The sequence below is a fragment of the Alysiella sp. genome (assembly GCF_030525755.1).
In the GTDB taxonomy this organism is placed as follows: Bacteria; Pseudomonadota; Gammaproteobacteria; order Burkholderiales; family Neisseriaceae; genus Simonsiella.
On record NZ_JAUNEC010000003.1, the window covers coordinates 1 to 97,233 of the forward strand.

Consider the following 97,233-nt stretch of genomic DNA (forward strand, 5'->3'; position numbering starts at 1 on the left):
CGTAATTCTATTGAGTATGACATTTTGAGCTTGAAATGTTGGGTGGCTTGGGAATCTTTATTTTAATACACTATAAAAATATGTTCCATATTCTTAATGATGTTTGATGTTTTGCAGATAGTATGGAATACCATATCAGTGTGTCTTAAAACATTGTACAATTAAAAAATGTTGTAAAAATGCATATTTATGATTGATTGAAAAAGTTAAATTAAGTATGTTTACTTGCTTTATGTGAGTAAACAACATAATATCCGCTATTTTTATGGGTGCGATTGATGGCCGAACCCTATATTGAATTTCGCCAAGTGGCATTTGCCTACGGAGAGCGACTGATTTTAAAAAACGTCAATTTTGTGATTGAGGTAGGGCGTTTTGCTGCTATTATGGGTGGTTCAGGTAGTGGTAAGACGACATTAATGCGTTTGATTACAGGGCAGTTACAACCAAGTTCAGGGCAGATTTTGATAAAAGGTCGTAATTTGGCTGATTTTTCTGTTCTGGAATTGAACGAACATCGGTGCAATATGGGTTTACAATTTCAACATGGTGCTTTATTTACCGATTTATCTGTTTTTGACAATATTGCGTTTCCCATGCGTGAATTAACCAAGCTGCCTGAAAAAGTCATTCGTGATTTGGTGTTGCTTAAACTCAATGCAGTTGGTTTGCATGGCGTGGAAAATTTATTGCCATCAGAACTTTCGGGTGGCATGGCGCGACGAGTAGCTTTAGCGCGCACCATTGCATTAGATCCTGAATTGATGTTGTATGATGAGCCATTCACAGGATTGGATCCCATTTCTTTGGGCGTAATTGCCCATTTGATACATCGCATCAATAAAGCCTTGCATTCTACGAGCATTATGGTAACGCATGATATTGGGCAGTCTTTGAAGTTGGTGGATCAAGTGATTTTCTTGGTTCAGGGTGAAATTTTGTTTTCAGGCAGCCCTGTGGAAATGGAAAACTCCGATTCAGAATGGATACGCCAATTTACGCGTGGTTTACCTAATGGACCTGTTGCCTATCGTTATCCAGCGCAACAAACGTTACAGCAAGATTTGCTTATTTAAATCATAAACCTTTTCAGGCTGCCTGAAAGATTTTAAAGCGCATAACAATGAACTTTATTCAAACCATAGGGCGCAATACCTTATCATTTGTCCGTATTATTGGGGCAAATGTTTTATTCTTATTTACCATTTTTGTTCAACTGCCACAAGTGATTTTGCGTCCTAAATTGACTGTACGCCAAATGTATTTTTCAGGTGTGCTTTCGGTTTTGATTATTGCGGTTTCAGGTTTGTTTGTGGGTATGGTTTTGGGTTTGCAAGGTTACACCCAACTTGCCAAATTCAAATCGGCGGATGTGCTGGGGTTTATGGTTGCAGCCTCTTTATTGCGTGAATTGGGTCCTGTTTTAGCGGCAATTTTGTTTGCCAGCAGTGCAGGTGGTGCGATGACCAGCGAAATTGGTTTGATGAAAACTACGGAACAGTTGGAAGCCATGAATGTGATGGCTGTTAATCCCATAGCACGTGTGGTTGCACCGCGTTTTTGGGCAGGTGTAATTTCTATGCCATTTCTGGCGAGTATTTTTAATGTATCAGGTGTTTACGGCGGTTATTTGGTTGGCGTAGAATGGTTGGGTTTGGATGCAGGTGTATTTTGGTCGCAAATGCAAAACAATATTGCTTGGACTCACGATGTGGTCAATGGTTTGATTAAATCATGGTGTTTTGGTTTGGCAGTTGCATTGATTGCGGTTTATCAAGGTTTTCATTGTGTCCCGACTGCCGAAGGGATTTTACGTGCTAGCACCCGAACGGTGGTTTCTTCCGCGCTCACAGTATTGGCGATAGATTTTATTTTAACCGCATTCATGTTTACTTAAATGAAACAGGCAGCCTGAAAACGTTAGACCATTTTTAAGGCGGCATAATTTGGAACAGCCATGAAAAAAAACATTCTGGAATTTTGGGTAGGATTATTTATTTTGCTTGGTGTCAGTGCTTTGGCAATTTTGGCGTTTCGTGTAGCAGGAGGGCAAGGTGGATTTTCAGGCAGCAGAGCAACTTATACCGTTTACGCTGAATTTGCCGATATTGGTGGTTTAAAGGTGCAGGCACCGATTAAAACAGCAGGTGTATTGGTAGGGCGTGTGAAAAACATCGAACTTGATCCACAAAATTTTCAAGCTAAAGTCAGTTTGGAGTTGGATGCTCAATACCAATTTAGCAGCGATGCCATGGCACAAATTCTCACATCAGGTTTATTGGGTGAACAATACATCGGTTTAACGCAAGGTGGGGCAGAAGAAAAATTAGGTGAAGGTCAATATTTGGAAAACACCGCATCGGCTTTGGTTTTGGAAAATATGCTAAATCAAGTAGTTGGCAAATTTATGGATAGTGGCAATAAATCCGAAGCTACAAGCAATGAAACCACAACACAGCACTAAACATTAAAGGAAACAAAATGAACAAATCCATCATCACATCTTTATTTGTCATAGGTGTATTGAGTGCCAATTTGGCATTTGCCACGCCACAACAAGCTGTAGAACAAGTGCGTGGTAATGCCACCCAAGTTTTGACCATTTTGCAAAAAGCCAATGGTGCAAACAATGCCAGTGTACGCCGTGAAGCAGAAAATTACGCTGTTCCCTATTTTGATTTTGATAAAATGACCCGTTCCGCTGTAGGTGCACAATGGAATCAAGCCACAGCAGAACAAAAACAAACTTTGGTACAAGAATTTAAAACCTTGATGTTGAGAACTTATTCAGGTCAAATGTTCAATTATAAAAATGCCAAAGTTACCGTACAAAACAACCCTGTGGTAAGAAATGGCGGACAGACCATAGATGTGAAAGTCAGCGTTGAAACAGTAGGTCAAAAACCCGTGCAAATGGTATTCAGTACCGCTTCCAATGGCAGCAAATATCTGGTACACAATGTGGTCATTGAAGGCGCAATCAATTTGGTTAAAGTACAAAATCAACAATTTGCACCGATATTGAAGAGTAAAGGTATCGAGGGTTTAATTGCTGATTTAAAAGCCAAAAACGGCAATAAATGATGCAAATTGAAATTCAAGAACACCGTTTGTGCATACATGGTGAAGTCAGCGTACGAACCTTGACAGCAGCCACTTACAAACGTTTTGAGAAAGACTGTTGTCGTCCAGAAATTCACATAATTGATTTTTCTGGTGTGACACGGGTTGATTCGGCTTGCTTGTCCCTGTTGTTAACGGTTATCAAAAAACGTCCAGGCAGCCTAAAAATTCATGCTTTGCCTCAATCGGTATTGGATTTGGCGGCATTATATGAAATTCAAGAATGGCTGTTGCCAACAGAGATACATCATCAGGCTGTCTGAAAAATCTTTACAGGCAGCATATTCAAAATACATTTGCTAAATCCAAAATCATGAATTATCGCCACCGTGTAACTGTATTGTGTACCACTTTATTGTTGGCTGTCCCCGTTTTTGCTGAAGAAGTACACGACCCTTACGAAGGTTTCAATCGTGCCATGTTTTCATTTAATGAAAAGGCAGACCAATACATTTTGCGCCCAATAGCGAAAACTTATCGCGCCATAACGCCCAAACCTGCGCGTACAGCCGTGCGTAATTTTTTTGATAATTTGCGTGATGTACAAAGTTTTGCAAGCAATATTTTGCGTGGTAACATCAAAAATGCAGGTTACGATTTCATGCGTGTAGCAGTCAATACCACATTTGGTTTAGGTGGTTTGATTAATATTGCTGATGAAGCAGGTATGCAAAACAACAAAAACACCCTGGGCGATACTTTCGCGTCATGGGGTTGGAAAAACAGCAATTATTTGGTTGTACCATTTGTAGGTCCTTCAACCGTACGCGACACATTGGGTAGTGCAATCAGTACCGTTTATTCGGTTGAGCGTGCTGTTATTACCGATTCGGGTGTGCGTTATACATTGACAGGCACCAATGTGATTGACCGCCGTGAAGGTTTATTAGGCGTAACCGATTCTTTAGACGAGATGGCACTGGATAAGTACATTGTTACCCGTGATGCCTATATGGCATTACGCAATAAGAGTTTGGGTCATGCTCCTGAAACCAATGAAGTTGATGATTTACCAGACCCAGAAGCCCCTGTTTCAGGTAACACAGAAAGTCAAAATGCGCCATCGCCACACAATGAAGACGTAAATGCGATGCTGCCTGAAGAAGGTGATGCAGATATGGCATTTGATATTGACCCTGTAAATTCTGTTGCTGTTGTTCAGGAAACAGAAAACCAATCTGTTTCATCAAATCCCTCTGCAACGGTGGTAAACGTTTTCCCCCTCTTGCCTGAAATCACAACAACCAAGCCCTGATTTTTCAGGTAGCCTGAAAGGAAACCGTCATGTACGAAGTCAATCGCAGCGTATTCATCGTTATTCCACGCGAACCCTTTTGGAACTGGCTCAATAGTTTGCCACATAGTGATTTAAGCGGTATCACATTGGCAGATTTGCAACAAGATGCCAATTCTTATCTTGTTCCTGCTTGCGAAAACGCCGATGAGGTTTGGGAACAAATACAAAACCGTGCAAGCGAAATTTTCGCTGCTGAATTAGCCGATTGGTGTGATGACGACAGCTATTGGCCCGATTTGCACCCTGATATTTTTGGTGAATGGTTTGACATTGTCTTGTCCAGCATTGTTAGTGATTTAAGCAGCGAACCTTTGCAGCGCGAAGCCTTTCAAGACATTCACATTTAATCATGGCTTACCTACAAACGGTTCATAACTATCATTTAGACGGCTACCGTCATGTGAATAACGCGCGTTATCTGGAATTTTTGGAAGCTGCGCGTTGGCATTATTTCGCCCAAAACAATTTAGAACATGGTTTACGCCAAGCTAACTTGGTGGTCTCGCGCATAGATATTCGTTATCGTTGTGCCGCTGCACTAGGGGAAACACTTGCCATACACAGTCAAATTACAGCAGTGCAATCACGTCAACTCAATATGCAGCAGCGCATTGTATTTGAGAATGGGAAAATATGTGCCCAAGCTGATATCATATTGATGCCTACTGATGAACAAGGACATGTGTGTAGGTTGCCTGAAAATCTCTACCAAACTTGTTATCAACTGCTTCAAACATCATGAAAAGAATTCTGCCTATTTGTGCTGTTATCGCCATTATTGGTTTGGCTGTGTTTACTCTGATGCCCAAAGTCAATCCTGCTCCCAATTTTCAAATTCAAGATTTACAAGGCAAAACCATCAGCAATGCAAACTTGCAAAATCGTGTAACGCTGATGAATTTCTGGTTTCCATCGTGTCCAGGGTGCATTACTGAAATGCCCAAACTCATACAAATGGCACAGGATTATCAAGGACGTAATTTTCAAATTTTCGCTGTTGCTGTACCCATAGACCCATTAAGTAGCGTGCAACATTATACAGCCGAGCGTAAACTACCGTTTACCGTGATGTTTGATACCAACAAAACCGTAACCCAAAGTTTTGTGAAAACCGAGCTTTTCCCTACTAGTGTATTGATCAATAAGCGTGGCGAAATTCTGAAAACTTTTGTGGGCGAACCTGATTTCAAACAACTTTATCAAGAAGTAGATGCAGAATTGGTAAAATAAATCATAAAAATTGTTGCACACATCAATTGGCTGCCTGAAACATAAAATCTTGGATAAGACACTTGAAAACCGTTCAGGCAGCCTTATTTATGCACCGTTAAAGACAATGTCTTGGCGGTGCATTTTTTGAGACAACAAAAAATTGTTCATAGCCCTTGAAAAAAAGCAACGCAACCTTAATTTAAAAAACATGATTAATGAAACATTTTTTAGGAGCTAAAACTTATGGCAAAAGTAATTGGTATTGACTTAGGTACCACCAACTCATGCGTGGCAATTTCGGAAAACGGCACAATCAAAGTAATTGAAAACGCGGAAGGTGCGCGTACAACACCTTCTATCGTGGCATACACCGACAACGAAACTTTGGTTGGCGCACCTGCCAAACGCCAAGCCGTTACCAACGCAAAAAACACCATTTATGCCGCCAAACGCTTGATTGGTCATAAATTTGAAGACAAAGAAGTACAACGCGACATTGAAACCATGCCCTTTGAAATCATCAAATCGGCAAATGGTGATGCGTGGGTTAAAGCACAAGGCAAAGAATTGTCGCCCCCACAAATTTCCGCCGAAGTGTTGCGCAAAATGAAAGAAGCGGCAGAAGCCTATTTGGGCGAAAAAGTAACCGAAGCCGTGGTAACCGTACCCGCCTACTTCAACGACAGCCAACGCCAAGCCACCAAAGACGCAGGTCGCATTGCAGGCTTGGACGTGAAACGCATCATCAACGAACCCACGGCTGCGGCTTTGGCGTTCGGTATGGACAAAGTACAAGGTGGCGACCGCAAAGTAGCCGTTTACGACTTGGGTGGTGGTACGTTTGACATTTCCATCATTGAAATCGCAGACGTTGATGGCGACAAACAATTTGAAGTTTTGGCAACCAATGGCGATACGTTCTTGGGCGGCGAAGACTTTGACCAACGCATCATTGATTTCATCATTGCCGAGTTTAAAAAAGAACAAGGCATTGATTTGAAAGGCGACCCAATGGCAATGCAGCGTGTGAAAGAAGCTGCGGAAAAAGCCAAAATTGAGTTGTCTAGCGGTCAGCAAACCGAAATCAACTTGCCTTATATTACGATGGACGCGACTGGTCCGAAACACTTGGTACTGAAAATCACACGCGCCAAATTTGAAAGCTTAGTAGAAGATTTGATTGCGCGTTCCATTGAGCCTTGCCGCATTGCTTTGAAAGATTCGGGTTTGTCTGCCAGCGACATTGACGATGTGATTTTGGTGGGCGGTCAAACGCGCATGCCAAAAGTGCAAGAAGCCGTGAAAGAATTCTTCGGCAAAGAGCCACGCAAAGACGTGAACCCTGACGAGGCGGTTGCCGTGGGTGCGGCAATTCAAGGCGAAGTGTTGGGCGGCGGTCGCAATGACGTGTTGTTGTTGGACGTTACCCCATTGTCTTTGGGCATTGAAACCATGGGCGGTGTGATGACCAAACTCATCAACAAAAACACCACCATTCCAACCAAAGCATCGCAAGTGTTCTCTACGGCGGAAAACAATCAGGCTGCCGTTACCATTCACGTTTTGCAAGGCGAGCGTGAACGTGCGTCTGCGAATAAATCTTTGGGTCAATTCAATTTGGGCGACATTCCACCTGCACCACGCGGCGTGCCACAAATTGAAGTTACCTTTGACATTGACGCGAACGGTATTTTGCACGTTTCCGCCAAAGACAAAGGCACAGGCAAAGCGGCAAACATCACAATTCAAGGCTCTTCGGGTTTGAGCGAGGAAGAAATTGAACGCATGGTAAAAGATGCTGAAGCCAATGCCGAAGAAGATAAAAAATTGGTGGAACTGGTACAAAGCCGCAACCAAGCGGAAGCCTTAATTCATTCCGTGAAAAAATCTTTGGAAGAGCATGGCGATAAATTGGACGCGGACGAAAAAACCAAAATTGAAGAAGCCTTGTCTGCTGCCGAAGAAGCGGTTAAAGGCGATGACAAAGCAGAAATTGACGCGAAAACCGAAGCTTTGGGCAACGCCAGCCAAAAATTAGGTGAATTGGTGTACGCACAAGCACAGCAAGAAGCGGAACAAGGCAATGCCAACACCAATACAAGCAGCGGTAAAAAAGATGATGACATTGTTGATGCCGATTTTACCGAAGTAAAAGACAAATAACCGTCTTAAATCAAGGCTGCCTGAAACTTTTCAGGCAGCCTTTTTGCTATAATTGCGCTATTTTCGTTTATTTTGAAAGAACAACATCATGCTTCATCTGTACAACACGCTCACGCGCCAAAAAGAAAAATTTGAACCACTGAACCCCAAAAACGTCCGCATGTACGTTTGCGGCATGACGGTTTACGATTATTGCCATTTGGGACACGCGCGTGTGCTGGTGGTGTTTGACATGATTGCGCGTTGGTTGCGCCAGCGCGGTTATCCGCTCACTTATGTGCGCAATATTACCGATATTGACGATAAAATCATCGCGCGCGCCAACGAACGCGGCATTTCCATTCAAGAATTGACCGCCCAATTCATTCAAGCGATGAACGAAGACTCGGACGCGCTGGGTGTGCAACGCCCCGATGTGGAACCCAAAGCCACCGAACACATCGCCCAAATGATTGAAATGATTGAACAACTCATTGCCAATGGCAAAGCCTACCCTGCCGCCAATGGCGATGTGTATTATGCGGTGCGCGAATTTGCGGCTTATGGGCAATTATCGGGCAAAAGTTTGGACGATTTGCGCGCGGGCGAACGGGTGGAAGTGGACGGTTTCAAACGCGACCCATTGGATTTTGTGTTGTGGAAAGCCGCCAAACCCGAAGAACCGCATTGGGACAGCCCTTGGGGTGCTGGCAGACCCGGTTGGCACATTGAATGCTCTGCGATGGGCGACAATATTTTTGGTAAAACCTTTGACATTCACGGTGGTGGCGCGGATTTGCAGTTTCCGCATCACGAAAATGAAATCGCGCAAAGCTGTGGCGCACACGGCACATCTTGCGGACACCAGCACGACCAAAAGGCAATTGAAAGCCACGTTAAGTATTGGTTGCACAACGGTTTTATTCGCGTGGACAATGAAAAAATGTCCAAATCGCTGGGCAATTTTTTCACAATCCGCGATGTGTTGAAAAAATACGCCCCCGAAGTGGTGCGCTTTTTCATACTCCGCGCCCACTATCGCAGCCCTTTGAATTATTCAGACGCGCATTTGGACGATGCGAAAAATTCGCTCTCACGTTTGTACAACACTTTGAATTTGGTTGCGCCTGCTGCTTTTGATTTGTCGGAAAATGCCAATGATTACACGCGCAAATTTTTTGCGGCAATGGACGATGATTTCGGCACGGCAGAAGCCATGGCGGTTTTGTTTGAATTGGCAAATGAAATCAATAAAAATCAATCGGCTGAACTTTCAGGCTGCCTGAAAGCCTTGGGCGGTGTGTTGGGTTTGTTGCAAGACAATCCGCAGGCGTTTTTGCAAAGCGGTGGCAGCGAAGGCGGTTTGTCTGCCGATGAAATCAACGATTTGATTGCACAGCGCAAAATTGCCCGCGAAACGAAAAATTGGGCAGAATCCGACCGCATTCGTGATATTTTGGCAGAACACAAAATCACGGTGCGCGATGGTGCCGATGGCACAACTTGGACGCGCGGATAAATCATTTTGTGATGATGTGGGGTGTAGATTTGCACTAATACGGCTTGATTTTATTCTATATAATTGATTTTATAAAGAAAAATATTTGATGCAGGCACTTTTTACTGCACTCTAAAAGTGTGAATGTTAGTAGGACGAAGCCACGTTTTATGGTATCTTTTCAGGCAGCTTTATTTTCATCTCACAAAAAAGGCTGCCTGAAACAGGCAATCGTTCAGGTGGCTTGTGTTTGGCTTTATATGAAGCCCCATCTTTCACAGAAAGGAAGTGAAATGACAAAATATTTAACAGTGGTTGCGGCATTATTGTGTGTAAGCCAGCTTCATGCAGCCGATTTAACACGCGATGATGTGGTGGGCAAATGGTTGTGTCCTACAAAATATGAATCTGTCTATACTTTAACCCTAGATGCTTACGAATATTTTGCTGACGGTAAAAGCAAAAGTTCAGGGATAGTCAGAACGTTTACTGGTACTGATGCGGTTTTGACTTTTGCGGTTCAATCATCAGGTACATGGTCGTTTGATAAAGGTATTTTAACGGAAACCCGTATTACCCAATCTGTTGAACCGCGACATAATGAAAAAACGCAAGCGGTATTGGCACAATCCAAAGAATTGGCGCAATTTGCCGATGATTGGCAAAAAGCATTAAGCGACAATTCGGGCAGTGAAGCCGAACGAACAGTGAAATTACAATGGACGCGTGATGAAGTGGATTCCAATAAAATTTTTGTTAGACAAATAGATGGAACAGGTGGCGAGGGGTTTTGTTACCGCGTTAAACCATCTTGAAATATAGTCGTAAAAGCGAAAAAGTATTACGGCGTTGTTAACGCCCTTATGTATGATTTGTAGACGACCCTCGTTGTCGCCTTGTCCTACTTTGTATTTGAAAAGACCATTACATCAGAAAAATGGTGTAACAAGTTGCACCCTACACTTGTACCGTTTTTATCTGCAAAACCAACTTTGTGCTTGAATTGTCAATCAAATCAAAGTACAAGCTAATGAAACAGTCGTTTCGTAATTGTGCTTTAATTTATCATACCGCGTTGCGACTGCGCCAAAATGCTTTTTGGTAACTGGTACGTAAATGAAACAGAATACCTTCAAATGTTTTGTGTAAATTTTTCTTGCAGTATATGCCAAGCTGTTTCAAAATAGGCAGCAGTCTTAACCATGTTTGATTGCTCAATGTGGTTCGGGATATGGCAAAGGTTTAAAGGTGCTTGTGTGGAAACAACATTTTAAACTCTTTGCCTTTTTTTGAATTGTTAATAGCCACCTAGCAACCTTATGTGTTATTTTTACGCGGTAGTTGCTGTTGTTTTATTCTATATCTAATATTGGTTTGTTCAATTTTGACAAATTTAATTTAGCAGGTTTTGACTGAAATAAATGATGTTATTTTGAGCTGCCTGAAAACGCATTGTTAAGGAGATGCATATGTCTATATTTTTTCAAATAATCAATCGCATTAGCCTGATTTGGCAAATTATTATTGGTCTGGTAACAGGAGCTTTGGTTGGTGGTTTATTTCCAGAAGCAGCATCTTCCGTTGGTGTTCTGGGTGATTTATTTGTAGGCGCATTAAAAGCAGTTGCCCCATTTTTGGTTTTCATCTTGGTCACAGCAGCCATTTCACAACATCGTGTGGGTACACAAACCAATATTCGTCCCATTTTGGTACTCTATTTGGTAGGTACATTTAGTGCTGCGGCTATTGCAGTTGCAGCCAGTTTTATATTTCCCAGTTACATCACATTGGTGGCAGCACCAGAGATTTCCCTTAATCCCCCAACGGGTATTGCGGCAGTAATGAAAAATCTATTGATGAACTTGGTCGCTAATCCTGTTAGTGCACTTGCAAATGCTAATTACATCGGTATTTTGGCATGGGCTTTGGTACTGGGTTTTGCTTTACGTTATGCCTCTGTGGCAACGCATACAGTCCTTGAAGATTTATCCCAAGCTGTTTCTAAAGTGGTACGTTGGATTATTCGTTTTGCACCATTGGGCATTATGGGTTTAATGACAGTAACCGTAGCTGAAACAGGCTTTGAAAAAATGTTTAAAGAGTATGGGCAATTAATTGCGGTTTTGGTTGGCTGTATGTTTTGTGTGGCATTCATCATTAATCCATTGATTGTTTTCCTGAAAATTAAGAAAAATCCCTATCCTTTGGTTATGCTATGTTTGCGAGAAAGTGGTGTGCCTGCATTTTTTACACGTTCGTCAGCTGCTAATATTCCTGTGAACATGGCATTGGCAAAAAAACTTAATCTGCATGAAGACACTTATTCTGTATCCATTCCTTTGGGAGCAACCATTAATATGGCAGGTGCAGCTATAACCATTACGGTATTGACACTGGCGGCGGCACACACACAAGGCATACAAGTAGACTTTACAACCGCATTATTATTGAGTTTGATTGCTACCATAAGTGCATGCGGAGCATCAGGAGTAGCAGGAGGTTCGCTATTACTGATACCATTGGCATGTAGTTTATTTAATATTCCCAATGATATTGCCATGCAAGTGGTGGCAGTAGGTTTTATCATTGGTGTGATACAAGATTCTGTGGAGACTGCTCTCAATTCATCAACAGATGTGTTGTTTACTGCAGCAGTAGATATCGCTGGAAACAAAACATCAACTTAATCAATCTAAGTTACATAACATAATCCAAGCCCATTTAGGTTTCCTGAATGGGTTTTGTGGTACATTGATAACATATCACAATCAAACATCTTCTTGAAAAAGAATAATTATTGTCTAAATTTTACAAAGAAACACAGTTTGTGTTTTTCTTGTTAAGAAATCAACAATAAAATAATTCAAACCATTAAATATATAAAATTAAATTTTCAATTTTCTATTAAGGTTCATTCACTTACATCTTGAAAAGTATGCAAAAAACGCTATGATTTATCAACGACAAACAAGAATATTTGATTCTTGTTTGTGGGAGAGTAGTGGTAACAATTTAATTTTAAAAAGGTTATTTATCATGATAATGACATTACGTCCCATTTTTTCAGGCAGCATTCTATCGCTTGCGCTGCTTACCGCGTGTGGTGAACAGCAGCAAACCCAGTCCTCAAAACCCCAAGCTGCTTCCGACACAGCAGCCGCTTCCACAGCAAGTACACCAACCAGCACAGGCAACAAACGCATCGCCATTACCGCCATTGTGGAACACCCCGCTTTGGATTCCGTGCGTCAAGGTGCATTGGCAGAGCTGAAAGCGCAAGGCTTTGAAGAAGGTAAAAACTTGACCGTGGATTTCCAATCTGCACAGGGCAATCCGACCACAGCCGCGCAAATCGCCAAAAAATTTGCGGGCGATAAACCCGATGTCATCATCGCCATTGCCACGCCAAGCGCACAAGCTGTTGCGGCTGCCACGCAAGAAATCCCCATTGTTTATGCGGCAGTAACCGACCCTGTGGCGGCAAAACTGGTATCATCTTGGGAAGCATCTGGCAGCAACATAACGGGCGTATCCGACCAGTTGCCGCTTGAACCGCAAATTGATTTGATGAAAAAACTCGTACCTGAATTGAAAACAGTCGGCTACGTTTACAGCCCCAGCGAAGTCAATTCCACAGTCGTGCTTGACCAACTGAAAGCGGAATTGGGCAAGCAAAACATTGAAGTTGCTGCTGTGCCAGCACAGCGTACCACCGATGTTTTAACTGCTGCACGCAGCTTGGGTGGCAAAGCACAACTGATTTACACATCTTTGGATAACAATGTGGTTTCATCGTTTGAATCCATGAAAAAAGCGGCTGGCGAAATCAAAGTGCCATTGCTGGCTTCCAATACAGATTCGGTGGCGCGTGGTGCAACAGCCGCTTTGGGCGTGAACTACACCGACATCGGCACGGAAACGGGCAAAATTGCTGCACGCATTCTGAAAGGCGAATCGGCTGGCACAATCCCATCGCATAAAATGAGCAAATTTGATTTGCACATCAGCAACAAACATGCAGCAGAACAAGGCATTACACTGTCTGATGAAGTAAAAAATGCCGCCACAAAAGTGGTAGAATAATGGTATTTTTCAGGCTGCCTTTTGTGTAAAAAGCAGCCTGAAAGCCATTTTTCCATTTTATTTCAGGATATTTTTACATGAGAAACCACATTTCTCGCTCCCTATCCTTTGTGTTAGCCACAACCGAAACAGGGATGGTAATAGTCAATCAAAGACCGCAACACTTTTGTCAACGGCGTGAGTTATGGTGTGGGTCATCAATTTGTTAGCAGTTCATGAGCATGACCCAACTTTGCAGCATTTTCAGGTTAAGCAAGTGGCATAATCATTCAGGCAGCCTGAAACGTTAAAACGGGGTAATGCGCGACATTGACCCTGTTTTTGTGTTTTTACCAAACTGTATTTTTAAATTTTATTGGAATGTGTTTTCAGGCAGCCTGAAAATCCATTTTCTATTTTCTATTTTGATTTAATTAAGGAAATCTCATGTCCTTATTGGCATTATTTGGCACATTTGAAACGGGCTTGGTGTTTGCGCTGGTGGCTTTGGGCGTGTTGCTCTCGTTTCGCATTTTGGATTTCCCCGATTTAACGGCAGACGGCAGTTTCCCATTGGGCGCGTTTGCCTGCGCCGTGTGCATGACGGCTGGCGTGAACCCGATGATTGCGATTGCGGTCGGTTTTGCGGCTGGCGCGTTGGCGGGTTTATTGACGGCAATTTTGCACGTTAAATTGGGCATTTTGCAGCTTTTATCGGGGATTATCGTGATGACGGCATTGTATTCCGTCAATTTGCGCGTGGGCGGTGCGCCCAATATCCCTTTGCTCGGCACGGACACGGTTTTTGATATGTTCAAGCCGATTTTAGGCACAGGCATTTGGCAGAACACTTTGATTTTGCTGGTATTCACATTGTTGATTAAATTGGGTTTGGATTGGTTTTTCAGCACCGAAATGGGCTTGGCAATGCGCGCCACAGGTGCCAATCCACGCATGGCAAAAGCGCAAGGCGTGTCCACCCATGTCATGATTATGTTGGGCATGGCGTTGTCCAACGGTTTGATTGCTTTGGCTGGCGCATTGTTCGCACAACTGGTTGGTGGTGCAGATGTGAGCGCAGGTCTTGGCACGATTGTGTTCGGTTTGGCAGCCGTGATTTTGGGCGAAGCCTTATTGCCCAGCAAAAAAATTTGGTTGATTACGCTATCGGTGTTGTTCGGTTCGATTGTTTACCGATTGTTCATCATGGTGGCGATGGGCAGCGAAACTTTGTCATCGTGGGGCTTGAAAACGCAGGATTTGAATTTGATTACTTCGATTTTGGTGGTGTTGGTAATGCTGTTGCCGCAAATCAAAGCGAAATTGAAAGCAAGGAAATAACGCCATGATGAAAGCAGACAATTTGAAACTCACCTTCAACGCAGGCACGCCGATTGAAAATCCAGCCCTGCGCGGCATGAGTTTGCACATCAAAGACGGTGAATTTGTTACCGTTATCGGCAGCAATGGCGCAGGCAAATCCACGTTTCTGAACGCGATTAGTGGCGATATTTTGGTGGATTCAGGCAGCATACGCATTGACGGCACGGACGTTACACGGCTGCCTGCACACAAACGCGCAGGTTTGGTGGCGCGTGTGTTTCAAGACCCGATGGCGGGAACGTGCGCCAATTTGAGCATTGAAGAAAACATGGCGTTGGCATACAAACGCGGACAGTCGCGCGGCTTATTTGGCGCGTTGAACAAGGCAAATCGGGAATTTTTCCGCGAAAAATTGGCTTTGCTGAAACTGGGTTTGGAGAATCGTTTGAGCGACCGCATTGGCTTGCTGTCGGGCGGACAACGCCAAGCCGTGAGTTTGCTGATGGCGAGTTTGCAGCCGAGCAAAATTTTGCTGTTGGACGAACACACCGCCGCGCTTGACCCGAAAACCGCCGCCTTTGTGTTGGAATTGACCGACCAAATCGTCAATGAACAAAAATTAACGGCAATGATGGTAACGCATTCCATGCAGCAGGCGTTGGAACACGGACACCGCACCGTTATGTTGCATCAAGGACAAGTGGTGCTGGACGTGTCGGGTGATGAGCGCAAGGGCATGACGGTGCGCGATTTGCTGGATATGTTTGAGAAAACGCGTGGCGAGAAAGTAACCGATGATGCGCTCTTGTTGAGTTAAAACGATGTTCAGGCAGCCAAATTAAAAAATGGCTGCCTGAAATATTTTTGCATTATAGAAGGGTTTCATATTCCCTTGTGTTTTCAGGCTGCCTGAAAGCCACATCGTCTGTATGCACAAAATCAGGTAAAATAGTCCATTTTAATTTTCAAATTCATCACAATCAGTCATTGAGACCATCATGCAAAACAACGCCACCCAAATCACCCAAAACGGCATTGCCGCCATCGCCAACGCCGCCGACCAACAAACACTTGAACTCGTCAAAGCCCAATATTTGGGCAAAACAGGCGAACTGAATGTTTTATTGAAACAACTGGGGCAGATGTCGCCCGAAGAACGCAAAACCGTGGGCGCACACATCAACGAATGCAAAAACCAATTTCAGGCAGCCTACGACAACAAACGCGCCCAATTAGAAGAACAAAAATTACAAGCACGACTCGCGGCAGAGGCATTGGACATTACCCTGCCTGCGCGTGGGCAAAGTGCTGGCGGTTTGCACCCCGTTACTTTGACTTTACAGCGCGTGGTGGAATTGTTTCACGGCATGGGTTTTGACGTTGCCGATGGACCTGAAATTGAAGATGATTTTCACAATTTCCAAGCCCTGAATATCCCCCAAAACCACCCCGCGCGCGCCATGCAAGACACCTTTTATGTGGAAAATGGCGATGTGCTGCGTACCCACACTTCCCCCATTCAAATCCGCTATATGCTGGACAAGCAAAATCCGCCCATTCGCATCATCGCCCCAGGTCGCGTGTATCGCGTGGATTCGGACGCGACCCACTCGCCCATGTTCCACCAATGCGAAGGTTTGTGGGTGGAAGAAGGCGTGAGTTTTGCCGATTTGAAAGCCGTGTTTACCGATTTTATCCGCAACTTTTTTGAACGCGATGATTTGCAAGTGCGTTTCCGTCCGTCCTTTTTCCCGTTTACCGAGCCGTCTGCCGAGATTGACATCATGGGCGACAACGGCAAATGGCTGGAAGTGGGCGGTTGCGGCATGGTTCACCCCAACGTCTTGAAAAATGTGAATATTGACCCTGAAAAATACACGGGTTTCGCGTTTGGCATTGGTTTGGATAGATTTGCGATGTTGCGTTATGGCGTGAATGACTTGCGTTTGTTCTTTGATAATGACTTGAATTTTTTGAAACAGTTTCAGAAATGATTTTTCAGGCTGCCTTACCATACACGCCAAAAATTGTTTGGCTGCCTACAATCTGTCCCCTCATTCTTGTATTCTTGTATAGGGGGAGTGGGTAGGTTCGTGGCAACATCAAAAATTGCCGTGTACTGTAAGTGCTGCCTGAAAAATTTGTATTTTCAATAAAATAAATGGAAATCCATGCATGAATTTCGCCCTGTATCAAAGTCAATTTCAGCGTTTGAGCGAAGAAAATGCGGCTTGGCAACTGTTGCAAGCGCGCCGAGCGCCGACCATTTTGGCGTTTTTGGCAAGCATATTTGCGGAACAAAACGAGATTGCTTATGGACAAGCGCGTTTGTTGTTGGACGGTGAAATTGCGCGAAATCGCGAATCGGGTTTCTGGGAAGAAGGCGAAACGCCCGCCAGCACCTATTTGAACGAATGGATTAAACAAGGTTGGTTACGAGAACTGGACGACCAACTGATGCCTACCGATGCGGCGCAAATTGCCTTGTGTTTTGTGCGCCGATTAGATGAACGCGTGGCAACAACCACCGCTTCACGTTTGCGTTTGGTACAAGATGCGGTGCGTGATTTTGTGGCACGATTTGGCGGTAATCCAATGGCGCGTTTGGCGGTTTTGCAACAAAAACGTGCTGAAATTGAACAAGAAATCGCACAACTGGAAACAGGTTTCACGCCACAGTATTCGGTGCAACAAGAACGCGAAATGTTGCGCCAAATTCATGATTTGGCAGCAGGTTTGACCCATGATTTTCGTTATATTGAAGACCAAATTCGCCAGTTGGACAAAAAAACACGCGAAATCATGATTAAAAGCGATTTGTCGCGTGGACAATTATTGCAACAAGTATTTGAAAAAGAAAAATTTTTAGAAAGAACTGAAGCAGGCAGCGCGTTCAATGGTTTTTATGAATTATTGAGCGATCCCAATCGGCAAGAAGAATTTCGCACTCAATTATTGGCGATTTTACAAAGTGAATCGGCACAACATTTGTCGCCACCACAACAACGATTTTTGGCGCGTTTGCTGACGGAATTGACCCGCGAAAGCAATCGCGTTTTTACTGTACGTCGCCGCACCGAGCAGGAATTACGCGCTTATGTGGAAAGTGGTGTGGCAAGTGAAAATCAGGTTATTGTGAATAAAATTCGTGAGTTGGAACGATTGGCAATATTATTGCGCGAAAATCATGTCAATGTGGACACGACTTTAAATGTGCAACTGAATGTGGGCAAAATTCAGATTTCATCGCCGCAAAGTATGAAATTGCACCCTGCGGACGGCGGTTTTCAGGCTGCCTACATCAGCGAACACGTTAATCGCCATGAAGCCAGCGAACAGATTTTACAGCGTTTGAATGCGGTGCAGATTCGCCCGATTGCGGTGGCTTTGCAGAGTATTATTTGCCAATCTGATGAAGCACACACTTTGGCGAGTTTGGTCATGGCACGACCCATTGAGCGTGGCATGGAAGAATTGGTGGCGTATTATCGTGTGTTGCGGGCGGTGTTGAACAGGCTACCTGAAAATAATCAAGATAATGATTTAAAAGAAGAATTTGAAGAATTGATGATTCAAGATGAAAATGCGCAAAAACTATTGGTGCGCGTGCCACTTTTGCGCGTATCAGCCACGCAATTCCCTGAATATTTAGATGATTTGGCAATTTAATCATGAATGAAAATCCAGACAATTCAGCAAATGATGTTTTCAGGCAGCCTGAAAATCCGCGTATGCCCGATGAAGCGCGACAAGCGCTGGTGTATTTAATGCGACAAGGCGTGGTATTGGCGGCGGATAAACCGCATATTTTTGCGACCATTTGCCGTTATCAAGGTGAAATTCGTGGACATTTGGCGGACGTATTTTTGTATTTGATGTTGGACGAGAAAAATGGCGTGGCATTTATTACATTGGAAAATCAGCAACTTGATGATGACACTGTTTTCGCCAATGAAGATGAAGAAGATGCACGCAGTTTAATCACGCCACGCACGCTGACTGTGTTTGACACGTTGGTTTTGTTGGCGTTACGCAAACATTATCAGGAGCGTGAAACCACAGGCGAACAAAAAATCATGATGGACAAAGACCGTTTGTTGGCGAATATTTTGCCAATGATGCAGGCACATGAACGCGAAAAAGCCGACAAAAGCAAACTTTCAGGCTGCCTGAAACGTTTTGCCGAACGCAAAATCATTCGGAAAATGCACAATGATGACGACCGTTTTGAAATCACACCACTTATTCGTTATATACTTGATACCAATCAATTAAATGATTTTATTCAGGCATACAAAGCACAGCTTGAACAGGCAGAAACCACATGAATAGTACCGCTTTGTTTCCCACCGACCCCATACGTTTGGCAGAAATTTCGGTGTGTAATTGGGGTTCATTTCAAAATATCCACACTGCCAAAATTGACCCGCACGGCACGCTCATCACAGGCGACAACGGTGCGGGCAAGTCCACTTTTATTGATGGTTTGATGGCGTTGCTATTGCCCATGCGTGGCGCGGCTTTCAATGTGGCGGCGGCACAGGGCGATAAAAGCGACCGCAGCGTGTTGTCTTATGTGCGCGGCAGTTTTGGTGCAGATCACGAAGGCGCAAACACGCGTGTGAAACACAAACGCGACGGTGCGGTCATTTCAGCATTACGCGCTTTGTATCGCAGTGAAAATGGCAATGAAATCACATTGTTAACCATTTTATTGTTGAATGCAGGCGCAAACAGTTTAAGTGAAATCAAACGCATTTATTTGGTGGCAAAAGGCAATGTGCGTTTGCCAGAAGTTTTACAAGCATTGAGCGAAGGCAATATTCGTGCATTTAATCAATGGCTTAAAACGCAAAAACACATTACCAGTTTTGATGAACGCTTCAAGGACTATCAAGCCTATTATCGCCAATGTTTGTCTATGGACAATGAAAATGCACCAGCTTTGTTGTCACGCGCTTTGGGTTTGAAAAAAATTGATGATTTGACCAAGTTGATTCGTGAATTGGTGCTTGAACCGAGCAATATTCGCGATGAAGCGCGCAAAATTGTGGCGGAATTTGACGATTTGGCGCACATTCATGCCAGAATGTTGGACGCGCGCGCCCAAGTCAATCATTTGAAAGATTTGCCCCATTTACAAGAAAAATGGCAACATAATCAACAACAAGTGCAATCTTTGTCCGCACAACGTCAAGCCTTGCCGATTTATTACGCGCAATATCGCACCGAGCGTTTGCGTGAACATTTGGCGGTGATTTCAGGCAGTCTGAAACGTGCCGAGCAAGAAATTATCACACAAAAACAACGTGTTCAATATGCACAAGAAATGCAAGAACAACGCCATGCGGAATATTTGCAAGCGGGTGGTGAACGCATTGCGGTTTTGTCAGAAAAAGAAAAAAACCAGCAAAAAGAATACGATAGAATTATTCAGGCTGCCGAAAATTATCAGGTTTTGTGTCGCCAACTGAATATTTGTGATGATGTGAACCACGATATTTTTGCCCAACATCAGACGCAAGCCGATGAGCAAATGGCGATATTGGCACAAGCGCAGGAAACGGCTGAACAGCAATTTGGTCTGGAAGCAGGTAAATTGAGTTTGTTGAACAATCAAATTTATGATTTACAAGATGAAATTGCCAAAACCGAACAGCAAAAAAGCAGTTTGCCCAATAAGCAGCAACAATGGCGCGATGAAGTTCAGGCTGCCTTCAATATTGCGCCTAATACTTTGATGTTTATCGCAGAAATGGTGGAAGTGGCGGAAAAACACCGCGATTGGCAAGGCGCGATTGAACGCGCTATGGGCGGTTTACGAACCACTCTACTGGTGCCTAAATCCGAGTTTCACAAAATTAATCAATGGCTTAACACTCGCCACATGGGAACGCACATTCGTGTACAAGAAGTGGATTTGGATAAAACACAAGACGTTGAATTTAAAGAAAAAGGTTATTTGGCAAAACTGGTTTGGCGCGAACACGTTTATCAAAATTGGTTGCGCGGTTTTTTGCACCAAAAAGATGTGTTTTGCGCGGAAAATATGGCGGAATTTGAACGCACCCCGTTTTCCATGACCCGCGAAGGCTTGCAGCATTGGGAACGCGGTCGCAGCGAGAAAAAAGACAATTATAAAATTAATGATAAAAATCAATGGTTTTTGGGGTTTTCCAATAAAACCCGTTTGGGCAGCCTGAAAAGTGAATTGGCACATATTCAAGCAGAAAAAATCGCGCAAACCCAAAAATTGAATCAGGCACGTGAGCAAATGAATCGCATTGCCACGCAAAAAAGTCTTTGGGAAAAATTCATTCATATTCAATGGACTGATATTGATGTGCCACAAATTGAATTTCAGCTCAACGAAACACGCGCTCAAATAGCAGCATTGTTGCACAATCAGGGTAATATGCAGTTGGCCAAGCAGCGTTGGGAAGAAGCCAAACAGCACAGCCAAGCCGTGCAAATGGCGTTGATTCAAGCGAATAAAGAAGAACAAAGTTGGCAAGAAAAACAGCAGCATACAGAGCGTGAGTTGCAACAATATGCGGAAAAAGCCCAATTGTCTATTCGTGATGATGTGCGTGCTCTATTGGTTCAATATTTTGAAAAAAAAAGTGTTGATGAGCCAACTTTACGTGCCACGCAACAGCATTTGGAAAATTTGCACGACAAAGCCCAAGCACAATGCGCCGATGTGGAGAAAAAAGCCGAGCGCATTATGTCGGCTTTCCGCCATAAACCTGAATGGCAAGCTTATGCGGTGGAATGGGCAACCGATTTTCAGGCTGCTTTGCCTGATTACATCGCGCATTTGCGGCATTTGCAAAATGAAGGCTTGCCTGAATTGGTGGAGCAACAAACCGAGCGTTTGAACAAACATTCCACGCAATCTTTGATGAGTTTTGAAGAAATGTTCATTAAAATTCATCAAGATATTCAAGAGCGTATTCAGAAAATCAATGCGGTTTTGGCGCGAACGGAATTCATGCAAGCGCATCATTATTTGCGTTTGGGGCAAAAAAATGAGCATTATCCGCATGTTAAAGAATTTCGCCAAAAAGTTGCCCAAGCACGCAAAAGTTACATCAGCGAAGACCAAGATTTGCGTTTCCGTCAATTGCAAGATGTGATAGAAGTATTGAAAAAACATATGGATAGCAATACTTTGGAAAGCCAACGTTTGCTTGACCCGCGTTATCAATTGGATTTTTACGCCGATGTGGTGGACAAACACGATGAACATCGCGTGATTGAGACGTTGAGTTCATCTAGCGGTAAATCGGGTGGCGAAAAAGAAGCATTTGCGGGCATGATTGTGGCGGCAAGTTTGGCGTATGTACTCACGCCTGAAGGCAGCGACCGCCCTGTGTATTGCACCGTCTTTTTGGACGAAGCCTTTTCCAATACCGCCGAAAATGTCAGTCGCCGCGTATTGCGCGTGTTTAAAGCATTGGGTTTACACGTTAATTTAATCACGCCCTACAAAAATTTGAACCTTGCCCAAGAAAGTGCGCGTAGTGTCATCATCGCCGAACGCAACAGCCTGACACACGAAAGCCATTTGTGTGAAATGACTTGGGAAGAGTTGGATAAACAAAGACTTAAAGGCAAAACATGAGTGGCTCAACGTGGGGCAAATTGCCTGAACAATTAAAAAGCGAATGCCGTAAAAAATACTGGGAAACGTTTGCCAAACGTCGTGCTATATTGTTGAATGAAATCGCATTTCCGCTCACTTTGTCCTTAAAAATTCCGACTGGTAAACAGGCAATGGCGCAGCCTGAACATTACCGTCAATTTGTGGATGCGTGGCGTGCGTTCAGGCAGCCTGAAAATGTGATTTGGGCGGAACATAAATTGGCGTATTTTGGCGAACAGGATTTGCCCAGCGAATTGTGTTTCCAAAATATCCATGATTTATTGAAATTTATTGGCGAAGAAAAAACGTGGTCGCGTTGGCAAAACCGTTTGGCGGATTGGCAAACGCATTTTCCACCACACGCGCATACTGCTTTGATTTTTAAAATAGAAGAACTGGACGCGCTGCCTGAAAAAACCTTATCCATGCTGATAAAAGTGGTGTTACAACTTCGCGCCGGTATGGGGCGAGGTGGTTATTTACGCGCTTTGCCTTTGGTGGGCGCACACAGCAAATTTATTGAACAACACTTTGCTTTGATTGAATATTTAATGGCAGCCATTCATGGTGAAACGGTTTGTGAACAGGGTTTGTTGGCGTGGCTCAATTGTGCGACTTCACCAAAAGATTGGTTGTTGGTTCATCCGCTTTGCGCGAAAACACAAGCAGCATTGGCAAATTTGCCCTTATTGCGCCTGAACAGCCACACTTTGCAGCATACGCCTTTGCCTGCGCAACGCATTTTGATTGTGGAAAATGAACAGGCGGCTTTGTCTTTGCCGAATTTGCCCGACACGATTGCGATTGCAGGTGGTGGGCGCAACACGGCGTGGTTTTCGGCAAAATGGCTACTTGAAAAACAAGTGGCGTATTGGGGCGATTTGGACGCGCACGGTTTGACGATTTTGAGTGAAGCGCGGGTGCATTTACCGCAACTGCCTTCTTTGATGATGAATAAGCAAGTATTGGATTTATTTGCTGATTTTATGACAGATGACGTTGCCCATCATTTACCCGAACCCCCAAATTTACATGAAGCAGAACGCGAAGCATGGCAATGCTTGCAATCACAACATGGGCGTTTGGAACAGGAATATTTGTCGGCGGATTTTGTTATGGAACGACTGAATGACTGGATTTCAGGCAACTTGAAAATACAGTAAAATGCTGGGTTTTTACACCATTTCGGCATTTATTTGAATTTCCAGGTAGTCTGAAAAAGGAATTAAATTGAGATAAATACATTGAATATTCAAACATTTGTCAATTCGGTTGCGAGATTGGAAGAGGGCTGGCTGCGTTATCAACAAGATACGAGCGACACATAAAACCGCGATGGCTTAATTCAACGTTTTGAATTTAATTATGAAATTAGCTACAAAATTTTAAAACGCGATTTGGAATACACATCCGCCGACCCAGGCCAATGTGATTTCATGCCTTTTCAGGATTTAATCTGTACCGCCAATGAACAAAACCTTCTATTGAGCAATTGGGTTGGATTGGAAACAATATCGTGATATGCGTGCGCGTACCAGCCACACTTATGATGAACAAACCGCGATTGTGGTGGTATAAGGCATTGAAAAATTTTTGGCAGAAGCACGATTCTTGCAACAAAAATTGCAAGCAGCTTTATGAAAACGCTGAATATTTCGCAAGAAGAATGGCACATTATACAAAGCATTTTGCAACAGCATATACCCCAGCGTGCCGTGTGGGCATTCGGTTTACGAGTGAATGGCAATGCCAAACTTGGACTTGGTTATTTTGGGCGATGAACCGTTATCATTGGCAGAACGTGCTGCATTAACTGATGATTTTTCGGAAAGCAATTTACCTTGGAAAGTGGATTTGGTGGATTGGAATTTAATTGGCAAGGAATTTCAAGAAATCATTGGGTGTGCATATTTGTGTATTACAGGCTACCTGAAAGCTATTTTTTAATATGAAAATCTTTTTGCATTTTTTTATATAAATATTCAAGACAGTCATCTGTTTTTTGGGTTGCTTCTTTGTGCAAAGGCGGATTGCGTCGAGTCCACAGAAACGTATGGTAATTGGCTTGATAATATTCATAAACTTTGTCTAAAAGTTCTCGATTCACGTATGGATTGGGTTCTGCCGGTAAACCTTGTGGACAAAACATACCTTGACAGATGGGATAAGCCGTAAAAATACCGATATTGGGATTCGGACGACGTTGAGCAAGTCGCCCATACGCACGTTCCAATAAGTCCACAGGCAAACAATCAAACTGAATCATCTGGATAGGAGAACATTGACCTGTAGTCGCATTTAAAATTTTGCTTGCACCCATTTCTCGCCATGCTTTCATAGGACTGTTATCTGAAGTAACCAAATGGCCAACTGCAACGTATGGAAAACCATGGCGCAGTAAAGCTTGAGCTTGAGAAAACCCAAATTGATTGGGCGATTTTTGCTGATGAATGAATGTAGCACGGATCACTTTGATTTCTATCACCAATATTTTAGACAGAACAAATTCATCATTTTCATAAGGCATCACAAGAATATCCACATCGCCAGGTGAAGTAAAATCAGGAGAAACAGCCATACTGCGTACAAAACTGCCAATCATGACGCCACTGTCATAGGATGCATGATAAAAGTAATTGGGTTGAAGAATATCAAAAACCATGCCAAATAATCGCCGATGCGCCAAAAAACGGTATGTTACAGCCCGTTCATCTAATTTTTGACCAGCACTTTCAGGAAATAAAAATGCAATCTCGCCATTGAAACATTCCATTGGTCTATTTTGTAAAGGACGACGATATTCCATTTTCTACCTTTCTAATGGTCATAAACTCATTTAATAAAATACAAAAATATTCATTCATTTTAACTTTTAGGATTTAATTTTATATGCAATTCCCCTACTCATGGCTCAAAACCCAAGCCAACCCCAATTTAAGTGCCGACCAACTCGCCCACCTGCTTACCATGGCAGGGCTGGAAGTGGAAGAAACCACCCCAGCCGCCCCCGATTTTTCGGGCGTGGTGATTGCCGAAGTCAAAGCGGTGGAAAAACACCCCGATGCCGACCGCCTGAACGTTACCCAAGTGGACGTGGGCAAAGGCGAATTGTTGCAAATCGTTTGCGGTGCGCCCAATGTGCGCGTGGGCATTAAAGTCCCCTGTGCGCTGGACGGTGCGCTGTTGCCCAACGATTTCAAAATCAAGCCCACCAAAATGCGCGGTGTGGTATCCAACGGTATGCTTTGCTCCGCCAAAGAATTGGGGCTGCCTGAAGACGTGGACGGCTTGCTGATTTTGGACAACAACGCACCCGTTGGACAAAATGTCCGTGAATTTTTGGATTTGGACGACACCATTTTCACGCTGAAAATCACGCCCAACCGCACCGATTGTTTGAGCATCAAAGGTTTGGCGCGCGAAGTGGCGGCTTTGACAGCTTGCGAAGTGAATTTTCCACAAATTCAAAAAGTTAAATCCGAAAGCAAGCGCACACAAGCCGTGCAAATTGACGCGCCCGAAGATTGCGGACGTTTCATTTCGCGCGTGATTGAAAACGTGAACGCGCAAGCCCAATCCCCCAAATGGCTCACGCAACGCCTTGAACGCGCAGGGATTCGCAGCATTTCCGCGCTGGTGGACATCGGCAATTATGTGATGTTGGAAATCGGTCAGCCCATGCACGTTTTTGACGCGGATAAACTTTCAGGTAGCCTGCACGTTCGCCGCGCCCAAAATGGCGAAACTTTGGCGTGTTTGAATGAAAAAACCGTGATTTTACAAGATAATACGCTGGTCATTGCGGACGAAAAACAGGCTTTGTCCATCGCAGGTTTGATGGGCGGTGCGTCCAGCGCGGTTTCCGATGAAACGAAAAATGTGGTTTTGGAAAGCGCGTGGTTCACACCTGAAATCATTTCAGGAAAATCAAGACAATACGGTTTCGGTTCAGACAGTTCCTTCCGTTTTGAACGCGGTGTGGATTACCAATTACAACGAGACGCGATTGAACGCGCCAGCGAATTGATTTTGGCGATTTGTGGCGGTCAAGCTGGCGAAATCGTTGAAGCAAAAGGCATTTTGCCCGAACCCCAAACCGTGTCCATTCGCACCGAGCGTGTGGAAAAAGTGCTGGGCGTGGCGATTGCCAGCGCGCAAATTCAGGCGATTTTGGACAAATTGGGTTTGAATCCTGTCCAAAATGAAAATGGTTTTACCGTTACCGCGCCTTCTTTCCGCTATGATATTGAAAGAGAAGAAGATTTGATTGAAGAAATCGCGCGTGTTTATGGCTACGAAAACATTCCAGACGATTACACTTCGGGCAAATTGGCGATGTTAAGGCTGCCTGAAAACAAAAATCCGCGTTTTGGCGTATCGCAAAAATTGGCAGCGCGTGGTTTTCAGGAAATTGTCAGCTATGCTTTTGTGAATGAGGATTGGGAAAAAGATTTTGCGAATAATCAAGATCCTATCTGTTTGCAAAACCCATTGGCGGCGCAATATTCGGTGATGCGTTCTACGCTGATTGGCGGTTTGATTGAGGTTTTGCAAAACAATTTGAACCGCAAACAAAACCGCGTGCGCGTGTTTGAAATGGCGCGAACCTTCCGCAAAGAAAACGGTATTTTTGTGCAAAATGAACGACTTGGCGGTTTGGTTTACGGTTCGGTGCTGCCTGAACAATGGGGCGAAAAAGCGCGTGCTGCCGATTTTTACGATGTGAAAGCGGACGTGGAAAGCGTGTTATCTGGACAAAATGTCCAAATTGAATATGTGCGTGCGACACACCCTGCGCTGCACCCCACGCGCAGCGCAAATGTGTTGATTGGTGGCGAAAATGTCGGCTTTATCGGCGAATTGCACCCAAAATGGTTGCAAAAATACGATTTGCCCAATGCGCCTTTATTGTTTGAATTGGACATGGCGGCGGTGTTGGCAAGCGAAAAAACGCGCTATCAGGCGATTTCCAAATTCCAGCCTGTGCGCCGTGATTTGGCGTTTGTGCTGCCTGAAAATGTGGATTTTGCGGTGTTGCAAGCGGCTTTGTGGGCGGTGAAAAGCGATTATATTCAAGCAGTTGAATTATTTGACGTTTATCGTGGCGCAGGGCTGCCTGAACACCACAAATCTTTGGCAGTCAAAATTGTGTTGCAAAGCCATGACGGCACGTTGAATGATGAAACGGTTGAGCCGATTATTCAAATATTAATTCAATCAGCCGAAACGGTTGGCGCGAAATTGCGTTGATGGTCATTGTTTGGGCATATTAAGGCTGCTCAAAAGGTTCGTATAAATTGAAAGCTGCCTGAAAATATTTGATGTTATGGTCGTTAAAATAAGAAATAATGCTGCGTTACCCACTCTTTTTAAACGACTGTATTTTCAGGCAGCCTATTTATGTTAATGAATGCACCAAAAATTCAGATACTTTTTACTGTAATGTTTTGAAAGTGTGTACAATACGCGTTGTTTTTATTTGGAATAAACAATTATGGACGACCTTCCCAGTTGTCAAACATCTTTTTATCTGCATCAAAAAAATCAAAATCTTATCTAATCCTGCCTGAGCGTTCTCCTGTTTCAGGCAGGTGGAGCGTTTATGGAACTTCAAAACCACAATGACGATGTTGCGCGTTTGGATTACGACATCGAGCACATTCATCAGCTTGCGAATCGCTTGCTCCCTTTTTACAGCCAAATTACTCAAGACAATACGTTGCCTGAAAATCCGCTTTTGAACGCCCAGCTGCAAATGCTGATTGGCATACTGCATGAATTGCACCCTGCGGACGTGGCGGCAGTATTGGAAAATTTGCCACCTAAAGAACGGGTTTTGGTATGGAAAGTTGCCATTCCCGAAGAAGATGGTGATGTGTTGTTGGAAGTGTCTGATTCGGTACGTGAGAGCCTGATTGAATCCATGAACACCGAAGAATTGGTGGCGGCTGTGGAAGACATGGATTCAGATGACTTGGCGGATTTAGCGGAAGTGCTGCCTGAAAATGTGGTGGCGGAAGTTTTGAAGGACCGTGATGAAGAAGAGCGAGCTGAGTTTCAGGCAGCCTTGTCGTATGCAGACGACCAAGTGGGCGCAGTTATGGATTTTGAGATTGTCAGTATTCGTGCTGATGTGAGTTGTGAGGTGGTATTGCGTTATTTGCGCCGCTTTGATAGTCTGCCCAATCACACCGATAAAATTTTTGTGGTGGACGAACACGATGTTTTGCAAGGGGTTTTACCCATTCGCAAATTGTTGATTGCTGACCCAGATGAAGAAGTGGCAAACGTAATGGCACGTGATGTGGTTAAATTTCGCCCAGAAGATGATGTGGCAGAAGCAGCGCAAGCGTTTGAACGTTATGACTTGGTTACTGCGCCCGTGGTGGACGAAAACAAGAAGCTTATTGGGCGTTTAACGGTGGACGAAATGGTGGACGTGATTCGCGAAGAATCCGAAACCGATATGTTGAATATGGCAGGTTTGAATGAAGAAGAAGATTTGTTTGCCCCTGTTTGGGATTCAGTCAAAAACCGTTGGGTTTGGTTGGCTGTAAATTTGGTAACGGCATTTGTCGCTAGTCGTGTGATTGGTGCGTTTGAATCGTCCATCGCGCAGATTGTGGCATTGGCCGCTTTGATGCCGATTGTGGCGGGCATTGGTGGTAATTCGGGTAATCAAACCATTACCATGATTGTGCGTGCTATGGCAAATGCCCAAATTTCCACTACACAAGCCATGCGTTTGTTGAAAAAAGAATTGGGAGTGGCATTGGTTAATGGTGCATTGTGGGGCAGCGTTATGGGTGTGATTTCATGGTTGTTGTATGGTAATTTGGGTATCGGTTTGGTTATGGTTGCGGCGATGACTTTGAATTTGTTGTTGGCGGCATTATTGGGTGTACTCATTCCTGTAACCATGGATAAATTGGGGCGAGACCCTGCTTTGGGCAGTTCGGTCTTGATTACAGCTGTAACTGATTCGGGTGGCTTTTTGATTTTTTTGGGATTGGCAACCTTATTTTTATTGTGATGCAAAAATGAAATAGGCTGCCTGAAACCCCAAATGGGTTTTCAGGCAGCTTTGATTTGATGAATACAAGTTCTTATTCAGGCAGCTTTACTGGCATACCAAACATGGCTCGTGCTGTGTTCAGCATTTGGCAGGAAAAGCCCCATTCATTGTCATACCATGCAAAGGCTTTGACCAAATTGCCGTTGGATACTTTGGTCAAAGCCGCATCAAACACGCTGGCTTGTGGTTGATGGTTGAAATCGCTTGAAACCAAAGGCAATTCATTGTAACCCAAAATCCCTTTCAGGCAGCTTTCAGCGGCGGTTTTGACGATTTGGTTCACTTCATCCACGTTGGTGTTACGACCTGCTTCAAAAGTCAAATCCACCAAAGAAACATTGATGGTTGGTACGCGAATGGCCCAGCCGTCTAATTTGCCATTGAGTTCAGGCAACACCACACCAACGGCTTTTGCTGCACCTGTTTTGGTGGGAATCATGTTTTCCATTGCGCTGCGGGCGCGGCGTAAATCTTTGTGGCGCACATCGGTAATGACTTGGTCGTTGGTAACGGCGTGAATGGTGGTCATCAGACCTTTTTCAATGCCCAAAGCCTTGTGTAAGGTTTGGGCAATCGGTGCAAGACAGTTGGTGGTACAAGAACCGTTGGAGACTACCGTCATTTCAGGTCGTAAAATATCGTGGTTCACGCCATAAACTACTGTTGCGTCCACATCGTTTTCAGCGGGTGCTGAAATTAAGACTTTTTTCGCACCTGCATCCAAATGTGCTTGTGATTTGGCTTTGCTGCAAAACGCGCCTGTGCATTCCATGACCAAATCTACGCCCAATTTGCCCCAAGGTAATTCAGCTGGATTTCGTGTTGAAAAGAAAGGGATTTTGTCGCCATTGATAATCAGATGTTCGCCATCTTGGTTCACTTTGGCGGGAAAGCGACCATGTACAGTGTCAAATTGAATCAAATGGGCATTGGTTGCCAAATCGCCGCTACCATTGATGGCAACAATTTCAAATTGATCGCGCATACCGTATTCATAAATGGCGCGAACCACTTGGCGACCGATGCGCCCGTAACCGTTGATGGCAATTTTGAGGGTCATGTTCATTCCTTAAATTTGTGTGATGATGAAGCCACAGAATTGCGTGGCGCGCGCATTATAGCGAAAAAAACTACATACGACTACAAAGATGCAAGCACCATGCACAACAATAGGCTGCCTGAAACGGAATGTTTTTTTCAGGCAGCCTGAATGAAAGCAAACATCTTGCTAAATTCTATTTGATTGTTATAATCATTTACTTTTAAGACACGTCCACAACAGGAGAACACCATGAGCAACACCCGCATTGAACACGATACCATGGGCGAAGTCGCCGTTCCCAACGAAGCCTATTGGGGCGCACAAACCCAACGCAGCCGCGATAATTTTAAAATCGGTGGCGAAACTTTGCCTTTGCCTTTGATTAATGCGATGGCTTTGGTGAAAAAAGCCGCCGCCATCACCAATGCTGGCTTGGGTCGCATTAAACAAGAACAGGCGGATTTGATTGTTCAGGCTGCCGATGATGTGCTGGCTGGCAAATTGGCGGGTCAATTTCCGCTTGTGGTTTGGCAAACGGGTTCTGGCACACAATCCAATATGAATATGAACGAAGTTATCGCCAATCGCGCCAATGAATTGGCTGGCACGGGCTTGGCGGCTTATCAACCTGTTCACCCCAACGACCATGTGAACCACGCGCAATCCACCAATGATTCTTTCCCTACTGCGATTCATGTTGCGGCAGCGATTGAAATCAACCGTTTGCTGATTCCTGCTGTGAAAACCTTGCGCGACACTTTGGACGCGAAAGCCAAAGAATTTGCCAACATTGTGAAAATCGGTCGCACACATTTGCAAGATGCCACGCCTTTGACTTTGGGTCAGGAATTTTCGGGCTATGTGAATCAGTTGGACCATGCGCTGGTTCGTTTGAATGATGCTTTGCGCGATTTGTATGAATTGCCTTTGGGTGGCACGGCTGTTGGTACGGGCTTGAACAGCCACCCTGAATATGCGGTTAAGGCTGCTGCGCAACTGGCTGAATTGTCGGGTTTGCCTTTTGTTACTGCGCCCAATAAATTTGAGGCTTTGGCGGCACGCGATGCTTGCGTTTATGCCTCTGGCGCGTTGAAAACGCTGGCAGGCAGCCTGAATAAAATCGCCAACGATGTGCGTTGGTTGGCTTCGGGCCCGCGTTGTGGTTTGGGCGAAATCCGCATTCCTGAAAATGAACCTGGTTCGTCCATTATGCCTGGTAAAGTGAACCCCACCCAAGCAGAGGCTTTGACCATGGTTTGCTGCCAAGTGTTCGGCAATGACGTTACGATTAACATGGCTGGCGCGAGCGGCAATTTTGAGTTGAATGTGTATATGCCTGTGATTGCGTACAATTTGTTGCAATCGGTGCGTTTGTTGGGCGATGCGTGCAACAGCTTTAATGAACATTGCGCGGTGGGCATTGAGGCGGTGCCTGAAAAAATTGATTATTTCTTGCACCATTCTTTGATGTTGGTAACGGCATTGAACCGCAAAATCGGCTACGAAAACGCGGCAAAAGTTGCGAAAACCGCCTACAAAAACGACAAATCTTTGCGTGAAACCGCCATTGAATTGGGATTGCTCACGGGCGAGGAATTTGATGAGTTGGTGAAACCCGAAGAAATGGTTGCGCCTAAATAAGGCTGATTTAAGCGAAAGGGCAACAAAAAGGCTGCCTGAAAATATGCTTTCAGGCAGCCTTTTTATGGTGTTTGGGTTTATTTCATGGCTTCGCTCATGATGCGCACATTGTGACGGAATAAATCAGCATAAGTGGCAGCGGGTGTACCCTTGGATAAAGCATCGGAATACAGTTTGCCACCGATTTTCACGCCTGTTTCTTGGGCGATGCGTTCTACCATGCGACCGTCTTTGATGTTTTCGGTAAATACAGCTTTGATGCCTTGTTGCTTGATTTGGCGAATGATGGCTGCGACAGTTTTGGCTGAGGCTTCGGTTTCGGTGCTGACACCTTGTGGCGCAAGAAATGTGATGCCATAGCGTTTACCCAAATAGGCAAAGGCGTGGTGTCCTGTGATGACTTTGCGTTGATGTTGTGGTATGGCATTGAATTGTTGGCGAGCGTAATTGTCCAGTTGTACCAGTTGATTTTGGTAGTTCTTAAAACGGGTTTCGTAGTGTCTTGCGCCTGCTGGGTCGACCTTAATGAGTGCGGTGGTGATGTTGGCGGCGTATTTTTGCATTAAAACAGGGTCATGCCAAACATGAGGGTCAAATTCGCCGTGGTCATGATGATGACCGTCTTCGCCGTGGTGGTGATGGTGTGCAGCATTTTCATCGTTTTTTAAGGGCGTGATGCCTGTGGCGGCTTCGGCATAAGGTACTTTATTCTGTTTGATAGCACGCATGATATCGGCTTGCTCCAAGCCCAAACCGTTGAGCAAAACCAATTTGGCGGCAGCAATTTTTTTGACATCGCCACCTGTGAGTTGATATGCATGGGCATCAGCATCGGCACCAACCAAATTGCTTACCGCAATGCGTTCGCCACCAATTTGTTTGGCTACATCGCCCAAAATGCTGAAACTGCTGACTACTTGCAACGGTTCGGCATACAGGTTGCCTGAAAACAGCAGGGCTAATGTGAATGCAAGCGGTTTGGTTTTGTGAAACATGGTGTTTTTCCTTGTTCAGATGGGTAAAAAATGGATTGTACCTGTTTTTGTGTTATGGTGTAACATAATCTATGGTTGTAGAAGTAAAAAAAGCAATACAAGGCGGCAACGGGAGTTGTGTACAGTAGTACAAGGAGCGTTGGCAACGCCGTAGTGCTTTTTCAATTCTGCGACCATATTTAATTTGTTTTTTTAGGTAGCCGAAAATGGCAATCACAGCAAAAAACCCTTTACAAAAAATTGTAAAGGGTTTATTTGAAAATTGGCGCGGTGGACGGGGCTCGAACCCGCGACCACTGGCGTGACAGGCCAGTACTCTAACCAACTGAGCTACCACCGCGTAGATTAACTGCCGTTAAAGCAATCAATCAAAAAGTGGTGGGTGATGACGGAGTCGAACCGCCGACATTCTGCTTGTAAGGCAGACGCTCTACCAACTGAGCTAATCACCCATTTTAAATCTATTCCGCTTGTTGCGAAAGCGTGTATTAAAACAGATTGGTGGGGATTTGGCAAGTGTTGATTCGTAAAAAATCATGAAAATGAACTTATCATTTTGGTTTTAATTGTTATTTTTTATGTGTTAGGCTGCCTGAAAATGGTAAATGGACATTGAGTGTACTTGATTATCGTGTTATTTTGCTGTGATAAAATAAAAGTTGTGTAAATGAATTTGGTGTTTTTTTATATAATTCAATTAATTGTTTTGATTTATTTAAGTGTGTGGCTTTTTTAGGTAGCCAGAAACCATTAAAATGTGGGTCTTTGCAATCCATTGATATACATACGGAAAAATAATGAAAAAAGTGGTAAAAACGGTATTGGCTGTGCTGGTGTTGTTGGGCTTGGCTTGGGGTGTTTATGCTTACACGCGCCCGAAAAATGAGGTTTCTTATATCACAGAAACGGTTAAGAGAGGCAAAATCAGTCAAACAGTCTCGGCAACAGGTGAAATTGCGGCAACCAATTTGGTAGATGTTGGAGCGCAGGTTTCTGGACAAATCAAGCGCATGCATGTTCAGATTGGCGATGTGGTTAAACAGGGCGATTTGATTGCGGAAATTGACAACGTGAACCAAATCAATGAGGTTAATACCAAAAAAGCGCAGTTGGAAACGTATCGGGCGCAGTTGGCATCGGCACAGGTGGCATTGAAAATCGCGCAACGTAAATACACGCGTTATCAAACTTTGTCAATGCAAGATGCAGTTTCAAAAGAAGAATTTGAGAGTGCAGAAGATGCGTTGGCAGGCAATCAAGCGAAAATCAAAGAGTTGCAATCTGTTATCAAGCAAACCCAAATTGCCATTAATACGGCAGAACAAAATTTGGGTTACACCCGTATTACCGCACCTTCTGGTGGGACAGTTGTGGCTTTGGTGGTGGAGCAGGGGCAAACTGTGAATGCCACTCAAACTGCACCGACCATTGTGCAAATTGCTGATTTGTCGCGCATGAGCAATAAAATGCAAATTGCAGAAGGGGATATGACCAAAGTAAAAAAAGGGCAAAATGTGCGTTTCACGATTTTGTCTGAACCTGATGAGCCTGTGAGCGCGATTTTGGACAGTATTGACCCTGGTTTGACTACCATGTCCAAAGGTGCGTACAGTAAAGCGACAGATACCACAACCAGCGCAGTTTACTATTATGCACGTGCTTTGGTGGATAATGCTGATGGCAAACTGGCAATCGGTATGACTACACAAAATACGATTGAAATTGCATCGGCAGATGGGGTTTTAATTGTGCCAACCGTTACCATTAAATCGCGTGAAGGCAAGAAATTTGTGCGTGTATTGGGGGAGAACAATCAGGTGCAAGAACGAGAAGTACAAACGGGTTTGAAGGACAGTATGAATACGGAAATTCAATCGGGTTTGAATGAGGGCGACAAGGTGGTCATGTCGGAAATGGGGGCTGATGAAAAAGCCAGGGCTGTTGGCAATACCAGTCCACCTAGAATGCGATAAATAATGAAGGGGATTTTGATTTGTTTCAGGCAGCCCGTATTCATGAGGATTGAGGCTGCCTGAAAACCAACAAAGGCATAAGGCATGATGATTTATGGCACTTATTGAATGTAAAAACATCAACCGCTATTTTGGCGAAGGCGATAATCGCGTTCACGTTTTAAAAAACATCAATTTAAGCGTGGAAAAGGGTGATTTTGTGGCAATTGTGGGGCAATCGGGTTCGGGCAAATCCACTTTGATGAACATTTTGGGTTTGTTGGATACACCCAGCACAGGCTCATACGCGATTGCAGGAATGCAAACTGCTCAAATGACAGTAGATGAATTGGCTGCTTTGCGCCGAAAACGCTTTGGCTTTATTTTTCAACGCTACAATTTATTGGCTGCTTTGAGTGCGCGGGATAATGTGGCGTTGCCTGCGGTTTATGCAGGCATGACCCATTTGGAACGCAATCGCCGTGCGGATTTTTTGTTGCACAAATTGGGTTTACGGGGCAAAGAAAACAATAAACCCAGCGAGCTGTCGGGTGGGCAACAACAACGTGTTTCCATTGCCCGAGCTTTGATGAATGGTGGAGAAATCATTTTTGCCGATGAGCCAACGGGTGCTTTGGATTCCGGCAGTGGCGAAAATGTGATGGATATCATTCACGGCTTGCATCAAGATGGGCATACTGTGATTATGGTTACGCACGACCCGAAAATCGCTGCCCAAGCCAATCGTGTGATTGAAATCAAAGATGGTGAAATCATTGCGGATAAAAGCAAAAACAGCCAAATTCCGCCCAGCGATGTTGTCAGTATTCAAGAGAAACATGGTTTGGTGTTTTACAAAGACCAGTTTCAAGAAGCCTGTACCATGTCTTTGCAAGCGATTGTGGCGCACAAAATGCGTTCGCTTTTGACCATGCTTGGCATCATTATTGGCATTGCAGCGGTGGTATCGGTGGTGGCTTTGGGGCGTGGTTCGCAAGAGAAAATTTTGCAAGACATTGCGGCTATGGGGACGAATACCATCAGTATCTTTCCTGGTAAAGGTTTTGGTGACCGCAATCGCAGTCGCATTAAAACGCTAACTGTTGCGGATAGCAAGGCTTTGGCACAATTAAGTTATGTGCAAAGCACCACGCCATCAACCAGTACGGGCGGCACACTTACTTACCAAAACATCGATTTAACCGCCAATATTTATGGTGCAGGCGAAGCCTATTTTGATGTGCGTGGATTAAAGTTAAACAGAGGTAGATTATTTGATGCGGCTGATGTGAAAGAAAACGCGCAGGTGGTGGTGATTGATGATAATACTGCCAAAAAACTGTTTCCTGAAGGCGAAGATCCGTTGGGCAAAATCGTGTTACTGCAAAAACGTCCACTTACCGTTATCGGTATTGTGAAAGAACAAGGCACAAACATGATGGGTGGTTCGGATACGCTTAATCTTTATGCCCCTTATACCACTGTGATGAGTCAAATTAGTGGGGAAAAACACATAGGCAGCATTGCAGTGAAAATCAAAGACCAAATTGATTCACAAACAGCAGAAAAAGGCGTCAAAGAACTGCTGTTGACGCGACATGGTACAGAAGACTTTTTCACACGCAACAGCGACAGCATCAAACAAACCATTGAATCCACTACCAGCACCATGACCATGCTGATTTCATCTATTGCTTTGATTTCATTGGTTGTGGGAGGGATTGGTGTGATGAACATCATGTTGGTTTCTGTAACCGAACGCACCAAAGAAATTGGTGTTCGTATGGCGATTGGAGCGCGGCAAAGCAATATCTTGCAGCAATTTTTGATTGAAGCTGTATTGCTTTGTCTGATTGGTGGTTTGTCAGGGGTACTGATTTCTTTTGGTTTGGGTGTGGTATTCAATCATTTTGTCAGCGACTTTGCCATGACTTTTTCTACTGCGTCTATTGTTGGTGCGGTTCTGTGTTCCACCGCAATTGGCATTATTTTCGGTTATGTGCCAGCGAAAAACGCGTCTAAACTTAACCCAATAGATGCGTTGGCACACGATTAAAAACGTTTACCTAACTTTTCAGGCAGCCTAATAACAGGCTGCCTGAAAGCTACGTTGTCGGCAAAATATGCTATGATGATGCCATTTTGATTGAACGAAATGTTTGAAAAACACATGAAAAAAATTTTGACTGCTGTCGCAACTCTTGCCATTTTATCGCTGGTTTTTGGTTTCACACCATATTATATGGGTGGCAAAGCCCAGCAAAGTTTGGCAATCCAACACCGTGCGCTTGCGGATACTTTCTTTTTTGATGTGGTATCACATGAATATCAGCGCGGTTGGTTTTCTTCTACTGAAACTACAGTAATGCGTTTTCATCCTGCGATGTTAAGCAAACTTAACGGACAATTACCTGATAATGTCAAAAAACTGTTTGACCAACCTGTTACGATGGTCAATCACGTTCAACATGGTTTGTTTGCCGATGGCATCAAGCCAGTTCGTGCGGTGGTGGAAACCGAGTTTCAATATGCCCCTGAAGTCGCCAAAACATTGGCACGTTTTTTTGGGCAAAGCACGCCTGCAACGGCACGTAATGTGATTGCATTAGATGGTAGTGGTGAATTAACGGTTCAAGTTGCCCCATTTGATTACGAAGAATTGTCGGGTATCAAAATCAACTGGAAAGGCATGAGCGCACAAGTTACCTATCAAGAAGGTTTCACAGAATACCGCAGTCAATTCAATTTACCAGGCATTCAGGTACAGTTGGCAGACATGGGCAGCATCAGCTTGGACAATTTGAATTTGACCGCCCAATCGCAAGAAGGCAAGCATGACATGACATTGGGTTGGTCAGAAACCAAGCTAGCAGGATTAAAATTGGCATGGAAACAAGGCATTGATTACAATGTGCGTCTGAATGATTTGGTCAATATGGTAACCGATTTGCAAATTGGCGCATTCATTAACCCCAGTGGCACGATTGCTCCCAATGATGTCAACGTCAGCAATTTGATTTATCGCACAGAAACCCAGCAAGATGAGCAAGGGTTCATCAACAGTCGTGGTGCATTTGCCTTTGAGAAATTGCAATATGGACAAGAACAGTACGGTCCATTGGCGATTGACATTGCCGCTGAACATTTAGACAGCAAAAGTCTAACCGCTTTAAAACAACGTTGGGCGCAAATTGCCACCACGCATCAAAACAAAAACAATGGCGATGTGAATGATTTGGTGTTGGACGCTGTACGCAAAGAAGGCGCAGGCATTTTTACCCATAATCCTGTATTTAAAATTCATCAATTTGCTTTTCAAACACCAGATGGACACATTAACGCCACAGGTGAATTGAAATTTAAAGATTTGCAGCAGGCTGATTTAAATGATTTTGCTGCCATTGTGCGTAAAACACAGGCTGATATTGGTTTTGATGTGTCGCAAAATCTGCTGGAAAACTTTGCTGTAACCCAAGCGCGTAGTTTGTTTACCGTAGAAGACCCCAGCAGCGCACAAGAACAACAAGAAATCAGCGACACCATTCGTATGTTGGTGGGTGAAACCATTAAAACCATGAATGCAGAGGGTTACATCAAACGGGAAAACGGTACGGTACAAACCAGATTGAGCTTAAAGGACAATCGTGTAACCTTGAATGATAAACTGTTTGAAGCACCCAATGACCAAGATGCGTTTGTGGCATTAGAAGGGCAGTCGGCTTCTGATGCAATGCTGCCTGAAAGTGCATCATCTGCGTTAAAATATTGAATCACAATGATTGAACTTTCATAAAAGGCTGCCTGAAAATACATAAGGTTTTCAGGCAGCCCTTAAATTTAACCTGTATTACGCAAACCCTGTGCCACGCCATTGATGGTTTGATGCACCATTTGCAAAATGCGCTGGTTGTCGGGTTCGGTGCGCAATTTGTGCAACAGCGCAACTTGCAAACCACCCAAAGCATTCAAATAGGGAATTCGTAAGGCGAGCGAGCGTGCCAGCGCACGGTTGTCTGCAAGCAGGCTGTCGGTTTGCAAAATGTCCAGTAAGGCTTGGCGACTTTTGTTGTATTCGGCGGCAATGGTATCAAAAATCGCAGCACCGTGTTTTGCATCTTGGCTTAATTCTGCATAATGGGCGGCAAGTGTGAGGTCGGTTTTTGCCATTACTTGTTCCATATTGGATAACATGGCACGGAAAAAGCGATTGTGTTGTGCGTGTTCTTGCATGGCTTTGAGACTGTCTGAATTTTGTGCACACAAATCGGCTACCGCGCTGCCAAAACCATACCATGCAGGCAACATCAAACGGTTTTGCGTCCACGAAAACACCCAAGGAATCGCACGCAAATCTTGAATGCGAGTCAATGTTTTACGACTGGCAGGACGACTGCCCAGATTCAAGCTGGCAATTTGTTCAATTGGGCTGGTCTGTAAGAAATAATCAATGAAACCTTCGCGTGTAATCAGAGCGCGATAATGTTGAAAGGCGCGTTCAGATAGCGTGTTCATCAAATCGGCATCAGGGTCTTCTGCTGCTTCCAATAAAGTGGCTTCCAATGTGGCAGCAACAAGGGCTTCTAAATTGCGTGTGGCATTATGAGGGTCGCCATATTTGGCGGTAATTACTTCACCTTGTTCGGTAATGCGGATTTGTCCTGCCACACTGCCTGCGGGTTGTGCCAAAATCGCTTGGTAGGACGGTCCACCGCCGCGACTGACGCTGCCACCGCGACCGTGAAACAGGCGAATTTGAATGTGATGCTGCCTGAAAAGTTGTACCAATTTTTGTTCGGCTTGGTATAAACCCCAAGTGCTGCTGATGTAGCCGCCGTCTTTATTGCTGTCGGAATAGCCAAGCATGATTTCTTGAATGTTGTTGCGGCTGTTTAAAAGTTGTTTGTACCAAGTGGTTTGGAACAATTTTTCCATTACATCACAGGCATTTTGTAAGGCTTCAATGGTTTCAAACAGCGGTACAATATTGATGCGGCTTTCAGGCAGCCCATTATTGAGGGTCAAAAGACCACTTTCTTTGAGTAGAAGAGCAAGTGCCAGTAAATCGCTGGGTTGTTCGCAGTTGGAAATGATGCTTTGAGAAATGGCTTGTTCGCCAAAGCCGTCTTTAATGTGGCGTGCTTCGCGGAAAATCGCCAATTCGGCACGCGTACTGTCGCTGTATGCCAAATAGGGGCTGAATAAGGGGCGAGGGTGTTGTAATTCACGCAATAAAACCGCTTGTTTTTCATTTTCAGGCAGCCTGAAATAGTCTTCTAAACCAGCTTTGGCAAACAATTCAGCAACTGTTTCGTTGTGTTTGTCGGCGTGTTGGCGCAAATCCAAAGGCATTAAGTGGAAACCACATATTGAAGCTGTGCGAATGATGTCTGCCAAACGTGCGTTTGCCAAAACTGTGCTGCCATTGTCGTGTAAAGAATCGCGCAAGATATTTAAATCATGGAGAAAATCTTGTGGCGTGTCGTAGGGTGTGCTCGTACCAAAACGGCAGCCGAGTTTTACGCCCAAAGTGTGTGCCTTGCCAATCAAACGCGACAAAATGTGGGCAATCGCGCGGCGATAGGGTTCTTCTTGGCGTGCTACTTCGGTGTCGGGCGATTTGGCAGACAAAACCAATACGCCGTCATTGACCTTTACGCGGCGCACGGACAAAGGTAATTCTTGATACAAGGTTTCCAATTCACGGCGATAATGATGAAACAATGCATCGGCATGACGGGTAAACGCTTCACGCAACGTTTCGGCGTTCACAAAAGGATTGCCATCGCGGTCGCCACCAATCCAGCCACCAATGTCCAAGATATTAGGTATGTTCAGCTCGGGATAGGCTGCCTGAAAACGGTGCTCCATGCGGCGATAGAGTTGCGGTAGGGCTTGAAAAAAACTGATGGGGAAAATGTTCACACCATTGGTGATTTCACTTTTTACACTGATTTTGAAATGGCGGGTTTCACTGGTTTGCCACAGTGTGAGTAAAACCGTATCAATTTCACGGCGCAGTTGTGCTAATTCTTCGGCATTGGCACAATGTTCACGGCGTGGCAGCAGTGCACGAATTTTGCGGTGCGATACCAAAACTGCTTGGCGTTGTACTTCGGTTGGGTGGGCGGTTAAAACTGCGCTGACACGCATTTGGTTTAAGGCTGCCTGAATGTGCGTATGGCTTAAATTCTGCGCCTGCAATTTTTTGACAGTTTCTGCCACGCTGCCATCGCTGCTGGAACGTCCAGCTTGTTCATGTGTGCGGCGGCGGCGTTGGTGATGTACATCTTCGGCAATATTCAGAATTTGGGCAAATATGCCCACAGCCGTAATCAAATTTTCTGTTTGTTCTTCGCTTAGAGACGGTAGAATTTCATTTATAATCAAACTGCTGTCTTCGGCTTGTTCCAAAATTTTTAAAGTATTGACCACGATTTCATCGGTGTGTTGCGACAACATTTCATATAAAGCAGTACGCAGCCATTCTGCATCGGCGGTTAATTCAATGTCTTTGGGGTCATTCAGTTGCGCGGTAAACATGGTTATGCTTTCCTTTGTTTTGGGTTACAAACAAGATAGAGTGGCACAAAATAAATAGGGTCATCAACATTATCGGCAACAGGCTGCCTGAAAATGCCATTTTGTTTTCAGGCAGCCTGCGATTAGTCAGTGGTGTCTTGCCAATTCAATTGCTGCCGCCAACAGCGACAATCGCGCCATCACGCCATACACATACAAGCGGTTGCTACTGCAATCTACTTTTTCAGCATTGGGGCGAGCGATGCCCAATTCGTCCCATTGTGCGAAAACGCGTTCGCAATGTTCTTGCGTTTCTGCGTCATTTGCGCTGCCTGCGCTAGGAATGCTTTGGTCTAGTGGTACAAACACCATGCCGCCTGCGTTCAAATTCTCATCGTTGCGGCGACCTTCATGCACGCGGAAAAAACCGCCAATCACAAATCTGTCCATCATGTACACAACGGGTTCGCAAACGGCATTGTCCATGGTTTCGTAGGTGTAAATGCCTTCTTGAACAATCACTTCCGATACTTCCAAGCCTTCTTTGATTTTTGCCATTTTGTTGCGGTTTTTGCGATTCAGGCTGCGGACTTCATCGGCAGATTTCACGCTCATCACGCCCATGCCGTAAGTGCCTGCGTCTGCTTTGACAATCACAAAGGGTTGGTCGGTAATGCCTTTTTCATCGTATTTGGCTTGGATTTTTGCCAAGACGCGCTCAACGGCTGCTGCCAAAGCGTCTTCGCCTTCGCGTTCTTGAAAATCCAAGCCGCCCACATATTCAAAATAGGGGTTGATGTGCCATTCATCTATTTGAATTAAATCGGCAAATTGTTGGGCTACTTGATTGTAGGCGGCAAAATGTTGGGTTTTGCGGCGTGTTGTCCAGCCACCGTGCAGGGGCGGCAGCACGTTTTGTGCCAAACCTTGCAAAATATCGGGTACACCACCTGATAAATCATTGTTTAACAAAATGAAACATGGGGAAAAGCCATCTGCCAAATGCACACGGTTGTCGGTACGCAAAAGTGGCTCAATCAATAATGTGTTGCCCAAGGCGGTTTCAAATTCGGTGGCTTGGGTCAGCTCGGGGTTGAAACTGCCCACGCGCACTTCAAATCCCGCATCGCGCAAAATGTTGGACAAGGCAAAAACATTCTGTAAATAGAAGGTGTTGCGCGTGTGGTTTTCGGGAATGAGCAGCACGGATTTGGCGGTTTCGCAAGCGCGTTCTACCGCGTCTTGGGCGGCAATGGTGGCAAGCGGAATGAAATGGGGATTGAGATTGTTGAACCCACCAGGGAACAAATTCATATCAATACTTGCCATTTTGTAACCTGCGTTGCGAATGTCCACCGAGCCGTAAAATGGGGGTTGGTGTTGCTGCCATTGGGCACGAAACCATGCTTCAATTTTGCTGTGGTTTTGCAAGATTTTGGTTTCAAAATCGTGCAGATGTTGTGCATATTCAGTTTGAATTTGAGGAAGTTTCATGTTTGCCCTTTCCTATTTGAGGTGTTTATTAGTTGGGCATTATAACAAGTTTTGTTTGTTTTCAGGCTGCCTGAAAGCACAAACCGCTTCTGAAAAACAGAAGCGGTTTGTTGGAAATAGAATGAATTAGGCGCTGAACCCCGCGGCATTTACAGCTGCTTTGAATGCAGCTTCGTCAAAGCCATCGCCGTGTGTTACGATAACATAGCCATCGTCATGGTTGGCATTGACGAATTTCACGCCAGGTACATTAGATGTTTGATCCACTAAACGGTCGCCATCTGCTTTGCCTGTCATGCCAGATACATTGATTTTTACTTGTGCCATTTTCAGCTCCTTAACAATTTCAATTTGTTTTAAATATATTGATGTTTGATGTTTATTATTTGGCACAAGCAAAATGTGCCTCTTGAAATGTTTTCAAGTCCTTGAATTCTGCCTGCTTTGTTGTGGTATGTCTATTGTGTTCCATGAAACGGTTTTTATGGGATTGATATTAAATGAAAATTATTTTTTAAAGATTTCTTTACATTGTCGTATTTATTCTAATTATTTTAAAAACATGAGTTTATTTTTTCCAATATCCTGGTGTGAATAAAATCAAAACCGTAAAAATTTCCAATCGTCCCAGCAGCATCACCAGGGCGCAAAGCAGTTTTTGTAATTCGCTCAATGCGGCGTAATTGTGTGCGGGACCGACAGAACCCAAGCCTGGACCTGCGTTAGTGATACAGGCAACAATCGCGGTTAATGCGGTTACTAAATCCAAACCTGATGCCATCATGAGAAATGTGAAGACCACTACGGTCATAAAATAAGCGAAAACAAATGCCATAATGGACAATGCCAATTTTTCATTCAGGCTGCGTCCATTGACCTTGACGGAACGCACGGCATTGGGGTGTTGTAAAACGGTGGTTTCGCGGAATGTGAATTTTGCCAATGCGATGGCGCGTGCCATTTTGATGCCTCCGCCCATAGAGCCTGTTCCTGCTAAAATATTGGACAGGAAAAACATCCACAAAGATACGATTAAGGGCCAAGTGGCAAAATCGGCATTGGCAAAACCACTTGCTAAACCAATGGAAATGAAGTTGAATGCAGTATAACGAATGGCATCGGAAAGTGGATAAAATCCTTTATAAAATAAATATAAAGAAGCAAAAATAATACTGAAACACAGTAAGGCCAACATGGCGCGGACTTCTTCATTTTGCCAATAATGACGCAAGCTTCTTTGGCGTATTGCAACGAAATGGTTGGCAAAATTGATGCCTCCTGCCAATGTTGCCAACATGATGACCAGTTCTATGGTAGTGGAATTGAAATAGGCAATGCTGTTGTCATGTGTGGAAAAACCGCCCAAAGCGAAAGCAGACATGGCGTGGCATATTGCGTCAAACCAGCCCATACCTGCCAAGCGTAAGGCGAGACACGTTAAAATGGTGAACACCAAATACATTAACCATAAACGTTTGGCGGTTTGTGAAATGCGTGGTGCCATTTTGTTGTCTTTTTCAATACCTGGTATTTCGGCTTTAAACAGTTGTGTACCACCTACGCCTAACATGGGCAAAATGGCAACTGCTAATACAATAATCCCCATACCTCCTAGCCAGTTGAGCATGTGTCGCCAAAAATTGATGGAAGGGGGCAGTTTGTCTAAACCTGTGATGACTGTTGCGCCAGTTGTGGTTAAACCGCTGATGGCTTCAAAAAATGCATCAATAAAAGGCATTTGGTCAAAATAAAAATACAAAGGTGTGGCGGCAATCATTGCAAACCCAAGCCACATGACAGTTACCAAAGCAAAACCATCACGCGGACGCAATTCGCGTTGGTGTTGGCGAGTTAAGAACCACACCAAGCTGGAAAGCAGAACCGTTATAAAGGCAATGCGTTCAAATACATAAAAAGCATCGTCTTGATACAGATAAGAGACCAATGTAGGTGTCCACATTAACAGTGCGAACAGCAAACACAGTTTGGAAAAAATATGTAAAGTGGCAAAGATGTTGTGCATATTGGTGTGGCTGCCTGAAAGTAAAAAAAGATTGGGGTTTCAGGCAGCATGAAGCTGGGCTGTAAAAGGCTGCCTGAAACTACCAATACCAACTGTCAAATGGTCTGCGCCATGGATAAAAATCGTCCCAATAATGATAACGTTCCAATTCGCGCAAACGTTCTTGGCTGATGTGATTTTGCCATGCCATTTTGTAGCATGCTTGGAACATGGGGTCGCTGATTTTTTCAATGTAGCGCAAACGGAAATTTTGGCGTTCTTGTTCACTGGTAAATTCGGGTTTATCAAATTCTTGGCGCAATAAAGCGGCGGTTTGTGGGTCGCATTGTGCTGCCAAAGCCACTTGCAAATCCTGTTCATAACGTTTTTGTGCGGCTGCGCGAGCGGCTTTTTGTTCGGGTGTAGTGGCACAAGCAGACAGTAACATCAGACTACTTACAATAAGGGAAAATGTGAAACGCATGATGTTTTCCTTTCAATTGAATTTAAGCAATTGTATTCGTATGATGTAGTAATAGAGACCCTGATTTAAGATGATGAATACAGGTTTGAAAGTTTGGTTGTGTTGGAGGTTTCAGGCAGCCGATTAAGGCTGCCTGAAAAATCGCAGGCGATATGATGATTGGGGATTGCTAATTATGCAGCTGCGTCTGCGCGTGTATTAATTACTTTATCAATCAAACCGTATTCAGCGGCTTGTATTGCGGACATGAAATTATCACGGTCGGTGTCGCGTTCAATTTTCTCCAATGGCTGCCCCGTATGTTTGGCCAGTAGTTGATTGAGTTTTTCTTTGAGTTTCAATAATTCGCGTGCATGAATTTCAATGTCGGAGGCCTGACCGCCCAAGCCACCGCTGATTAACGGTTGATGAATCATCACACGGCTGTTGGGTAAGGCAAAGCGTTTACCTTTGGTGCCAGCTGAAAGTAAAAATGCGCCCATGCTGGCGGCTTGACCCAAACATAGGGTTTGAACATCGGGCTTGATGAAATTCATGGTGTCGTAAATACTCATGCCAGCGGTTACACTGCCACCAGGGGAATTGATGTAGAAATAGATGTCTTTATCGGGATTTTCGCTCTCCAAAAACAGCATTTGCGCCACCACCAAATTGGCAGTTTGGTCATTTACAGGACCAATCAGGAAAATGATGCGTTCTTTGAGCAGGCGTGAGTAAATGTCAAACGCACGTTCGCCACGTCCGCTTTGTTCAATCACAGTAGGGATTAAGGTATTGTTTTGAATTTCGGGGAACATAAGGTTTCCTTGTGGTCTTGATTTTTAGGCTGACTGAAAATAACATCATAACAGCATTTCAACTTTAAAAAGCACCGTAGCCAATGCAACGGTGCTTTTGTTTATGCCACGCTGCAATTATGCAGTCGCGCCCATCACTTCATCAAACGACAATTGTTTTTCAGTTACTTTGGCTTTACCTAAAACAAATTCAACCACATTGGCTTCGGTTGCCAAATTTGTTGCACCATTTAAGCGTTGGCGGTCGGCAAAATACCATTCTACCACTTCTTGTGGATCTTCATAGCTGTCGGCAAATTCAGTAACAATTTCCTTGATTTGTTCATCGCTTGCTTGTAATTTGTTTTCTTCAATCAAAACAGGTAATAACAAGCCCAATGCCACACGTTGTTCAGCACGTTCCATGAACATATCCAAAGGCAATTCAAATGATTTGGCGTCCAAACCTTGTTGGGCAAAATTTTGTTTCATTTCTTCTGCCAAACGTTGCGCTTCATCGCGTACAAAAGCTTTAGGTAAATCAAATGAATGCGCTTCACGCAAAGCATTCATTACAGCTTCAGTATTTTGTGCATTCACACGGCGTTTTACTTCACGACCAACATTTTTCTTCACTTCTTCACGCATTTTTGCCACATCGCCATTTTCAATGCCCAAGGCTTTGGCAAAATCTGTATCCACTTCGGGCAATACGGCTTCGGCGACATTGTGTACGGTAATCGAGAATACCGCAGTTTTGCCTGCTACATCTGCACCATGATAATCTTCGGGGAAGTTAACTTCCACATCTTTGCTCTCACCTTCTTTTAAGCCTTTTATGCCAGCTTCAAATTCAGGCAGCATTTGACCTTGACCCAAAACAAAAGGGTAGTTTTGTGAAGTACCACCAGCAAAAGGTTTGTCTTCAATTTTCCCTTCAAAATCAATAATCACACGGTCACCATCTTGCGCTTCACGTTCTACGCGGTTGTAGCGTGTGCGTTGTTTACGCAAAATCTCAATGGTTTTATTAACTTCCTCATCACCCACTTCGGCAACGGCTTTTTCAATTTGTAAAGCAGACAAATCGCCAATTTGGATTTCAGGCAGCGTTTCAAACACGAAAGCCACTTGGAAATTTGCTGAATTTTCTTGATTTTCAACAGGTTCAATGCGTTCCAACGCGGCCACGCGTACATTTTGTTCTTGTGCGGCTTTGTAAAACGCATCTTGTGCTAATTCGTTCAGTACATCGTTTTGAATGCCTGCGCCATACATGGAAGCCACCATTTTTAAAGGAGCTTTACCTGGACGGAAACCGTCCACGCGAACACGGCGTTGTGCTTGTTTGATGCGTTTATCAGTTTCGGCATTGATGTCAAGCCAAGGTAAAGACACGACCAGCTTGCGTTGCAGATTTTCCAATTTTTCAACAGTTGCGCTCATGGCGACCTTTCTTTCAATTTACAAATAAAAATTTAAACACAATCGGCGCAAAGTCTGGCTTGCCATGATTTTGATGCGCCTTTGGGAATTTAAAATGGCGAATTTTAACATGAAAGCTGCTTTTTCGCATGATAATTTCAGTATGAAATCAGTTTGTGTGTTATATTGGCGTTGTTAGGATGCCTGAAAAAGAAGGTTTGAAAATCGATATTTTAAATCAAAATACAAGATTTTACTGGCTTGTTGGGTTTGTGGTGCAAAATATTGCTTGACGTTTTATTGGACGATATTTAGAATTGCCAGCTTTCAAGCCCAGATGGCGGAATTGGTAGACGCGCCAGTTTCAGGTACTGGTGTCCGTAAGGACGTGGAAGTTCGAGTCTTCTTCTGGGCACCACATTCATAAAAAAAGCAGCCTTTTCAGGCTGCTTTTTTCGTAAACTGTCATAATATTCTATCTGACCACAATTCAACAAACGGTTAAGTTGTTAAACTCCGCCGTTTGTTTCGTGTTTGGAATCGTTTAAAATACAATATAGTACAGTGTTGCCAAAGCCTTTATGTACTATTCGCACACAACTTTCGTTGTATTTTAATTTGAAACGACTGTATTTTGTGCAACCGTATTTCAGGCTGCCTGAAAGTCGAAAGCTTAAACGAAGTTAAAACCATATTGATTTAATGGGCATCTTCCCAATTTGCGCCTGAACCGATTTCTGCCAAGAGTGGTACGTCTAATAAGCCACCATCGGCTTTTGCCATGATTTCAGGTAGCTTGTGTTTGATGAAATCCAGTTCATTTTGGGCGGTTTCCAATACCAATTCATCGTGAACTTGCATAATCAAACGTGTTTTCAGGCTGCCTGAAAGCAGGAAGTTTTGTACATCAATCATGGCGTGTTTGATTAAATCGGAAGCTGTGCCTTGCATGGGTGCGTTGATGGCGGCACGCTCCGCGCCTGCACGTGCGTTGGCATTTTTGGCATGAATTTCAGGCAGGTATAAACGTCTGCCAAATAAAGTTTCTACATAACCATTTGATTGTGCTTGTTCTTTTGTACGTTGCATGTATTCGGCAACGCCTACATAACGGGCAAAATAGCGTTGTATGAACATTTTGGCTGACATGACATCAATGCCCAGTGATTTTGCTAAACCGTATTCACCCATGCCGTAAATTAAACCAAAATTGATGGTTTTGGCGTAGCGGCGTTGTTCGGCGGTAATTTGTTCGGGTGAAATACCAAATACTTCAGCGGCGGTGCGGCGATGTATGTCTTCGCCGTTGCGGAAGGCATCAATCAAGGTTTTGTCGCCACTCAAATGAGCCATGATGCGTAATTCAATTTGTGAATAGTCGGCAGATACAATGCAAAAGCCATCAGGTGCAGTAAAGGCGCGGCGCACACGGCGACCTTCGGCGGTACGGATTGGAATGTTTTGTAAATTGGGATTGTTGCTTGCCAAACGTCCTGTGACTGCCACAGCTTGTGCATAGTGGGTGTGAACACGTCCTGTTTGTGGATTGAGCATTTCAGGCAGTTTGTCAGTGTAGGTGGATTTTAGTTTTGATAAACTTCTGTTTTGTAATATAATTTTTGGTAGTGGGTAATCGGGGGCGAGTTGTTCCAATACGGCTTCATTGGTGGATATGCCACCTGTGGTGGTTTTTTTTAAGCCTTTGGTTGGTATGCCCATTTTGTCAAACAGGATTTCTTGTAATTGTTTGGGTGAGTTAAGGTTAAAGGGTTGTCCTGCTGCGGTGTAGGCTTCGTTTTCCAGTTGCAATAATGCAGCCCCCAATTCGGTGCTTTGTTTTGCTAATTCGGTGCGGTCTAAATGTACGCCGTTTCTTTCCATTTGAAACAGAACTTGTGCCACAGGTAATTCTAGATTTTCATATAAATTCAGTAATTTATCGTCCATTTGTGCTTTTAGATGTGCTTCAATTCGCAGTGCGAAATCTGCGTCTTGACAAGCGTATTCACTGGCCTGTTCCATAGCCACATCGGCAAAAGAAATGGCTTTTGTACCTTTGCCACACAAACTTTCGTAAGTGATGGTTTCCAAACCCAACCAGCGTTGTGCCAACTCATCTAAACCGTGTCCCAAATGGCTTTCTAATAAATAGGAAGCCAACATGGCATCGCCTGAAATGCCTTGTAAATCAATGCCTGCATTCGCAAAAACGTGTTGGTCGTATTTCAAATGCTGTCCGATTTTTTTGAGTTTGGGGTTTTCCAAAAAGGGTTTCAGGCAGCCTGAAACGGCTTCCCAACTTAATTGTTCGGTTGCAAAAGTGTGTGCCAAAGGAATGTACACGGCATCGCCTGCGGCAAAGGCAATGCTGATGCCCACCAATTTGGCTTGCATGGCATCAAGTGAAGTGGTTTCTGTATCCAAGCCGATTTGTGTGGCTTGTGCCAAACGTTGCGCCAAAATGTTTAATTGTTCAGGCGTGGTAATGGTTTGGTAATTGATGCTTTCGGGTTGGGGTGCTAGCGTTTTTTGAGGCTGCCTGAAAGTGGTAACCGTTTTATTTTCTACATCATTGAGGCTGCCTGAAAACAAATCACCTGTTTCGCCTTGTGTGAGGTTTAATTGACTTTCGGCTTCTTTGAGCCAAGTTCGGAAGCCTAATTCACGAAAACGTGGTGCTAATTTGTCCCATTCTGGTACGCGGCGGCGTAAGTCTGCCAAACCGTTGGGCAGTTCGGCAGACAAATCTACATTGGTTTTAATTGTAACCAATTCATAAGACAGGGGAAGTTGTGTGAGCGCGGTGCGGAGATTCTCGCCAATTTTGCCTTTAAATTCATCGGCGCGACGCATGATTTCGTGTAGCGAACCAAATTCCGATAACCATTTTGCTGCTGTTTTTTCGCCACATTTTTCTACGCCTGGTACGTTGTCCACTTTGTCGCCCATTAGTGCAAGAAAGTCTCTGATTTGATTGGGTTTTACACCGAATTTCTCAAACACGCCGTTTTCGTCTAGCGTTTCGTTTTTCATGGTGTTTACGAGCGTGATTTGGCTGTTTACCAGTTGCGCCATGTCTTTATCTCCTGTGGAAATAATGACTTGCATATTTTGTTCTGCTGCCTGAACCGCCAATGTGCCAATCACGTCATCGGCTTCCACGCCTGATACTTTCAAAACCGTCCAACCCATTTGCGCCACAATTTCAGGCAGCATATCGGCTTGTGGGCGTAAATCATCGGGCATGGGAGGGCGCGTGGCTTTGTAGTCGGGAAATAGCTCGTGGCGGAAGTTGTTGCCTTTTGCGTCAAACACACAGGCGCAATAATCGTGTGCTTGTTCAGCGCGAAGTCGGCGCAGCATATTCAATACGCCGTATACCGCGTTAGTGGGTGTGCCATCGGGTGCGGATAGGTGGGTCATGGCGTAAAACGCTCGGTAAAGATAGGACGAACCATCTACCAATAATAGGGTCTTTTGTGGGGAAGTCATTTTAGGCTGCCTGAAAAGTTGAAAATGGGGAAATTATACGCAAAATTGGGTTTAGGCTGCCTGAAACTTCATTCACGGTGGTAGGGGTGTTGGTGCAAAATGGAAACGGCACGGTAAAGTTGTTCGGTCAATAAAACGCGCACCATGCCGTGTGGTAGGGTTAGGCTGGATAGGCGCATCATCAGTTTGGCTTTTTGTTTGAGTGTATCGGTCATGCCGTCTGCACCGCCGATGACAAAACAAACGTGTTCGCCATTCTGTTGCCAATTTTTCAGATGTTCGGCCAATTGCATGGAAGTGGGGGCTTGTCCGCGTTCGTCCAGTACCACCAAAAACGCGCCTTGTGGTATGGCTTCCAATAGGCGTTTTTCTTCGGCTGCCATGCCTTGTGCTGTATTGATGCCTGAACTGCGTTTTTCGGGTTTGATTTCTTTGAGGGTATAGTGGATGTCGCGTCCGAAACGTTTGGCGTAATCGTTTACGGCTTCGTCTACCCAACGTGGCATTTTGGTGCCAACGGCTAATACGGTGATGTTCATGACTTGGCTTGGGATTGGGTTAAAGATTAAAATGGGTTTTTCAGGTAGCCTTATGAATGGGAAAAATATGGCTTTAAATATACAAATTATGGCGGTTACGCCGTTTCGGCAGAATTGTACCTTACTTTGGTGCGACCAAACACGCGATGCGGTATTGATTGATGTGGGAGGTGATGTGGATTTTGTGTGGCAACAGGTTCGGGATTTGGGTGTGAATTTGCAGGCTGTGTGGCTGACACATGGTCATCTTGATCATGCTGGTGGCGTACCTGCTTTGTTGGAGCGGGCTGTTGTGCCTGTATTGGGTCCTCATATAGAAGATGATTTTTTGTTGCAAAGCTTGCCTGAAAAGACGGCTTCTTATGGTTTTCCTGTTTGTCCTGCGTTTGTGCCTACGCGCTACTTGAATGAGAGCGACAGCATGATGTTGGGTGAATATCGTTTTGATGTGTGGCACATTCCAGGACATACACCAGGTCATTTGGTGTTTTATTGTGCTGCACAAAATCTTTTGATTGCAGGCGATGTGCTGTTTCACGAAAGCATTGGGCGAACCGATTTTCCACGCAGCAACCATCAAGCCTTATTGGAAGGCATTCGAGATAAATTGTATGTGTTGCCTGATGAAACGGTGGTGTTGCCTGGACATGGGCGTACTACCACGATTGGGCATGAGAAACAACATAATCCCTTTGTGCAACCTTGATTTTATGGTGGATTGGTATGGTAAAAGGCTGTCTGAAAGTTCAGGCAGCCTTTTAAACACCATTCAATAATGTGGTGGCACTTCTTCTATTAAGCTGTATGGTTTGTTGTTTGATGCCGTATCCGCTTGGTTTTGCAATTTGTGGTACAACAGGCGCAATTGTGCTTGCTGCAAATCCAAAGTTTCACGCATTTGAACAATGGTGTCGTTCAAATTTGCCAGCAATTCATCTTGAAATGCCACGCGAATTTCCAATTCTGTGATGCGGTTTTCGGTATCGTTCATTTTCAGGCAGCTTTAAAGTACCATGGCGGCTATCCAGCCTGCAATTAACAAGGGAATGTTGTAGTGTAAAAAGGTGGGAATTACGCTGTCGCGCATATGGTCGTGTTGTCCGTCCGCATTTAAGCCCATGGTTGGACCCAGTGTGGAATCGGAAGCTGGCGAACCTGCATCGCCCAGCGCACCTGCCGTACCAATAATGGCAATGGTGGCAAGGGGTGAAAAACCCAATCCAGCACACAATGGTACATAAATTGCAGTAATAATTGGCAAAGTAGCAAAAGAACTGCCTATGCCCATGGTTACCAATAAACCAACCATTAACATGGCAAAGGCGGCAGCCGCTTTGCTGTCTGAGAACATATTTGCGCTGGCTTCAACCAAAGGTTTGATTTGGTCGGTAGCGTTCATCACTGATGCAAAACCTTGTGCGGCAATCATGATGAAACCAATCATTGCCATCATTTTGATGCCTTGATTGAAAACGGAGTCGGCATCTTGTCGGCGCACGACACCGAGCATCATAAATACTGCGAAACCCAACATCGCACCGAGTAAAAGCGCGTCTTTATACAGCAGTTGAATGGCAAAACACACTAAAATGGCAAGTGCAGCAACGGCAGAGCGGTAGTTGGAAACGTGAGGTTGGGCGGCTGCCTGAATGTGGCTTTCGGTATCAATTTGCTTGTCTTGGTAAATGCGTTTGCGACCGTAGCTGATGAACGCCAAAATCAAGCCTGTTACCATGCCCAAGGCAGGAATAGCCATAGCATACATTACATTGATACCTTGAACCATCATACCCGCTTTTTCGGCATTACCCAGCAGAATTTTGTTTAAGAAAATCGCACCAAAACCATAGGGTAAAAACATATAGGTTGTTACTAAACCGAAAGTCAGCACGCAAGCAATCAAACGGCGGTCAATGTGTAAGCGGTTGAACACCAATAATAAAGGGGGGACAATCATGGGAATAAAAGCAATGTGAATGGGTACAATGTTTTGACTCATGATGCCCATTGCCAGTAAACCCAGCAATAAAATCCATTTTAAACGATTGATGCCATAAGGAATGTGGTCTTTTTTGTTGGTGTGGTCAATGCGACGAATGACTGCACCTGCGATTTGTTGTGGTAAACCTGAATGGGTAATTGCCATGGCAAACGCGCCCAACATGGCATAAGAAAGTGCAATGGTTGCACCACCAGATAGACCATTTTGAAAATGGGTAATCACACCTTGTGTGGTAACTTGTTGTGTGCTGGGGTCTATCACGTCAGCCAAAGGTAAACCTGCTGCCAAACCGCCTGCAAATGCCCCCAAAACCAAACTCAATACCACATGTACGCGCGATACTGATAAAACCAACATGACCAATACGCCAATGATGACTGCATTCATTGTGTTTCTTCCTTATGCAGAGGCTGCTTGAAATTTTTTTCAGGCAGCAAGTTTTGCAAACAAAAAGCCAGCATGATACTGTATGCTGGCTTTATGGTCTAGTTTTGTATTATGGGTTGGGTAAAATTGGTGCAATAAAAAATGCACCTGATTTTAGGTGCATGATTCAGATATGGCGCGGTGGACGGGGCTCGAACCCGCGACCACTGGCGTGACAGGCCAGTACTCTAACCAACTGAGCTACCACCGCGTAGATTAACTGCCGTTAAAGCAATCAATCAAAAAGTGGTGGGTGATGACGGAGTCGAACCGCCGACATTCTGCTTGTAAGGCAGACGCTCTACCAACTGAGCTAATCACCCATTTTTAATCTATTTCGCTTGTTGCGAAAGAATTTATTAAAACAAAATTTTGCTTTTTTGGCAAGGTTTATTTATGTTTTTTATGTTATTTATTGAAATAAAAAAGAATTTTCTTTATTCTTGAAAGGGGCGTTTGATTGAAACAGGCTGCCTGAAAGGTTTCAGGCAGCCTGTGGTAATAGGGTAATCAGTTTTTCACGAACAAATAACCTAAACCGCGTACGGTTTGAATCAGGGAAGGGTCGCCCAATTTGTGGCGAATGCTGGAAATGTGTACGTCAATGCTGCGGTCAAATTTTGCCAGTTTGCGGTCTAATGCTTCTAATGACAGGGTGTCTTTGCTGACCACTTGCCCTGCGTGGCGCATGAGTACTTCTAATAGGTTAAATTCGGTGCTGGTCAATTCCAAAGCACTGTCGCCTATGGTGGCTTGGCGTTTGGCGGGGTAGAGTGTTACGCCACTTGCGCTGACGGTATTGCCGTTGGTGGTGGCATCGTTGTTGTGTTGCGAACGGCGCAAAATGGCGTTGATGCGTGCCAAGAGTTCGCGTGGTTGGCAAGGTTTGGGGACATAATCGTCTGCACCCATTTCTAAACCGATGATGCGGTCAATGTCGTCCCCTTTGGCTGTGAGCATGATGATGGGGATTTTGCTTTGGGCGCGTACGGTTTTGAGTACGTCTAAACCATTCATTTTGGGCATCATGGAATCAAGTACCACAACATCGTATTCATTATTGCTACTCAAGATTTCTTTTACACCGCTTTCGCCATCGGGCATGCGGCTTACTTCTAAACCTTCGGCATTGAGGTATTCTGCCAAGAGTTCGGTTAGGGTATCGTCATCGTCCACCAGTAAAACGCGATTCATGATGTTTCCTTTCATCATTCGTTTGTGTAGTCAAAACGCGCGTATCTTAACAGTTCTGCTGCAAATTTGATAGCAGTATGGGCTTGTGATTTGCGCGTTTTTGCAATATTAAAGTGTGATTAACATTTTGTGTTTGGGGGTGTTTTGCTGGTGTGGTTGTTTCAAATAAAAATGGTACAGTGTTGTCAATGTTGTACACGGCGGACATTGTCGCCTTGTCCTGTTTGAATTTGAAACGACGATAATTTCACGCATTCAGGCAGCTTTTTGATGCTGGCGTGATACAAATGACAGGCTTGGGTGTAATCTTGATGTAGGTTGCGGTAATGTTCAGCGGACAGGGCGGAACCGTAGGCTTGGAATTTGGTGGGATAGTAACGATACATTAATTGCATCCAATCACGTGCTTCTTGGGTGTTGCCTGTGCGTTCGGCAACCAAAGCCCATTTATAGGCGTTGGCGTAAGGGCGAAATTGCATGGTTTCGCCGATGTGTTCACTTGCCCAGTTGGGTATGATGCTGTCGTGTGGGTCTATGTAATCAGAAAGTTGTAGTTGGGCGTAATAGCGCAACATGGGTTCGGTTTTGGCAGTGGTTAAAAGACCGATGATGTTTTCGGTGCGTTTGATTGTGGCAGTGGGGACGCTGCCTGAAACTTGGCGTAAGTCTTGATATGCTAAACCCAGACGCACAATGCCTGCCATCAGCAATATGCTTGCCATAATCGCGCTCCATTGGCGTTTTGTTTGTGTGTTTAGGCTGCCTGAAACCGTTTCGGCGACTTGTGCTGGTGGTGCAAAGCCAATGAATAGGGCGAATACACTTAAAAAATAGATGTACCACAAGGGATATTCCACAAAACTGTGTACCAAAGAGACACTCATTAGGGCGACCAAAAACAGTCCTACTGTGGCGTGTTCGCGTTTCAGGCAGCCGTGTATTGCCCAAAGTAAACCACCCAGAACCAACAATGTGCCGACCAAGCCCATTTCTGCCAATAAATTCAAAAAGGAATTGTGGCTGTGGGTGAACAGGACATTGCCTTCATAAGGGCGAAAACCTGTGGGGTAAACGTTGGTTAAGAAACCGTGTAGTGAATAGCTGCCCCAGCCATAGCCAAATAAGGGCGCAGAGAGAAAAATTTGCCATGCTTTTTGCCATTCATAACCGCGTCCCGAGCCGCCAAATGATGACCCCATGCGTTCTGCTGCGCTGTGTAGGTTGCTGCCTGAAAACAGGTTTAAAATCGGTTCAATCGCAAATTGCAGCAGCAAAACACAGATGGCTGCTGCACCGAAAGCCAATGTCGTACGCGTAACATGGCTGCCTGAAAGCAATCGCCACAGGGGGAGCAAAACCGCCAAAGCTAAAACATAGCCAAAAATCGTGCGTGAGCCTGTTAAGCCCATGACTGATGCGAAAAACAGCACGAAAAACACTGCCCAATAAATGGCTAAACGGCGTTGTGACCACAGCCAAGCTGCTGACAGTACGCCCCACATCATGTAATGTCCAAAGTGATTTCGCTGTGCCAACTGTCCTTCCACAATGCCTGTGCGGTACATCAAATAGCCTTTGAATTGGGCTGCCCAACCTGTGTATTGTAGCCAACCGATTATGCCTTGTGCCACGCAGCCAATGAGTAATACCGCTGCCAATACGGAAACTGCACGTTCTAAACCAATTTGCCATACCCAAGCGCGTGCTGCCCAGCAAGCCAATGCCAAAATCACAAACGACCAAGCCACCATATCGGTTTGACCGTGATAAACCAAATTCATAGCTCGTGCTTGTATCGCCCAAAATACCGCTAATGCCAAGAAATACCACGTTGAGCGCGGTAGGGCGGTTTGTTTCAGACTACCTGAAAATGCAGTCAGCAAGACAAACAGTAAAACCGCAAACAAAGAACCGCTTTCCAAGAAAAAGCTGCTTAATGGACCTACGCGGTAAATGGACAAAAATGGCACAACAGCAATCAAGAACAAACTTGTCCACAAGGGAAAAAGTTGGCTTTGCCAGAGAGAAGCAGGGGATTGAGAAGTCATGGGAATGAATGAAAAATGATTGAATGAACAAATAAATGCTGTTAAAAGGCTGCCTGAAACCGAAACTAATCCCCTTTTTTGGGGTGTTTAAACTGTTTTAAATATGCCAAGCAAGCCACAAAAAACAGCACACTTAACAAAATTTCCCCAATAGCAAAGCCAACACTGATTATTGAAACATCAAACAAGCGCATCACACCTTCGGTGAAATATGCCAAAATCAGCATGGAACAATATTGATAAGTGTAAATGCGTCCCGATAAAATGCCCTGCAAAGGCAAACACAGGGGCAAAAGTTTGATGACCAACAACCAACGACCTGTGTGCAGTGGTGCGTAAAGTCCGTCCCAAGCCAAAGTTAATACAATCAAGCCCAACCATGCTGCGCGTGCGGTGGGCAATTTCCAGTTTTTGAGGGGCTGAATGTGGGACATGGTGTGGGTTTGAATGGTAAACAGAAAACGCGTAATTATACTGTAAAAGGCTGCCTGAAAAGCATGACTGTGTTTTCAGGCAGCCTGAAAACGGTGTTTTATGCACCCAAAAACCAAAATTTGGCAATCCATGCAATCGCCACAAGCCATACCATAACAGGCACTTCCTTGACGCGTTTGCAAATCAGTTTAATCACGGCATAGCTGATAAAACCTGCGGCAATGCCATCGGCAATGGAATAGGTAAAAGGCATAAACGCAATGGTCATGAAAGCAGGCGCGGCCTCGGTGATGTCGTTCCAATCGATTTCGGTGGCAGAACGCAGCATTTGTACGCCGATGTACAGCAGGGCAGGGGCAGTGGCAAAGGCTGGCACGGCTTTTGCCAATGGCGAAAACCACAAACACGCCAACATCAATACGCCAACCGTTACCGCTGTCAAGCCTGTGCGTCCGCCTGCTGCTACGCCAGAGGCACTTTCCACATAAGGCGTAATGGACGATGTACCCAAAGATGCACCTGCCACAATCGCAGTGGAGTCGGCAAACAGGGCGCGTTTCAAACGCGGCAAATGACCGTTTTTATCCAGCAAGCCCGCACGGTGTGAAACACCAACCAGCGTCCCTGTACTGTCAAACAAATCCACCAAGAAAAACACGAAAACCACCGCAATCATGCTGCCATTAAATAGACCATTGAAATCCATTTGCATGAAAGTCGGTGCAATCGAAGGCACGGCAGAGACAATGCCGTGAAATTGCGTTAAATCAAAAATCATCGCCAAAGCGGTAATCGCACCAATGCCGATGATGATTGCCCCACGCACACGGAAATAATCCAGTGCAATAATCAGGAAAAAACCCAGCAAAGCCAGCAAAACGGGGAGATTAGGGGTTTTGATGCCGTCTTTGATTTCATAAATATTGTTCATTTTCAGCAAAGTGGCTTCGCTGGCAATCACAATGCCCGAGCCTTTGAGTGCAATCAATGCCAAAAATAAACCAATGCCTGCCGCAATCGCCATTTTCAGGCTCATGGGCAGGGCATTGACCAACATTTCACGGATTTTGAAACAGCTGAATATCAAGAACAAAATGCCCGACATGAACACCGCTGCCAGCGCGATTTGCCAGCTTACGCCCATGCCTTGTACCACGCTGAACGTGAAATAAGCGTTCAAGCCCATACCAGGTGCAAGCGCGATGGGATAATTGGCAAACAAACCCATCACAAAACACGCAATGGCAGCGGAAATACAAGTTGCCACAAACACCGCCCCAAAATCCATGCCCGTGATGGACAAGATACTCGGATTGACGATGACGATGTAGCACATGGTCAAAAAAGTGGTCAGTCCTGCCAAAATTTCGGTGCGGACAGATGTGCCGTTTTCTTTTAGTTTGAACAGGCGTTCAAGTAAATTGGTATGTGAAGATTTCATCATCTTATTTTAAGTGGGGTTAAGAATAGGTGCGATTGTAGTCGTTTTCAGGCAGCCTGAAAATGGTCGGTGTCAGCACCAACCCTAAAAAGTAGGGCATCAATTCCAAAGCTGAAAAGGTTTTTGCTGCTTGAAATCTTTGCAAAACTTGGTTTGTAGGAGCAGATTTTATTTTTTACTGCTACGACTATATTGACTGTTTATGCGCTGATGCGGTTTGCTTTACATGTGCCAAGTTCATGCCCAGCGAAAAATATGGGGCTTGCATATTTATAAAGATACGTTCTTATTGATTTTGTCCTTGCAACCACGCTGCCAAACGCGATACCGCATCAGGCTGCCTGAAAAGGTGGGTTTGCCAGTTTTGTGCCACATTTTGCCATTGTGCCAAATTGTGCCATAGCGTTTGCCATGCGTTTTGGCGTGCACTGTCGCTCAAAATATGTGCGCCGTTGAGTTCATCGGAAAGCGCGATAAAGGCTGCCTGAATGGGCTGGTGTTCTGTCCAAACCATGCGCCAAAATGCGTCCAATTTGTCCAAATGCACCAAATTTTCTTGCGGATAAATGTGCCAAAAAAACGGCTTGCCCGAATATTGGGCGCGAACAAAACTGTCTTCGCCACGCACAAATAACACATCAGCCGATGCCAAAACTGCATCAAATTGATGTTGTGGCACAAAAGGGGCAAGGCTGACTTCTAGGCTGCCTGAAACATAAGTGGCTTGGTTTTGAAACGCATTATCTGGCAAAAAACCGTTTTCTTGTAAGCTGCGAGCAATGGTGTTGCCTGCCAATTTGATGTGCAAATGCCAGCCTAAATTGCGCCAACAAGTCAGCCATTTTGCCCAAATTGGGCTAGGATAGCCGAATAGGTAAAATATGGTTTCGTTTTGTGGTTTTGCAGGCAGTTGTTTTTGTTCTGTTTGCCACCGCCCTAACTTTCCTTTGCAAGCATGGGGGAGAGCAGATTGATGCTGCTGATTGAAAGGCTGCCTGAAAAAATCAGCCACATTTTCTTCACGCAATAAACCACCTGTTTCGGGTAAAAAACCCATTTGCCAGAAGAATTTGTGTGTGTCATCGGCTTGTAAAGATGGCATCAAGTGGGTGCGAATTGCCCAATCTTCCGCGCTCAAATATTCCCAGTTCAGCCAGATTGCGCCTGTTTGTTTGATGATGGCACGCACGTTTTCAGGCAGCGTACAGGCAAAGGTTTCTATGACCACATCAGGCTGCCTGAAACCTTGTAAATCCACATTTTGTCCCTCTTGCCAAGCGTGCAAAGCGATGTTTGCCCCATTTTCAGGCAGCCTTTGGGTGGCATCGGGCGCAATTGCGTGCAAAGTGGCAAAATCGTCCAACCACAAATGCACTTCTGCACCCAAACGTTTTTGCAATTCTTGTGCCAACCGCCACGATACGCCGATGTCGCCAAAGTTATCAATTACGGTACAAAACAGCCAAAAAACGGGTTTCATATTGTGAATTCTCGGAAAAAATGGGCGGATAATAGGCAGGGTGGGGCGGCTTGTCAAAATTTTGCGAGGGCAACTGTTCAGGCTGCCTGAAATTCTCTACAATGGCAGCTGTTTTTAATGTGATAAACAAAGGATTATATGATGATTGCCAAACAACTTTTTGAAGATTTGAGCAGCAAGTTGGGTGAAACGGTTGCCAATAGCCCTGTGAAAGATATGGAAAAAAACGCCAAAGCGATGTTGAGTGGTGCGTTTGCCAAAATGGATTTGGTTACGCGTGAAGAGTTTGATGTGCAACAGCAAATTTTGGTTAAAACGCGGATTAAATTGAGCGAAGTGGAAGCACGTTTAGCGGCTTTGGAAGCGAAATTGGCTGCGTCTGAAACGCCAACAGAAGACAATCAGGCTGCCTGAAAAATCGGGCAATAAAATCATGTGAACTTGGGATTGGGTTCAATAAAAACTTTGCTGTATGGGGTTTTACCGTTTACCATTCTGATTATTTCTTTTGGGGCTGTTTGAAAAGAGTGGGTCAGCATCCACTCTACGCAAGTTATTTTTTTGTGGTATTTCAATTTTTTATCCCAAATTCACGTTACGGTCAATCCATTCAAAAACAGTATCACAATGAATGTAGGGTGCAATTTGTTGCACTATTTTTTCTGATTAAACGTGATTTCGGTGCAACAAGTTGTACCCTACATCGTATTCTATTGGGTGAATTTAATTTGGTTCACAATGCACGGCGAAAACCCACTGCTTTGAGAATGTGGCTGCGATGGACGGTTTCATCGCCTGCCAAGTCGGCAAGTGTGCGTGCCACGCGCAAAATGCGGTGGTAGCTGCGAGCAGAAAGCGTGAGCTTTTCCAACATGGTGGCAAGGGCATGACGGGCTTCATCGCTAATGGTGGTGCTGTTGTCCAATTCACTGCCGCTTAATTGGGCATTGGTTTTGCCTTGTCGGGCATATTGTGTTTCGCGTGCTTGTAAAACCCGTTGTAAAACGCTGGCACTGCTTTCGCCTGTTTGAGTTTGTGCCAATTCTTCGGCAGATAGGGCGGGTACTTCAATGGTTAAATCAATGCGATCGAGTAATGGACCTGAAATCTTTTCTCGGTAACGGCGCACGCTTTCGGGTGTGCAGCGACAGGGTTTAGATGGGTGTCCCAAATAACCGCATGGACAGGGGTTCATGGCGGCAATCAGCTGAAAACGTGCTGGAAACGTGGTTTTACCTGCGGCGCGTGAAATATGGATTTGTCCGCTTTCTAAAGGGTCGCGCAACATTTCCAGAACTTTTCGGTCAAATTCAGGCAGCTCATCTAAAAACAGAACACCATGATTGGCAAGCGAAATTTCGCCTGGTTTGGGATTGGAACCTCCACCGACCAAAGCGGCGGAACTGGTGGAGTTGTGTACGGCAATAAAGGGGCGTTCGCTGTTGAGGCTGCCTGAAAATTGGGGCAAGAGTGAGCGCAATGCCCATACTTCCATTTGTTCAGCTGGGGAAAGTGGTGGCAAGATGCTGGGCAGGCGGCGTGCCAACATGGATTTGCCTGTACCTGGCGGACCGACCATCAATAGGCTGTGTCCGCCTGCGGCGGCGATTTCCAAAGCCAAACGTGCGGTGTGTTGTCCTTTGATGTCTTTTAAATCGGCTTGTTCGTATGCGTTTGTTGTTTCGGTTGGTGTAAACGTGGTGCGTGCCAAAGGGGCAAGACGATTAAGATGGGCTGCTACTTCCCCCAAGCTGTTGGCACCATAGACTTGCACGTCTTGCATCACAGCAGCGGTTTGTGCGTTTTGCATGGGTAAAATAAAAGCACGTCCTGCTTGTTGTCCTTGCCATGCCATTGCCAAGCCACCGCGTATCGGACGTAGGCTGCCTGAAAGGGCAAGTTCGCCTGCCAATTCATAATGGGGCAGGTCTTCTGGGCTGATTTGTCCCGAAGCCACCAAAATGCCAATGGCGATGGGTAAGTCAAAACGCCCTGATTCTTTGGGTAAGTCAGCAGGGGCAAGATTGACGGTGATTTTTTGCGCGGGAAACTCAAAACCGCTTTGAATGATGGCTGCGCGTACACGGTCGCGGCTTTCTTTGACTTCTGTATCGGGCAAGCCCACGATATTGAATTGCGGTAAACCGTTAGCGAGATGGGTTTCCACTTCCACTAAAGGTGCATTCATGCCATTTAAGGCGCGACTGTTGACAAGGGATAAACTCATAATGATTTGTTTGAAAAAGGGAATGGGTGGAACACAGGCTGAAATTTTTGCCAAACTTGGCTTGTGGGGGTGGATTTGATGTCTGTTCTATGTTCGGTTGTATGGTTAATCCATTTAAAAACAGTACAAATGTAGAGTGAAATTTGTTGCTCTCTTTTTCCGATAAAACATGGATTGGGCAAAAGTTTCAGGCTGCCTGAAAAGATGGAGCAAGGTTCAGGTAATGGCAGTAAAAAAGTTGAACAATGTTTCAGGTAGCCAACGCAGATGACCGCGTCCTGTGCCGCTGACAAAAGCCACATGTCCACCGTGTTGCGGTTGCAGCAAATAAACATAAGGTGATACATCGGCAAGGGTCGGCAAATAAGGTGCAGGCAGAAAAGGGTCATTGCGTGCATTGAGCAATAAAGTGGGCGTAGCGATGTGTTTCAAAAAAGGCAAGGCGGCGGCACGGCGATAATAATCGTCTTTGTTGGCAAAACCGTGCATAGGGGCGGTATAAGCATCATCAAAATCCCCTAAATGGCGGATTTTTTGTGTGGGTGTGTGTGGTACTTTGTTCATTAAGGTTTTTAAAAAATATTCTGTGTACAATAATTTGGGTAAACCGTGTATTAAAGCGTGTCCTGATGCAGGTAAATTGACGGGGGCAGATACCGCAGCGGCAGCGCGTGGCACAGCATTGTTGCCCTGTTCGCCCAAATACTTCATTAAAGCATTGCCACCCAGAGATACGCCAACGGCATACACGTTTGGATAACGTTGCGATAATAAGTTCAAAGTGTGAGCGATTTCGCGGGTATCGCCGCTGTGATACATGCGTTTGGACGGTACTCCACCGCAACTGCGAAAATGTGCCACGACACCGTGCCAGCCAAATTTGCGTACAGCGTGCATCAATTCTGTGGCGTAATGACTGTGGCTGCTGCCTTCTAAACCGTGGAACAACACCACACAAGGTGCGTGAACATCAGCCGCGTCCACAAAATCATAAGCTACTTGGTCTTCGCCATAACTGTCGAGCAGCAATTCACGGCGATAAGGTGGGGCAGGGCGTTGCAAAGTTTTGGCATATAAGGTTTGTGCATTGCCACTCCATAACCAAAGTGGTACTTGGGGTTCATTGTAATAAAAACGGCTGAAATCGGGTTGAAACATGATTGCGACTCGATTTGTGTTTCAGGCAGCCTACTGAACAAGGGCTGCCTGAAAGTGGAATGAGCATGAAAAAAATGTCATATTAGCGGAAAAGGTAATTATCAGCAAATTCATGTTTTCAATCTGCTATACGCACCGTTTTTTCAGGCAGCGCACACAAAATCCCAGCCACAATAATCGTGATGATGCCCACAATCTCCCAAAAATCAATCGGTTCACCCAAAAACGCCATACCATAAATTGCCGAAAACACAATCGTCAAATACGACAAAGCCGCCACCGTGAATTTACTTCGCCCTTCCGAATAGGCTTGCGTCATCGCCAGTTGCGCCAACAAACCTGCCGCCCCCACGCCCAGCAAATGCGGCAAACTCTGCCAAGTGAGCGTGTGCCAACCTGCTGCCGTAGCCATGATTGCCGAACCCACCGTTGCCAATGCCGAAAAATAAAACACAATCCGCCAAGCAGGTTCGCCAGCTTGCGACAATTCGCGCACCTGCAACAACGCAAACGCCGCAAACAAACCCGCGCCCAAATTCAACAGCGTTTCCCACCACAAATTCGCCTGAAAACTGGGGCGCAACATCAACGCCACCCCCACCAAACCCAGCAGCAAAGCCAACCACGTTTTGACAGATGGCGGCTCTTTCAGCCAAATCAGCGACAGCAATGCCATGAAAATGGCAGATGTGTAGCTCAACGTAACCGAAGTTGCCAAAGGCAAATATTGCAAACCGTAAAATGCCAACAACAGCGAAACCGTGCCAGCCGTGCCACGCCACAAATGCCCCAAAATCAAGCGGCTTTTGAGCGTTTGGCGGCGCGACAACACCGAAATGGCAATCGCACTTGCAGGCAGCACCGACCGCCAAAACGCCAATTCATAGGCATTCATGTGAAAACGCACGGTCGCGTTTTTAACCAAAATTCCCATAATCGCAAACAAAAAAGCGGCAACAATCATCCATGCCGAACCGAGTTTCAGTTTCATTTTTCCATCAAAAATCACCACATCATTTGCCGATTTTAGCATTTTTGTGGTGATTTTTTGGGTTTCAGGCTGCCTGAAAGTCGGCGATAAAAACAAAGTTTTTGCCTTCGGCGACTTACTTTTTAAAAAAGTAAGCCAAACATATTCAACGCACGTCTGTATTTTTAAAATTTACCAATTCATACATATTCGGCACGCCTATGCCAAAAGGCTACCTGAAGACTTAAGGTAGCCTTTATCCGTATTGTGCATTTATCTAATTATCGCCCCAAATTGATGTAAATTATTGACCGATAAAAAACACTTTACTTATTGAACAAAATAAACATAATATTCATTTTTTTTCATAGGAAAGTATCATGTCCGAACAATCCAACGCGCCCAAACGCGAAAGTTTTTCTGGGCGCAATGCGTTTATCTTTGCCGCCATTGGCTCGGCTGTGGGCTTGGGCAACATTTGGCGTTTCCCCTACATCACCTATGAAAACGGTGGTGGCGCATTCATGATTCCCTATCTCATCGCTTTGCTCACCGCAGGCATTCCCATTGTGTTTTTGGATTATGCGATTGGGCATAAATTTCGCGGTTCAGCGCCTTTGGCGTATCGCCGTTTGAATCGCAAATTTGAAATGTTTGGTTGGTGGCAAGTCATCATCAACACCATTTTGGCAACCTATTATGCCGTGATTATCGGCTGGGCTGCCAGCTACACCTATTTTTCGTTGAGCAGCGCGTGGGGCAAAGACCCAAAAGGCTTTTTGTTTGGCGAATATTTGAAAGTGGCTGCCGACCCTGGTGTGGGCTTGGATTTTGTCGCGGGCATTGTGTTGCCTTTGGTTGGCGTTTGGGTGTTGGTTACGGCTTTATTGGCAACGGGCGTGCAAAAAGGCATTGGTAAAGCCAGCACCATTTTGATGCCTTTATTGACGGTGATGTTTGCCTTGTTGGTGGTGTATTCGCTGTTTTTACCTGGTGCAACCAAAGGTTTGAACGCCTTGTTTACCCCAAATTGGGAAAAGCTGGCTGACCCCACCGTTTGGATTGCGGCTTATGGGCAAATTTTCTTTTCACTCTCGATTTGCATGGGCATTATGGTAACGTATGCCTCATATTTGAAACCGAAATCCGATTTGAGCGGCACAGGTTTGGTGGTGGGTTTTGCCAACAGCAGCTTTGAGATTTTGGCTGGCGTGGGCGTGTTTGCCGCTTTGGGCTTTATGGCGCAAAACATGGGTAAAGAAGTGAGCGATGTTGCCGCCAACGGCTTGGGTTTGGCATTCATTGCTTTCCCCACGATTATTGACCAACTGCCATTTGGCAATGCCTTGATTGGTTTGTTGTTTTTTGGTTCACTGTTTTTTGCGGGCATCACGTCTTTGATTTCCATTTTGGAAACGATTATCGCGGCGGTGCAAGACAAAACCCATTTTCCACGCGCCAAAGCCACTTTGGTGGTGTGTGTGCCTTTATCCATTGTTTCGGTGCTGATGTTTGGCACCACCACAGGCTTGCCTTTGCTGGACGTGATGGATAAATTCTTGAATAACTTTGGTATTGTGGGCGTGGCGTTTATTTCTATTGCGTGTATTTTGTTTACAGGCAGCCTGAAAACCTTGTCCGACCATGTAAACAGCGTTTCATCGTTGAAATTGGGCAAAGGCTGGCAAATTGTTTTGACGCTGACCACCATCGTGTTGGGCTACATGCTGGTTAGCGAATTGTGGAAAGTGGCAAACGAAGGCTACGAAAACTACCCCACTTGGTTTGTGGCAACATTTGGCTGGGGCATGTTGGCGGTGTACATTGTCTTTTCCATCATTTTGTCATTGGGTAAATGGAAACAGGAGAAATAATCATGACTTCAACCGCAATTTTAATGATGATTATTGCCATGGCGATTATTTGGGGCGGATTGGTCGCATCAATTGCCCGATTGCCTAAAGAAGAGCAAGATGACTAATTGTTACACCTTCAGGTAGCCTAAAACATTTTGAGGCTACCTGAAGCAGTCTTTATATCCAATACATCATTGATTAACATATATAATCTGATACTCGCTTATCCTTTTCCAGCAGTCGAATAAAAAAGCGATACTTTTTGTATCGCTTTTTTATTCAGATTTCCATTTAATGGCTCTCGTTTTCTTCACTTTCAACAATTTTGGCCAATGACACCAAAGTCGTGCCTTCGTCCAAGTTAATCAAACGCACACCCTGTGCCGCACGCCCTGTTTCACGAATTTGCGCCACTTTCGTGCGAATCAACACGCCGCCCGAAGTAATCAACATCAAATCATCGTTGGGCGAAACCAGCGTGGCTGCCACCAATTCGCCATTGCGCTCGCCCGTGTCAATCGCAATGATGCCCTGACCGCCCTTGCCTTTGCGCGAATAATCGTCAATGGGCGTGCGTTTGCCGTAGCCGTTTTGCGTGGCGGTCAAAACTTGCAAATCGCTACCCAATTCCGCCACCAACAAGCTGACAATTTTGCCGTTTTCAGGCAATTTCATGCCGCGTAAACCGCCCGAACCGCGACCGCTTGGGCGCACACCCTTATTCGTTTGCAAATTGAATTCGACCGAATTTTCATCTTCATTTTCAATGATTTCATCGTTCAGGCTGCCTGAAACGTCTTCATCTTCATCGGACACATTGCCCGCATAATATTCATTGAAACGAATCGCCTTGCCCAAATTGCTGAACAACATAATATCAGACGAACCCGACGTTTTCGCCGCGCCCACCAAGCTGTCGCCTTCTTTCAGCGCAATCGCCTTAATGCCGACCTTGCTCACATTTTTGAACGCAGACAACTGTACTTTTTTCACCACACCTTGCGCGGTCGCAAAGAACACATATTCATCTTCTGGGAAATCGCGCACAGGCAAAATGGCAGAAACCTTTTCATTTTCATCAAGTTGAATCACATTGTTAATCGGACGACCGCGCGAATTTCTGCCGCCTTCGGGCAAGCGGTACACCTTAATCCAATGGCATTTACCCAAATTCGTGAAACACATCAAATAATCGTGCGTGTTTGCCACGAATAAAGTTTCAATGAAATCTTCATCTTTGGTGGCAGCCGCCTGTTTGCCGCGCCCACCGCGCTTTTGCGCCTGATAATCGCTGGTCGGCTGGGTTTTGATGTAGCCGCCGTGCGTGAGCGTAACCACCATTTCGCGTGGCGGAATCAGGTCTTCATCGGCAATGTCGCCACCACCAAACACATTGATTTCACTCATTCTTTCATCGCCAAACTGGGTTTGCATGGCGGTGAGTTCATCATCAATGATTTGGCGAACGCGCTCGGGTTTGGCTAAAATGTCCAGCAAATCCACAATAATTGCCATTAACTCTTTGTATTCTTTAACGATTTCATCTTGGTCAAGACCCGTCAAATTCCGCAAACTCATGCGCAAAATGGCGCGGGCTTGCTCTTCGCTCAACCAGTAACCATCTGATTGCAAACCGCATTTTTCAGGCAGCCATTCGGGTCGCGCCATGCTCAAATCCAAATCGCTGCGATTCAACATTTCGCTGACCAAACCCGATTGCCAAGCACGGCTCAACAAGGCGACCCTTGCCGCGTCCGCATCGGCAGATTGTTTAATCAAAACAATCATTTCGTCAATATTGGACAGGGCAACCGCTTTGCCTTCGGCAATGTGTCCTTCGGCACGCGCTTTTTTCAGGCGAAACAAGGTTCTGCGCGTTACCACTTCGCGGCGATGGCGCAAAAATTCGCTCAAAATTTGTTTTAAATTCAACACTCTGGGCTGACCGTCTACCAAAGCCACCATGTTCATGCTGAATGTGTCTTGCAGTTGTGTGAGTTTAAACAGTTGATTTAAAACCACTTCTGCATTTTCGTTGCGTTTGAGTTCAATGACGATGCGTGTGCCGTCTTTGTCGGATTCATCGCGCAATTCGGCAATGCCTTCAATTTGTTTTTCGCGCACCAATTCGCCAATTTTTTCAACGAGTTTGGATTTATTGACTTGGTAGGGGATTTCGTCCACGATGATGGCTTCGCGTTCGCCATTCTTACCGATTGTTTCTAAATGGGTTTTGGCGCGAATCACCACGCGACCGCGCCCTGTGTGGTAGCCTGCGCGTACGCCATTGAGCCCGAAAATGGTGCCGCCTGTGGGAAAATCGGGGGCTTTAATCAAATCAATCAATTCGTTAATGTCGGTTTCGGGGTCGCGCAACAGTTTCAGGCAGCCTGAAAGTGTGTCGCGCAAATTGTGGGGCGGAATGCTGGTTGCCATGCCCACGGCAATGCCTTCTGAACCATTCACCAATAATGCGGGAAAACGTGTTGGTAAAACAAGGGGTTCGCGTTCGCTGCCGTCATAGTTGTCGCCAAAATCCACGGTGTCTTCTTCAATATCGGCAAGCATTTCGTGGGCGATTTTTGCCATGCGGATTTCGGTGTAACGCATGGCGGCGGCGGCATCGCCATCTACCGAACCGAAGTTGCCTTGACCGTCCACCAGCGTGTAGCGCATGGAGAAGGGTTGCGCCATGCGAACGATGGTTTGGTACACCGCGCTGTCGCCATGTGGGTGGTATTTACCGATGACATCGCCCACCACACGCGCGGATTTTTTGTATGCGCTGTTCCAGTTGTTTTTGAGTTCGTGCATGGCATACAGGGCGCGGCGGTGTACGGGTTTGAGTCCATCGCGCACATCGGGCAAGGCACGTCCCACAATCACGCTCATGGCGTAGTCCAAATAGGACTTTTTCATTTCGTCTTCTAGGCTGACGGCGATGGTTTCTTTGGCAAATTGGTGGTCGTGGATTTCACTCATGGCGATGTTCCGAAAATTCATAAAAAAACGTGCAATTTTAACATAAAAACAAGGTTTCAGGCTGCCATTTATTGATTAATAGGCTGCCTGAAACCTTGTTTTTATGATGATTTATTGTTGTTTACCGTGGAATGCACCAATGGTGTTGTTGTTTTGGGAAATACCACTAATTTCTTCTGTGGCATTGTTGCCAAAGAATCGCCCTTTTACGACCGTGCTTTCGCCTGTTTTGGGTTCAAAACCATTGCTTTGAATGGTGGCTTTGATGTTGCCACCATATTGGCTTTCACGAGAAATGGTGCCGCTTAATTCTTTGGTATCAAAATTGGCAGTGAGTACCGATGGGGGTAATATACCTTGTATGACATTATTACCATTTTGGTAAGTATGATGGGCTGCGCGAATGTCATATTTAATTGAACCATGTTGGGGAATTTGGTTTATATCGGTAAATTTGCCATTGAAGAAAGCAAAATCTTGTGTATGTTGGTTATTTTTGTCTGATGGGTTGCTGGATACACTTAATACACCTACGGTAACATTGTTTGAACCATTCCAAACTGTGGCTCTGCTCACACCTGCTGGTGCTTGTGAGTCATTATGGTTGAGTTGACCTTGATATAAACCCCAACCATTACTGAAAGTTTTACCAACGCGAGCTAAATCAAATGTGATGCCATTAACGGTAATTTGGTGTATGTTGCTGGCATCTGTGAGCATTAGGTTGTGTGTTAAACTTGGATTGTTTGAGTTTGGGCGTACTAAATAATCGAAACCTGGCGCAGTTGGATTAGATGCACTTGGATTGGACGGATTGGGTGTACTTGAAGTTAGTTTTTTTGTACTTCCACTGCTACTGCTGCTATATGCAGCGAGGCTGAATGTACAAATGGCTACTCACAGGGTTTGTGTTATTGTAGTCATTTTATACTCCTTATGTTGGTACATTGTTAAAGAAGAATGGCTGCTCTGGATTTTTTCAGGTAGCCTGAAATATGTCATTTTGAGAATGACCGTTTTATTTAATTGACTGGCGAATTTGAGCAATGGTTTGTGTGGTGGAGGTAGTATGTTCAAAGGGGATGGCATGTACTTGACCACCGCGAGACAGGGTTTCTTCTGCGCCTACTATATTGGTGATGGACCAATCACCACCTTTGACCAAAATATCAGGCAGAACCATTTCAATTAATTGAGCGGGTGTGTCGCTGTTAAACCATGTTACACAGTCCACATCTTGTAAGGCGGCAATAAGGGCTGCACGGTTTGCTAATGTGTTGATGGGGCGGTCATCGCCTTTGCCTTGTTGTTTAACTGATTCATCGGTGTTTAAAGCCACAATTAAACTGGCTCCCAAAGCGCGAGCTTGTGCTAGATAGGTGACATGCCCACGATGCAGAATATCAAAACAACCATTGGTAAATACCAAAGGGCGAGGCAATTGGGCGATGTGGGCAAGCAAATTTTCGGGAGCAATGATTTTTTGTTCAAATTCAGGAAGTGGATAAGTGTAAGTATTCATGGTTTTTTGCCCTATATTTGTTCGTCCAGTAGCGCATCAATAAAGTCGCGAGCATTGAAAGGGCGTAAATCGTCAATGCTTTCACCTACACCAATGTAGCGCACTGGAATGGCGCGATTGGAGGCCAATGCAGCCAAAATGCCACCTTTGGCTGTGCCGTCTAGTTTGGTAACAATCAAACCTGTGACACCGAGTGCATCATCAAAAGCGATGACTTGGTTGATGGCGTTTTGTCCAATATTGGCATCTAAAACCACGATGATTTCATGAGGGGCATCGGGCATGGCTTTTTGCAACACGCGTTTGACTTTTTTGATTTCTTCCATTAAGTGCAGTTGCGTGGGCAAGCGTCCTGCTGTATCTGCTAAAACGATGTCGATTTTTTTGGCTTTGGCGGATTCTACCGCATCAAAACACACGGCTGCGGAATCGCCCGATGCTTGTGAAATCACGGTTACACCATTGCGTTCGCCCCATTCTTGTAATTGTTCACGGGCGGCGGCGCGGAATGTGTCGCCTGCTGCCAGCATCACGGTTTTGCCTTGTGATTGGAAGTATTTTGCCAATTTGCCTATGGAAGTGGTTTTGCCTGCACCATTGATGCCTGCCATCATGATGACAAAGGGTTGACCGTTCTCGGGCAGAACCAAAGGTTGTTCCAATGGTTTAATTAAATCATATAGGGCTTCTTTTAAAGCAAGGCGCAATTCATGGGCATCTTTTAAACCTTTGAGAGAAACGCGGTCGCGCACTTCTTTCATCAGTTGCCCAGTGGCTTCAATGCCCATGTCGCTGGTTAATAATACGGTTTCCAATTCTTCATACAGGTCTTCATCAATTTTGCCGCCGCCAAATACGCTGGCTAAAGATTTCGCCATGTTGTTGCGCGATTTGCTTAATCCTTTGATGAGACGGGCTGTCCAGTTAAGTGCGGTTTCGTCATCACCTGTAAAAACCGTTGCGGCTTCGGCGGCTGTTAGGGGAGAAGGGGCTGCCTGAAAACCTTTGCCAACGTGGTTTTCATCAATATCGGTTGCGGCATCAGCAGCAGTTGGGGGGGGCGGGGCTTTGGCTGCTTGAAAGCCTGAGCCAATTTGGTGTTCGTCAATGTCTGTGGCGGCATCGGCTGATGGGGGTTGTTGCACCTGTTTATTTGCAGGCAGCATTGAGGTGGGTACGGGGTTCGACTTTGTGTGTTCATTAAGGTTTGTGGTGTTTTTTGCCAAGTTGGTTGGGGTTGCTTGGGTGGTTAATTCATGGTTTTTTTCAGGCAAAGTGGGTTGGTTGTTGTCCCGTATTTCGGCTGGTGCTGTCCATGAAGCAAGTTGTGTTTTGTTCTTGTTTTTGTTTGATGCAACAACGGGGCTAGCCCAACTGCGGATTTCTGTTTCTGCTGTTTCCATTGTTTCAACAGCTTCTGTTTCAACACTTTCGGTTAGGGCTGTGGCATTTTGTGTTTCATGAGTTGCATCTGTTAGATGAGGGGTTTGTTCTGTTTCAATTTGCTGTGTTTCTTTATCCGCAGACAAATTGTGTTTGGCTTCGGGTATCTCGGTGTTTGCTGTTTCAGCATGAGCGGTGAGTTCATTGTTGTGTTCACTTTGATTGCTGGTGGGCTCTTCGTAGCTGGAAACAGGCATTTCGGTTTCGTTTTGTGTGTTAAGTGCAACCGATGTTTCAGGCTTTATGGTGCTGTTTTCATGGGATAAAACAGCAGTTGTTTCAGTTTGGTGGGTATTTTCGTTTGGCGTATCGGGATTTTCAGGCAGCTTGTGGGTATTGGGCTGCTCGTTTTTTTTGAAAATGTTTTTGAAAAAGTTCAACATGATGCGGTTCTTTCGGTCAAAGCGACAGTTGAAATGTGGGTCAGAAAAAATGTCTCATTGTAGCCTGAAATTAGGCTGTCTGGAAACAGTTTGCCGTACTTTCGTGGCATAATCCGCGTTTTGGTTTGAATAAGGGCTTGTCATGAGCATGGTTGCCATAGTGGTGTTGGCTTTTGGCATGGCAATGGATGCGTTTGCAGCGGCTTTGGTGCGTGGTGCCAGTTTGTCTGAACAACTGCGTTTGCCTTGTTTGTTGCGAATGGCTTTGGTATTTGGTGTGGTGGAAACCGCCATGCCTTTGTTGGGTTTTGTTTTGGGCAGCGCGGCAGGAAGTTTGATTCAGCAATGGGACCATTGGTTGGCATTTGTTTTGTTGGGTTTATTGGGTGGCAAAATGGTGTACGAAGGTTTGTGTGAGACTGATGTAACCAAAAAAAATGTTGCTATACGAGATGATGTGCCACAAGGGCGTTTGATGTTGTTGGCGACGGCTTTTGCTACCAGTATTGATTCTTTGATTGTGGGCGTGGGTTTGGCATTTTTGGACGTGAACATTTGGCTGACGGCAGCAACGATTGGCATTACCACAACTCTTATGGCGGCTTTGGGTTTGCGTTTGGGGCATTTTTTTGGTGCGACATGGGGTAAGCGTGCAGAAGTAGCGGGAGGTGTGTTGTTGATGGGCATCGGTTGTTGGGTGTTGATGACGCATTTGGCTTGGGTGTAACAATAGGCTGCCTGAAACCTTTGCAAAATCCTCATCTTTGGCACATTGCTTCGTGCTTATCTTCGTTAAATGCTATGAAAATAGGGTAAGCCAAATGCCAAATTAGGACAAGTGTAGGGTGCAACTTGTTGGTTGTACCCTACACTTGTCTGATGTTTGAATGGACTGACCCTAATTTCAATATGATTTGTATGTTTAGATGATGCATACGCTTTGAATTGCATGCTAAATACTGGAGTTTTGTAAAGGTTTCAGCCTATGAATTTTGTGAAACCCATTTCAGAACCTGTATTCATCATCTATTAAGATTTGATAAATGCGGGTTTTTTATTCTGTTGTATTTGCTAAATTTGCCAATACATTGACCAACCATTGCCAAAAAAGCTCAACAGATTCAATGTTTACCCGTTCATCGGGAGAATGGGGCATTTCAATGGTTGGACCAAATGAAGCCATTTGCCAATGTGGATAATGTGTTGCCAAGATGCCACATTCCAAGCCAGCGTGTATCACTTTGATTTCGGGTGTTTTGCCCAATAATTTTTCGCCTTCTTGTATCAATAGGCGAGTAATGGGTGAGCCCGCAATGGGTTGCCAACCTGTGTATGTGCCACTCAATTCCCCTGTACCACCCGCTAATTCAAACAAATCTTTCAGTCGGCTTGCCAAATCATCGCGGGCAAAATCATTTTGTGAACGCAGTAAATAATGTACATTCAGGCTGCCTGAAACACATTGGGCTTTTGCCAAATTACCCGATGTTTCTACTAATCCAGCAATTTCTGGATTCATGCTGTCCACGCCATTGGGGGCAACAGATAAAGTTTGCAAAATGGTTTGTTGGCAATCATGTGTCCACACTTGTTCAGGCAGCTTGCTGCTTTCCAAAGCCACAATCATGTTTTGGTCTTCTTTGTTTAACGTGGCACGGATTTTTAATGTTAATTCATTGATTTGATTTTCTAAAACTGAAAAATCGCTTGTGCTGGTAAACACTGCTTCGGCTTCTCGAGGGATAGCGTTTCGCAATGTGCCACCTTGCAAATCAGCGATTTGAATAGCATGACTTTTGTGCAGCGTACGCAAAATTTGCACCATAATTTTGATGGCATTACCACGTTGTTTCACAATGTCTATACCCGAATGTCCGCCTTTTAAACCGCGTATGGTTAAGCGATAAGGGCTGCCTGAAATAATTTGTGTGCTGTTAATGGGTAAGCTAAATGTACCGTCTATGCCGCCTGCGCAACCAATGCAAATCTCACCCAAATCTTCTGTATCCAAATTCAATAAGATTGAGCCTTTTAGCCAGCCGCCTTGCAAACCTTTTGCGCCGTCCATGCCTGTTTCTTCGGTGGCGGTAAATAGGGCTTCAATTTCACCGTGTTCAATATTGTTTGCCGCCAAAACCGCCAAAGTCGCCGCTGCACCTATGCCATTGTCTGCACCCAAAGTGGTGCCACGTGCATACACCCAACCGTCTTGAACATAAGGTTGAATGGGGTCGCGTAAAAAATCGTGGGTGCTGTCGTGATTTTTTTGTGCCACCATGTCCAAATGGCTTTGCAAAATCACGCAAGGCAGATGTTCTTTGCCGCGTGTTGCGGGCTTGCGTACCAAAACATTGCCCACCGCATCGCGTTCTGCGTGTAAACCCAAACGCTGGGCTTCGTCCAACACAAATTGTTGTACGGCTGTTTCATGATGACTGGGGCGTGGAATGCGACAAAGTTGCGAAAAATAATGCCAAACAGTTTGAGGGTAAAGTTGTGAAAGAGGCATGGTATTTGTCCTGATTTGAAGTGAAATGGGTATTTTACAATATACGGTTGTTGAAAATACATTCGTTTCAAATACAAATGGTACAGCGTTACCAATGTCCTTATGTGCTAGTAGATGTACACGGAGGGTGTTGCCGTTTTGTCCGTGTTAATTTGAAACAACCATAACAGGCTGCCAGAAATACCATGTAGGGCATGGTTGTTAAATAAATCTACTTTATATTTTATGATGCATTTCATTAAATTCTAAAATAATTTAATAAATTCAAATTATTAAATTATTTTTCTGACACTATTCATTTATTTTTAAAAATCAAATTTTTGAAATAAAATAATAAAATTATTAATCAATCTAACTGTTGTTTAAAATAATTAGAACTTGATTGTCAATGTAGTTGATATTAAACTTATCTTATCTGAACTCAAAGGCTGCCTGAAAAGGTGGTATAAGCGATTACCTTCAAATCATTAGGAGTAAAAAAATGACTTACAAAAACCGTTGGCAAACTGTCAAAGTAAATGTGGAAAACCAAATTGCATGGGTGGCTTTAAATCGACCCGACAAACGCAATGCCATGAGTCCAACTTTAAACCGCGAAATGGCAGATGTGTTGGAAGTTTTGGAGCAAGATGCCGATGTGGGTGTGGTGGTTATTACAGGCGAAGGCAGTGCGTGGACTGCTGGAATGGATTTAAAAGAGTATTTCCGTGAAACCGATGGACTGCCTGAAATTGCACAAGAAAAAGCACGCCGTGAAGCGTGTAAATGGCAATGGCAGTTGCTGCGTTTTTACAGCAAACCGACCATTGCCATGGTAAACGGTTGGTGTTTTGGCGGTGCGTTCTCGCCTTTGGTGGCTTGTGATTTGGCGATTGCGGCAGATGAAGCGGTGTTTGGTTTGTCGGAAATCAACTGGGGCATTCCACCTGGTAACTTAGTTAGCAAAGCGATGGCAGATACAGTAGGTCATCGTCAATCTTTGTATTACATCATGACGGGCGAAACATTCAATGGCAAACAGGCCGCCCAAATGGGTTTGGTGAATAAAAGCGTGCCTTTGGCGCAATTGCGTGATGAAGTGGAAAAATTGTGCAAAACACTGTTGGAGAAAAATCCTGTGGTGTTGCGTTATGCGAAAAACGGTTTCAAACGTTGCCGTGAGCTGACTTGGGAACAAAACGAGGATTATTTGTACGCCAAACTGGACCAATGTTTGCATCGTGACCCAGAAGGCGGTCGTGCAGAAGGTATGCGTCAATTTTTGGACGAAAAATCCATTAAACCTGGCTTGCAAACTTATAAGCGTTAAGATGCAGGCAGCCTGAAAAGCAAAATTTCAGTCTGTACGAAATTTAGGCTACATGCCATCTGTTTCGTTTTGCAAATGATTGATTACCCACTATTTCAGTTTTGTTTTCAGGCTGCCTGAAAGCCGTCCAACCCCTTTCAGGCAGCCTGCATAAGGAGTTTCATCATGAACCAAGTTCAACTTTTGATTAACGGTCAATCGCGTCCCGCTATCGAGGGTGCAACCTTTACTCGCGTTTCGCCGCTGGACGGACAGGTGGTCAGCACTGCAGCCGCTGCCAAAGCCGCTGATGCGGTGGCAGCCGTGGAAGCAGCAGCCAAAGCGTTTCCGATTTGGTCGGCTTTGCCCCCTAGCGAAAAACGTTTGCGTTTGCTTAAAGCTGCAGATTTGTTGGCTTCACGCGCTGGGCAGTTTGCTGAAATTGGTATGGCGGAAATGGGCTCAAGTGGTGCATGGTATGGTTTTAATGTGATGTTGGCGGCGAATATGTTGCGCGATGCGGCAGGTATGGTTACGCAGATTCAGGGCAATGTGATTCCGAGCGAACACACCGACCGCCTTGCGATGGCGGTACGCGTGCCATGCGGTGTGGTGGTGGGCATGGCACCTTGGAATGCGCCTGTGATTTTGGCAACCCGTGCGCTTGCCATGCCTCTGGCGTGTGGTAACACGGTGGTATTGAAAGCATCGGAAACTTGTCCTGCCACACACGAATTATTGGTCAAAACTTTGAATGAAGCAGGTTTGGGCGAGGGTGTGGTGAATTTGGTAACACACAGCGCACAAGATGCGCCCGAAGTGGTGGAAGCTTTGATTGCACATCCTGCTGTTCGCCGTGTGAATTTCACGGGCTCAACCCACGTTGGCAAAATCATCGCCAAAAAATGTGCTGAATATTTGAAACCTGTGGTGTTGGAGTTGGGTGGTAAAGCTCCTGTGATTGTGTGTGAAGATGCAGACTTGGACGAGGCTGCCAATGCGATTGCTTTTGGTGCGTTCTTCAATCAAGGGCAAATTTGCATGAGTACCGAGCGCATTTTGGCAAACGAAAAAATCGCCGATGCTTTGATTGACAAATTGGCGGCGAAAATCAACAGCTTCAAAACGGGCGACCCACGCGAACAGGTTCATATTGCCCATGTGGAAAGCCAACGTGCTGCCGAACGCATTATGAGTTTGGTAAAAGATGCCGAAGAAAAAGGTGCAAAGGCGATTGCACCTTACTCGGTAAACGGCACGGCAATCGGCCCTGTGTTGTTAGACGGTATCCAACCCGATATGCGTTTGTACACCGAAGAATCGTTTGGTCCTGTTTGCACTTTAGAGCGCGTGCAATCCGATGATGAGGCGGTGGAGAAGGTTAATGCTTCCGAATTTGGTTTGTCTTCTGCCGTGTTCAGTCGCGATATTCAACGTGCGATGAACATTGCCAAACGTTTGCAAACAGGCATCTGCCACATCAACGCCGCAACGGTGGACGATGAAGCACCTATGCCATTTGGAGGCACCAAAGACAGCGGTTACGGTCGTTTCGGCAGCCAAGCATCCATCAATGAATTTACTGAATTGCGTTGGATTACCGTGCAGCAGCACAAGCATTATCCGATTTAAAGCTAGGCTTTGAGGCTGCCTGAAACTTAATCTCAAACTGCCATTTCAGGCAGCCTACACCCTCAAAAATGCCACATAAAAAGGAAAACCACATGACTGCCACAAAACGCGATTACCCCGAACGAGCCGTCAGACTCGGTGGACACGCGATTGACGTGCGCCAAGACGGTGGCACGTTCTACATCACACCCAAAGAAGCCTTAAAACCCTATCCGCAAATTTTGGCGGAACGGCTGTACGAAAATGCTGAGAAATACCCTGATCGCCTGTTTGTTGCTCATCGTGCTCAATCGGGTGAATGGGAAGGTTACACTTATGCGCAAACTTTGCAAGCCGCACGCAATATCGCCCAAGCCTTATTGCCCTATCAATTAACTGCTGACAAGCCCTTGATGATTTTGTCAGAAAACAGCATGGCATCTTTCCTGCTCAATTTTGGTGCCATGTTGGCAGGTGCACCTTATGCCTTTATTGCGCCTGCTTATTCTTTACTCGCACAAACACCCGACAAGCTGCAATATGTGATTGAAAAACTGACCCCAGGCGTGTTTTTTGCTGGCGATGGCAAAGGTTTCAGACGACATTTGGAAGCGTGCGGACAGTTGGGTAAACCCATTATCACCACCACAGGTGATTTAGACGGACATGGCTGCCTGAAATTCCAAGACTTTTTGGACACAACAGCCACTGATGCAGTTGAAGACAATTTAAAAAACGTTACCACTGATAGCATCGCCAAATTCATGTTCACATCAGGCTCCACCGCCTTACCTAAAATCGTGCCAACCACGCACAAAATGTTGTGCAGCAACCAGCAAATGTTGCGTCAAACGCTGGCACAATTGGAAGATGAACCCCCCGTTTTATTGGATTGGTTAAGCTGGCATCACACTTTCGGTGGCAGCCATAATATGGGCATCGCGCTTTATAACGCAGGCACATTCTACATTGATGACGGTCGCCCCACGCCCGACCGCTTTGCTGAAACCATACGCAATCTGCACGACATTTCGCCTACCATGTATTTCAATGTACCTATTGGTTGGGCGGCATTGGCAAATGCGCTGCAAGACGATGCTGCGTTGCGCGAAACTTTTTTCAAGCGCGTGAAACTGTTTTTCTTTGGTGGCGCAAGCCTGTCACAAGATTTGTGGCAAAAACTGTCCGACATCAGCTATGCCCACTGCGGCGAAAAAATCCGCATTATGGCAGGCTTAGGTATGACCGAAACCTCGCCATCTTGTACTTTCACCACAGGTCCTGCCAATTTGGAAGCGGGTTTTGTCGGCTTTCCAGCTCCAGGTTGCGAAGTGAAACTTGTGCCTGTGCAAGACAAATTGGAATTGCGCGTACGCGGCCCACACGTCATGCAAGGCTATTGGCGACACGAGGACGGTCGTGCTAATTTTGATGAAGAAGGCTTTTATTGCACAGGAGATGGTGTGCGTTTGCTCAACCCCGACAATATTGAAGATGGTTTGGTTTATGACGGTCGTATCGCCGAAGATTTCAAATTGTTCACAGGCACGTTTGTGAATGTGGGTGAATTGCGTTCGCGCATTTTGATTGCAGGTAATGAATTGATTGAAGACGTGGTTTTGGTGGGTGAGGGCAAAGACGAAATCGGCGCGCTGGTGTTTGCCAAACCCACAGTAACACGCCGTATGGCGAAAATGCCTGATGCCGATTGGTCAGACGTGTTGCGCCAAACCGATGTACAAAACTGGTTCGCCAACTTTGCTGACAAAATCAATGAAGGCTATACCGCCAGCTCCAAACGCATTGCCCGTTTCTATTTAATGGAACGCGCCGCTGACGTAGGCATAGGTGAAAAAACCGACAAAGGCACACTCAACCAACGCAAATTGCGCCAAAACCGCAGCGTGGAAATTGAAGCCTTGTATGACGATAATCGTGAAGATGCATTGAGGTTTAAGGCTGCCTGAAAGCCTTTTACCTGTATTTTCGCAGCGACACATAAAGATTGTCGTCAATTTTCAAATTCAGGCAGCCTGAAAAAACAACCCACACACGGGAGAACCACCATGAGCTTTATCCCCGATAACAACCCTGCACTCAAAGCCCACGCACGCATCACATTGACCATTTGCTTTCTGCTTGCCCTAATGGAAGGCTTTGACTTGCAATCTATGGGTGTTGCCGCGCCCATGATGAAAGAAGCCTTTCAACTTGACCCCAAACAACTGGGTTGGGCATTTTCTGCCGCCACACTCGGCACGCTGCCTGGTGCGCTGTTGGCAGGCAAACTTGCTGATATGTACGGTCGTAAGCCCATTCTCATCATCAACACGGTTTTATTTGGCATCATGTCGGTGCTGACTGCCCACGCTGAATCGTTCCTTTTGCTTTTGGTGGCACGTTTCTTGACAGGCTTGGGTTTGGGTGGCGCATTACCAATTTTGATTACCATGGCAACCGAAGCCGTGAACCCAAAATGGCGTGGTACAGCGGTGAGCATCATGTATTGCGGTGTACCCGCAGGCGGCATTCTCACATCATTGGTCGTTATTTCTATGGCAAAACAGTTTGGCTGGGAATCCATTTTCTATGTTGGTGGTTTCGCACCGCTGCTGCTCGTCCCCGTGATTTGGTTTTGGCTGCCTGAAAGCCGTGCCTATTTGCAAAGTAAACTAGAAGCCGAACAACAAAAATTCTCAATTCCACATATTTTGTTTGGTGAAGGTCGTTTATTCGGTTCAATCCAACTTTGGGTCAGTTTTTTCTGCACGCTGATTGTGTTGTACGTTCTGCTCAACTGGTTGCCAACCCTGTTTGCAGGCAAAAATTTCAGCCGTGAAGAAATTAATTATGTGCAAATCGGTTTCAATGTAGGTGGTGCAATCGGCACATTGGGCTTGGGCTTCTTAATGGACAAACTGAACATCAAAGGCGTGGTTGCCCTGATTTACGCAGGCATGTTGGCTTCCCTGTTTGCCTTGTCATCTGGCACCGAATTAGGCGCAATCATCGCTGCCGCCACCGCCTGCGGCATCTTCATCATCGGCGGACAAGGTACACTCTACGCATTGGCAGGTATGTTCTACCCATCAGCTATTCGCGGCACAGGCGTGGGCACAGCGGTTGCCGTTGGGAGACTGGGTTCCTTCTCGGGACCAATTTTGGCGGGTTTGATTTTGGCAGGCAGCAAAGACAGTGGTGCCGTGATTTCTGCCGCCATTCCCGTGATTGCCATTGCTTTTGTCAGTGCGTTCATTTTGGTCATGCGTTTCAAGAAAAACAGTGAGCGCCAAGCGACTTAACCAAACGCAGGCTGCCTGAAAAGTCCATCAAATGACTTTCAGGCAGCCTACGTCCAAAATCCGCTACAATTTGCCTTTTTGACCCAAAGAGAACACGATGAACACCAGCTTGGAACAATACGCCGAATCCGCACCCACCGTCAGCTACAATCTCGGTCGTCTAGACCGCTTGGTGCATCAGCAACTGGGTGATGCACTGGGTAAAGTCGGCATCAGCGTACCGCAATTTACCATGTTGTCCAATCTGTATCAGCGCGGGGCAACAGCCAACGCCACACTTGCCGCACGTTCTTTTATTTCGCCACAGGCAGCCAATCAAATTGTCAAAGTGATGGAACAACAAGGCTGGGTGCAAAAACACAATGACCCCAATCATGGACGTTTGGTGCTGATTGAATTAACAGATGAAGGACGCGAACTGTATCGCCGTTGCGCCGAACAAGCAGCAGCGTTTGAACAAAAAATGTTGGACGGTTTGCCGCCTGAAACCGTGATTATGCTGAAAGCAACTTTGAAAAGATTGTTGGACAATCTGCGGAGGTAATGTTTTCAGGCAGCCTGAAAACCTGAACTAACTCAACTACAAGGATAACCCCATGCTTGGACTTTCTGTCGCCCTAATTAGTTTACTGTTGTTGGCATATTTTTCTGCTCCTTGGTGGTTGTGGCTCATCAACTCGCTGCTGTGGGCGGCGGTGGGCTGGTTTGCGCCGTGGTTTACGGTGTTGTGGATTGCGACCTTGATGGTATGGCAGATTGCACCCTTGCGCCGCGTTTTGATAAGCAATCCTGCGTTTAAGGTGTTCAAAAACATTTTGCCACCGCTTTCTACCACAGAACAGGCAGCGATTGATGCAGGTACGGTTTGGTGGGATGCAGAAATTTTCAATGGTAAACCCGATTGGGATAAATTGTCTGCCTACCGCGACCCACAATTGAGCGATGAAGAACAGTCGTTTTTGGATAATGAAACCGAAACGCTGTGTGCGATGTTGGACGATTGGCGGTTTACACATCAGGACAAGGATTTTCCGCCCGAAGTTTGGCAATATGTCAAAGACAAGGGCTTTATTGCGATGATTATTGACAAGCAATATGGCGGCAAACAGTTTTCGCATTACGCCCACGCCAAAGTCGGCAGCAAAATTGCCAGCCGCAGCCCAGCCGCAGCATACATGTTTTTGTTGCCCAATTCGCTCGGACCTGCCGAATTAATCCAACATTACGGCACAGACGAACAGAAAAACTACTATCTGCCACGTTTGGCAAAAGGCATTGATGTGCCATGTTTCGCGCTGACCAGTCCATGGGCAGGCTCGGACGCAGGCACAATTCCTGATACAGGCATCGTGTGCTACGGCAGCTACACCGACCCACGCGATGGCTCACATCATGAAAACGTATTGGGCATACGCGTGAGCTTTGAAAAACGCTGGATTACCATGGCACCGATTGCCACAGTTATCGGTTTAGCATTCAAATTGCGTGACCCCGAAGGGCTACTCGGCGGTAAAGAAAACATCGGCATTACTTGTGCGTTATTGCCAACTGCACTAGCAGGCTTGCATCACCAACGCCGTCATTACCCAAACCAAACACCGTTTTGGAATGGTCCCGTTTGGGGCAAAGACATTTTCTTTCCTTTGGAATGGATTATTGGCGGACGCGATTTTGCGGGACAAGGCTGGCGCATGTTAATGGAATGTTTGTCCATCGGTCGTTGCATTTCTTTGCCATCACAAGCGGTCGGCAACGCCAAACATGCAGCTTGGACAACGTCTGCTTGGGTAGGCATACGCCAACAATTTGGTTTACCGATTGGCGAATTTGAAGGCGTGGCAGATGCATTGGCACGCATCGGTGGACACACTTACCAAATGGAAGCCACACAAGATTTGGCACTCACAGGCTTGGATTTAGGCGAAAATCCGTCCGTCATCTCCGCCATGGTTAAATTCAACAATACCGAACGCTTGCGTAAAGTCATCAATGATGCCATGGACATTCACGGTGGTCGCGCCGTAGTGGCTGGGCCACGCAACTACTTGACTTCTATGTATAATGCCGTACCGATTGGCATCACGGTGGAAGGTGCAAACATTCTTACACGCAGCCTGATGATTTTTGGACAAGGCGCGTTCCGTTGCCACAATCACGTTTTAAGCGAAATCAAAGCCTTGCAAACAAACGACACAGTCGCCTTTGATGCCGCATTCAGGCAGCACATCGCACAATCCGCTCGCAACGCCACACGCAGCTTCTTGCTCGGTTTCAGCAATGGTGCAATGGGCTGGTATAGCAAAGGTGATTTGGCATACATTTGTCGCCGCATCAACCGTCTATCTGCTGCTTTTGCCTTTACTGCTGATGTTGCCATGCTCACACTTGGCGGCGAACTCAAACGCCGTGAAAGCCTGTCGGGACGCTTGGCAGATGTGTTCTCCAATCTCTACATTGCTTCTGCTGTGGTTAAACGTTACCAACGCGAAGGCTACCTGAAAGACGATTTACCTTTGGCAAAATGGGCAGCGGAACAGGCCCTGTTTGAAGCCGAAACCGCATTAGACGATTTAATCCGCAATTTGCCTAACCGTTTGATTGCAGGCAGCCTGCGTCTCATCACGCTGCCGACAGGTCGCCGCAACCGCGCACCGTCCGATGCACTCGCTCATCAAGTTGCTGCTCTGATGCGTGAGCATGGCGACCGTCTTGAACGTCTATGCCGTTTCCATTTCGTGCCACAAGCTGAACCCGAAAACTTCAGTGAACCACTTGCCGCCTTGCAGCCTGCATTGGTAGCTGTGCGCCACAGCAGTCGCTTGGAACAAACCCTGCGCCGTGCTGAAGCCAAAGGACAACTTACTGCTGAAACCCCAGATGCACGCATCAGTGAAGCTACAGAAAAAGGCATCATCAGCCCAGAAGAAGCCGAACAACTGCGTTATTGTCGTTATTTGGTCAAATTGGCGATTACGGTGGACGATTTTGACATGGCTTTAAAAGAAGCCAATCAGGATATTTTTGCAACACGGGTGTATTAAGCCAAATGGGGGTGCAGTAAATGGCACCCCATTTATTTTCAGGCAGCCTGAAATGAAATTATCACATTCATCGTTGTGAAATGGTGGGTGCTTGCACCTACCACGAGATAAATTTTTTAAAGCAAATGGTTAATTTTTTTTCTTATTCCGATTAAGCGTTAATTTATGCTATAATCTGTAAACGGAGTAACGTTATCCCTGCATAACGTTATCCTTTTTATTTTTAATACAAGGATTTAAGTTATGAAAAAAATCATTTTAGCCAGCGCAATGTTGGCATACTCTTTTGTTGCATTCGCAGACAATTCAATCACAACCAACAATCCCAACTTTACGGGTTTCGGTGTGGGTGCCACTTTGGGCATGAGTAAATACACCGATAAAGACCCAACAGGCATTGATTTCAAAAATATTACTGATGCACACTTGGTGGCATCATACGGTTTTGGCTATGGCAACAGCGATTTTGTGGGGCAAATTGAAGCCAATGTTAAATTAAATCGCGGTACGGTTGCCACATGGGACGAGGGGCTAGGCAGCAATCAAATCCGAAGTGAACGCGGTACGGCTTATGTGCAAGGCTACCGTGTTACGCCTGATTTGATGCCCTATGTTAAATTGGGTTATTTGCACACGCAAACGCGCACAAACAGCGGTTATACCCGAACTTGGCGTGGTGTGGTTTATGGTGTGGGTGTGAAATACGCAGCAACACGTCATATTGAAGTGGGGGCAGAATATGCGAATGTGCGTTTTGCAGATGACAATAAAAACCGCCGCAATGGTTTTAATGTGGGTGCAACTTATCGTTTTTGATGTGTGAACATTTATCAATCTGACGAAATTATGGGTTATTAAATTACTCATCAGGCTGTCTGAAAGCAGGGTTTCAGACAGCCTGATTGGTTTATACCAATTTGAACAAGACTTTTCAGAACATCAGCAAAAAATTACAATCTCGTTTTTTTACCCAAAAGTAAACCATGTTAAGTTACCGACACGCCTTCCATGCAGGCAATCATGCCGATGTTTTAAAACACTTTATTTTGTATTTGGTGTTGGACTATTTCAATCAAAAAGACAAAGCCTATTGGTATATTGACACACATTCTGGCGCAGGTTTATACGATTTACGCGGTAAGGAAGCACAAAAAGTGGGGGAGTACCGCGATGGTATTGCCCGATTGCAAAACGCCAATAAGCTGCCTGAAAAATTAGCGGATTTTCTCAATCACTTTAACACCATGCTGCCTGAAAAACACCTGTATGCAGGTTCGCCATTTTGGGCGCAATCGCTGCTGCGTGCGACAGACAAAATGCGTTTATTTGAATTGCATTCAACAGATTTCCCTTTATTATTAAACAATTTGCGCGAATTAAAATTGGGCAAACAAGCCCAAATCAAACAAGAAGATGGCTTTACAGGTTTAATCTCTTTATTACCACCACCGCCACGCCGTGCTGTGGTGTTGATTGACCCACCTTATGAACAAAAACAAGATTATGTGCGTGTGGTGCAAACCATAAAAGACAGTTTGAAGCGTTTTGAATCAGGCTGTTATATGATTTGGTATCCCTGTTTAAGCCGTGAAGAAAGCCGTACGCTGCCTGAAAAACTGCAAAAACTGCTGCCTGAAAATTATTTGCGTGTTGAATTACACGTTCACGCCCCCCGTGCAGACGGTTTTGGTATGCATGGCAGCGGTATGTTTGTGTTCAATCCTCCTTATTTATTGACAAAACAGTTGCAAGAAACGTTGCCTGAAATCACGCATTTACTCGCGCAAGATGATGATGCACGTTTTGTGTTGGATTATCAAATAAAGTGAATGATTGCTTGAAAGAGGCTTCCTGTGGAACTATGGTTGTTTCAAATTAAAATAGAACAAGGCGACAATGCCTGCCCTGCTCACTTACCATAATTGAGGCTTTGACTGTATGGTATTTTTCCTTACCTGAATAATTTAAATGTTGTTTTTTCAGGACAACAAACGCACATTTTTGTGGCATCAAGTAAAACTGTTTCATTATGTTCAATATCTTTGCCTGAAAGATGAAAACCGTTTTTCACCAATATCTCTGCTGCCCATTTATTTCTGCGAATTAAATTACTTTCATGTATGCCAAAATCAGCTGTAATTTGTTCGTAAGTGTGCAAGGAGCTATTGACAATTTGGGCATACGTCCACCACGTTTATGTATTTAAACGTAAGCTTCTTGGAAAATGTGTAGCATATGTGCAGATGTATTTCTTTACACACCACCAACCAATCTTTTAAATTTAACATTTGTAAGACTTTTACTGGATTCGTAATTCATTCAAATCTTTTAACAGTTCGTGGGTTTCGCAGGAAGTCTAATGCAACAAAAAATCCAAATTATGCTGCCTGAATTGATTTTCGCAATAAAGTGATGAGTTCATCTTTGGCGGCAAGTTCGCGGTCTTTTTGGGCGAGCAGTTCGTCTTTGTGTTGAATCATCAATTTGAGTTTTTCAATTTCGTGATTTAAATCATTGGCAGTCGCATAAATGGAAATCGGGCTGTTATTATCCCCACTTGTAATGTCATTCATCAGTTGGATAACCAGTCCTTTATCATTTTTAATTAAATCAGATACATCAATTTTAAAAATATTCGCAATTTGTTGTAATCGTTCTATGTTTGGTGAATTTTCACCGCGTTCAATTTTGGCATAACCACTTGCCGACATTGCCAATTTTTCCGCCATTTCTTCTTGTGTGAATTGATTTAATTCGCGCATGGTACGGATTTTTTCGTGGGTTTCCATGATTTTGTCCTTACAGTTCAAAAACTGCCTTTTTAGTAACTGGTTTAAATGGTTAATTTAAGTAAAATTATTTAACCGAAACGCTATTTTAAGCGAAGTAAGTAAGAAATCCCACTTTTTTATTTTTGATAAGGAAATATCTATGAAATTAAATCAGTTAGCTGTATTGACCAGCATTTCTTTATTATTGGCTGCTTGTGCATCTGGCAGTTATCAATGGCACAAAAATGGTGTTTCAGTTCACGATACCGATAGCCAAATCAGCAAATGTAAGTATGATATTGATATGGCAAGAGATGTTTCTACTGAAAAAGCAAAAGCCATGCTGACAAATTGCATGCAAAAAGAAGGTTATCGTTGGGTTTATCGCTAAATCATCATTCAGGCAGCTTAAAAATCGTATTTTAATACTGCCTTTTTTATGGAAGCAATTATGAATAATGTCAAAAAAGGTGTTTTAGGAACAATCGGTGCAGGTTGTTTAGCAGTAGGTGGATTTTTTTGGGATAACGGTGGCAAAGATGTTGCAAAAGATATGACCCAAACCGCCATCAATCATGCAGCACCTGAAATCAAGGCATTGATACCCGAACCTTTAAAAGCAGGTTTGTCAAACAACGAAATCAGCCCCGAAAAAAGTAATGAATTTCAAACGGCTTATGAGCAATGTCATGAACAAACTGCCAACAATCCCAAAATCAATTTATCAAATGTTGTAGCGGTGTATGATGCCAATATTACTTGCTTACTTGTTCAAAAAAATCAAGGCGCAACACTTGATAAAATAGCCGAGAGTAATTCTGAATTAAAACAAACATTAGCCGAAATTCGTCAGAAACTTTCTTCAACTCCACCATAATCGGAGACAAATATGAAATTGTTTTTAGCCTTTACAACCATAATGGTTTTAACTGCATGTACTTCAAATGATGTCCCTAAACAAAGTAATCGTACCGAAGTTCAAGCTGAATGCGCGAAACATTATGCCCATATCAGCGATGAATTTTCGCGTGGCAGCAAAATCAAATCTTGTATGCGCAATCGTGGTGCTTTGTAATTGGATTTATTGTAACTCAGGCAGCCTGAAAGGATTTCTCCCTTTTTCAGGCTGCCTGAAATTATTTTGTCAATGATTGCCAAATTTCTTGGGCGGTATCATCGGATAAAGTGTAAAAATAGAAATAATCTTCATGTATTTCAATATGTTTTAAATGATTGATAGATGGATTGTCTTGTTTCCATAAAAGCCATTCGCCAAGTGAACGGTTATTTTTCTGCGCCCTCCATTTTTCCAATTGCTGCTTGGCTGATGGCGTGAGATGCAAAATGATGATGTGAATAGGCATCTCTTCCATGTCTTTGGCTGCGCTACCAAAAACGGTTTTTGCGGTTTCCTGTTGCCATTCAATTTTTGAAAAATCATTGTTTTTGAATATGAATTTATCATGGATAAACAAATTGACAGACGGTGGCGTGGGCGCACTTTTTTGGTACATCACCATTTCATCATGTGCCAATTTTGCCCCAAATGGCTTTTCAACCACTTCATGAATTGTCACTTTTTTCTGCAAACGCGAAACCAAGTCATTGAGTTCAGAATACATAACGCCTGTCATTTGAATTTTTCCACCTGCAATGGGTTCGTTGATGCGTGGCGCAGAAATAATATTCTGTCCCAATGTATCTACAAATGCCAGCGTTTTCCCTTTGTGCTGTTGGGTTATGCGATGAAACAAAGCGCGACCGTTTGGGTTCAAGTGAATATTAATGGTGGGGATATTGATATCCGAATCAAAACCTGCGTATATTTTTTTAATATGAAGTTGATTCATCAACGGTTTTTTCTTAATAGTATGGGGAATATTTTGTTCGTGTGTTTGATGATTGGTAAAAGTGTATGACTGATAATGAACACGTTGTTTTTTCGGCACAATATCGGGATTGGTCGCCACGATGCCGATTCTCACATTTTCATTTACTTGGGCGGTTTGGGCATGCGCGAGTGTGATTGCACCAAAGAAAAACAGAAATAGGGATTTTTTCAATAAATTTAACATGATATTTTGCCGTTTTATCTGTTTCAGGCAGCCTGAAAACGAAAAAATCTTTTTAGGCTGCCTGAATTTTTATTTTCACTTATTTCTGATACTGTTTCTTACTGGAAACCTGTTTTTTCTTGCTTTTGCCACCGCTATTACGCGCTTTTTCATCTTTGCGCCCTTCGCGTTTGGCAATGCGGTTACTCAAACTCACACGTCTCAACGGTTTGTTTTTCACTTCTTTTGCCGTTTCTTCATACGGATTTTCGCTCACATTATACTGAATCCGCAATGGCGTTCCCTGTAAATTGAACGCCTTACGGAAAGTCTGCGTCAGGTAGCGCGTGTAGCTGTCGCCAATCGCGTGCAAAGAATTGCCGTGTATCACAATCACAGGCGGATTGCTGCCGCCTTGGTGGGCATAGCGCATTTTCGGGCGCACCAAACCTGCACGTGGCGGTTGCTGGCGTTCCACAGCCGTTTGCAAAACGCGCGTGATTTTGGGCGTGGGCATTTTGATGAACGCGGCATCGTAGGCAGCCTGAATGCTTTCAAACAAGCCATCAATGCCTTTTTCTTTGAGTGCGGAAATGTAATGAAATTTCGCAAAATCAAGGAAATACAGTTTACGCGCAATATCGCGCTTGATGTCGTTGCGGCGTTCTTCGGAAATGCCGTCCCACTTATTCACGGCAACCACCAATGCGCGTCCTGCTTCCAGCGCGAAACCTGCGATGGTTGCGTCTTGGTCGGCAATGTCCTGTTGCGCGTCCAGCACCAGCACGGCAACATTGGCGGCTTCAATCGCTTGCATGGCTTTAATCACGGAGAATTTTTCCACCGCTTCATCTACTTTGCCGCGTCTGCGCACGCCAGCCGTGTCAATAATCGTGAACGGCTTGTTTTCGCGTTCAAAATCAATGTGTATGCTGTCGCGCGTTGTGCCAGCCATGTCAAACGCAATCACGCGCTCTTCGCCCAAAATCGCATTCACCAACGTGGATTTGCCCACGTTGGGGCGACCGATAATGGCGAAAGTGGGGTGGTGGTTTTCAGGCTGTTCGTCTTCTGCTTCGGGGAATTTTTCCAACACATCTTCAATCAAATGGTAAACGCCATCGCCATGCGCCCCTGAAATCACATGGGGTTCGCCCAAAGCCAATTCGTAAAATTCGGCTGCCAAAACGGGGCGGTTGCCGCCTTCGCCTTTATTGACCGCCAAAAACACGGGGCGCGGACTTTGGCGCAAGCGGTCGGCGATGATTTTGTCTTGTGGGGTCAAGCCAGTGCGCGCGTCCACCAGAAAAATCACGGCATCGGCTTCGTCAATGGCTTGCAGGGTTTGTTTTGCCATTTCGTGCAAAATGCCGCTGTCCACCACAGGCTCAAAACCGCCTGTGTCCACAACCAGATAGGGTTTGCTGCCGACACGTCCGTGTCCATAATGGCGGTCGCGCGTTAAACCTGGCAGGTCGTGAACGAGGGCGTCTTTGGTGCGCGTTAAGCGGTTGAATAAGGTGGATTTGCCGACATTGGGTCTGCCAACTAGGGCGATGGTTGGTTTCATGTTTTTGCTTTCTCTGTTTCAGGCTGCCTGAAAGGACTGTGCGTAGGGTGCAACAAGTTGGCACCCTACATTTCCACATTTCAGGCAGCAAGCAGGTGTATTTGAACATACACAAAATTCATCAAAATATTTTCAGGCAGCCTGAAAAGGGTAGGCTGCCTGAAAATCGGTTTTTATTTCATTATTTTAGCATAAATTTCAATTTCAGGCTGCTTGAGCAATGCTCCATTAAGAAAATTCAATTCGACTGTCCATCTTCCCATTGCAATGCAGGAAAACCCACACACACCGAAAAAATACTGCCAATCGGAAAAATCAAAAAAATCAAAATAAACACAGCCATAGACAGTCGCCGCGACAATTCCGATTTTTGACGCGCACCATGCGCCAAAGCCAAATGTAAACCAATGGGTGTCATCAAAATCATCAATAAAAATAAAAAGTTACCTAAATTAATTTGACTGAATGAGACATCATAAAACAGCAAAAACAGCATAGCCCCCATCATCAGCACATAAAAAATCGCCAAGCCAATGTGGATTTTCATTAAAGACAAATGATTGTCTTGGTAAACTTTATCCCAGTTTTGCATCGTGTTTCTCGCAACAAGCAGGTGTATTTAAAAATATACAAGGTTAATCAAAAAATATTTTCAGGCAACCTGAATTTATGTGGCTGCCTGAAACACAAAACCCATTTATTTTTCAATCATTTTTTTCTTGCCCACGGATAAAAATGTTAATGACATTTTCCAAATGCGTTTGCATTGCCAAACGTGCTGCTACCGCATCACGTTGTTCCAAAGCAGTTAAAATCGCATAGTGTTCTTGTTGTGAACGCATTGCCATATCGCTTGGCGTGTAAAGTCGGCGTAAGGCGGTAAATAATTTGCTGGATTGTTCATTAAGTAATCTTTTTAAAATCAAAGGATAAGCATCATTGCCACAACTTTCCGCAATGCGAATGTGAAACAAGCGGTCGCCATCGTGCGTGGTTGAACCCATGATGTTGTCGGACACATTCATTAAATAGGCCTGTTTGATTGCCAATAACGCATCATTATTCATATTATGAGCGGCAAGAGCGGCGGTTTCTGGTTCAATTAACAAACGGGCTTGCAGTAAAGAAAAAGGGGAAATATCATTTAAATTCAAATCATTGTATTTTGATATGGGATTTTTGACATACACACCACTTCCCATTTTTACTTCAACCCAGCCCGAAACTTCCAGTGCAATAATCGCTTCTCGCACCGAAGTGCGGCTGACATTTAACTGTTTTGCCAAATCACGTTCACTGGGCAGTGTGGTACCGTTTTTCCATTCACCTTTTTGTATTTTTTCGCGTACATAATGGGCGATTTTTTGATATACACGCGGTGTATCAATTTGGTTTACGGTTGTATTTGGCATAATGGTCTAACCTATTATCGGTATGAATAATTTTATTTTTGGTATTTTAAAACACAAATTTTAATTTAACAAGATGATTTTTTTATGATTTTAATTAAATTTTCCAAAAAACTGATGATGTTAATTCATTTTATTGAATGAATTGTACAGACCAGTTGTCAAATGGATTGAATTGGATTAGACTACATTTCATTACATTTGACAACAAGGATTAACATCATGCGTTTAAAAGATAAAATTTGTGTCGTAACCGCCGCAGGGCAAGGCATTGGACGCGCTTCCGCACTCGCCTACGCGCAAGAAGGCGCACAAGTTTGGGCGTTGGACATCAACGAAACCGCCTTGCAATCGCTGAAAGCCGAACACGAGAACATTCACATTCACGCCATCAATTTATTGGAAGCGGAAAAGTTCAGCCAATTCTTTGAAAAATTAGACAAAATTGATGTTTTGTTTAACTGTGCAGGCTGGGTGGCGGCTGGCGATGTGTTGGCAAGCAGCGCACAAGACATGCAAAAATCATGGGATTTAAACGTGATGACCATGTTTCACGCCATTCAAGCGGTCTTACCAAAAATGTTGGCGCAAGGTGGTGGTTCTATCATCAATATGTCGTCCGCCGCGTCCAGCGTGAAAGGTGTTCCCAATCGTTTTGCGTACAGCGTGAGCAAAGCGGCTGTTATTGGTCTGACCAAATCGGTTGCTGCCGACTATGTTACCCAAGGCATTCGTTGCAACGCGATTTGCCCTGGTACGGTGGAATCGCCATCTTTACATGAACGCATAGCCGAGCAAGCCAAAGCGCAAAATAAGACCATTGAAGAAGTGTTTGCCGCATTTGTGGCGCGACAACCCATGGGACGCATTGGTCGGGACAGCGAAATTGCCGCATTAGCCGTTTATTTGGCAAGCGATGAATCGGCTTTCACAACAGGCACTTGCCAAGTGATTGACGGTGGTTGGTCAAATTGAATTTTCAGGCAGCCTGAAACCCAATTTTTCAACACAAACGGTTGCGTTTTACTTATTATTTGGCTTACTTTTTTAAAAAGTAAGTCGCCGCGCGGCGACAGAGCGCACGCCGTAGGTAAATTAAAAAAACCATTTAAATAACAAGGAATAAGCAAATGAAATTACTTCGTTTTGGCGCAAAAGGCGCAGAAAAACCCGCTATTTTGGACGAGCAAGGCAATATCCGCGATTTGTCGTCTGTGGTGGCGGACATCAACGGTTTTGTGTTGGAACACGAATTAGCCAAAATTGGTCAGACCAATTTGGAGATTTTGCCGATTGTGCCAAATGACGTTCGCATTGGCGCGTGTGTGGGCAATGTGGGCAAATTCATCTGCATTGGCTTGAACTATTCCGACCACGCCGCCGAAACCAACTCGCCCATTCCCAAAGAACCGATTATTTTCAACAAATGGACAAGCGCAATCGTGGGCGCAAATGACGATGTAGAAATCCCACGCGGCTCGCAAAAAACGGATTGGGAAGTGGAATTGGGCGTGGTCATTGGCAAAAGCGGTCGCTACATTGACGAAAAAGACGCGATGGATTATGTGGCTGGCTACTGCGTGATTAACGATGTTTCCGAGCGCGAATACCAGTTGGAACGCGGCGGCACTTGGGACAAAGGCAAGGGCAACGACACTTTCGGGCCGATGGGTCCTTACTTGGTAACGAAAGATGAAATCGCCGACCCGCACAATTTACAAATGTGGTTGGAAGTGGACGGCAAGCGTTATCAAAATGGCAATACCAATACCATGATTTTTAAAATTCCTTATTTAATCAGTTATTTAAGCCGTTTTATGAGTTTGCAAGCAGGCGATGTGATTTCCACAGGTACGCCACCAGGGGTGGGTTTGGGACAAAAACCGCCCGTGTATTTGCAAGCGGGTCAGACCATGCGTTTGGGCATTGAGGGCTTGGGCGAACAAACGCAAAAAGTCGTTCAGGCTTAAACAATTTGATTTTTTCAGGCTGCTTGTTGGGTGCAGGCGTTTCAGGCAGCCTGAAAAAAATTTTACCTAAAATCCAGCCTTTTGAAAAATAAGTCATTGAATAAAAATGATAAAAAGTTTAGTGGGTAGCACAATGGAACAGAATGAAAAACGTTCAGCTTATCGCGCAGTAACTGTGTTTCCGATTGTCATTTTGGTGGCTGGTTTATTCGGTATGTTTGTACCTGAGCTTTCTGTGCCCATTAATCCTTATGTGATTTACCTGCTTGGTGTTGTGATGTTCACAATGGGTTTGACGCTGACCACCGAAGATTTAAAAGGTGTTGCCAAAATGCCGTATGCGGTGTTGATTGGTTGCGTGGCGCAATTTTTAATCATGCCATTATTGGGTTGGTTGGTGGCAGTCGCATTGCAACTACCGCCTTTATTGGTTGTGGGCATGGTTTTATTGGGTTCTGCACCAGGTGGTGCATCGTCCAACATTGTGGCTTATTTGGCGCGTGGTAATGTGGCGTTGTCAATTACGATGACAAGCGTTTCCACTTTAATTGCCCCGATTTTAACGCCTGTTTTGGTTTGGCTTTTTGCGGGTAAATATTTGCCAGTTGATTTTTGGGCGATGTTCAAACAAGTTTTGCAAATGGTTTTAGCCCCAGTTGTTTTGGGCATGACCGTTCGCTACTTCCTGCGTGATGTGGTGCAAAAATGTTTGCCTTATATTCCTTGGATTTCCATGTTGGTGCTTTCCATTTTGATTGCAGGGATTATGTCCAAAACAGGCAAAATTTTACAAGGTTCATTGTTACTGATTTTTGTAGCGGTATTTTTACATAACGCATTGGGCTTTTTATTGGGCTATTTCGCAGCAAAATGGGCAAAACTGGACGACAAAGAAAGACGAGCCATTTCCATTGAAGTGGGTATGCAAAACGCAGGTTTAGCAGCAGCACTAGCTCATGCCAATTATGCACCGTTAGCCGTTTTACCCGCAGCAGTCGCAACAATTTGGCACAATATTGCAGGCGCAATTTTGGCATTTTTGTTCAATTTTTTGGAAAAACGAAGTAAAGCCCACATAAAGTAATTTTCAGGCAGCTTGAAAATGATTTATTTATCTGAAATTTAAGGAAAATACCATGACAATCACCATCACCGATATGGAAGTGCTGGATATTCGTTTCCCCACTTCGCAACAACTGGACGGCTCGGACGCGATGAACCCCGACCCCGATTACTCCGCCGCCTATGTGATTTTAAAGACCAATTATTCAGAATTAAATGGTCATGGATTAACATTCACGATTGGGCGTGGTAATGAAATTTGTTGCGCGGCAATTGAAGCCATGCGGCATTTGGTGGTGGGCTTGAATTTAGATGAAGTCAAACAAGCACCTGCACAATTTTGGCGCAAACTCACAGGCGACAGCCAACTGCGTTGGATTGGTCCAGACAAAGGTGCCATGCACTTGGCGGTGGGTGCGGTGGTCAATGCGGTGTGGGATTTGTGGGCGAAAGCGGAAAACAAACCCGTGTGGCGTTTGGTGGCGGATATGTCGCCCGAAGAATTGGTAAATTGCATTGATTTCAGATACTTAACCGATTGCATCGCGCCCGAAGAAGCCCTTGATTTATTAACGAAAGCCGCACAAGGCAAAGCAGAACGCACCGAAATTTTATTGCGTGAAGGCTACCCATGCTACACCACTTCGGCAGGCTGGCTGGGTTACAGCGATGAAAAATTGGCGCGTTTATGCCAAGAAGCGATTGATGAAGGTTTTCAATATGTTAAATTGAAAGTTGGGCAAAATTTGGAAGACGACAAACGCCGTGTTCGCATTGCGCGTGAAATCATTGGCGATGAACGCCATTTGATGATAGACGCAAATCAAGTTTGGGAGCGTCAGCAAGCGATTGATTGGGTTAAGGAATTGGCATTTGCGAAACCTTGGTTTATTGAAGAGCCAACCAGCCCAGACGATGTGGAAGCGCACCGCGCCATTCGTGAAGCGATTGTGCCGATTCAGGTGGCAACTGGCGAAATGTGCCAAAACCGCATGATGTTTAAACAGTTTATCATGCGCGAGGCGATTGACGTGGTGCAAATTGATGCGTGTCGCATGGGGGGCGTGAATGAGGTTTTGGCGGTATTGTTGATGGCGGCAAAATATGGCTTGAAAGTGTGCCCACATGCTGGTGGTGTGGGGCTTTGCGAGTATGTGCAACACTTGTCCATGATTGATTATTTGTGTTTTTCAGGCGACAAATCAGGTCGCGTAACCGAATACGTTGACCATTTACACGAGCATTTTATCCACCCATGTGTGATTGAAAACGCGGCATATATGCCACCCAAAGAAGCGGGTTTTTCTATTGAAATGAAAAACAGTTCATTAAAAGAAT

83 protein-coding genes, 5 tRNA genes and 1 pseudogene are annotated in these 97,233 nt (G+C 44.9%); 51 read left to right on the forward strand and 38 right to left on the reverse strand.

Annotated elements, in window-relative coordinates; all coding sequences use genetic code 11:
• Nucleotides 1-275: 275 nt before the first annotated feature.
• The 12 genes from Q4B82_RS01255 to Q4B82_RS01310 all read left to right on the forward strand — a co-directional run bounded on the left by Q4B82_RS01255 (nt 276) and on the right by Q4B82_RS01310 (nt 10,087).
• Nucleotides 276-1,076 carry an ABC transporter ATP-binding protein gene (locus tag Q4B82_RS01255; protein ID WP_303064621.1) on the forward strand — a complete coding sequence of 267 codons (801 nt, stop codon included), beginning with the start codon at nt 276-278 and terminating at the stop codon, nt 1,074-1,076.
• Between the two features lie 47 nt (nt 1,077-1,123).
• Nucleotides 1,124-1,897: a lipid asymmetry maintenance ABC transporter permease subunit MlaE gene (mlaE, locus tag Q4B82_RS01260; RefSeq protein ID WP_303064622.1), complete on the forward strand. Its 774-nt coding sequence runs from the start codon at nt 1,124-1,126 to the stop codon at nt 1,895-1,897.
• Nucleotides 1,898-1,957: 60 nt separating this feature from the next.
• On the forward strand, nt 1,958-2,464 hold the full coding sequence (gene mlaD, locus Q4B82_RS01265) for an outer membrane lipid asymmetry maintenance protein MlaD (RefSeq protein ID WP_303064623.1): 507 nt from the start codon (nt 1,958-1,960) through the stop codon (nt 2,462-2,464).
• Between the two features lie 17 nt (nt 2,465-2,481).
• Nucleotides 2,482-3,084 carry a phospholipid-binding protein MlaC gene (locus Q4B82_RS01270; RefSeq protein ID WP_303064624.1) on the forward strand — a complete coding sequence of 201 codons (603 nt, stop codon included), beginning with the start codon at nt 2,482-2,484 and terminating at the stop codon, nt 3,082-3,084.
• Entirely contained in the window at nt 3,084-3,386 is a 303-nt protein-coding gene (locus Q4B82_RS01275; RefSeq protein WP_303064625.1) for a lipid asymmetry maintenance protein MlaB, read from the forward strand. Before Q4B82_RS01270 ends, Q4B82_RS01275 begins: the two co-directional genes overlap by 1 nt.
• 50 nt (nt 3,387-3,436) lie before the next feature.
• Nucleotides 3,437-4,378 (forward strand): VacJ family lipoprotein, encoded by a 942-nt coding sequence (locus Q4B82_RS01280; RefSeq protein ID WP_303064626.1) that lies wholly within the window; start codon nt 3,437-3,439, stop codon nt 4,376-4,378.
• A 29-nt stretch (nt 4,379-4,407) separates the two neighbouring features.
• A complete protein-coding gene (locus Q4B82_RS01285) occupies nt 4,408-4,767 on the forward strand; it encodes a VacJ (RefSeq protein WP_303064627.1) in 360 nt (119 codons plus the stop codon).
• 2 nt (nt 4,768-4,769) lie between these two features.
• Nucleotides 4,770-5,162 (forward strand): thioesterase family protein, encoded by a 393-nt coding sequence (locus Q4B82_RS01290; protein ID WP_303064628.1) that lies wholly within the window; start codon nt 4,770-4,772, stop codon nt 5,160-5,162.
• On the forward strand, nt 5,159-5,650 hold the full coding sequence (locus Q4B82_RS01295; RefSeq protein WP_303064629.1) for a peroxiredoxin: 492 nt from the start codon (nt 5,159-5,161) through the stop codon (nt 5,648-5,650). The genes Q4B82_RS01290 and Q4B82_RS01295 overlap by 4 nt, the downstream gene beginning before the upstream one ends.
• Before the next feature lie 225 nt (nt 5,651-5,875).
• Nucleotides 5,876-7,795 carry a molecular chaperone DnaK gene (dnaK, locus tag Q4B82_RS01300; protein ID WP_303064630.1) on the forward strand — a complete coding sequence of 640 codons (1,920 nt, stop codon included), beginning with the start codon at nt 5,876-5,878 and terminating at the stop codon, nt 7,793-7,795.
• An 88-nt stretch (nt 7,796-7,883) separates the two neighbouring features.
• Nucleotides 7,884-9,293 carry a cysteine--tRNA ligase gene (cysS, locus tag Q4B82_RS01305; protein WP_303064631.1) on the forward strand — a complete coding sequence of 470 codons (1,410 nt, stop codon included), beginning with the start codon at nt 7,884-7,886 and terminating at the stop codon, nt 9,291-9,293.
• Nucleotides 9,294-9,565: 272 nt separating this feature from the next.
• Nucleotides 9,566-10,087, forward strand: a complete 522-nt coding sequence (locus Q4B82_RS01310) for a hypothetical protein (RefSeq protein WP_303064632.1) — start codon at nt 9,566-9,568, stop codon at nt 10,085-10,087.
• Nucleotides 10,088-10,379: 292 nt separating this feature from the next.
• Here the strand turns inward: Q4B82_RS01310 and Q4B82_RS01315 are convergent.
• Nucleotides 10,380-10,505: pseudogene (locus Q4B82_RS01315) on the reverse strand (IS5/IS1182 family transposase); the annotation flags it as partial.
• A 236-nt stretch (nt 10,506-10,741) separates the two neighbouring features.
• Between Q4B82_RS01315 and sstT the strand changes: the two are divergent.
• The 11 genes from sstT to Q4B82_RS01370 all read left to right on the forward strand — a co-directional run bounded on the left by sstT (nt 10,742) and on the right by Q4B82_RS01370 (nt 24,252).
• Entirely contained in the window at nt 10,742-11,959 is a 1,218-nt protein-coding gene (sstT, locus tag Q4B82_RS01320; protein ID WP_303064633.1) for a serine/threonine transporter SstT, read from the forward strand.
• A 349-nt stretch (nt 11,960-12,308) separates the two neighbouring features.
• Nucleotides 12,309-13,355, forward strand: coding sequence for an ABC transporter substrate-binding protein (locus tag Q4B82_RS01325; RefSeq protein WP_303064634.1), 1,047 nt, complete (start codon nt 12,309-12,311; stop codon nt 13,353-13,355).
• A 426-nt stretch (nt 13,356-13,781) separates the two neighbouring features.
• Entirely contained in the window at nt 13,782-14,675 is an 894-nt protein-coding gene (locus Q4B82_RS01330; RefSeq protein ID WP_303064635.1) for an ABC transporter permease, read from the forward strand.
• A 4-nt stretch (nt 14,676-14,679) separates the two neighbouring features.
• The gene (locus Q4B82_RS01335) at nt 14,680-15,474 is read left to right on the forward strand and encodes an ABC transporter ATP-binding protein (protein ID WP_303064636.1); all 795 of its coding nucleotides are present in this window, start codon (nt 14,680-14,682) and stop codon (nt 15,472-15,474) included.
• Nucleotides 15,475-15,655: 181 nt separating this feature from the next.
• Entirely contained in the window at nt 15,656-16,651 is a 996-nt protein-coding gene (pheS, locus tag Q4B82_RS01340) for a phenylalanine--tRNA ligase subunit alpha (protein ID WP_097114999.1), read from the forward strand.
• Between the two features lie 181 nt (nt 16,652-16,832).
• The gene (locus tag Q4B82_RS01345) at nt 16,833-18,326 is read left to right on the forward strand and encodes a DUF3375 domain-containing protein (protein ID WP_303064637.1); all 1,494 of its coding nucleotides are present in this window, start codon (nt 16,833-16,835) and stop codon (nt 18,324-18,326) included.
• 2 nt (nt 18,327-18,328) lie between these two features.
• The gene (locus Q4B82_RS01350; protein ID WP_303064638.1) at nt 18,329-18,985 is read left to right on the forward strand and encodes a DUF4194 domain-containing protein; all 657 of its coding nucleotides are present in this window, start codon (nt 18,329-18,331) and stop codon (nt 18,983-18,985) included.
• Entirely contained in the window at nt 18,982-22,284 is a 3,303-nt protein-coding gene (locus Q4B82_RS01355; RefSeq protein ID WP_303064639.1) for an ATP-binding protein, read from the forward strand. Before Q4B82_RS01350 ends, Q4B82_RS01355 begins: the two co-directional genes overlap by 4 nt.
• The gene (locus Q4B82_RS01360; RefSeq protein ID WP_303064640.1) at nt 22,281-23,468 is read left to right on the forward strand and encodes a DUF3322 domain-containing protein; all 1,188 of its coding nucleotides are present in this window, start codon (nt 22,281-22,283) and stop codon (nt 23,466-23,468) included. The genes Q4B82_RS01355 and Q4B82_RS01360 overlap by 4 nt, the downstream gene beginning before the upstream one ends.
• A 219-nt stretch (nt 23,469-23,687) precedes the next feature.
• The gene (locus Q4B82_RS01365; protein WP_303064699.1) at nt 23,688-23,825 is read left to right on the forward strand and encodes a hypothetical protein; all 138 of its coding nucleotides are present in this window, start codon (nt 23,688-23,690) and stop codon (nt 23,823-23,825) included.
• Nucleotides 23,826-24,051: 226 nt separating this feature from the next.
• A complete protein-coding gene (locus Q4B82_RS01370; protein ID WP_303064641.1) occupies nt 24,052-24,252 on the forward strand; it encodes a hypothetical protein in 201 nt (66 codons plus the stop codon).
• On the opposite strand, the gene Q4B82_RS01375 is transcribed toward Q4B82_RS01370, so the two are convergent.
• Entirely contained in the window at nt 24,242-25,111 is an 870-nt protein-coding gene (locus tag Q4B82_RS01375) for a hypothetical protein (protein WP_303064642.1), read from the reverse strand. The two genes, Q4B82_RS01370 and Q4B82_RS01375, sit on opposite strands and share 11 nt — an antisense overlap.
• 83 nt (nt 25,112-25,194) lie before the next feature.
• On the opposite strand from Q4B82_RS01375, the gene pheT reads away from it, so the two are divergent.
• Nucleotides 25,195-27,555, forward strand: coding sequence for a phenylalanine--tRNA ligase subunit beta (gene pheT, locus Q4B82_RS01380; RefSeq protein WP_303064643.1), 2,361 nt, complete (start codon nt 25,195-25,197; stop codon nt 27,553-27,555).
• A gap of 352 nt (nt 27,556-27,907) precedes the next feature.
• Nucleotides 27,908-29,338 (forward strand): magnesium transporter, encoded by a 1,431-nt coding sequence (gene mgtE, locus Q4B82_RS01385; RefSeq protein ID WP_303064644.1) that lies wholly within the window; start codon nt 27,908-27,910, stop codon nt 29,336-29,338.
• Nucleotides 29,339-29,411: 73 nt separating this feature from the next.
• Here the strand turns inward: mgtE and gap are convergent, their stop codons facing one another.
• A complete protein-coding gene (gene gap, locus Q4B82_RS01390; protein WP_303064645.1) occupies nt 29,412-30,440 on the reverse strand; it encodes a type I glyceraldehyde-3-phosphate dehydrogenase in 1,029 nt (342 codons plus the stop codon).
• 15 nt (nt 30,441-30,455) lie between these two features.
• On the opposite strand from gap, the gene Q4B82_RS01395 reads away from it, so the two are divergent.
• Both Q4B82_RS01395 and fumC read left to right on the forward strand, forming a co-directional pair.
• Nucleotides 30,456-30,590 carry a hypothetical protein gene (locus Q4B82_RS01395; protein WP_303064646.1) on the forward strand — a complete coding sequence of 45 codons (135 nt, stop codon included), beginning with the start codon at nt 30,456-30,458 and terminating at the stop codon, nt 30,588-30,590.
• An 81-nt stretch (nt 30,591-30,671) separates the two neighbouring features.
• On the forward strand, nt 30,672-32,063 hold the full coding sequence (gene fumC / locus Q4B82_RS01400) for a class II fumarate hydratase (RefSeq protein WP_097115199.1): 1,392 nt from the start codon (nt 30,672-30,674) through the stop codon (nt 32,061-32,063).
• Between the two features lie 77 nt (nt 32,064-32,140).
• On the opposite strand, the gene Q4B82_RS01405 is transcribed toward fumC, so the two are convergent.
• The 3 genes from Q4B82_RS01405 to Q4B82_RS01415 form a co-directional block, all read right to left on the reverse strand.
• Nucleotides 32,141-33,058, reverse strand: a complete 918-nt coding sequence (locus tag Q4B82_RS01405; RefSeq protein WP_303064647.1) for a metal ABC transporter solute-binding protein, Zn/Mn family — start codon at nt 33,056-33,058, stop codon at nt 32,141-32,143.
• Between the two features lie 263 nt (nt 33,059-33,321).
• Nucleotides 33,322-33,398: transfer RNA gene (locus tag Q4B82_RS01410), tRNA-Asp, on the reverse strand.
• Between the two features lie 36 nt (nt 33,399-33,434).
• Nucleotides 33,435-33,510 (reverse strand) — tRNA-Val (locus tag Q4B82_RS01415).
• Nucleotides 33,511-33,855: 345 nt separating this feature from the next.
• On the opposite strand from Q4B82_RS01415, the gene Q4B82_RS01420 reads away from it, so the two are divergent.
• From Q4B82_RS01420 to Q4B82_RS01430, 3 genes are all read left to right on the forward strand, one after another.
• Nucleotides 33,856-35,031 (forward strand): efflux RND transporter periplasmic adaptor subunit, encoded by a 1,176-nt coding sequence (locus Q4B82_RS01420; protein WP_303064648.1) that lies wholly within the window; start codon nt 33,856-33,858, stop codon nt 35,029-35,031.
• Nucleotides 35,032-35,125: 94 nt separating this feature from the next.
• Entirely contained in the window at nt 35,126-37,066 is a 1,941-nt protein-coding gene (locus Q4B82_RS01425) for a MacB family efflux pump subunit (RefSeq protein WP_303064649.1), read from the forward strand.
• 114 nt (nt 37,067-37,180) lie between these two features.
• On the forward strand, nt 37,181-38,779 hold the full coding sequence (locus Q4B82_RS01430; RefSeq protein ID WP_303064650.1) for a YdgA family protein: 1,599 nt from the start codon (nt 37,181-37,183) through the stop codon (nt 38,777-38,779).
• A 68-nt stretch (nt 38,780-38,847) separates the two neighbouring features.
• On the opposite strand, the gene ppc is transcribed toward Q4B82_RS01430, so the two are convergent.
• The 7 genes from ppc to tig all read right to left on the reverse strand — a co-directional run bounded on the left by ppc (nt 38,848) and on the right by tig (nt 47,731).
• Nucleotides 38,848-41,550 (reverse strand): phosphoenolpyruvate carboxylase, encoded by a 2,703-nt coding sequence (gene ppc / locus Q4B82_RS01435; RefSeq protein WP_303064651.1) that lies wholly within the window; start codon nt 41,548-41,550, stop codon nt 38,848-38,850.
• A 126-nt stretch (nt 41,551-41,676) separates the two neighbouring features.
• Entirely contained in the window at nt 41,677-43,023 is a 1,347-nt protein-coding gene (gshA, locus tag Q4B82_RS01440) for a glutamate--cysteine ligase (RefSeq protein WP_303064652.1), read from the reverse strand.
• 126 nt (nt 43,024-43,149) lie between these two features.
• Nucleotides 43,150-43,350, reverse strand: coding sequence for a hypothetical protein (locus Q4B82_RS01445; protein ID WP_303064653.1), 201 nt, complete (start codon nt 43,348-43,350; stop codon nt 43,150-43,152).
• Nucleotides 43,351-43,591: 241 nt separating this feature from the next.
• Nucleotides 43,592-45,046 (reverse strand): TrkH family potassium uptake protein, encoded by a 1,455-nt coding sequence (locus tag Q4B82_RS01450; protein ID WP_303064654.1) that lies wholly within the window; start codon nt 45,044-45,046, stop codon nt 43,592-43,594.
• A gap of 79 nt (nt 45,047-45,125) precedes the next feature.
• The gene (locus tag Q4B82_RS01455; protein ID WP_303064655.1) at nt 45,126-45,509 is read right to left on the reverse strand and encodes a hypothetical protein; all 384 of its coding nucleotides are present in this window, start codon (nt 45,507-45,509) and stop codon (nt 45,126-45,128) included.
• 173 nt (nt 45,510-45,682) lie between these two features.
• The gene (gene clpP, locus Q4B82_RS01460; RefSeq protein WP_303064656.1) at nt 45,683-46,306 is read right to left on the reverse strand and encodes an ATP-dependent Clp endopeptidase proteolytic subunit ClpP; all 624 of its coding nucleotides are present in this window, start codon (nt 46,304-46,306) and stop codon (nt 45,683-45,685) included.
• 117 nt (nt 46,307-46,423) lie between these two features.
• A complete protein-coding gene (gene tig, locus Q4B82_RS01465) occupies nt 46,424-47,731 on the reverse strand; it encodes a trigger factor (RefSeq protein ID WP_303064657.1) in 1,308 nt (435 codons plus the stop codon).
• Between the two features lie 310 nt (nt 47,732-48,041).
• Here tig and Q4B82_RS01470 point away from each other — a divergent pair.
• Nucleotides 48,042-48,128: transfer RNA gene (locus Q4B82_RS01470), tRNA-Leu, on the forward strand.
• A 281-nt stretch (nt 48,129-48,409) separates the two neighbouring features.
• Here the strand turns inward: Q4B82_RS01470 and polA are convergent.
• Nucleotides 48,410-51,202: a DNA polymerase I gene (polA, locus tag Q4B82_RS01475; RefSeq protein ID WP_303064658.1), complete on the reverse strand. Its 2,793-nt coding sequence runs from the start codon at nt 51,200-51,202 to the stop codon at nt 48,410-48,412.
• A 68-nt stretch (nt 51,203-51,270) separates the two neighbouring features.
• Nucleotides 51,271-51,741: a 23S rRNA (pseudouridine(1915)-N(3))-methyltransferase RlmH gene (gene rlmH, locus Q4B82_RS01480; RefSeq protein ID WP_303064659.1), complete on the reverse strand. Its 471-nt coding sequence runs from the start codon at nt 51,739-51,741 to the stop codon at nt 51,271-51,273.
• Between the two features lie 67 nt (nt 51,742-51,808).
• Between rlmH and Q4B82_RS01485 the strand changes: the two genes are divergently transcribed.
• Nucleotides 51,809-52,447 (forward strand): MBL fold metallo-hydrolase, encoded by a 639-nt coding sequence (locus tag Q4B82_RS01485; RefSeq protein WP_303064660.1) that lies wholly within the window; start codon nt 51,809-51,811, stop codon nt 52,445-52,447.
• A gap of 63 nt (nt 52,448-52,510) precedes the next feature.
• Here the strand turns inward: Q4B82_RS01485 and Q4B82_RS01490 are convergent, their stop codons facing one another.
• The 10 genes from Q4B82_RS01490 to earP all read right to left on the reverse strand — a co-directional run bounded on the left by Q4B82_RS01490 (nt 52,511) and on the right by earP (nt 60,767).
• Nucleotides 52,511-52,732, reverse strand: a complete 222-nt coding sequence (locus Q4B82_RS01490; RefSeq protein WP_303064661.1) for a SlyX family protein — start codon at nt 52,730-52,732, stop codon at nt 52,511-52,513.
• A 12-nt stretch (nt 52,733-52,744) separates the two neighbouring features.
• The gene (locus Q4B82_RS01495; RefSeq protein ID WP_303064662.1) at nt 52,745-54,130 is read right to left on the reverse strand and encodes a Na+/H+ antiporter family protein; all 1,386 of its coding nucleotides are present in this window, start codon (nt 54,128-54,130) and stop codon (nt 52,745-52,747) included.
• Nucleotides 54,131-54,303: 173 nt separating this feature from the next.
• Nucleotides 54,304-54,380, reverse strand: a tRNA-Asp gene (locus Q4B82_RS01500).
• Between the two features lie 36 nt (nt 54,381-54,416).
• Nucleotides 54,417-54,492 (reverse strand) — tRNA-Val (locus Q4B82_RS01505).
• Between the two features lie 187 nt (nt 54,493-54,679).
• On the reverse strand, nt 54,680-55,363 hold the full coding sequence (locus Q4B82_RS01510) for a response regulator transcription factor (protein ID WP_303064663.1): 684 nt from the start codon (nt 55,361-55,363) through the stop codon (nt 54,680-54,682).
• A gap of 185 nt (nt 55,364-55,548) precedes the next feature.
• Nucleotides 55,549-57,411, reverse strand: coding sequence for a PglL family O-oligosaccharyltransferase (locus tag Q4B82_RS01515; RefSeq protein WP_303064664.1), 1,863 nt, complete (start codon nt 57,409-57,411; stop codon nt 55,549-55,551).
• 65 nt (nt 57,412-57,476) lie between these two features.
• Nucleotides 57,477-57,845, reverse strand: a complete 369-nt coding sequence (locus Q4B82_RS01520; RefSeq protein ID WP_303064665.1) for a DUF2069 domain-containing protein — start codon at nt 57,843-57,845, stop codon at nt 57,477-57,479.
• A gap of 98 nt (nt 57,846-57,943) precedes the next feature.
• Nucleotides 57,944-59,287: an NCS2 family permease gene (locus Q4B82_RS01525; RefSeq protein ID WP_303064666.1), complete on the reverse strand. Its 1,344-nt coding sequence runs from the start codon at nt 59,285-59,287 to the stop codon at nt 57,944-57,946.
• Nucleotides 59,288-59,306: 19 nt separating this feature from the next.
• The gene (locus tag Q4B82_RS01530; protein WP_303064667.1) at nt 59,307-59,432 is read right to left on the reverse strand and encodes a hypothetical protein; all 126 of its coding nucleotides are present in this window, start codon (nt 59,430-59,432) and stop codon (nt 59,307-59,309) included.
• A gap of 141 nt (nt 59,433-59,573) precedes the next feature.
• The gene (gene earP, locus Q4B82_RS01535) at nt 59,574-60,767 is read right to left on the reverse strand and encodes an elongation factor P maturation arginine rhamnosyltransferase EarP (protein WP_303064668.1); all 1,194 of its coding nucleotides are present in this window, start codon (nt 60,765-60,767) and stop codon (nt 59,574-59,576) included.
• A gap of 141 nt (nt 60,768-60,908) precedes the next feature.
• Here earP and Q4B82_RS01540 point away from each other — a divergent pair, with 141 nt between their 5' ends.
• Nucleotides 60,909-61,181, forward strand: a complete 273-nt coding sequence (locus Q4B82_RS01540; protein ID WP_303064669.1) for an accessory factor UbiK family protein — start codon at nt 60,909-60,911, stop codon at nt 61,179-61,181.
• A gap of 319 nt (nt 61,182-61,500) precedes the next feature.
• On the opposite strand, the gene Q4B82_RS01545 is transcribed toward Q4B82_RS01540, so the two are convergent.
• The 3 genes from Q4B82_RS01545 to Q4B82_RS01555 all read right to left on the reverse strand — a co-directional run bounded on the left by Q4B82_RS01545 (nt 61,501) and on the right by Q4B82_RS01555 (nt 65,239).
• Nucleotides 61,501-62,994, reverse strand: a complete 1,494-nt coding sequence (locus tag Q4B82_RS01545) for a YifB family Mg chelatase-like AAA ATPase (RefSeq protein ID WP_303064670.1) — start codon at nt 62,992-62,994, stop codon at nt 61,501-61,503.
• Between the two features lie 216 nt (nt 62,995-63,210).
• Nucleotides 63,211-64,152 (reverse strand): YheT family hydrolase, encoded by a 942-nt coding sequence (locus Q4B82_RS01550; RefSeq protein WP_303064671.1) that lies wholly within the window; start codon nt 64,150-64,152, stop codon nt 63,211-63,213.
• A gap of 118 nt (nt 64,153-64,270) precedes the next feature.
• On the reverse strand, nt 64,271-65,239 hold the full coding sequence (locus Q4B82_RS01555) for a DMT family transporter (protein WP_303064672.1): 969 nt from the start codon (nt 65,237-65,239) through the stop codon (nt 64,271-64,273).
• 263 nt (nt 65,240-65,502) lie between these two features.
• Between Q4B82_RS01555 and Q4B82_RS01560 the strand changes: the two genes are divergently transcribed.
• Nucleotides 65,503-66,996 (forward strand): sodium-dependent transporter, encoded by a 1,494-nt coding sequence (locus Q4B82_RS01560; protein WP_303064673.1) that lies wholly within the window; start codon nt 65,503-65,505, stop codon nt 66,994-66,996.
• A 2-nt stretch (nt 66,997-66,998) separates the two neighbouring features.
• Nucleotides 66,999-67,103, forward strand: coding sequence for a methionine/alanine import family NSS transporter small subunit (locus tag Q4B82_RS01565; RefSeq protein WP_303064674.1), 105 nt, complete (start codon nt 66,999-67,001; stop codon nt 67,101-67,103).
• 166 nt (nt 67,104-67,269) lie between these two features.
• Here Q4B82_RS01565 and gyrA read toward each other — a convergent pair whose 3' ends face one another.
• The 4 genes from gyrA to ftsY form a co-directional block, all read right to left on the reverse strand.
• Nucleotides 67,270-69,960 carry a DNA gyrase subunit A gene (gene gyrA, locus Q4B82_RS01570; RefSeq protein WP_303064675.1) on the reverse strand — a complete coding sequence of 897 codons (2,691 nt, stop codon included), beginning with the start codon at nt 69,958-69,960 and terminating at the stop codon, nt 67,270-67,272.
• A 111-nt stretch (nt 69,961-70,071) separates the two neighbouring features.
• Nucleotides 70,072-70,680, reverse strand: coding sequence for a transferrin-binding protein-like solute binding protein (locus Q4B82_RS01575; protein WP_303064676.1), 609 nt, complete (start codon nt 70,678-70,680; stop codon nt 70,072-70,074).
• A gap of 298 nt (nt 70,681-70,978) precedes the next feature.
• Nucleotides 70,979-71,482, reverse strand: a complete 504-nt coding sequence (rfaE2, locus tag Q4B82_RS01580) for a D-glycero-beta-D-manno-heptose 1-phosphate adenylyltransferase (RefSeq protein ID WP_303064677.1) — start codon at nt 71,480-71,482, stop codon at nt 70,979-70,981.
• An 11-nt stretch (nt 71,483-71,493) separates the two neighbouring features.
• Nucleotides 71,494-72,885, reverse strand: coding sequence for a signal recognition particle-docking protein FtsY (gene ftsY, locus Q4B82_RS01585; protein WP_303064700.1), 1,392 nt, complete (start codon nt 72,883-72,885; stop codon nt 71,494-71,496).
• A 565-nt stretch (nt 72,886-73,450) separates the two neighbouring features.
• Between ftsY and Q4B82_RS01590 the strand changes: the two genes are divergently transcribed.
• Entirely contained in the window at nt 73,451-74,035 is a 585-nt protein-coding gene (locus Q4B82_RS01590) for a manganese efflux pump MntP family protein (protein ID WP_303064678.1), read from the forward strand.
• A 327-nt stretch (nt 74,036-74,362) separates the two neighbouring features.
• Here Q4B82_RS01590 and Q4B82_RS01595 read toward each other — a convergent pair whose 3' ends face one another.
• Nucleotides 74,363-75,817, reverse strand: a complete 1,455-nt coding sequence (locus Q4B82_RS01595; RefSeq protein WP_303064679.1) for an aminoacyl-histidine dipeptidase — start codon at nt 75,815-75,817, stop codon at nt 74,363-74,365.
• A gap of 481 nt (nt 75,818-76,298) precedes the next feature.
• Between Q4B82_RS01595 and Q4B82_RS01600 the strand changes: the two genes are divergently transcribed.
• The 8 genes from Q4B82_RS01600 (at nt 76,299) to Q4B82_RS01635 (ending at nt 86,888) form a co-directional block, all read left to right on the forward strand.
• Nucleotides 76,299-77,126, forward strand: a complete 828-nt coding sequence (locus tag Q4B82_RS01600) for a p-hydroxycinnamoyl CoA hydratase/lyase (protein WP_303064680.1) — start codon at nt 76,299-76,301, stop codon at nt 77,124-77,126.
• Between the two features lie 165 nt (nt 77,127-77,291).
• A complete protein-coding gene (locus tag Q4B82_RS01605; protein WP_303064681.1) occupies nt 77,292-78,737 on the forward strand; it encodes an aldehyde dehydrogenase in 1,446 nt (481 codons plus the stop codon).
• Between the two features lie 92 nt (nt 78,738-78,829).
• On the forward strand, nt 78,830-80,683 hold the full coding sequence (locus Q4B82_RS01610) for a feruloyl-CoA synthase (RefSeq protein ID WP_303064682.1): 1,854 nt from the start codon (nt 78,830-78,832) through the stop codon (nt 80,681-80,683).
• A 99-nt stretch (nt 80,684-80,782) separates the two neighbouring features.
• A complete protein-coding gene (gene mhpT, locus Q4B82_RS01615) occupies nt 80,783-82,018 on the forward strand; it encodes a 3-(3-hydroxy-phenyl)propionate transporter MhpT (protein WP_303064683.1) in 1,236 nt (411 codons plus the stop codon).
• Between the two features lie 97 nt (nt 82,019-82,115).
• Entirely contained in the window at nt 82,116-82,562 is a 447-nt protein-coding gene (locus tag Q4B82_RS01620) for a MarR family winged helix-turn-helix transcriptional regulator (protein WP_303064684.1), read from the forward strand.
• A 52-nt stretch (nt 82,563-82,614) separates the two neighbouring features.
• Nucleotides 82,615-85,059: an acyl-CoA dehydrogenase gene (locus Q4B82_RS01625; protein WP_303064685.1), complete on the forward strand. Its 2,445-nt coding sequence runs from the start codon at nt 82,615-82,617 to the stop codon at nt 85,057-85,059.
• Between the two features lie 243 nt (nt 85,060-85,302).
• Nucleotides 85,303-85,875 (forward strand): outer membrane beta-barrel protein, encoded by a 573-nt coding sequence (locus tag Q4B82_RS01630; RefSeq protein WP_303064686.1) that lies wholly within the window; start codon nt 85,303-85,305, stop codon nt 85,873-85,875.
• Nucleotides 85,876-86,042: 167 nt separating this feature from the next.
• Complete coding sequence (locus tag Q4B82_RS01635) at nt 86,043-86,888, forward strand: 23S rRNA (adenine(2030)-N(6))-methyltransferase RlmJ (RefSeq protein ID WP_303064687.1); 846 nt, start codon at nt 86,043-86,045, stop codon at nt 86,886-86,888.
• 549 nt (nt 86,889-87,437) lie between these two features.
• Here the strand turns inward: Q4B82_RS01635 and Q4B82_RS01640 are convergent.
• Entirely contained in the window at nt 87,438-87,848 is a 411-nt protein-coding gene (locus Q4B82_RS01640; RefSeq protein ID WP_303064688.1) for a helix-turn-helix domain-containing protein, read from the reverse strand.
• A gap of 142 nt (nt 87,849-87,990) precedes the next feature.
• Here Q4B82_RS01640 and Q4B82_RS01645 point away from each other — a divergent pair, with 142 nt between their 5' ends.
• Genes Q4B82_RS01645 through Q4B82_RS01655 form a run of 3 tightly spaced genes read left to right on the forward strand, consistent with a single transcriptional unit; the run spans nt 87,991 to nt 88,905 of the window.
• On the forward strand, nt 87,991-88,221 hold the full coding sequence (locus Q4B82_RS01645; protein WP_303064689.1) for a hypothetical protein: 231 nt from the start codon (nt 87,991-87,993) through the stop codon (nt 88,219-88,221).
• A 60-nt stretch (nt 88,222-88,281) separates the two neighbouring features.
• Nucleotides 88,282-88,707 (forward strand): hypothetical protein, encoded by a 426-nt coding sequence (locus Q4B82_RS01650; protein WP_303064690.1) that lies wholly within the window; start codon nt 88,282-88,284, stop codon nt 88,705-88,707.
• A gap of 12 nt (nt 88,708-88,719) precedes the next feature.
• Complete coding sequence (locus Q4B82_RS01655; RefSeq protein WP_034295720.1) at nt 88,720-88,905, forward strand: hypothetical protein; 186 nt, start codon at nt 88,720-88,722, stop codon at nt 88,903-88,905.
• A gap of 61 nt (nt 88,906-88,966) precedes the next feature.
• Here the strand turns inward: Q4B82_RS01655 and Q4B82_RS01660 are convergent, their stop codons facing one another.
• From Q4B82_RS01660 to Q4B82_RS01675, 4 genes are all read right to left on the reverse strand, one after another.
• The gene (locus Q4B82_RS01660) at nt 88,967-89,905 is read right to left on the reverse strand and encodes a hypothetical protein (RefSeq protein ID WP_303064691.1); all 939 of its coding nucleotides are present in this window, start codon (nt 89,903-89,905) and stop codon (nt 88,967-88,969) included.
• 79 nt (nt 89,906-89,984) lie between these two features.
• On the reverse strand, nt 89,985-91,454 hold the full coding sequence (gene der / locus Q4B82_RS01665; protein ID WP_303064692.1) for a ribosome biogenesis GTPase Der: 1,470 nt from the start codon (nt 91,452-91,454) through the stop codon (nt 89,985-89,987).
• 238 nt (nt 91,455-91,692) lie between these two features.
• Nucleotides 91,693-92,046 (reverse strand): hypothetical protein, encoded by a 354-nt coding sequence (locus Q4B82_RS01670; protein WP_303064693.1) that lies wholly within the window; start codon nt 92,044-92,046, stop codon nt 91,693-91,695.
• A gap of 112 nt (nt 92,047-92,158) precedes the next feature.
• Entirely contained in the window at nt 92,159-92,866 is a 708-nt protein-coding gene (locus tag Q4B82_RS01675; protein ID WP_303064694.1) for a FadR/GntR family transcriptional regulator, read from the reverse strand.
• Nucleotides 92,867-93,085: 219 nt separating this feature from the next.
• On the opposite strand from Q4B82_RS01675, the gene Q4B82_RS01680 reads away from it, so the two are divergent.
• The 4 genes from Q4B82_RS01680 to Q4B82_RS01695 form a co-directional block, all read left to right on the forward strand.
• Nucleotides 93,086-93,838 (forward strand): SDR family oxidoreductase, encoded by a 753-nt coding sequence (locus tag Q4B82_RS01680; protein ID WP_303064695.1) that lies wholly within the window; start codon nt 93,086-93,088, stop codon nt 93,836-93,838.
• Nucleotides 93,839-93,993: 155 nt separating this feature from the next.
• Entirely contained in the window at nt 93,994-94,833 is an 840-nt protein-coding gene (locus Q4B82_RS01685; protein ID WP_303064696.1) for a fumarylacetoacetate hydrolase family protein, read from the forward strand.
• Between the two features lie 106 nt (nt 94,834-94,939).
• Nucleotides 94,940-95,917 (forward strand): bile acid:sodium symporter family protein, encoded by a 978-nt coding sequence (locus tag Q4B82_RS01690; RefSeq protein WP_303064697.1) that lies wholly within the window; start codon nt 94,940-94,942, stop codon nt 95,915-95,917.
• A gap of 52 nt (nt 95,918-95,969) precedes the next feature.
• Nucleotides 95,970-97,233 (forward strand): L-fuconate dehydratase (locus Q4B82_RS01695; RefSeq protein ID WP_303064698.1); only part of this gene is annotated, 1,264 nt, incomplete at its 3' end.

Excerpts from the sequence above, each read along its gene's own strand:
- Q4B82_RS01670 (WP_303064693.1), bottom strand. The coding sequence starts at position 92,046 with ATGCAAAACTGGGATAAAGTTTACCAAGACAATCATTTGTCTTTAATG.
- gshA (WP_303064652.1), bottom strand. The coding sequence starts at position 43,023 with ATGAAACTTCCTCAAATTCAAACTGAATATGCACAACATCTGCACGAT.
- Q4B82_RS01290 (WP_303064628.1), top strand. The coding sequence starts at position 4,770 with ATGGCTTACCTACAAACGGTTCATAACTATCATTTAGACGGCTACCGT.
- rlmH (WP_303064659.1), bottom strand. The coding sequence starts at position 51,741 with ATGAACATCACCGTATTAGCCGTTGGCACCAAAATGCCACGTTGGGTA.
- Q4B82_RS01360 (WP_303064640.1), top strand. The coding sequence starts at position 22,281 with ATGAGTGGCTCAACGTGGGGCAAATTGCCTGAACAATTAAAAAGCGAA.
- Q4B82_RS01455 (WP_303064655.1), bottom strand. The coding sequence starts at position 45,509 with ATGCGTTTCACATTTTCCCTTATTGTAAGTAGTCTGATGTTACTGTCT.
- Q4B82_RS01345 (WP_303064637.1), top strand. The coding sequence starts at position 16,833 with ATGAATTTCGCCCTGTATCAAAGTCAATTTCAGCGTTTGAGCGAAGAA.
- tig (WP_303064657.1), bottom strand. The coding sequence starts at position 47,731 with ATGAGCGCAACTGTTGAAAAATTGGAAAATCTGCAACGCAAGCTGGTC.
- Q4B82_RS01270 (WP_303064624.1), top strand. The coding sequence starts at position 2,482 with ATGAACAAATCCATCATCACATCTTTATTTGTCATAGGTGTATTGAGT.
- Q4B82_RS01650 (WP_303064690.1), top strand. The coding sequence starts at position 88,282 with ATGAATAATGTCAAAAAAGGTGTTTTAGGAACAATCGGTGCAGGTTGT.
- polA (WP_303064658.1), bottom strand. The coding sequence starts at position 51,202 with ATGACTTCCCCACAAAAGACCCTATTATTGGTAGATGGTTCGTCCTAT.
- Q4B82_RS01325 (WP_303064634.1), top strand. The coding sequence starts at position 12,309 with ATGATAATGACATTACGTCCCATTTTTTCAGGCAGCATTCTATCGCTT.
- rfaE2 (WP_303064677.1), bottom strand. The coding sequence starts at position 71,482 with ATGAATACTTACACTTATCCACTTCCTGAATTTGAACAAAAAATCATT.
- Q4B82_RS01430 (WP_303064650.1), top strand. The coding sequence starts at position 37,181 with ATGAAAAAAATTTTGACTGCTGTCGCAACTCTTGCCATTTTATCGCTG.
- Q4B82_RS01445 (WP_303064653.1), bottom strand. The coding sequence starts at position 43,350 with ATGGCACAAGTAAAAATCAATGTATCTGGCATGACAGGCAAAGCAGAT.
- mlaE (WP_303064622.1), top strand. The coding sequence starts at position 1,124 with ATGAACTTTATTCAAACCATAGGGCGCAATACCTTATCATTTGTCCGT.
- Q4B82_RS01425 (WP_303064649.1), top strand. The coding sequence starts at position 35,126 with ATGGCACTTATTGAATGTAAAAACATCAACCGCTATTTTGGCGAAGGC.
- Q4B82_RS01285 (WP_303064627.1), top strand. The coding sequence starts at position 4,408 with ATGTACGAAGTCAATCGCAGCGTATTCATCGTTATTCCACGCGAACCC.
- ppc (WP_303064651.1), bottom strand. The coding sequence starts at position 41,550 with ATGTTTACCGCGCAACTGAATGACCCCAAAGACATTGAATTAACCGCC.
- Q4B82_RS01550 (WP_303064671.1), bottom strand. The coding sequence starts at position 64,152 with ATGTTTCAACCCGATTTCAGCCGTTTTTATTACAATGAACCCCAAGTA.
- Q4B82_RS01685 (WP_303064696.1), top strand. The coding sequence starts at position 93,994 with ATGAAATTACTTCGTTTTGGCGCAAAAGGCGCAGAAAAACCCGCTATT.
- dnaK (WP_303064630.1), top strand. The coding sequence starts at position 5,876 with ATGGCAAAAGTAATTGGTATTGACTTAGGTACCACCAACTCATGCGTG.
- Q4B82_RS01625 (WP_303064685.1), top strand. The coding sequence starts at position 82,615 with ATGCTTGGACTTTCTGTCGCCCTAATTAGTTTACTGTTGTTGGCATAT.
- Q4B82_RS01295 (WP_303064629.1), top strand. The coding sequence starts at position 5,159 with ATGAAAAGAATTCTGCCTATTTGTGCTGTTATCGCCATTATTGGTTTG.
- Q4B82_RS01280 (WP_303064626.1), top strand. The coding sequence starts at position 3,437 with ATGAATTATCGCCACCGTGTAACTGTATTGTGTACCACTTTATTGTTG.
- Q4B82_RS01525 (WP_303064666.1), bottom strand. The coding sequence starts at position 59,287 with ATGAAATCTTCACATACCAATTTACTTGAACGCCTGTTCAAACTAAAA.
- gap (WP_303064645.1), bottom strand. The coding sequence starts at position 30,440 with ATGACCCTCAAAATTGCCATCAACGGTTACGGGCGCATCGGTCGCCAA.
- Q4B82_RS01370 (WP_303064641.1), top strand. The coding sequence starts at position 24,052 with ATGCCAAACTTGGACTTGGTTATTTTGGGCGATGAACCGTTATCATTG.
- mlaD (WP_303064623.1), top strand. The coding sequence starts at position 1,958 with ATGAAAAAAAACATTCTGGAATTTTGGGTAGGATTATTTATTTTGCTT.
- Q4B82_RS01485 (WP_303064660.1), top strand. The coding sequence starts at position 51,809 with ATGGCTTTAAATATACAAATTATGGCGGTTACGCCGTTTCGGCAGAAT.
- Q4B82_RS01610 (WP_303064682.1), top strand. The coding sequence starts at position 78,830 with ATGACTGCCACAAAACGCGATTACCCCGAACGAGCCGTCAGACTCGGT.
- Q4B82_RS01595 (WP_303064679.1), bottom strand. The coding sequence starts at position 75,817 with ATGCCTCTTTCACAACTTTACCCTCAAACTGTTTGGCATTATTTTTCG.
- Q4B82_RS01515 (WP_303064664.1), bottom strand. The coding sequence starts at position 57,411 with ATGACTTCTCAATCCCCTGCTTCTCTCTGGCAAAGCCAACTTTTTCCC.
- Q4B82_RS01640 (WP_303064688.1), bottom strand. The coding sequence starts at position 87,848 with ATGGAAACCCACGAAAAAATCCGTACCATGCGCGAATTAAATCAATTC.
- Q4B82_RS01620 (WP_303064684.1), top strand. The coding sequence starts at position 82,116 with ATGAACACCAGCTTGGAACAATACGCCGAATCCGCACCCACCGTCAGC.
- Q4B82_RS01680 (WP_303064695.1), top strand. The coding sequence starts at position 93,086 with ATGCGTTTAAAAGATAAAATTTGTGTCGTAACCGCCGCAGGGCAAGGC.
- Q4B82_RS01560 (WP_303064673.1), top strand. The coding sequence starts at position 65,503 with ATGTCCGAACAATCCAACGCGCCCAAACGCGAAAGTTTTTCTGGGCGC.
- Q4B82_RS01420 (WP_303064648.1), top strand. The coding sequence starts at position 33,856 with ATGAAAAAAGTGGTAAAAACGGTATTGGCTGTGCTGGTGTTGTTGGGC.
- Q4B82_RS01335 (WP_303064636.1), top strand. The coding sequence starts at position 14,680 with ATGATGAAAGCAGACAATTTGAAACTCACCTTCAACGCAGGCACGCCG.
- Q4B82_RS01600 (WP_303064680.1), top strand. The coding sequence starts at position 76,299 with ATGACTTACAAAAACCGTTGGCAAACTGTCAAAGTAAATGTGGAAAAC.
- Q4B82_RS01675 (WP_303064694.1), bottom strand. The coding sequence starts at position 92,866 with ATGCCAAATACAACCGTAAACCAAATTGATACACCGCGTGTATATCAA.
- Q4B82_RS01490 (WP_303064661.1), bottom strand. The coding sequence starts at position 52,732 with ATGAACGATACCGAAAACCGCATCACAGAATTGGAAATTCGCGTGGCA.
- Q4B82_RS01510 (WP_303064663.1), bottom strand. The coding sequence starts at position 55,363 with ATGAATCGCGTTTTACTGGTGGACGATGACGATACCCTAACCGAACTC.
- Q4B82_RS01645 (WP_303064689.1), top strand. The coding sequence starts at position 87,991 with ATGAAATTAAATCAGTTAGCTGTATTGACCAGCATTTCTTTATTATTG.
- Q4B82_RS01605 (WP_303064681.1), top strand. The coding sequence starts at position 77,292 with ATGAACCAAGTTCAACTTTTGATTAACGGTCAATCGCGTCCCGCTATC.
- Q4B82_RS01495 (WP_303064662.1), bottom strand. The coding sequence starts at position 54,130 with ATGAATGCAGTCATCATTGGCGTATTGGTCATGTTGGTTTTATCAGTA.
- Q4B82_RS01565 (WP_303064674.1), top strand. The coding sequence starts at position 66,999 with ATGACTTCAACCGCAATTTTAATGATGATTATTGCCATGGCGATTATT.
- Q4B82_RS01350 (WP_303064638.1), top strand. The coding sequence starts at position 18,329 with ATGAATGAAAATCCAGACAATTCAGCAAATGATGTTTTCAGGCAGCCT.
- cysS (WP_303064631.1), top strand. The coding sequence starts at position 7,884 with ATGCTTCATCTGTACAACACGCTCACGCGCCAAAAAGAAAAATTTGAA.
- Q4B82_RS01540 (WP_303064669.1), top strand. The coding sequence starts at position 60,909 with ATGATTGCCAAACAACTTTTTGAAGATTTGAGCAGCAAGTTGGGTGAA.
- Q4B82_RS01655 (WP_034295720.1), top strand. The coding sequence starts at position 88,720 with ATGAAATTGTTTTTAGCCTTTACAACCATAATGGTTTTAACTGCATGT.
- ftsY (WP_303064700.1), bottom strand. The coding sequence starts at position 72,885 with ATGGAAACAGCAGAAACAGAAATCCGCAGTTGGGCTAGCCCCGTTGTT.
- Q4B82_RS01545 (WP_303064670.1), bottom strand. The coding sequence starts at position 62,994 with ATGAGTTTATCCCTTGTCAACAGTCGCGCCTTAAATGGCATGAATGCA.
- mhpT (WP_303064683.1), top strand. The coding sequence starts at position 80,783 with ATGAGCTTTATCCCCGATAACAACCCTGCACTCAAAGCCCACGCACGC.
- Q4B82_RS01590 (WP_303064678.1), top strand. The coding sequence starts at position 73,451 with ATGAGCATGGTTGCCATAGTGGTGTTGGCTTTTGGCATGGCAATGGAT.
- Q4B82_RS01275 (WP_303064625.1), top strand. The coding sequence starts at position 3,084 with ATGCAAATTGAAATTCAAGAACACCGTTTGTGCATACATGGTGAAGTC.
- Q4B82_RS01405 (WP_303064647.1), bottom strand. The coding sequence starts at position 33,058 with ATGTTTCACAAAACCAAACCGCTTGCATTCACATTAGCCCTGCTGTTT.
- Q4B82_RS01630 (WP_303064686.1), top strand. The coding sequence starts at position 85,303 with ATGAAAAAAATCATTTTAGCCAGCGCAATGTTGGCATACTCTTTTGTT.
- clpP (WP_303064656.1), bottom strand. The coding sequence starts at position 46,306 with ATGTTCCCCGAAATTCAAAACAATACCTTAATCCCTACTGTGATTGAA.
- gyrA (WP_303064675.1), bottom strand. The coding sequence starts at position 69,960 with ATGAGTGAAATCCACGACCACCAATTTGCCAAAGAAACCATCGCCGTC.
- Q4B82_RS01450 (WP_303064654.1), bottom strand. The coding sequence starts at position 45,046 with ATGCACAACATCTTTGCCACTTTACATATTTTTTCCAAACTGTGTTTG.
- Q4B82_RS01330 (WP_303064635.1), top strand. The coding sequence starts at position 13,782 with ATGTCCTTATTGGCATTATTTGGCACATTTGAAACGGGCTTGGTGTTT.
- sstT (WP_303064633.1), top strand. The coding sequence starts at position 10,742 with ATGTCTATATTTTTTCAAATAATCAATCGCATTAGCCTGATTTGGCAA.
- Q4B82_RS01355 (WP_303064639.1), top strand. The coding sequence starts at position 18,982 with ATGAATAGTACCGCTTTGTTTCCCACCGACCCCATACGTTTGGCAGAA.
- pheS (WP_097114999.1), top strand. The coding sequence starts at position 15,656 with ATGCAAAACAACGCCACCCAAATCACCCAAAACGGCATTGCCGCCATC.
- fumC (WP_097115199.1), top strand. The coding sequence starts at position 30,672 with ATGAGCAACACCCGCATTGAACACGATACCATGGGCGAAGTCGCCGTT.
- pheT (WP_303064643.1), top strand. The coding sequence starts at position 25,195 with ATGCAATTCCCCTACTCATGGCTCAAAACCCAAGCCAACCCCAATTTA.
- Q4B82_RS01690 (WP_303064697.1), top strand. The coding sequence starts at position 94,940 with ATGATAAAAAGTTTAGTGGGTAGCACAATGGAACAGAATGAAAAACGT.
- Q4B82_RS01575 (WP_303064676.1), bottom strand. The coding sequence starts at position 70,680 with ATGCTCACAGATGCCAGCAACATACACCAAATTACCGTTAATGGCATC.
- der (WP_303064692.1), bottom strand. The coding sequence starts at position 91,454 with ATGAAACCAACCATCGCCCTAGTTGGCAGACCCAATGTCGGCAAATCC.
- Q4B82_RS01660 (WP_303064691.1), bottom strand. The coding sequence starts at position 89,905 with ATGTTAAATTTATTGAAAAAATCCCTATTTCTGTTTTTCTTTGGTGCA.
- Q4B82_RS01635 (WP_303064687.1), top strand. The coding sequence starts at position 86,043 with ATGTTAAGTTACCGACACGCCTTCCATGCAGGCAATCATGCCGATGTT.
- earP (WP_303064668.1), bottom strand. The coding sequence starts at position 60,767 with ATGAAACCCGTTTTTTGGCTGTTTTGTACCGTAATTGATAACTTTGGC.
- Q4B82_RS01310 (WP_303064632.1), top strand. The coding sequence starts at position 9,566 with ATGACAAAATATTTAACAGTGGTTGCGGCATTATTGTGTGTAAGCCAG.
- Q4B82_RS01375 (WP_303064642.1), bottom strand. The coding sequence starts at position 25,111 with ATGGAATATCGTCGTCCTTTACAAAATAGACCAATGGAATGTTTCAAT.
- Q4B82_RS01520 (WP_303064665.1), bottom strand. The coding sequence starts at position 57,845 with ATGTCCCACATTCAGCCCCTCAAAAACTGGAAATTGCCCACCGCACGC.
- mgtE (WP_303064644.1), top strand. The coding sequence starts at position 27,908 with ATGGAACTTCAAAACCACAATGACGATGTTGCGCGTTTGGATTACGAC.